Origin of the sequence: Janthinobacterium sp. CG_23.4 (assembly GCF_029892305.1) — a bacterium.
Lineage (GTDB): Bacteria > Pseudomonadota > Gammaproteobacteria > Burkholderiales > Burkholderiaceae_D > Janthinobacterium > Janthinobacterium lividum_D.
On the sequence record NZ_JARXUX010000001.1, the window covers coordinates 1,956,451 to 2,069,722 of the forward strand.

General features: G+C 61.0%; 107 protein-coding genes, 2 pseudogenes and 2 riboswitches (2 of these 111 running past the window's edge). Of the genes and pseudogenes, 37 read left to right on the forward strand and 72 right to left on the reverse strand.

Annotated elements, in window-relative coordinates; all coding sequences use genetic code 11:
* Positions 1-156 carry the end of an exodeoxyribonuclease V subunit alpha gene (gene recD, locus H4V96_RS08870; protein WP_196855493.1) on the forward strand. The gene continues 1,803 nt to the left of window position 1, outside the view, so the window shows 156 of its 1,959 coding nt (coding positions 1,804-1,959); the start codon falls outside the window, past its left edge; the stop codon is at positions 154-156.
* 89 nt (positions 157-245) lie between these two features.
* Here the strand turns inward: recD and H4V96_RS08875 are convergent, their stop codons facing one another.
* Positions 246-1,145, reverse strand: coding sequence for a LysR substrate-binding domain-containing protein (locus H4V96_RS08875; protein WP_280720874.1), 900 nt, complete (start codon positions 1,143-1,145; stop codon positions 246-248).
* A 120-nt stretch (positions 1,146-1,265) separates the two neighbouring features.
* On the opposite strand from H4V96_RS08875, the gene H4V96_RS08880 reads away from it, so the two are divergent.
* Positions 1,266-2,198 carry a DMT family transporter gene (locus H4V96_RS08880; RefSeq protein WP_196855491.1) on the forward strand — a complete coding sequence of 311 codons (933 nt, stop codon included), beginning with the start codon at positions 1,266-1,268 and terminating at the stop codon, positions 2,196-2,198.
* On the opposite strand, the gene H4V96_RS08885 is transcribed toward H4V96_RS08880, so the two are convergent.
* Entirely contained in the window at positions 2,199-3,077 is an 879-nt protein-coding gene (locus H4V96_RS08885; RefSeq protein WP_029496346.1) for a serine hydrolase, read from the reverse strand.
* Positions 3,078-3,540: 463 nt separating this feature from the next.
* Between H4V96_RS08885 and H4V96_RS08890 the strand changes: the two genes are divergently transcribed.
* Positions 3,541-3,921: a response regulator gene (locus H4V96_RS08890; protein WP_196855512.1), complete on the forward strand. Its 381-nt coding sequence runs from the start codon at positions 3,541-3,543 to the stop codon at positions 3,919-3,921.
* Positions 3,922-3,979: 58 nt separating this feature from the next.
* On the opposite strand, the gene H4V96_RS08895 is transcribed toward H4V96_RS08890, so the two are convergent.
* Positions 3,980-4,198: a TOBE domain-containing protein gene (locus H4V96_RS08895; RefSeq protein ID WP_196855490.1), complete on the reverse strand. Its 219-nt coding sequence runs from the start codon at positions 4,196-4,198 to the stop codon at positions 3,980-3,982.
* 384 nt (positions 4,199-4,582) lie between these two features.
* Between H4V96_RS08895 and H4V96_RS08900 the strand changes: the two genes are divergently transcribed.
* Positions 4,583-5,731 carry a LuxR family transcriptional regulator gene (locus tag H4V96_RS08900; protein WP_196855489.1) on the forward strand — a complete coding sequence of 383 codons (1,149 nt, stop codon included), beginning with the start codon at positions 4,583-4,585 and terminating at the stop codon, positions 5,729-5,731.
* 43 nt (positions 5,732-5,774) lie between these two features.
* Here the strand turns inward: H4V96_RS08900 and H4V96_RS08905 are convergent, their stop codons facing one another.
* Positions 5,775-6,731 carry a sulfate ABC transporter substrate-binding protein gene (locus H4V96_RS08905; RefSeq protein WP_196855511.1) on the reverse strand — a complete coding sequence of 319 codons (957 nt, stop codon included), beginning with the start codon at positions 6,729-6,731 and terminating at the stop codon, positions 5,775-5,777.
* Between the two features lie 401 nt (positions 6,732-7,132).
* Here H4V96_RS08905 and H4V96_RS08910 point away from each other — a divergent pair, with 401 nt between their 5' ends.
* Positions 7,133-7,663, forward strand: coding sequence for a GNAT family N-acetyltransferase (locus H4V96_RS08910; RefSeq protein ID WP_196855488.1), 531 nt, complete (start codon positions 7,133-7,135; stop codon positions 7,661-7,663).
* Positions 7,664-7,729: 66 nt separating this feature from the next.
* Here H4V96_RS08910 and H4V96_RS08915 read toward each other — a convergent pair whose 3' ends face one another.
* On the reverse strand, positions 7,730-8,542 hold the full coding sequence (locus H4V96_RS08915; RefSeq protein ID WP_280720875.1) for a class II glutamine amidotransferase: 813 nt from the start codon (positions 8,540-8,542) through the stop codon (positions 7,730-7,732).
* A 234-nt stretch (positions 8,543-8,776) separates the two neighbouring features.
* Here H4V96_RS08915 and H4V96_RS08920 point away from each other — a divergent pair, with 234 nt between their 5' ends.
* The 3 genes from H4V96_RS08920 to H4V96_RS08930 all read left to right on the forward strand — a co-directional run bounded on the left by H4V96_RS08920 (position 8,777) and on the right by H4V96_RS08930 (position 11,500).
* A complete protein-coding gene (locus H4V96_RS08920) occupies positions 8,777-9,613 on the forward strand; it encodes an EAL domain-containing protein (protein ID WP_196855486.1) in 837 nt (278 codons plus the stop codon).
* A gap of 99 nt (positions 9,614-9,712) precedes the next feature.
* Positions 9,713-10,462, forward strand: a complete 750-nt coding sequence (locus H4V96_RS08925) for a DUF882 domain-containing protein (RefSeq protein WP_029496347.1) — start codon at positions 9,713-9,715, stop codon at positions 10,460-10,462.
* Between the two features lie 144 nt (positions 10,463-10,606).
* Positions 10,607-11,500 (forward strand): LysR family transcriptional regulator, encoded by an 894-nt coding sequence (locus H4V96_RS08930; RefSeq protein WP_196855485.1) that lies wholly within the window; start codon positions 10,607-10,609, stop codon positions 11,498-11,500.
* Here the strand turns inward: H4V96_RS08930 and H4V96_RS08935 are convergent.
* Complete coding sequence (locus H4V96_RS08935) at positions 11,464-11,943, reverse strand: PACE efflux transporter (protein ID WP_196855484.1); 480 nt, start codon at positions 11,941-11,943, stop codon at positions 11,464-11,466. The two genes, H4V96_RS08930 and H4V96_RS08935, sit on opposite strands and share 37 nt — an antisense overlap.
* Before the next feature lie 182 nt (positions 11,944-12,125).
* Between H4V96_RS08935 and H4V96_RS08940 the strand changes: the two genes are divergently transcribed.
* Both H4V96_RS08940 and H4V96_RS08945 read left to right on the forward strand, forming a co-directional pair.
* Positions 12,126-12,596, forward strand: a complete 471-nt coding sequence (locus H4V96_RS08940; protein ID WP_280720876.1) for a hypothetical protein — start codon at positions 12,126-12,128, stop codon at positions 12,594-12,596.
* Between the two features lie 378 nt (positions 12,597-12,974).
* A complete protein-coding gene (locus H4V96_RS08945) occupies positions 12,975-15,152 on the forward strand; it encodes an EAL domain-containing protein (RefSeq protein WP_280720877.1) in 2,178 nt (725 codons plus the stop codon).
* 258 nt (positions 15,153-15,410) lie between these two features.
* Here H4V96_RS08945 and H4V96_RS08950 read toward each other — a convergent pair whose 3' ends face one another.
* The 12 genes from H4V96_RS08950 to flgB form a co-directional block, all read right to left on the reverse strand.
* Entirely contained in the window at positions 15,411-16,460 is a 1,050-nt protein-coding gene (locus H4V96_RS08950) for a hypothetical protein (RefSeq protein WP_196855483.1), read from the reverse strand.
* A gap of 5 nt (positions 16,461-16,465) precedes the next feature.
* On the reverse strand, positions 16,466-17,377 hold the full coding sequence (flgL, locus tag H4V96_RS08955; RefSeq protein WP_280720878.1) for a flagellar hook-associated protein FlgL: 912 nt from the start codon (positions 17,375-17,377) through the stop codon (positions 16,466-16,468).
* Positions 17,378-17,387: 10 nt separating this feature from the next.
* A complete protein-coding gene (flgK, locus tag H4V96_RS08960; protein ID WP_196855481.1) occupies positions 17,388-18,749 on the reverse strand; it encodes a flagellar hook-associated protein FlgK in 1,362 nt (453 codons plus the stop codon).
* Between the two features lie 78 nt (positions 18,750-18,827).
* Positions 18,828-19,217 (reverse strand): rod-binding protein, encoded by a 390-nt coding sequence (locus H4V96_RS08965; protein ID WP_010397406.1) that lies wholly within the window; start codon positions 19,215-19,217, stop codon positions 18,828-18,830.
* 24 nt (positions 19,218-19,241) lie between these two features.
* Complete coding sequence (locus H4V96_RS08970) at positions 19,242-20,354, reverse strand: flagellar basal body P-ring protein FlgI (protein WP_196855480.1); 1,113 nt, start codon at positions 20,352-20,354, stop codon at positions 19,242-19,244.
* 9 nt (positions 20,355-20,363) lie between these two features.
* Complete coding sequence (gene flgH, locus H4V96_RS08975) at positions 20,364-21,038, reverse strand: flagellar basal body L-ring protein FlgH (RefSeq protein WP_010397412.1); 675 nt, start codon at positions 21,036-21,038, stop codon at positions 20,364-20,366.
* Positions 21,038-21,823 (reverse strand): flagellar basal-body rod protein FlgG, encoded by a 786-nt coding sequence (gene flgG / locus H4V96_RS08980; RefSeq protein WP_010397413.1) that lies wholly within the window; start codon positions 21,821-21,823, stop codon positions 21,038-21,040. The genes flgH and flgG overlap by 1 nt, the downstream gene beginning before the upstream one ends.
* A gap of 161 nt (positions 21,824-21,984) precedes the next feature.
* Positions 21,985-22,713, reverse strand: coding sequence for a flagellar basal-body rod protein FlgF (gene flgF, locus H4V96_RS08985; RefSeq protein ID WP_196855479.1), 729 nt, complete (start codon positions 22,711-22,713; stop codon positions 21,985-21,987).
* Positions 22,714-22,738: 25 nt separating this feature from the next.
* Positions 22,739-23,917 (reverse strand): flagellar hook-basal body complex protein, encoded by a 1,179-nt coding sequence (locus H4V96_RS08990; protein ID WP_196855478.1) that lies wholly within the window; start codon positions 23,915-23,917, stop codon positions 22,739-22,741.
* Positions 23,918-23,973: 56 nt separating this feature from the next.
* Positions 23,974-24,627 (reverse strand): flagellar hook capping FlgD N-terminal domain-containing protein, encoded by a 654-nt coding sequence (locus H4V96_RS08995; RefSeq protein WP_196855477.1) that lies wholly within the window; start codon positions 24,625-24,627, stop codon positions 23,974-23,976.
* A 3-nt stretch (positions 24,628-24,630) separates the two neighbouring features.
* Complete coding sequence (gene flgC, locus H4V96_RS09000; RefSeq protein WP_010397423.1) at positions 24,631-25,047, reverse strand: flagellar basal body rod protein FlgC; 417 nt, start codon at positions 25,045-25,047, stop codon at positions 24,631-24,633.
* A gap of 8 nt (positions 25,048-25,055) precedes the next feature.
* Positions 25,056-25,418 (reverse strand): flagellar basal body rod protein FlgB, encoded by a 363-nt coding sequence (gene flgB, locus H4V96_RS09005; RefSeq protein ID WP_029496348.1) that lies wholly within the window; start codon positions 25,416-25,418, stop codon positions 25,056-25,058.
* 249 nt (positions 25,419-25,667) lie between these two features.
* Here flgB and flgA point away from each other — a divergent pair, with 249 nt between their 5' ends.
* A complete protein-coding gene (flgA, locus tag H4V96_RS09010; protein WP_196855476.1) occupies positions 25,668-26,315 on the forward strand; it encodes a flagellar basal body P-ring formation chaperone FlgA in 648 nt (215 codons plus the stop codon).
* A 23-nt stretch (positions 26,316-26,338) separates the two neighbouring features.
* Here flgA and H4V96_RS09015 read toward each other — a convergent pair whose 3' ends face one another.
* The 17 genes from H4V96_RS09015 to H4V96_RS09095 form a co-directional block, all read right to left on the reverse strand.
* On the reverse strand, positions 26,339-27,091 hold the full coding sequence (locus H4V96_RS09015; protein WP_010397429.1) for a glucosaminidase domain-containing protein: 753 nt from the start codon (positions 27,089-27,091) through the stop codon (positions 26,339-26,341).
* Positions 27,078-27,518: a flagellar export chaperone FlgN gene (gene flgN, locus H4V96_RS09020; RefSeq protein WP_196855475.1), complete on the reverse strand. Its 441-nt coding sequence runs from the start codon at positions 27,516-27,518 to the stop codon at positions 27,078-27,080. Before flgN ends, H4V96_RS09015 begins: the two co-directional genes overlap by 14 nt.
* Complete coding sequence (gene flgM, locus H4V96_RS09025; RefSeq protein ID WP_196855474.1) at positions 27,515-27,805, reverse strand: flagellar biosynthesis anti-sigma factor FlgM; 291 nt, start codon at positions 27,803-27,805, stop codon at positions 27,515-27,517. The genes flgN and flgM overlap by 4 nt, the downstream gene beginning before the upstream one ends.
* 16 nt (positions 27,806-27,821) lie before the next feature.
* Positions 27,822-28,883, reverse strand: a complete 1,062-nt coding sequence (locus tag H4V96_RS09030) for a flagellar motor protein MotB (protein ID WP_196855473.1) — start codon at positions 28,881-28,883, stop codon at positions 27,822-27,824.
* The gene (gene motA / locus H4V96_RS09035) at positions 28,810-29,724 is read right to left on the reverse strand and encodes a flagellar motor stator protein MotA (RefSeq protein ID WP_196855472.1); all 915 of its coding nucleotides are present in this window, start codon (positions 29,722-29,724) and stop codon (positions 28,810-28,812) included. Before motA ends, H4V96_RS09030 begins: the two co-directional genes overlap by 74 nt.
* Positions 29,725-29,803: 79 nt before the next feature.
* Entirely contained in the window at positions 29,804-30,547 is a 744-nt protein-coding gene (locus tag H4V96_RS09040; protein WP_196855471.1) for a FliA/WhiG family RNA polymerase sigma factor, read from the reverse strand.
* Between the two features lie 33 nt (positions 30,548-30,580).
* Positions 30,581-31,051, reverse strand: coding sequence for a flagellar basal body-associated FliL family protein (locus H4V96_RS09045; protein ID WP_029496351.1), 471 nt, complete (start codon positions 31,049-31,051; stop codon positions 30,581-30,583).
* A 5-nt stretch (positions 31,052-31,056) separates the two neighbouring features.
* Positions 31,057-32,253, reverse strand: a complete 1,197-nt coding sequence (locus H4V96_RS09050; RefSeq protein ID WP_196855470.1) for a flagellar hook-length control protein FliK — start codon at positions 32,251-32,253, stop codon at positions 31,057-31,059.
* Positions 32,254-32,255: 2 nt separating this feature from the next.
* Positions 32,256-32,534 carry a hypothetical protein gene (locus tag H4V96_RS09055; protein WP_280720880.1) on the reverse strand — a complete coding sequence of 93 codons (279 nt, stop codon included), beginning with the start codon at positions 32,532-32,534 and terminating at the stop codon, positions 32,256-32,258.
* A 31-nt stretch (positions 32,535-32,565) separates the two neighbouring features.
* A complete protein-coding gene (gene fliS, locus H4V96_RS09060; RefSeq protein ID WP_010397443.1) occupies positions 32,566-32,955 on the reverse strand; it encodes a flagellar export chaperone FliS in 390 nt (129 codons plus the stop codon).
* 50 nt (positions 32,956-33,005) lie between these two features.
* The gene (gene fliD, locus H4V96_RS09065; protein WP_196855469.1) at positions 33,006-34,418 is read right to left on the reverse strand and encodes a flagellar filament capping protein FliD; all 1,413 of its coding nucleotides are present in this window, start codon (positions 34,416-34,418) and stop codon (positions 33,006-33,008) included.
* Between the two features lie 89 nt (positions 34,419-34,507).
* Positions 34,508-34,945, reverse strand: a complete 438-nt coding sequence (locus tag H4V96_RS09070) for a flagellar export protein FliJ (protein WP_010397448.1) — start codon at positions 34,943-34,945, stop codon at positions 34,508-34,510.
* Between the two features lie 8 nt (positions 34,946-34,953).
* Positions 34,954-36,264, reverse strand: a complete 1,311-nt coding sequence (fliI, locus tag H4V96_RS09075; RefSeq protein WP_010397449.1) for a flagellar protein export ATPase FliI — start codon at positions 36,262-36,264, stop codon at positions 34,954-34,956.
* Positions 36,261-36,950, reverse strand: coding sequence for a flagellar assembly protein FliH (fliH, locus tag H4V96_RS09080; RefSeq protein ID WP_010397452.1), 690 nt, complete (start codon positions 36,948-36,950; stop codon positions 36,261-36,263). Before fliH ends, fliI begins: the two co-directional genes overlap by 4 nt.
* Entirely contained in the window at positions 36,947-37,987 is a 1,041-nt protein-coding gene (locus H4V96_RS09085; RefSeq protein WP_196855468.1) for a flagellar motor switch protein FliG, read from the reverse strand. The genes fliH and H4V96_RS09085 overlap by 4 nt, the downstream gene beginning before the upstream one ends.
* Positions 37,965-39,689: a flagellar basal-body MS-ring/collar protein FliF gene (gene fliF / locus H4V96_RS09090; protein ID WP_196855467.1), complete on the reverse strand. Its 1,725-nt coding sequence runs from the start codon at positions 39,687-39,689 to the stop codon at positions 37,965-37,967. The genes H4V96_RS09085 and fliF overlap by 23 nt, the downstream gene beginning before the upstream one ends.
* A gap of 59 nt (positions 39,690-39,748) precedes the next feature.
* Positions 39,749-40,087 carry a flagellar hook-basal body complex protein FliE gene (locus H4V96_RS09095; protein ID WP_196855466.1) on the reverse strand — a complete coding sequence of 113 codons (339 nt, stop codon included), beginning with the start codon at positions 40,085-40,087 and terminating at the stop codon, positions 39,749-39,751.
* A gap of 611 nt (positions 40,088-40,698) precedes the next feature.
* Here H4V96_RS09095 and H4V96_RS09100 point away from each other — a divergent pair.
* From H4V96_RS09100 to H4V96_RS09130, 7 genes are read left to right on the forward strand one after another with little or no spacing between them, the layout of a single operon-like run.
* On the forward strand, positions 40,699-41,547 hold the full coding sequence (locus H4V96_RS09100; RefSeq protein WP_261981138.1) for a FliM/FliN family flagellar motor switch protein: 849 nt from the start codon (positions 40,699-40,701) through the stop codon (positions 41,545-41,547).
* 1 nt (position 41,548) lies between these two features.
* Positions 41,549-41,914 carry a FliM/FliN family flagellar motor switch protein gene (locus tag H4V96_RS09105; protein ID WP_010397459.1) on the forward strand — a complete coding sequence of 122 codons (366 nt, stop codon included), beginning with the start codon at positions 41,549-41,551 and terminating at the stop codon, positions 41,912-41,914.
* Complete coding sequence (gene fliP, locus H4V96_RS09110; RefSeq protein WP_196855465.1) at positions 41,911-42,681, forward strand: flagellar type III secretion system pore protein FliP; 771 nt, start codon at positions 41,911-41,913, stop codon at positions 42,679-42,681. The genes H4V96_RS09105 and fliP overlap by 4 nt, the downstream gene beginning before the upstream one ends.
* A gap of 3 nt (positions 42,682-42,684) precedes the next feature.
* Entirely contained in the window at positions 42,685-42,957 is a 273-nt protein-coding gene (locus tag H4V96_RS09115) for a flagellar biosynthetic protein FliQ (RefSeq protein ID WP_010397461.1), read from the forward strand.
* A 12-nt stretch (positions 42,958-42,969) separates the two neighbouring features.
* Positions 42,970-43,767, forward strand: a complete 798-nt coding sequence (locus H4V96_RS09120; protein ID WP_010397462.1) for a flagellar biosynthetic protein FliR — start codon at positions 42,970-42,972, stop codon at positions 43,765-43,767.
* A gap of 20 nt (positions 43,768-43,787) precedes the next feature.
* Positions 43,788-44,927, forward strand: coding sequence for a flagellar type III secretion system protein FlhB (locus H4V96_RS09125; protein WP_196855464.1), 1,140 nt, complete (start codon positions 43,788-43,790; stop codon positions 44,925-44,927).
* Positions 44,924-47,011 carry a flagellar biosynthesis protein FlhA gene (locus H4V96_RS09130; protein ID WP_010397464.1) on the forward strand — a complete coding sequence of 696 codons (2,088 nt, stop codon included), beginning with the start codon at positions 44,924-44,926 and terminating at the stop codon, positions 47,009-47,011. Before H4V96_RS09125 ends, H4V96_RS09130 begins: the two co-directional genes overlap by 4 nt.
* 39 nt (positions 47,012-47,050) lie before the next feature.
* Here H4V96_RS09130 and H4V96_RS09135 read toward each other — a convergent pair whose 3' ends face one another.
* The 16 genes and pseudogenes from H4V96_RS09135 to H4V96_RS09210 form a co-directional block, all read right to left on the reverse strand.
* Positions 47,051-48,157, reverse strand: coding sequence for a hypothetical protein (locus H4V96_RS09135; protein WP_196855463.1), 1,107 nt, complete (start codon positions 48,155-48,157; stop codon positions 47,051-47,053).
* 24 nt (positions 48,158-48,181) lie between these two features.
* Positions 48,182-48,379: a flagellin gene (locus tag H4V96_RS09140; RefSeq protein ID WP_196855462.1), complete on the reverse strand. Its 198-nt coding sequence runs from the start codon at positions 48,377-48,379 to the stop codon at positions 48,182-48,184.
* 183 nt (positions 48,380-48,562) lie between these two features.
* Positions 48,563-49,438, reverse strand: coding sequence for a flagellin (locus H4V96_RS09145; protein ID WP_010397473.1), 876 nt, complete (start codon positions 49,436-49,438; stop codon positions 48,563-48,565).
* 177 nt (positions 49,439-49,615) lie between these two features.
* Positions 49,616-49,925, reverse strand: a pseudogene (locus H4V96_RS09150) (DegT/DnrJ/EryC1/StrS family aminotransferase); the annotation flags it as partial.
* Positions 49,926-49,974: 49 nt separating this feature from the next.
* Complete coding sequence (locus H4V96_RS09155) at positions 49,975-53,163, reverse strand: tetratricopeptide repeat protein (RefSeq protein WP_280720881.1); 3,189 nt, start codon at positions 53,161-53,163, stop codon at positions 49,975-49,977.
* 278 nt (positions 53,164-53,441) lie between these two features.
* Entirely contained in the window at positions 53,442-54,542 is a 1,101-nt protein-coding gene (locus tag H4V96_RS09160; protein ID WP_196855460.1) for a class I SAM-dependent methyltransferase, read from the reverse strand.
* Positions 54,543-54,591: 49 nt separating this feature from the next.
* Positions 54,592-55,590 (reverse strand): fatty acid desaturase, encoded by a 999-nt coding sequence (locus tag H4V96_RS09165; protein ID WP_196855459.1) that lies wholly within the window; start codon positions 55,588-55,590, stop codon positions 54,592-54,594.
* A 1-nt stretch (position 55,591) separates the two neighbouring features.
* A complete protein-coding gene (locus H4V96_RS09170) occupies positions 55,592-56,335 on the reverse strand; it encodes a class I SAM-dependent methyltransferase (protein WP_280720882.1) in 744 nt (247 codons plus the stop codon).
* Between the two features lie 17 nt (positions 56,336-56,352).
* Complete coding sequence (locus H4V96_RS09175) at positions 56,353-57,474, reverse strand: FkbM family methyltransferase (RefSeq protein ID WP_196855457.1); 1,122 nt, start codon at positions 57,472-57,474, stop codon at positions 56,353-56,355.
* Between the two features lie 39 nt (positions 57,475-57,513).
* Positions 57,514-57,756, reverse strand: coding sequence for an acyl carrier protein (locus H4V96_RS09180; RefSeq protein WP_010397490.1), 243 nt, complete (start codon positions 57,754-57,756; stop codon positions 57,514-57,516).
* Positions 57,757-57,777: 21 nt separating this feature from the next.
* Entirely contained in the window at positions 57,778-58,929 is a 1,152-nt protein-coding gene (locus tag H4V96_RS09185) for a Gfo/Idh/MocA family oxidoreductase (protein WP_070347190.1), read from the reverse strand.
* Positions 58,930-58,932: 3 nt separating this feature from the next.
* Positions 58,933-60,486: a class I adenylate-forming enzyme family protein gene (locus H4V96_RS09190; RefSeq protein ID WP_010397495.1), complete on the reverse strand. Its 1,554-nt coding sequence runs from the start codon at positions 60,484-60,486 to the stop codon at positions 58,933-58,935.
* On the reverse strand, positions 60,483-61,163 hold the full coding sequence (locus tag H4V96_RS09195; protein ID WP_010397497.1) for an acetyltransferase: 681 nt from the start codon (positions 61,161-61,163) through the stop codon (positions 60,483-60,485). Before H4V96_RS09195 ends, H4V96_RS09190 begins: the two co-directional genes overlap by 4 nt.
* A complete protein-coding gene (locus H4V96_RS09200) occupies positions 61,160-62,302 on the reverse strand; it encodes a DegT/DnrJ/EryC1/StrS family aminotransferase (RefSeq protein WP_196855456.1) in 1,143 nt (380 codons plus the stop codon). Before H4V96_RS09200 ends, H4V96_RS09195 begins: the two co-directional genes overlap by 4 nt.
* Positions 62,299-64,977 carry a tetratricopeptide repeat protein gene (locus tag H4V96_RS09205; RefSeq protein WP_196855455.1) on the reverse strand — a complete coding sequence of 893 codons (2,679 nt, stop codon included), beginning with the start codon at positions 64,975-64,977 and terminating at the stop codon, positions 62,299-62,301. Before H4V96_RS09205 ends, H4V96_RS09200 begins: the two co-directional genes overlap by 4 nt.
* Positions 64,978-65,131: 154 nt before the next feature.
* Positions 65,132-66,808, reverse strand: a complete 1,677-nt coding sequence (locus H4V96_RS09210) for an electron transfer flavoprotein-ubiquinone oxidoreductase (protein ID WP_196855454.1) — start codon at positions 66,806-66,808, stop codon at positions 65,132-65,134.
* Between the two features lie 252 nt (positions 66,809-67,060).
* Between H4V96_RS09210 and H4V96_RS09215 the strand changes: the two genes are divergently transcribed.
* Positions 67,061-67,837, forward strand: coding sequence for an SDR family oxidoreductase (locus H4V96_RS09215; protein WP_010397505.1), 777 nt, complete (start codon positions 67,061-67,063; stop codon positions 67,835-67,837).
* A gap of 21 nt (positions 67,838-67,858) precedes the next feature.
* Here the strand turns inward: H4V96_RS09215 and H4V96_RS09220 are convergent, their stop codons facing one another.
* Positions 67,859-68,425 carry a LuxR C-terminal-related transcriptional regulator gene (locus H4V96_RS09220; RefSeq protein WP_196855453.1) on the reverse strand — a complete coding sequence of 189 codons (567 nt, stop codon included), beginning with the start codon at positions 68,423-68,425 and terminating at the stop codon, positions 67,859-67,861.
* Between the two features lie 171 nt (positions 68,426-68,596).
* Between H4V96_RS09220 and H4V96_RS09225 the strand changes: the two genes are divergently transcribed.
* Positions 68,597-69,298: a CoA transferase subunit A gene (locus H4V96_RS09225; RefSeq protein WP_196855452.1), complete on the forward strand. Its 702-nt coding sequence runs from the start codon at positions 68,597-68,599 to the stop codon at positions 69,296-69,298.
* Between the two features lie 20 nt (positions 69,299-69,318).
* On the forward strand, positions 69,319-69,969 hold the full coding sequence (locus tag H4V96_RS09230) for a CoA transferase subunit B (RefSeq protein ID WP_010397519.1): 651 nt from the start codon (positions 69,319-69,321) through the stop codon (positions 69,967-69,969).
* 208 nt (positions 69,970-70,177) lie between these two features.
* Here the strand turns inward: H4V96_RS09230 and H4V96_RS09235 are convergent, their stop codons facing one another.
* Positions 70,178-71,515 (reverse strand): dicarboxylate/amino acid:cation symporter, encoded by a 1,338-nt coding sequence (locus H4V96_RS09235; protein ID WP_280720883.1) that lies wholly within the window; start codon positions 71,513-71,515, stop codon positions 70,178-70,180.
* A gap of 227 nt (positions 71,516-71,742) precedes the next feature.
* Here H4V96_RS09235 and H4V96_RS09240 point away from each other — a divergent pair, with 227 nt between their 5' ends.
* Genes H4V96_RS09240 through H4V96_RS09250 form a run of 3 tightly spaced genes read left to right on the forward strand, consistent with a single transcriptional unit; the run spans position 71,743 to position 75,326 of the window.
* Complete coding sequence (locus H4V96_RS09240; protein ID WP_010397526.1) at positions 71,743-72,624, forward strand: alpha/beta hydrolase; 882 nt, start codon at positions 71,743-71,745, stop codon at positions 72,622-72,624.
* Positions 72,625-72,682: 58 nt separating this feature from the next.
* The gene (locus H4V96_RS09245) at positions 72,683-73,033 is read left to right on the forward strand and encodes a RidA family protein (RefSeq protein WP_010397530.1); all 351 of its coding nucleotides are present in this window, start codon (positions 72,683-72,685) and stop codon (positions 73,031-73,033) included.
* A 40-nt stretch (positions 73,034-73,073) separates the two neighbouring features.
* On the forward strand, positions 73,074-75,326 hold the full coding sequence (locus H4V96_RS09250; RefSeq protein ID WP_196855450.1) for a bifunctional (p)ppGpp synthetase/guanosine-3',5'-bis(diphosphate) 3'-pyrophosphohydrolase: 2,253 nt from the start codon (positions 73,074-73,076) through the stop codon (positions 75,324-75,326).
* 75 nt (positions 75,327-75,401) lie between these two features.
* Here H4V96_RS09250 and H4V96_RS09255 read toward each other — a convergent pair whose 3' ends face one another.
* The 3 genes and pseudogenes from H4V96_RS09255 to H4V96_RS09265 all read right to left on the reverse strand — a co-directional run bounded on the left by H4V96_RS09255 (position 75,402) and on the right by H4V96_RS09265 (position 78,020).
* Positions 75,402-76,352: a cation diffusion facilitator family transporter gene (locus H4V96_RS09255; protein ID WP_196855449.1), complete on the reverse strand. Its 951-nt coding sequence runs from the start codon at positions 76,350-76,352 to the stop codon at positions 75,402-75,404.
* A 117-nt stretch (positions 76,353-76,469) separates the two neighbouring features.
* A pseudogene (locus tag H4V96_RS09260) lies at positions 76,470-77,345 on the reverse strand (pirin family protein).
* Between the two features lie 75 nt (positions 77,346-77,420).
* A complete protein-coding gene (locus H4V96_RS09265; RefSeq protein ID WP_196855447.1) occupies positions 77,421-78,020 on the reverse strand; it encodes an NAD(P)H-dependent oxidoreductase in 600 nt (199 codons plus the stop codon).
* A 112-nt stretch (positions 78,021-78,132) separates the two neighbouring features.
* Between H4V96_RS09265 and H4V96_RS09270 the strand changes: the two genes are divergently transcribed.
* Positions 78,133-79,038 (forward strand): LysR family transcriptional regulator, encoded by a 906-nt coding sequence (locus tag H4V96_RS09270; protein ID WP_196855446.1) that lies wholly within the window; start codon positions 78,133-78,135, stop codon positions 79,036-79,038.
* 17 nt (positions 79,039-79,055) lie between these two features.
* Here the strand turns inward: H4V96_RS09270 and asd are convergent, their stop codons facing one another.
* On the reverse strand, positions 79,056-79,910 hold the full coding sequence (gene asd, locus H4V96_RS09275; protein ID WP_196855445.1) for an archaetidylserine decarboxylase: 855 nt from the start codon (positions 79,908-79,910) through the stop codon (positions 79,056-79,058).
* Between the two features lie 236 nt (positions 79,911-80,146).
* Between asd and H4V96_RS09280 the strand changes: the two genes are divergently transcribed.
* The 5 genes from H4V96_RS09280 to H4V96_RS09300 all read left to right on the forward strand — a co-directional run bounded on the left by H4V96_RS09280 (position 80,147) and on the right by H4V96_RS09300 (position 86,698).
* Positions 80,147-82,384 (forward strand): TonB-dependent receptor, encoded by a 2,238-nt coding sequence (locus H4V96_RS09280; protein ID WP_280720884.1) that lies wholly within the window; start codon positions 80,147-80,149, stop codon positions 82,382-82,384.
* A gap of 152 nt (positions 82,385-82,536) precedes the next feature.
* Positions 82,537-83,775 (forward strand): DEAD/DEAH box helicase, encoded by a 1,239-nt coding sequence (locus H4V96_RS09285; RefSeq protein WP_070347223.1) that lies wholly within the window; start codon positions 82,537-82,539, stop codon positions 83,773-83,775.
* Positions 83,776-83,844: 69 nt separating this feature from the next.
* Positions 83,845-84,462, forward strand: coding sequence for an LON peptidase substrate-binding domain-containing protein (locus H4V96_RS09290; RefSeq protein WP_010397550.1), 618 nt, complete (start codon positions 83,845-83,847; stop codon positions 84,460-84,462).
* A gap of 264 nt (positions 84,463-84,726) precedes the next feature.
* Positions 84,727-85,470, forward strand: a complete 744-nt coding sequence (locus H4V96_RS09295; protein ID WP_070347200.1) for a DNA-binding protein — start codon at positions 84,727-84,729, stop codon at positions 85,468-85,470.
* Between the two features lie 277 nt (positions 85,471-85,747).
* Positions 85,748-86,698: a cupin-like domain-containing protein gene (locus tag H4V96_RS09300; RefSeq protein WP_196855443.1), complete on the forward strand. Its 951-nt coding sequence runs from the start codon at positions 85,748-85,750 to the stop codon at positions 86,696-86,698.
* On the opposite strand, the gene H4V96_RS09305 is transcribed toward H4V96_RS09300, so the two are convergent.
* Positions 86,690-87,601 (reverse strand): DMT family transporter, encoded by a 912-nt coding sequence (locus H4V96_RS09305; RefSeq protein ID WP_196855442.1) that lies wholly within the window; start codon positions 87,599-87,601, stop codon positions 86,690-86,692. The genes H4V96_RS09300 and H4V96_RS09305 overlap by 9 nt on opposite strands.
* A 51-nt stretch (positions 87,602-87,652) precedes the next feature.
* On the opposite strand from H4V96_RS09305, the gene H4V96_RS09310 reads away from it, so the two are divergent.
* Positions 87,653-88,216: an XRE family transcriptional regulator gene (locus H4V96_RS09310; RefSeq protein WP_196855441.1), complete on the forward strand. Its 564-nt coding sequence runs from the start codon at positions 87,653-87,655 to the stop codon at positions 88,214-88,216.
* Positions 88,217-88,359: 143 nt separating this feature from the next.
* On the opposite strand, the gene H4V96_RS09315 is transcribed toward H4V96_RS09310, so the two are convergent.
* The 3 genes from H4V96_RS09315 to trpS form a co-directional block, all read right to left on the reverse strand.
* Positions 88,360-89,613: a voltage-gated chloride channel family protein gene (locus tag H4V96_RS09315; RefSeq protein WP_196855440.1), complete on the reverse strand. Its 1,254-nt coding sequence runs from the start codon at positions 89,611-89,613 to the stop codon at positions 88,360-88,362.
* 33 nt (positions 89,614-89,646) lie between these two features.
* Positions 89,647-91,236, reverse strand: a complete 1,590-nt coding sequence (locus H4V96_RS09320) for a pyridoxal-dependent decarboxylase (RefSeq protein ID WP_196855439.1) — start codon at positions 91,234-91,236, stop codon at positions 89,647-89,649.
* 164 nt (positions 91,237-91,400) lie between these two features.
* Positions 91,401-92,420: a tryptophan--tRNA ligase gene (gene trpS, locus H4V96_RS09325; RefSeq protein WP_196855509.1), complete on the reverse strand. Its 1,020-nt coding sequence runs from the start codon at positions 92,418-92,420 to the stop codon at positions 91,401-91,403.
* A 378-nt stretch (positions 92,421-92,798) separates the two neighbouring features.
* On the opposite strand from trpS, the gene H4V96_RS09330 reads away from it, so the two are divergent.
* Positions 92,799-94,778: a CocE/NonD family hydrolase gene (locus H4V96_RS09330; protein ID WP_280720885.1), complete on the forward strand. Its 1,980-nt coding sequence runs from the start codon at positions 92,799-92,801 to the stop codon at positions 94,776-94,778.
* Between the two features lie 63 nt (positions 94,779-94,841).
* On the opposite strand, the gene H4V96_RS09335 is transcribed toward H4V96_RS09330, so the two are convergent.
* The 3 genes from H4V96_RS09335 to H4V96_RS09345 all read right to left on the reverse strand — a co-directional run bounded on the left by H4V96_RS09335 (position 94,842) and on the right by H4V96_RS09345 (position 97,855).
* Positions 94,842-95,663 (reverse strand): transporter substrate-binding domain-containing protein, encoded by an 822-nt coding sequence (locus tag H4V96_RS09335; RefSeq protein WP_196855438.1) that lies wholly within the window; start codon positions 95,661-95,663, stop codon positions 94,842-94,844.
* Positions 95,664-95,763: 100 nt separating this feature from the next.
* Positions 95,764-97,047 carry a TCR/Tet family MFS transporter gene (locus tag H4V96_RS09340; protein ID WP_196855437.1) on the reverse strand — a complete coding sequence of 428 codons (1,284 nt, stop codon included), beginning with the start codon at positions 97,045-97,047 and terminating at the stop codon, positions 95,764-95,766.
* 157 nt (positions 97,048-97,204) lie between these two features.
* A complete protein-coding gene (locus H4V96_RS09345) occupies positions 97,205-97,855 on the reverse strand; it encodes an HD domain-containing protein (RefSeq protein ID WP_196855436.1) in 651 nt (216 codons plus the stop codon).
* A 343-nt stretch (positions 97,856-98,198) separates the two neighbouring features.
* Here H4V96_RS09345 and H4V96_RS09350 point away from each other — a divergent pair, with 343 nt between their 5' ends.
* Together H4V96_RS09350 and H4V96_RS09355 are read left to right on the forward strand one after the other, a co-directional pair.
* Positions 98,199-98,690, forward strand: a complete 492-nt coding sequence (locus H4V96_RS09350) for a chemotaxis protein CheW (protein ID WP_196855435.1) — start codon at positions 98,199-98,201, stop codon at positions 98,688-98,690.
* Positions 98,691-98,905: 215 nt separating this feature from the next.
* On the forward strand, positions 98,906-100,543 hold the full coding sequence (locus H4V96_RS09355) for a methyl-accepting chemotaxis protein (protein WP_280720886.1): 1,638 nt from the start codon (positions 98,906-98,908) through the stop codon (positions 100,541-100,543).
* Between the two features lie 5 nt (positions 100,544-100,548).
* Here H4V96_RS09355 and H4V96_RS09360 read toward each other — a convergent pair whose 3' ends face one another.
* The 5 genes from H4V96_RS09360 to H4V96_RS09380 form a co-directional block, all read right to left on the reverse strand.
* On the reverse strand, positions 100,549-101,109 hold the full coding sequence (locus H4V96_RS09360) for a ribonuclease HI family protein (protein WP_010397583.1): 561 nt from the start codon (positions 101,107-101,109) through the stop codon (positions 100,549-100,551).
* Entirely contained in the window at positions 101,106-101,447 is a 342-nt protein-coding gene (locus tag H4V96_RS09365; RefSeq protein WP_010397585.1) for a DUF6677 family protein, read from the reverse strand. The genes H4V96_RS09360 and H4V96_RS09365 overlap by 4 nt, the downstream gene beginning before the upstream one ends.
* A 36-nt stretch (positions 101,448-101,483) precedes the next feature.
* Positions 101,484-104,168 (reverse strand): magnesium-translocating P-type ATPase, encoded by a 2,685-nt coding sequence (mgtA, locus tag H4V96_RS09370; RefSeq protein ID WP_196855434.1) that lies wholly within the window; start codon positions 104,166-104,168, stop codon positions 101,484-101,486.
* A gap of 719 nt (positions 104,169-104,887) precedes the next feature.
* Positions 104,888-105,505 (reverse strand): TetR/AcrR family transcriptional regulator, encoded by a 618-nt coding sequence (locus tag H4V96_RS09375; protein ID WP_196855433.1) that lies wholly within the window; start codon positions 105,503-105,505, stop codon positions 104,888-104,890.
* Between the two features lie 22 nt (positions 105,506-105,527).
* Complete coding sequence (locus H4V96_RS09380) at positions 105,528-106,745, reverse strand: Bcr/CflA family efflux MFS transporter (protein ID WP_196855432.1); 1,218 nt, start codon at positions 106,743-106,745, stop codon at positions 105,528-105,530.
* 173 nt (positions 106,746-106,918) lie between these two features.
* Here H4V96_RS09380 and H4V96_RS09385 point away from each other — a divergent pair, with 173 nt between their 5' ends.
* Complete coding sequence (locus H4V96_RS09385) at positions 106,919-107,086, forward strand: hypothetical protein (protein WP_196855431.1); 168 nt, start codon at positions 106,919-106,921, stop codon at positions 107,084-107,086.
* Positions 107,087-107,248: 162 nt separating this feature from the next.
* On the opposite strand, the gene gcvP is transcribed toward H4V96_RS09385, so the two are convergent.
* The 3 genes from gcvP to gcvT all read right to left on the reverse strand — a co-directional run bounded on the left by gcvP (position 107,249) and on the right by gcvT (position 111,839).
* On the reverse strand, positions 107,249-110,155 hold the full coding sequence (gcvP, locus tag H4V96_RS09390; protein WP_196855430.1) for an aminomethyl-transferring glycine dehydrogenase: 2,907 nt from the start codon (positions 110,153-110,155) through the stop codon (positions 107,249-107,251).
* 112 nt (positions 110,156-110,267) lie between these two features.
* A complete protein-coding gene (gcvH, locus tag H4V96_RS09395; RefSeq protein WP_010397595.1) occupies positions 110,268-110,648 on the reverse strand; it encodes a glycine cleavage system protein GcvH in 381 nt (126 codons plus the stop codon).
* A gap of 69 nt (positions 110,649-110,717) precedes the next feature.
* Positions 110,718-111,839: a glycine cleavage system aminomethyltransferase GcvT gene (gene gcvT / locus H4V96_RS09400; RefSeq protein WP_196855429.1), complete on the reverse strand. Its 1,122-nt coding sequence runs from the start codon at positions 111,837-111,839 to the stop codon at positions 110,718-110,720.
* A 73-nt stretch (positions 111,840-111,912) separates the two neighbouring features.
* Positions 111,913-112,019, reverse strand: a riboswitch (glycine riboswitch).
* 27 nt (positions 112,020-112,046) lie between these two features.
* A riboswitch (glycine riboswitch) is annotated at positions 112,047-112,133 on the reverse strand.
* A 179-nt stretch (positions 112,134-112,312) separates the two neighbouring features.
* Between gcvT and H4V96_RS09405 the strand changes: the two genes are divergently transcribed.
* Entirely contained in the window at positions 112,313-112,921 is a 609-nt protein-coding gene (locus tag H4V96_RS09405; RefSeq protein ID WP_280720887.1) for an ATP-dependent Clp protease proteolytic subunit, read from the forward strand.
* A gap of 149 nt (positions 112,922-113,070) precedes the next feature.
* On the forward strand, positions 113,071-113,272 hold the start of the coding sequence (locus H4V96_RS09410; RefSeq protein ID WP_029496360.1) for a phosphatase PAP2 family protein. The gene runs 434 nt beyond the window's last position; the window shows 202 of its 636 coding nt (coding positions 1-202); it begins with the start codon at positions 113,071-113,073; its stop codon lies off the right edge, out of view.

Consider the following 113,272-nt stretch of genomic DNA (forward strand, 5'->3'; position numbering starts at 1 on the left):
GAAGGCGGCGCCATGCTGGCGCGCGAACTGGTGTACACCGGCATCACGCGCGCGCGCGACTTCTTTACCCTCGTGTCGCCCACGCAGGCGGTGCTGTTCGACGCCATCTTGCGCCGCACGCAGCGCGCGAGCGGGCTGCGCGGCTTGATTGGCTGATGCTGATGGTCTGATTGACTGCGCCAGCCTGGCCTTGCTCACTAGCGCCTGCAGCACGGCGCGCAGCGTGGCTACTTTCCAAGTCGCGTTCAGGCGCGCCGGGGCGCCAGGGTCGGGGCCATCTGCCTGGCCAGCTCAAAAAAAGCGTTGGTGGCCGGCGTGTTCTGGCGCCGGTCGCGCACGGCCAGGCCCACCTTGCGGCTGACTGGCGGATGCAAGGGCAGGGCCAGCAAGTCCGGATACTGTTCGCGCAGGCGCTGCGGCAAGGCCAGTTCGGCGACGATGGACAGGCCGTCGCCGCGGCTGACCATGTCGAGGATGGTGATCACCTGGCTGATGCGGTAGGGCACGTGTGGCAGCAGGCCCGCGTTGGCGAACAGGGGCTCGATCAGGCAGGCGCAGCCTGCCTCGGACATGATGAACGGTCCTTCGCACAGTTGCGCCAAGGTGATGGACGGGTACTGCGCCAGCGCATGGCTGCGCGGCACCAGTGCCATCATCTGGTCTTCCACCAGCGGCGCCGTATCGAAGCGTTCGTCTGGCAGCACGACGAAACCGACATCGACGCGGCGCTCGCGTATCCACTGCACCACTTCATGGTCGGCGCCTTCGTCGATGCGCAGGGTGATGCCGGGATAGCGCAGGCGGAACTGCGCCGTGATCGCTGGCAGCAGATTCAATGATGAAGTAGGGCCGAAGGAGCCGATGCGCAAACTACCCTGGCGTTGGCCCAGCACGTCGGCCGCTTCCTGGCGCATGGCTTCCGACAAGCCGAGGATTTCGCGCGCACGCACCAGCAATTGGCGGCCCACCTCCGTCAACTCGGCCGAGGCCTGGTGGCGCACGATGAGGTCCACGCCCATCTCCTTTTCCAGCGCCTTCAAGGCATGCGAGACGGCCGACTGGCTGATGCCCAGTTGTGCGGCGGCGGCGGAAAAGCCGTGCAGTTCGGCCACCAGGGTGAAAATTTCCAGTTGCGTGAAGGTCATGCTGTGGTTTTCCTGGCGTATGAGTATTTACTCATTATTTCATGAGTTCATATTAGTATTAATATATAAGTATACCGCACGCGCAGCGTCCGCTGCAGCAGCGACATCCTAGGACCTTCCATGCGCACTTCCGCCCTGCCTCCAGCCGCCTTGCCTGCCGTGCAATCGCCGCTGGTGTATATCAAACTGATTTTCGTCGCCCTGTTCTGGGGCGGCACCTTCATCGCGGGGCGCGTGCTGGCGCAGCAAATGCCGCCCATGACGGCCGCCAGCGGGCGCTTCGGCGTGGCCGTGCTGCTGCTGGTCATACTGGCGTGGAAGCTGGAAGGGGGCTTGCCGCGCCTGGACCGCAAGCAATTGGCGACGACGGCGGCGCTGGGCCTGACGGGCATTTTTCTTTACAACCTGTGCTTCCTGGCGGCCTTGTCGCGCATGCCGGCCGGGCGCACGGCCCTGTTCGTGGCCTTGAACCCTATCGTCACGGCGCTCGCCTCGGCCATGCTGTTTCGCGAGCGGCTCGGCTCCTTCAAGTGGCTCGGCATCATGCTGGCGTTTTGCGGCACGGCCATCGTCATTACGCGTGGCGATATCAGCGCCTTGCTGCACGGCACGGGTAGCGCTATCGGCATGGGCGAAGTATTTATGTTCTGCGGCATTTCCAGCTGGGCTGCCTACACCCTGATTGGGCGGGTGGCGCTGAAGGGACTCAGTCCGATTGCCGCCACCACCTATGCGTCGATGTGGGGCCTGGCTTTCCTGCTGGTGGGGGCGGTGCTGGAGTTTCCGAGCGTGCCGTGGCACAGCTTCGGCTGGCAAGTGTGGGCCGCCATTAGTTACCTGGGCGTGTTCGGCACGGTGATCGGCTTTGTCTGGTATTACGAGGGCGTGAAAGCGCTGGGGCCGTCGCGCACGGCCGTCTTCAACAACCTGGTACCCGTGTTCGGCATCGTGCTGGCCGCAGGACTCCTGGGCGAGCCGGTGCTGGCGTCGATGCTGGTGGGCGGTGCGGTGACGATAGCCGGCGTGGTGATGACCAACCGGCAAGCGAAATAGTTACTTTGCGCGGCGGCGTTTCGATGCTTTTGCCGGCGCTTTTTTATGCCGGCTGGCCGAAGCGCGCAGCACTTTTGGCTCGTCGATGCCGTTCTCGGCCGCCAGCATGCGGCGGATGTTGACGGCGTCCATGGCGCGCACGGAATTGGCGCGCGCATTGAGCAAGATCATGGTGGCGAACTTGCCGGCCGACTTGATGCGCATGATCAGGCAACGCCCCGCTTCATTCGTGTAGCCCGTCTTCGACAGGCCGATGTCCCAACCCTTGGCGCCCACCAGGCGGTTCGTGTTGTGGTATTCCACGTCGCGGCCCTTGATCTGGATCACGTCCTTCGAATCGGTGGTGATGCGGCTGATTTCCGGGTAGCGCGAGGCGGCCACGGCCATCTTGACCAGGTCTGCTGCCGTCGACTGGTTGTTCGGCGACAAGCCCGTCGGCTCTTCGATGACGGTCTGGCGCATGCCCAGAGCCTTGATCTTGGCGTTGACGGCGACGGCAAATGCCGTCGGGCCACCGGGGAATGTGCGCGCCAGCGAGGCGGCGGCGCGGTTGTCGGATGACATCAGTGCCAGTTGCAGCACGTCGTGGCGGCTCAGGGTGGCGCCCACGGGCAGGCGCGAAGTGCTATGTTTCAAGGTATCGACATCTTCGCGGTCGATGCTGATCTCATCTTGCATATTGGCCTTGGAGTCGAGCACGACCATGGCCGTCATGAGCTTGGTGAGCGAGGCGATGGGCACCACCACGTTGGAATTTTTTTCAAGCAAGACTTTGCCTGTGCCATCTTCGACTACCAGTATCGACTGGGAACCGAAGGGCACGGCGATGGCCGCTGTGGAAAGCGTCATCAGCACTGCGGCGAACATTTTTTTGAGCATGGGATTGTCATGGGAAAGCAGTTTCGGGGCGCCATCGAGGGCGCTGCGCACAAAGCCGGGACCGCTTAGCACGGGCATGCGGCTTGTGTCTCGGAAGCAATATTTGCCAAGCTTAGACAATACCATTAAAGATCAAGCGATGTCTACGTTACAGGCCCGCGACAGGCGGCGTTACGGTCAATTCGGCAAATAAAGGTGTTCATTCTTGCCGTAGTGAAAATTGTCGCGCATTGATTGATTTCGGAATGGAAATTTCGTACTATTTAAGCAAGATTGGCAGTCTTGCTCGGACAGGTGGCGCGCGCTTCGTCGTTGATGCCTGTCGCTGCGTGCTTCGTCGCCCCGCGCTAGGCCCTGCTACCGGGGCGCCGTAGACTGCGTTCATGCCTGAATCACACGACCGGGAGAACGCACTATGTGGAGAAAAATTGCGTGATGGTATGGCGGTTTCGATGAGGAAGCCCTGCGACTGCTGCAGCACCCGGTAACGGCGGCACTCTTCCTCGACATCCGCATGCCGGGACTGTCGGGCCTGGAAGTGGCCGAGCGCATCGGCAAGCGCGCCCATGTCGTGTTTGTCACGGCCTGCGACCAGTACGCCGTCGATGCGTTTGACGCTGGCGCCGTTGATTATCTGTTGAAACCGGTACAAGCTGAGCGCCTGCAGCGGGCGCTGACGCGTTTGCGCGACCAGTTCGGCGCCCAACCGGCCGACATGGTCCACTTGCTGCAATCGTTACGCGCCGCGCTGCCGGCGCCGCGGCGCGAAAAATTGAAATGCATCAGGGCTAGCGTGGAAAAGTTGCCCGTCAGCCGCACGTTGACGCATTTGTTTCGCGATTAGCCTGCAATGCAAACGCCCCGCACTTGGCGGGGCGGGGCGGGCATGGGCGGCGCCGGCCTTACTGGATCTTGGCGATCGACACTTCCGTCGATTTCACGAGAGCGATGACTTCGCTGCCCACTTTCTGGTCCAGGTCCTTGATCGAGCGCGAGGTGATCACCGAGGTCACGATGCCGTGCGGCGTTTCCACGTCCACTTCCGACACCACGGGGCCAAAGATGATTTCCTTGATCTTGCCGCGGAACTGGTTGCGTACATTCACTTCCGTGATAGCCATGATATTTCCTTTGTAAGCGTAATGCGCCATACGGCGCGACATAGCCAGATTACGGCGCATACGCGCTGTTGACCACGAATCGATACGCATATCAATATACGAAAATAAGATACGCAAATAAGATACGCAAATAGGGCGCGCAGCATGCCGCAAGCCTGTTATTGGCCGATCTCTGTTTGCCGCCACCAGCAGGTTTTGCCATGCATCGCTTCTTGCTTTCATGCGTGCTCGCGCCGGTCTGTGGCTGCGCGGTCCAGCCATGCGTGGCGCTGATAGAACTTGCGCCGTGCTGCACTGTCTGACGTTCTGCGCTGTCTTGAGCATGTGGACTTCTTGGCTTGCGCGACGGATCGGTCTGCCGATTCTTTTCAGGCAGGGGTGGAGATGGATAAGCAGGATGTCGATTCCGTCATTGCCGCCTTTTACCGGGCGGCACTCGAGCCGGTGCAGTGGGACGCGGCCCTGCGTGCGTTCGCGCGCCTTGCCGGTGGCGACGTTGCCTGCTGTTTCTTGAAGGCGCAGGTGGCAACGCCGCCATCGCACGCCCGTATCATCGGCTTGGATGAGCAAACCTGGGAGCATGGATATCGCAGCTACTATCACGCGCTCGATCCCGGCTATGCGGTACTGACGCGTAGCCCGCCTGGGCGCATGCACCTGATGCAAGATTATTTCAATGAGCAGAGCGTGGCGTGCAGCGAGTATTTCCAGGATTTCTACCTGCGCGCTGGCGTGCGCTATTCGTGCAGCGGCGTCGTCTCCGACAACGGTGCGCTGACCGTCCTGTCCGCGCACCGCGCAGCCGGCCAGGGCCGCTTTGACCGGCGCACGCATGGTCAGTTGCAGCGCGTGCTTGCGCATTTGTCCAATGTGCTGCGTCTGCGCGATACGGCGCAGCAAGCCCAGGCCCATGGCGCGCTGGCCTGGGCTGGGCTAGACGCCTTGCCGCGCGCCGTTTTGCTGGTCGACGCTTGCCTGAGGCTGGTTTTCATGAACCTGGCAGCGCAGCGGCTGCTCGCTGCCAGCCCCCAGGCTCGGCCCCTGATTGCCGTGCGCGGCGGCTGCGTCGATGTGCGTATCAGTTCAGTGCAGCAGCAGTTGGCGCAACGCGTGCGGCAAGCATGCACAGGATTGGCCTGCTTGCGTCCCGCGCCCTTGTATGTCGCCGATGACAATGGACGGCCGGCGCTGGAAATCGGTATCTTGCCGCTGCCCTTGCGCATCGGGCAGCACGGTGTCGGTGACGGGGCGGTGATGGTCATGTTGTCGCTGCGGCCACTATTCGGGGCACAGTGGCGGCCCTGGCCCGCGGTGCTTGAGCGGCCATGCGGTTTGACGGGCGCCGAGTGGTCGCTGGCGTTGGCGCTGGCGGATGGCATGGAACCAGCCGAGTATGCGCAACGGCAGGGCGTGCGCATCAGCACCGTGCGCAGCCAGATTCGAGCGATCCTGGCCAAGACGGGCACGCACCGCAGCAGCGAAATCGCCAGCCTGTTCAGTGCACTGGAGTGTGACGCTGGTGCGCCACCATAAAAAAACCGGAACATGTCCCGGTTTTTTGCTGATGCAGCGCAGATTACTTCTGGTAAATCTTGTCGAATTCACCGCCATCGTCAAAGTGTTTCTTTTGCGCCTGTTTCCAGCCGCCAAAGACGTCATCGATCGTAAACAGCGTAATGGGCTTGAAGCTGGCCGCGTATTTCTTGGCGATCGTGGCCGAACGGGGACGCAGGTAGTGTTTGGCGACCAGTTCCTGGCCCGCTTCCGAGTACAGGTATTGCAGGTAGGCCGTGGCTTCCTTGCGGATGCCGCGACGCTCGACGACCTTGTCGACGACGGCCACGGGCGACTCGGCCAGGATGGAAATGCTTGGATACACGACTTCGAAGTTGTCGCCGAATTCGGCGCGCACCAGTTGCACCTCATTTTCAAACGTTACCAGTACGTCGCCGATTTCACGCTGCGTGAAGGTGGTGGTGGCGCCGCGGCCGCCGCCGTCGAGTACCGGCACGTTCTTGAACAGCTTGCTCACCAGTTCGCGCGCCTGTGCCTCGCTACCGCCTTTTTTTACGGCGTAGCCCCAGGCTGCCAGATACGTGTAGCGGCCATTGCCCGATGTTTTCGGGTTCGGTACGATGACTTTGATGCCGGGCTTGGCCAGGTCGTCCCAATCCTTGATGTGTTTCGGGTTGCCTTTGCGCACCAGATACACCATGGTGGAGTAGAACGGCGCGGCATTGTTCGGGAATTTCTTGGCCCAGTCGGGCGCCACCAGGCCGCGCTCGACAAGGATATCGATGTCATTCGCCTGATTCATGGTCACGACGGACGCTTCCATGCCGTCGGCAACGGAGCGCGCCTGCTTGCTGGAACCGCCGTGCGATTGCTTGATGGTGATGCTTTCGCCAGTTTTGGCTTTCCAATCAGCAATAAAAGCGGGATTCACATCCTTGAACAATTCGCGCATCACGTCATACGAGGCGTTCAGCAACACCACGGGTTCGGCGGCGCTAGCTGCCATCGGCACGCTCATGGCGGCAGCCGAAGCGGCCAGGGCGCTGGCCAGGAACCAGCGGCGCGAGCGTCGGGTGAGCGTTGCTGCGGCAGTCGATACGGCGTGAAAATAGGGCATTTTGAACTCTTATTGTGAGAATAGACCGACATAGTCTAAAATTCTGGCCGGAAAAGAAACGAATTTTTCGTAATATGCTTAGATCCGATTCCCGGTTATGCTAAAAAACAGATATCGTTTTTTGGAAACATTCGTGGCGCAAGGTGCGCATCAGCACTTAGTCTGCAAGCACTGCGTCATAGGCAAAGGCGGCGGACGGCGCGCGGCAAAAAACCCGATTTCGCCGCTTGGTGTATAGTCGAATCGCATCATGCAGGGCTAAAACCATCTGCACCGGCAACTGGAATATTTTGTGAGCGTACATGAGTCTTGAAATTCGTATTGCAACATCGACCGACGCTTTCGAGGCGTGCAACGTATTACGACGCTCCATCGTCGAATGCTGCAGCCTCGATCATCGGGACGATCCGGCCATTCTCGATGCCTGGATGGGCAATAAAACACCGCAGATGGTGGCGTGCTGGTTTGCCTCGCCCACCAATTTTTCGCTCGTTGCAGTCGAGCATGGCGCCGTCGTCGGCGTCGGCTTGCTGACGCGCGCGGGCAAGCTGGCGCTGTGTTACCTGCTGCCCGAGGCGCAAGGCCGGGGCGCCGGCAAGGCACTGGTGGCGCAGCTCGAAGCGCAGGCGCGCGAGTGGGGCATCAAGGCTCTGCAATTGCACAGCACGGCCAGCAGCCAAGCCTTCTTCGTCAAGCAGGGGTATGTCGAGGCAGGCAATGTGCGTTCACCGTACGGCGTGGAAACGATTTTTTGCTGGAAACAGATTGATCCCGCAGGTATCTTAGGCGGCGACCCCAAGCGCAAGCGCTTTTGCAACTGCAATTCGGCCTGACGCCAGCTCTGCTTCTTAGCGCGGCCATCCGGCGGCGGGCCTTTACGTCACTTTACATATTTCCCCTTAGTAACTGATCTGGATGAACACGCCTTGCTGCGTGTTCTCGCTCGCTGGTAGCAAGGTGCCGCCGGCGAACAGTTTCAGTTCGCCGGGCGCGAACGCCTGCCAATCTTCGTTTTGCGTCAGCGGATGCGTGGCGATAACGGCGATGCGATCATCGAGATGGTTGTGCTGGCGAAAGTCGATGCTGCGTTCGCAGTCGATCAGTTGCGCCACGGAAAACGGGTATTCGCGTATCACATAGTGCAAATGCGTGGAGCAGTGAGCAAACAGCAGTTCACCGTCAGAGAGGATGAAATTGAAGCTGCCGTGCGCAGCGATGTCCTTGGCGAGCTCGGTGATGGCGCTGCGCAGCGCGGCGCGCGTGGGTACGCCCAGGGGAAAGCGCGTGCGCAAGTGGCCCAGCACGTGGCAGAAAGCTTGTTCGCTGTCCGTGTCGCCGCTGGCCTGGTAGTACGCATTAGCGGGCGGGCGCCAGGTTTTCAAGTCGCCATTGTGGGCAAAGGACCAGGTCTTGCCCCACAGTTCGCGGGCGAACGGGTGGGTGTTTTCCGCTGCGATGCGGCCCTGCGTGGCTTTGCGGATGTGTGCGACGATGTTTGTCGCCTTCACGGGATGCTGCTGCACGCTGGCGGCCAGCGGCGAATCGATGGCCGCCAGGTGATCCTTGAGCAAGGTGCAGCCGCCACTGGAATGATAAGCGATGCCCCAGCCGTCGCGGTGCTCGTCCGTGCGTCCGCCCCGTTCGGCAAAACCGGCAAAGAAAAATCCCAGCGCGGCCGGCTTGCTGCTGTTCATTGCGAGTAACTGGCACATGGCGCTGCTTCCTGATGGTATCGGTGTACCCCCACAGTAAAGGCTGGCGCAGGTCGCTGGAACGAATGTTTCCAACTATCGTTATGCGCAGTCCATGGCGCTGCGCTTATTTGCTTGATGCATATCAAACGGCGAAACCATTCGTTCTCCTTTGCTTGGCGCTGCCTTACTGTGGCTACTTTGGCGCCGTGGCCCCCATCTGGGCAGCCGGCGCAGCCTGATGAAGGAGCACGCATGTCATTTCCTGTCCTGAAAAACTACCTGGCCCGTTTGTCACATCAAACCCAGGCCGGTACCAGTGTCTGGCTTGACGCAGAGGGCAGGGCGCTGGGGCGCTTTTTCAATTGCACCATGACCAGCGCTTTCCAGCCCTTGCGCGAGATCGATAGCGGCAAGCTGGTGGCGTTCGAGGGCCTGGCGCGCAGCGTGTCGAAGGCGGACCAGGGCTTGTCGCTGTGGCGCTTGCTCGATCATGCGGCCAGCGACGATGAATCGGTGGAACTGGACCGTTTGTGCCGCATGTTGCACGCCATTAATTTTTTCCGGCAGGCCGAAGCGCAGCAGACCGACCTGTACCTGAACGTGCATGACCGCCTGTTGAGTGCTGTCAGCAGCAATCATGGCCACGCCTTCCAGCGCATCCTTGATGCGCTGGGCTTGCCCATCGAGCGCATCGTACTGCAATTGCCGACGGTGACGCCGAACCAGGGCTGGCTGCTCAATTATGTGGCCGATAATTATCGGCGCAACGGTTTCCGCCTGGCCATCAACGTGAGCAGCGTGCATGAGGCCAGCGACATGCTGCAGCGCTTGCACCCGCAGGCGTTCAAGCTCGACGCGGGCAATCTCGGCGACGAGCAGGCCATCGCCAGCTTCGTGACCCTGTGCCATGCGGCGAAAATTCGCCTCATCTTCAAGCGTCTTGACACGCCGGCGGCGCTGGCCGCACTGCAGCGTGTTACCGCCATGACGGGATTGCCGATCGTGGTGCAGGGCTATTTGCTGGACCAACCGTTGACGGCGCTGGCGCAGGCAAAGCAGGACGTTACCGTCCGCGCGAGCACCGCCTAGGGCGCCAGAGGCTGAAATAAGGGCGACACGATAGGCATTGAGGGTTTTTCTTCGCGGCACAATACGCTATAGTATTCGCATCGTTACATTGGACTGACTATGGCATCGCGCAGAAACTTTCTACACCACGGTATGGGCCTGGCCGCGCTGGGCTTGGTAAGCACTCCGCTCATCGGCTGCGCCTCGCGCACGGCCGCTCCCGCCTCCGCTTCGGCCAGTGCCAAGCCGCACACCGCGCGCACCGGCGTACCACCGCAGCCGACGCAACTGGCCAGCGTCGACCGTGCTATCACTTCGCAGTCGCGCCAGGCCATCACCGAGATGGAGCCGCCGCCCGACATCTTCGATGCGCAGGCGCTGGATCTGGAGTTCTGGCTCAAGCCCCGCACCTTGGAAGTGGTGCGCCCGGCCAGCAATGAAAAGGCCAGGTTGCTGTACTGGAAAGACGGCGAAGTCATCGATTCGGCTTACCAGGAACTGTGCCATTTGCTGCGCGATGTGAACGGCAAGAAGACCGCTCCGATCGACCCGAAACTGCTCGAAACCCTGTGGGGCACGCAAGCGTTCGTGGCCCGCTACGGCATCGAGCAGCCGCTGGAGATTTTGTCGGGCTATCGCACGGCCGAGTCAAACAGCCGCCTGCGCGAAGCGGGCGTGCCGGCCGCGCGCCAGTCGCTGCACATTTCGGGCCGCGCCGCCGACATCCGCGTGGCCAACCTGAACGCGGAAGTGCTCGGCTCGCTGGTGCGCAGCTTCAAGCAAGGCGGCGTGGGTTTTTATTACCGTTCCGGCCCGCGTGGCGGCTGGATCCATGCCGATACCGGCCTCCAGCGCACCTGGAAAGGCTAAACGCCGGAGCCTGGGTGCGGTGCGCGCGGCGAGCTGCGATGCTTGTCGGCGCGGCGCCACTGCGCGCCTCGGTACGTCGCCACGCCTTGAAGTTGAGGCGGCGTTGCCAGCGTCCCATAGTCCGCTTTCGATTTCCCGCCTGCCATGAAACTGTCCAGCCATAACATCGAACTGTTCCTGGCCGTCGTTGATGGCGGCTCGTTTTCGGCCGCCGCGCGCGCCTTGCGGCGCGCGCCGTCGGCCGTCAGCATGGCCATCGCCAACATCGAGGCGGAACTGGGGATCGCCCTGTTCGACCGTGGCGCGCGCGAAGCCGTACCCACGCCGGCGGCGATGGCGCTGATGCCCCATGCGCGCCTGATCGCCGAGCAGCTGAAACAGTTGCACCTGCACGTGCAGGAATTGTCGCAGGGATTGGAAAGCCGCATTTCGCTGGGCATTGCGGCCGAGCTCGACCATGCTCCCTTCCTGGCCGCCGTGCGCGCGCTGTCGCAGCGCCATCCGCTGCTCGACATCGAGGTGCTGACGGCGCCGCAAGACGATGTGCTCGACATGCTGCACCGGGGCCGCATCAGCGCCTGTATGGCCTTCGCTGGCGGGCGCATCAATCACAAGGAGCAGTTTCAGTTGGTGGGCAGTGATGCCTTGCTGGCAATTATTTCTACTCAGCATACGCCCAGCGCGGCGGGTCGGCCTTTGTATATTGAGGAATTGGTGAATTTGCGCCAGATCATCGTCGCCAGCCGTGAACTCGACCTGGCCGATGCACGCCCCGTGGTGGGGCTATCCTATTGGCGCACCGACAGTTTGCCGATGGCGCTGGCGATGGTCGAGGCAGGATTGGGGTGGGGCAACTTTGCCGCCTCGGCTATCGAGCATTCACTGGCGGCCGGGCGGGTGCGCCGCGTGGCGTTCAAGAATACCGGCAATGGCCTGGTCGTGCCCATCCACCTGGTGTGGATGAAGGACCGGCCGCTGGGCATGGCGGCGCGGTCCTTTCTTCAGTTGCTGAGCGAGGTGCCGGCAGCGGCTTCCTGAAATGCGCCTGGTTCTTGCTTCGGCTGTTGCGCCGACAGTGGCACGCCGAACAGGCCATCGAAGAAATAGTTGAAGATGAAGCTGTAGCACGGGATGATCAGCATCAACGCGAAGTCCAGCACGAAGGCTTGCCACAGGCTGATGTCGAGCCACCAGGCGATCAGCGGGATCAGGTAGATGACGAGCGTGATCTGGAAGCCGATCGCGTGCAGGATGCGGCGCCAGACGGTGCGCGTGCGCGACACTTGGCGCATTTCCCAGTATTCGAAGGCCGTGTTGTAGAGCAGGTTCCAGATCACGGCGACGCTGGTGATCATGATGGCCAGCGGACCCGTGCTGGTGGGCGATGCGCCCGAAAGCAGCGTCAGCCAAGCCGTGGAAATGGCCATGCCGATGATTTCAAAGGCGGTGACGTAGACGATTTTGCGTTTGATGCCTTGCATGTAAAGCCTGTAAAGAAGAGATGGCAGCCATCTTAAGTCAGGTATGCTGATACTAAAAGTTGATAGCTATCAGTTATTCTGATATGTGTGCGCCAACGATACCGGGCTGGCCGTGAACCGTGGATAATGGCGGCTGGCGGGCAACCGGTCCCGCCGCATCACCGCAGAAAAGGTTAACGAGCATGCAAGGCGCAGCAGACAGCAACATCCCCGATACTCCCGATACTCCCGACAGGCCTGACACTCTGGCCAGCACGGCGCAGCGTGCTCGTTTTCGCCCTTGCCCTTGGGAGCACCTGGAAACGCCGTATGACGTGGAAGTGTGGATCGACGAGCATAACCGCAGCATGCAGGACAATATCGGCGCCACGGAAACGGGCGTGGGCATCTGTTTTACCCTCGCCGAAGGGGGCGACATTTATATGCAGACCAGCGCCGATGGCGCCGTCGTGCTCGACGTGAGGCCCGATGCAGCCTGGATCTCGCCCCTCATCAGTGCCGCGACGGGCTGCGCGGCGCCCGATTCGTCGTTGTGGATCTTGCCAGATGATAAGCTGATCCAGCTGATCGTGGGTCTGTCCAGCCTGGTAGCGAGCACCTTGCTGGTGGTAGGCCATGACTTCGGCTTGCGCCGGCGCAGCATGGGCCGCTGACGCGTTTGCATGGCGCGGGTGCACGGCGGCCATGCTGCTTGTCCGGCGCCGCTGTGTGCTACCGGCTCGGTGAAATATGCCATGCCCGCGCCTGCCATTGCCTTTGTCGTACTCTCCGACGAAAAGCCTGCGATGGGCCATGACAAGCGGGACCCGCGCAATATCAGCCTGGTATTGATTTCCCGCCTGCATCTCTGCCCGCGTTTATACGCCAGGTGCTGATCGTGCCCTGCGCTAGCGTATGGCGGCGCACGAACCCTCAGCCGCGGTTGTGGTGAAAGTGGCATACCCGCATGCATTGCTCGACACTGTGCACCGCGCATGCTAGTCTCGTACTGCACCCACCTTGTTGCCAGGGCGGTAGTGCCAAGGACCGCCATGGATACACCACTGCAAGCGCTATCTGCTGCGAATTGTTGTTCGCGTTGCCATGACGGCGCGCTACAGCATGGTGCGCCCCTGCTTGACGATGGCGTCTTCAGCCCGGAGCGGGTGAAAGCTGAACGCGAGCAAGCTTATTTCAACGATTTATACCTGCTGGCGCCCGTCGCCTATGTCGTCTCGGGCCTCGATGGCGTGATCCTGCAAGTCAACCTGGTGGCGGCAGAACTGCTCGGCCTGTCACGCGAACGGCCTGGCCACGTGCTGTTCCGTTCGTATATCCATGAAGCCTTTCGTCACGATTACGCCCAGTTCGTGCAGCGCGTGCTCAATAGCAGCGAGCCCGAGCGCATCCAGCTTCAGCTCCTGTTGCCGTCCCGTCCCGGCGCCGGCGATGCCGGCTTGCCCGTCACCTTGCTCGGTAGTGCCGACCCGAACGGCCAGGCGCTGCGCCTGGTGCTGGAGCAGGCCGAGGGCAAGCTGGCCGCGCTCGAACGCAGCGAGGAGCGCTTCCGGCGCATCGTCCACAGTGCCGTGGAGGGCATTTGGGAAATCGATGCGCAGGCGCTGACCAGCTTTGTCAATCCGAAGATGGCGCAAATGCTGGGCTACCAGATCGAGGATATGCTAGGCCAACCGTTAGCATCGTTCATGGATGACGAGGGACGCGCCATTTTGGAGCGCAACATTGCGTGGCGCCAGGATGGCATTGCCGAACGCCATGAATTCAAGTTCCTGCGGCGTGACGGCAGCACCTTGTGGGCTACGCTGGCCACCAACCCCATCTTCGACGCGTGCGGCACTTACTTCGGTGCGCTGGCGCTGGTGAGCGACATCACGGCGCAACGGGTAGCGTCCGAGCGCATCTGGCGGCAAGCCAATTTTGACCAGCTGACGGGCTTGCCGAACCGCCACATGTTCCTCGACCGGCTGCAGCACGAGGCCTACCATGCCAGGCGCGAAGGTGCTTACCTGGCCCTGCTGTTCATCGACCTGGACCATTTCAAGCAGGTGAATGACCGGCTGGGCCACGAGAAGGGCGACATGCTGCTGCGTCAGGCGGCGCGGCGCATCAGCGAACGCGTGCGCGCCACTGACACGGTAGCGCGCCTGGGTGGCGACGAGTTCACCGTCATCCTGGCCGGTGAGGGGCAGCTCGGTGGCATCGAGTGCGTGCTGCAGGAACTGACGGCGGCGCTGGCCCGGCCTTTCGTGCTCGATGGCGATACGGTGCAAGTGTCGGCCAGCGTGGGCGTGGCGCTGTATCCGTCCGACGGTGAGGATCCGGACAGCTTGCTGCGCCATGCCGACCAGGCCATGTATGCGGCCAAGAGTGCGGGGCGCAATGGTTACAGCTATTTCACGCCGGCCCTGCAGCAGGCGACCGAATTGCGCCGCAGCACGCTGCGCGAGATGCGCCTGGCGCTGGCGCAAGACCAGTTCGAAGTGCATTATCAGCCCATCATCCGCCTCTGCGATGGCGCCATCGAGCGGGCCGAGGCGCTGCTGCGCTGGCGCCATCCGCTGCGCGGGCTGCTGCTACCGGCCGACTTCATCGCGTTTGCCGAGACGAACGGCTTGATCATCGATATCGGCGAGTGGGTTTTTCGCCAGGTTGTGCGCCAGGCGCGGCAGTGGCAAGACGCGCATGGGACCGTGTTGCAGATCAGTATCAACAAGTCAGCCATGGAATTTCGTTGCGACGCCGCGCTGTACCAGGATTGGGGTGGGTACCTGGCGGGCCAGGGCTTGGCGCCGGGTGCCATCATCATCGAAATGACGGAGGCGGTGCTGCTTGACGGGGCGCGCCAGGTGGTCGAGCGCCTGCGCCAGTTCCGCGCCATGGGGCTGGCGTTGGCGCTCGACGATTTCGGCAGCGGCCAGGTATCGCTCGCCTGTCTGAAAACGGCCGATATCGATCTGCTCAAGATCGGCCGTTCCCTGGTCAGCGAATTGGGATGCGATGATGCCAGGCTGGGGCTGGGACTGTGCACGGCGCTCATTGCGCTGGCCCAGCGGCTGGGGCTGAAAGTCGTGGCCGAAGGGGTGGAAACGGCGGCGCAGCGCGATCTGCTGCGCGCTGCCGGCTGCGATTATGCGCAGGGATATTTCTTTTCCCGCGTCCTGCCGGCAGGGCAGATGGCGCGCCTGCTTGCCGCTCAGCCGGCTGCCTGAACGCGCTGCTGCGCCCTGCTGGCCTGGACAGGGACGCAGAACTGGCGTTCATGGCTGCGCAGCCGGGTGTAGCTGAGTAGCGAGGCGGCGGTTTTTATCTCGGGAACTTTGGCGCTCGATGAAGGGGTGCGCTGGCGTATGGGCAATCGGCGACGGGCAATGGCCAATGGGCAGCATCTGCTGCAGTTGCACCGCCCTACGCCAGCGGGCGTGCCCCACCATCGCTGCGCGCGCCAAGGCAGCGCACGCCCGGGGCGCTTATTCTAGTCCCAATAGTGCGACGACGCGCTCACGGCTGATGCCGACGAGCGCCGAGCTGATCGCCAACAGCGATTCATAGCCGGGCTGGCTAGCCTTTTCGGTAAAGTTTTCCGCCAGCGTATCCATGCCGACGCTCACTTGTACAGGTTGGGCGCGGGCTACGCGTCCCGTTGCCTGCGCCAGAGCCAGGCTGACGGAGCTGCGCGCCGCCTGCAACTGTGCCAGCGCCTGCACCACGTGCTGCAAGGTGGCGCGCAAGGCTTCGACGTCACCGGTATGCCATTCTTCCGGGGCGATGGCGGCCGGTTCCGCATCCGTGCGCACACGGCTCATCTGGCCGGTCGGATAGCGGATGCCGTTGCCGCGCACGGACAGGCTGTCGCGCACGTTGGCCCAGCCAGCTTCCGAGGTGCTGAATACCAGCTCGCCATTCTCGCCCAGCTTGACGCCGATACCTGACGGCATGAGTGCGCGGTCGAAGCGCGCGACGATTTCGCTCTCGCTCAGGCCAGGTTCGATATTCACCGAGCGCAGGGCCTGGTTGGCGCCGCCGAGCGAAAACGCCAGCACTTCCTGCGGGCCATCTTGCAGGCTGGCCATGGTCAGGCCGCGGATGCTGAAGTTTTGCTGTGCCGCTTGCGGGCTGGTATAGCTGAGCTGTGCGTCTAGCGTGCCACCCGATGCGCTAGCGCGCTGGCGCCAGGTATTGCTGAACTGGCGCACGCGTGCTTCGACTTGTCCTTCGCGGCCCTGACGCGCGGCCAGCTTGGCCGCCAGCTCGCTTTTCAGCGCCTGCAACTGGCTGCTGCTACGTTCCAGGTAATCGAGTGTTTGCTGCGCGTTGGAAATCTCTCCCTGTAACTGGTGATCCCAGTTGCTCAGGCCGCGCTTCAGGCTTGCCGTCGAACTCCTCGCCGCCGGCGCCTCGCCACGCGTGTTGGCGCTGGCGCTGCCGCTTGTGGCAGCGGACGCGTCATCGATGACGCGGGCTGTGCCGGCGCCTTTGGCGTTGACGCCGGAAGAGGAAGAGGTCTGAACGATTTGCATGATGGTCAGAGAAGATCAAACAGGGAAATGGTACCGACCTTGGCATAGGCCTTGTACGTGGCCTGCAGTGCCGTCTGGTAGCCGTTCAGGTCAATGGCGGCCGCGCCCATGTCGGTCTTTTTCAAATCTGATAATGCCATGTCGTTTGACAGCGAGACGTTGGCCAGGTTGCCCGAGAGTGTGGTGAGAATGTTTTGCGCGCCGCCAAAAATGGCAATCTTGCCTGAGAGTAAATCCATGCCGTCATCGGTGCCATCCAGGGCGTCGCTGACGAGGGTGCGCACAGCAGGGTCGTTAGGGTTGACGCCTGACGTGCTGAGCTTGGCGACGACCTGGTCAATCTTGTTGAGCCACACTTCCAGGTTCTTCACGTCGACGTTGGCCGCCTGCGTCACACCATTGCCCACCACCACGTTCTGCGTGTCGGTATTGCCGACGTAGCTGTAACGCGCGCCGACGGCTGCCGCCGGGTCGTATTTGATGGGCGACTGGTCGGTGGCGGTGCCGGAAAACATGTAGCGGCCCTCCTGGTCCTTCAGGTTGGCCGTATAGAGCACACTGTCGCGCATGGCAGCGAGCGATTGCGTCATCGCATTCAGGTCGTCGGGCGTATTGCTGCCGTCGGCGGCCCACACCAGCAGGTCGCGCGCCTGGCCCATGTCGGTAACCATACTCGACAGGTAGTTTTCGTTTTTCAGCAGGCGCACTTTTACCGTAGCGATATTGTCCTGGTACTGGGTCACCATGGCTTGCTCGCGCGTCAGGCGCGAAACGCGCACATTGCCGATCGGATCATCCGATGGCAACTGAATGCGCAAGCCAGAGGACATCTGCTGGGTCAGGTAATTGATGCGTTCCTGATTTTGCTGAAGAGAAATATTAATCAGCGATTGGTACTGGCTACTGGCGACACGCATGATTTTCTCCTTAACCCATCATTTGCAAAGTGGCATCAAACAAGCTATTCGCCACGGAAATGACTTTCATGTTTGCCTGGTACATATTCTGGAATTCCACCAGGCTCATCGCTTCCTCGTCCTTGTTCACGCCGCTGGTGGACTTCCAGTCATCGACGGCTTGCGCGCGCACCGTGTTGGCCGTCTTCAGCAGGGCCTGGTTCTGCTGGCTGTAAATGGCCAGCTTGCCGACGAGTTGCGTGTCGGCATCGCTCATCAGGACAGAGCCGACCCAGCTGACGCCGATAGGCTGATTCTTGATATCGATCAATTTCTGCAAGTTGCCGCTGTCGCCAGCGGCACCCGTCAGTGACAGGGCCAGGTCCCTGGCGTTGAAGCCGGGAGTAATGCCCAGCTTGCCATTCGCGTACGTCAGCAGAGGGCCGCCGGCGCTGCCGCTCATGGTTTGGCCCAGCGCCAATTGCGTGTTGACCTTGCTGGTCAACTGCGTGGCCAAATCTTGCAGCGACTGTTGCAGTGGTTTCAGGGTATTTTGCTCGAACTCGCCCAGGCCACCTATCTGGCCGCCGATGGCTACCGAATCGAGGACGTACGAGGACTTGGCGAAATCGAGGGTGAACGTTTGTTGACCCGTCAGCGTCATGCTGCTGCTGAGGGTGCCTGCAATGTTGCCCAGGACCAGTGGCTGGCCTGACTTCAGTGAGACATTGCGCGAGCCATCGGGTTGGTCGAGCACTTCGATGCCCATTTGCGAGGCCAGGCCGTCGATCAGCTGGTCACGCGCATCCATGAGCGACGACACATTCGTGCCCGACGCAGCCGAGGTGCTGATGCGCTGGTTCAGCGCGGCGATGTTGGCCAGCGTGGTATTGGCTTGCGGCATGATCGCTGCGCGTTGCTGCTGCACCGACAGCAGCTGGTTGCTCATGACGTTGCTGATGCTGTTGAAGCGCTGTGCCATGGCGTCGGCGGAGGTGACGATTTGCTGTCGCAGCGGCGTCGATGTCGGGTCGACTGCCGAGGCGTTAAGGGCGGCGAAAAAGCCGTCGATGCCATTGCTGATGCTGGAGATGTCGTCACCCATCACGCGCTCGAGCTGCGTCACGTAAGGCTGCGTTTGCGAGCGGGAACCCTGGTCAGACGCGGCGCGCCACATTTGCTGACTTTTATACGCATCGGCAAAGCGCAGCAGGGCCGATACTTCCACGCCATTGCCGGCCGAGCGCACGCCTGCGCCCGCGCCCAGCGAGGACAGCAGAACGCCCTGGCGGGTATAGCCGGGCGTTTGCAGGTTGGCGATGTTCTGGCTGGCAGCATTGAGTGCGGCCTGGGAGGCGAGGCTGCCTGACAATGCATTGCTAATGATGCTCATTGGGCAATTTTCTTTCGTGAAAGTGGCGCGTGCATGATGGCAGGCAATGAATCGTTGTTACCTTGTACAGGCGACGCTTCAGACAGATTTATTAAGCGGCGCTGCAATATTGTCGCTCTTGACAGGGATGTTGGCTGCCACTGGCGCGCTGGCCTTTGGCAGCAACTGACGCAGGATCGCGTCGGCGATGCCAAAGGCGCGCTGGCCGGCCATCTTGTCAGCGACCAGGTTGTCGGCCATTTCCAGCATGTCGCTGTTGATGGGGTCCTTGAAGACGCTGTCCTCGCCTGCCATCTCGCGCGTGCCCGAGCGCATCTGGCGCAGCATGTGCGAGATGAAGAAGGCTTCGAACTTGATCGCCGCCTCGGTAGCCTTGGCCGCGTAGCGCGGATCGGCCGGCGTGGCGGCCGAAATGCTCTTGTCGTCCAGCGCCGAAGGCAGGGCGCTGCTGCTGTCGTATATATTCATGTCGATTCAGCTTTCAGTGTCAGCTTAGATAACCACCAGCTCACCCTCGATCGCCCCGGCCTGGTCCAGGGCTTGCAAGATTGCCATGACGTCATCGGGCGAAGCACCCAGGCTGTTGACGACGTCGATGATAGATTGCAGCTTGGCGCCGGCCGGCCATTTGAACATATTGCCGTTGCCCTGGTCGACCGAGACCTTCGACTGCGGCGTGACGGTGGTCTGGCCACCACTGAACGGCGCTGGCTGGCTGACGTTGGAACTTTCAGAAATGACGACCTTGAGCGAGCCGTGCGTGACGGCGGCCGCCTTCACGCGCAAGCCTTCGGCGATGACAACGGTGCCAGTGCGCGAATTGAAGACCACTTTCGGCGTGTCGACGCCGACTTCGACGCTCAGCGCTTCCAGTTTTGCCATGAAAGCCACGCGCTGGGTCGGGTTTTCCGGTGCCAGCACGTCCACGCTGGTAGCGTCGCGCGTGGTGGCGACGGCACCGAAGCGGCGGTTTACCGCTTCGACGATATTGATGGCCGTCTCGAAATGCGGGTGGCGCAGATTCAGGGTGACGGAAGGCTTGGTGGCAAAGTCGCTGATGATCTCGCGCTCGATGTTGGCGCCATTGGGAATGCGGCCCGAGGTGGGCGTATTGACGGTGACGGACGAGCCGCTCTTGCCGGTGGCATTCAAACCGCCAACGACGACGTTGCCTTGCGCCAGCGCATACGTTTCATTGTCGGCTGCACGTAATTGCGTCAGCAGCAAGGTGCCACCGCGCAAGCTTTTCGCGTCGCCCAGGGACGAGACAGTGACATCGATGGCCTGGCCACGGCGGTATCCTGGTGGAAACACGGCACTGACCATGACGGTGGCGACGTTCTTGCTTTTCGCTTCGGCGCCGTCCGGCATCTTCACGCCGAATTGTTTGAGCATGTTGACCACGGACTGGCTGGAAAACTTCACCTGGGTGGTGTCGCCACTGCCGTTCAGGCCCACCACGAGGCCATAGCCGACCAGCGGGTTGTCGCGCACGCCCTCGATGCTGACCAGGTTGCGCAGCACTTGCGCAGCGCTGGCGGGCAGGGCAAAGCCGGAGAACACGGCCAGCATGGCTGCCAGGGGCAGGACGGAGCGAAATTTCATGAGGTCACCTTAAAACGGCATCCATGGGCCGACGAAAAAGCGCGTCAGCCAGCCTGGTGTATTGGCATCGGCCAGAGTACCCTGGCCGGAATAGACGATCTGAGCATTAGCGATGCGCAAGGACGAAACCTGGTTGTTGGAATCGATGTCAGCGGCGCGCAGGTAGCCGCGCAGGCGCACGAATTCCTCGCCCTGGTTCAGGGTCAGCGTTTTTTCGCCCTGCACGCGCAGCAAACCGTTCGGCAGCACTTCCTGCACGATCACGGTGATGGCGCCGGACAGCGCATTTTGTTGCGTGCTGGTCGAGTCGCCGGCGAAGTTGCGGTCTGCCGACAGGTCGACACCCGTCTTGGGCAGAGTCTTGCCGAGGATATTGGCCGCCTTCACGCCGACGGACGAACCCTTGTTGAACGAAGTGCCCGCTTTTTTGCTCGCCTGCGTGGTCTCTTGCAGGGCCACCGTGACGACGTCGCCGACGCGGAAGGCGCGGCTATCCGAAATCAGGTCCATGCCTGCGTCAGGATTGAAGACGCCGCCGCCTACGCCGCCGCGCACCGTGCTGCGCGGCGCCACGGGCAGCGGCGTGTCGAAAAAGCTCGGCGCCACCGGCGCGACAGGCTGGCTGGCGCAACCGGCCATCAGCACCAGCAGCAAGGCCGCCGTGGCGTGCATGGCGAACTTCATCAGCGCGCCGCTTGCGCCAGGTATTGCAGCATATTGTCGGCAGCCGACAGCACCTTGGTGTTCATTTCATAGGTGCGCTGGGCAGCGATCATGTCGACCATCTCTTCGACTACCTGCACGTTCGAGCCTTCCAGCGCAAACTGTTTCAGCTTGCCCAGTGCGCCATCGCCGGGACGGCCTTCCGTCGGCGTACCGCTCGATGCCGTTTCCTGGAACAGGTTTTCACCGAGTGCCAGCAAGCCGGTCGGGTTGACAAAGCTGGTCAGGGTGAGTTGGCCCAGCTGGGTGCCGTTGACATTGCCCGGCACGCTGGCCGTGACCACGCCATTTTCGCCGATGGTGATCGTGGCACCGTTCGGCACCGTGATCTGCGGCACTAGCGGCAAGCCTTGGGCGTTGACCATGACGCCGTTTTCATTGATGCCCAGCTGGCCGGCGCGCGTGTAGGCAGCTTCGCCATTTGGGCGCAGCACTTGCAAAAAGCCGTTGCCGGTGATGGCGACGTCGAATTCGCGGCTCGTCGTTTGCAGGCTGCCGGTGGTAAACACCTTTTGCGTGCCCACCATGTGGGTACCGTTACCCAACTGTACGCCAGAAGGCGACAGCGTGTTGTCGGCGCGCTGCGTGCCCGGTTGCTGCTCGATCTGGTAAAACAGGTCTTCAAAGACGACGCGGTCGCGCTTGAAGCCTACCGTATTGACGTTGGCCAGGTTATTCGCGATAGCTTGCAGTTTGGCATCTTGTGCCTGCACGCCGGTCTTGCTGATCCACATTGCTGGATTCATGCTTTACTCCTTGAATTCGTTTGTTTTTTGTTGGGTGAAAAATGCTTGACAGAAGCGTAGCGAGCGGCCGCGAGTTGTGGTCGAGAAGCGCAACTGTGCTTGAGCACAGTGAGCATCGCAGGCCGCAAATCGCAACGCGCAGTAGCTTATGTCATGCATTCTTATGCGCCCAGCAGGCGGTTGCCGGATTCCGTCATGGAATCACTGGCCTTGAATACTTTCATCTGCATCTCGAAACTGCGGTTCAGGCTCATGGTGGCAACCATTTCCTCGACGGCCGAGACGTTGCTGCCTTCGAGGTGACGCTCGCGCAGGCGCACCGTCGGATCAGCCTGCAAGTCTTCGCCGCTGCGCGCCACGATCAGGCCCGCCTCGTTCTTGGTCAGCTCGCCCGCTTCGGCGTTGACCAGCTTGAGCTTGTCGACAGTTTGCATCTGCGCAGTACCCGGCACCTGGATGGAAATCGTGCCATCGACGCCGATCGACAGGCTGGTATGCTCGGGAATCGTGATGGGACCGCCTTCGCCCAGCACTGGCCGGCCATTCAGGGTCAGCGCGCCCGTTTCATCGAGGTTCATGGCGCCGGCGCGCGTGTAGGCTTCGCCGTTTTGCCACTGCACCGCGAGAAAACCGTTGCCTGTGATGGCCACGTCGAGATCGCGTCCCGTTTCCCTGATGTCGCCCATGCGCGTAGTGATGGCGCTCGACTGGGTCTGCGTCATGTGGCGGTCGTCGTAGCCATAGCCTTTTTGCAGCGGCTGGGCCGTCGACACTTCCAGGTTGGCGCGAAAGCCGCCCGTCTCGATGTTGGCCAGGTTGTTGGCGTGTACCTGCTGTGCCCGCAGGGCGCGGTCGGCCCCGCTCATGGCGGTATAAATCAGCGCATCCATTGCTCTACCCTTTGCGTATGGTCGATTACAGCGCTTGCATCAGCGATTGCAGCATCGCGTTCTCGGTCGAGATGACCTTCGAGTTCGCTTGGTAGTTACGCTGCGACGTCATCAGACCCACCAGTTCGGAGGTGATGTCGACGTTCGACTGTTCCAGCGAGCTCGTTACCAGTTTGCCGGCCATGCCTGCACCCGGACGGTCATAGATGGCGGTGCCCGATGTGGTCGAGGCGACCCAGCTAGTATCGTTCACAGCAGTCAATGCGCCTTCGTCGGGGAAGGTGGCCAGGGCAATCACGCCGATGCTTTGCTTTTGACCGTTCGTGTATTTCGCCACGACGGAGCCGTCGTCGGCCAGTTCCACGCCCGTATAGGTGCCCGAAGCATAGCCGTCGGCGCGGTCGGTCGAGGTGGTCGCTTCGCCGGCGAACTGGGTCGTGCCCGTGTAGTCGATGGCAACGGCCATCGCCGCCGCGCCCGCTGGCGTCGGCAACACTGGCGCGGCAGACGTGCCGTTGACCAGCTTACCGTTCACATCGAAGGTCATGTTCGTCACCGTCGCCACAGTGGCGTTGTCGAAGGTGTAATGCACGTCCACGCCCGCTGCCGTTTTGACGAAGTACTGGCCCAGCGAATGCTTGGTGCCCAGCGAATCGTAGACGATCGAGGACTTGGCGCTGTTGTAGCTCAGTTCATTGTTCTTGTCGAAAGGAGGCGTTTTGACGGTCCATTCAGCCGACAGGTTGGCGGCGTACGCCAGCTTGGTCGTTGCCACGGCGGGAATCTGGCCCGTCGGAATGAGCATATCGCCCATGGTGCCCAGGGCGCTACTGCCTTTGACTGCTGCATAGCCTTGCACCAGGCGCCCGTTCGAGTCGATCAGCTTGCCCTCGCTGCTGGCCGAGAAGATGCCAACGCGGCTGTAGCTCATGGTGTTTTGCGCATCGCGGGCGACGAAGTAGCCACGTCCGTCGATGGCAGCGTCGAGCGCGCGGCCTGTGTTGAGTACGCCGCCATTGAGCGACATGCTTTGCGTGATCGAACCAATTTCCGTCCCCGTGGCGCGCGAACCGGCGTACATGGCCGAAAAATTGGCGCGGCTGCTCTTGAAGCCGTAGGTGCCGGCATTGGCGATATTGTTACTGGTGCTGTTCAACTGTTGGTTGATGGATTGGATACCGGACAGGGCGATGTCGAAACTCATGTTGACTTCCTTTAATGAAGGAGGAGATTAATGTTCAAGAAACGAAGGGGAGCCGATCAGGCCGTCTTGCCGTTAAAGCCGGTGATCGCACCAGGGTTGACTTCGCCCAGGTTCGACACGTTCAAAATCATGTTGCCGCCGGACGACAGGCGCACGCTGTTGAGCTTGCCGGCGATGTCGACCGATGGCTTTTCGGTGCCATTGGTGCTAACGGCTATGCTGTAGGTGCCAGCAGGCAAGCCCAGGGCCACGGGATCGATGGTGAAGGGCACGTTGCCGGCCCCCTTGGCGCCCAGTTCGATCTTGTACTGCTTGTCGTCGTTGCCCTTCAGGGTCACGGTGGTCTTGGTGGTGCCGGCGGCCAGTGCAATGCTGCCGCTGACCTTGCTCTGGTCTAGCTGCACCGTTTCGCTGTTGACCATCACTTCGGAGCCCACTTGCGCGCCCAGTGCCAGCACTTGCATCGATTGCAGCACGCTGGCATTGGCGCTGGTCAGCGCCGACAGGTTTTGCATCGCTTCCGTTTGCGCCTGCTGCGTCAATTGATTGACGAACTGGCTCGGATCGGTCGGCGCGAGGGGATCTTGGTTCTTGATTTGCGCGACCAGCAATTTGGTGAACATGTCCTGGGTGGCATTGACCTGCGATTTGACGGCATTGCTGCCGCTGTTGCTGCCACTGCTGTTATTTGTAAAGAGATTGGTTTCCATGGATTATGCTTCACCTAATTTGAGGAGCGATTGCTGCATCGATTTGATGCGGCCCAGAACTTCGACATTGGTTTCAAACGCGCGCGAAGCAGACATCATGTCGGTCATTTCGGCTACCTGATTGACGTTGGGGTAGAACACCATGCCATCGGCATTGGCCATTGGATGGCCCGGTTCATATACCTTGCGCAATGGTTCATCGCTTTGCACCACGTCGAGCACCTGTACGCGCCCGCCGGCGCCGCTGGAACCGGGGCCATCCATGACGGCCGCAAACACGGGTTTGCGCGCGCGGTAGGTTTCACCTTCGGAACCGGCAACCGAATCGGCATTGGCCAGGTTGCTGGCGATGGTATTGAGGCGCACAGTTTGCGCTGCCATCGCCGAGCCGGCGATCTTGGAGATATCCTGGAAGCTCATGCTGATCCTTATTGTCCGGAAATGGCCTTGGCCAGACCCTTCAGTTTCATGTTGACGAAAGTGAGGCTGGTCTGGAAGTCGGTGGCATTTTGCGAGAACGCCGCCTGCTCGACGCCGATTTCGACCGTATTGCCGTCGCGGCTGGGGTGGTAGGGTACGCGGTATAAGGCACTGGCATCGTCATCGGTCGACAGCATGCCTGCCTCGTTATCCTGCAACTGCTGCAGCGCGCTGCCGAAATCCATGTCCATGGCCTGGAAGCCGGGCGTATTTTCATTCGCAATATTGGCTGCCAGCACGCGTGTACGGTCGGCACGCAGCGCCAATGCATCCGCGTGCACGCCTAGCGCATCCTTGAAATTAATCCCCATGGTCATCCTTTGTATTGAATTCGATCGTGCTTTTTGCGGTTTTGGCTAGAAATAGGTGGTGCAGAGGTAAAATTCCAGGTTGCTCATGTTGACGCATGGTAAGGTCACGCCGCTCAGTATCTTTGATTAAGGTTAGCAATGATTCATTTCAACAACATTACCGTGATCCGAACGGTGCTAGGTCCTCGCATACTGATTTCGGGCCTATTTTTAGTGACCAGCCTATATAGTAGTGCAGGTCGGGCAGAATTGCCAGCCGACAATATATTTTCGCGTGTCGAACAGTTGGCGCGCGTGCAATTGGCGCAACAGGCAGCCAAGGCAGGATTGCTGGAACCGCAGTTTGAAGTGGCTGTGGTAAAAAGCACACGCCCGGTGCCCGATTGCGCCACGCCTGTCGCGCTGGAAACGGCGGACAGCCGTTCGGCGCAGCGCATGCGCTTTGTGGCGGTATGTCCCGGAAGCAACGGTTGGCGGTACGAAATGTTGGCGCGCGGCAGCATTACGGCCCAGGTTGCCGTCAGCAGCGTATCCATCACGGCCAATACGCCGTTGCAGGCGGGCGACGTGACGATGGCGCGGCGCGACGTGACAATGGTGCCGGACAGTATTTCTTCCTTGTCCGGCGCTGTCGGCCTGTCGAGCCGGCGCAGCTTGCGCGCCGGTGAAGTGCTGCGCCAGGCGCAGTTAGCTGCGCCCATGCTGATCAAGCGGGGCAGTGAGGTCAATATCGTGGCACGCAAGGAGCAGGTGGAAGTGAGCGTGGCCGGTGTAGCGATGGAGCCGGGCGCGTTGGGCGCGGTGATTCGCGTGCGCAACGCCACCAGCGGCACGGTGATACGTGCCAGGGTGGTCGATGCGGGGGTGGTGGAACCGGCCGATATTGCCGGCCGTTAATCGTTTAAAGATCAGTTAAAAGATCAGTCTGCGAGCGCGGTGCGCTGCAAGCGCGCCGCCAACTGCGTCAGTTTGGCAGCGTAGTTGGGGTCGGTGGCATAGCCGCCGCGCGCCAGGCCTTGCGCGAAGGCACCCGCGTCGGCACCCGTGTTGAGGGCGGCGCGGTAGCGCGGATTGTCGAGTAACACCTGCGCATAGTCGCGAAAAGCGCTCGCCTGGTCCGGGTAGCTGCGGAAACGCTCGGTTTTCTTCAGCGCCGTGCCACTGCCTGCCTCGTATTCGGTGGTGACATTGCTGGCCACGTCACCCTGCCATTTGCCGCCGGCCTTGATGCCGAACAGATTATTCGTGTCCGCTCCCGTGCTTTGGCGCAGCAGATGCTGGCCCCAGCCCGATTCCAGGGCGGCGTGGGCGGCGACAATTTCCGGTGCCACACCGAGGCGCGCGCCTGTTTCTTCCGTCCACGGCTTGATCGAGGCGAGAAACTGCTGCTGTACTTCGCCGATTTCGCCGCCCTGATTGATACTGCCAAGTACATTCACGGGCTGGCTCTGTTCCAGGTAGGCGCGTCCTTGCGGGCTCAGGCTGGTGGCGTTGCCGCCGCCCTGTTCGATAAAGCGGGCCACCTCGCCCTGAACTTGCTGGAACACGCTGCTGTAGCTGCCGGCGGAGCTGGTAGCGTCGGTGGCGCGCATATTGCTTTGCACGGCATGCGTTGACGTCGTCGATGATGTCGCCGTCGTGGCGCGGGTAGTCATGAAATCAGGCTGGCGCATAGGTATCTTCCTCGCCATGCAGCACGCGCTGCATGATGCTGTACTGCTGTGTCAATAAATCACTGTTGCGGGTATTCAGGCGCTTGCATTCAAGTACCATCTGCTCGAGCGCGACCCACTCGGCCTCGGCCTTGCTACGCGCTTCTTCTTGCAACAACGCAAACAATTGCGCCATATCGCCTTGCGGGCCCAAGAGGGCAGTGACCAGGCTGACGCGCTGGCGGCGGCGCGCATCGAGCGGTTCGACGGCAGCGATGACCCGGTCGGCCAGCGCCGTCAGCGCGGTGCTTTGGTGGTGCAAGGTGGCCTGAAATTGTTCTTCTAGTAATGCTTGCAGGGCGGCATAGCCGACGCTGTCGTCAGTCATGCCTTGCAGCACGCGGCGCATGGCTTCCTGACGCGTGATGCCCTTGCGTGGCGCGGTCACGACTCACCGCCGTGGAAACGCTGGATCAGGCCTGCCAGTTTCGATGGATCGAACGGCAATTCACCTTTGGCCAGCGCATCGCGCAGCATCGCCACGCGCTCGTGATCCATCTCGGGCATGGCGCGCAGGGCGGCCATGGCCGGTTGCAGCACCGCCGATTGCAAGGCCGCACCGGCCGAAGAGCCACCCATGGCGCCGGCGGCGCCTGCGTTCTCGACGATTGCCTCGGCTGGCGCGATGGCGCTGCTGCTGACGGCAACGCCGCTATTGCCCGAGGATATCTTCATACGTTGCCCCTTGCCCTTAATTTGCATGCTCATCGCGCTCCTTCTTTGCGGGCAGGCCGAGTTTTTCGCGCAGGCGCTGCAAGGTTCCCGAATCCGCTTCATCCACTTGCAGCTCTTCGCCTTGCGCCTTTTGCCCGCCGATGCCGAACATGGCAGCGATGCTGTCGGCCTGGCCCCGCGTCAATATTAACAGTTCGATGCGCCGGTTGATGCCGGCGCTGGCATTTTTCACGTCCAGCGGCGCGCGGTCGGCCATGCCGACCACTTGCAGCACGCTGTCCGGACTCATGCTGCCGATCAACAATTGCGCGCGCGCCGACATGGCGCGGTTGGCCGACAGGGTCCAGTTTGAATAACCTTCATAGCCGTTATTGGCGTATTTCAGCGAATCGGTATGGCCGACGATCAGCATCTGGTTCTCCATCTGGGCGAAGACCGGTCCCATCTGGCGCAGCAGTTTGCGGAAGCGGTCGGTCGGCACGGGGCTGCCACGCACGAACATGCCTTGCTTGTCCGTATCGTGCAACATGACGCGCAAGCCGTAAGGCGTGATCACCGATTGCAAGTTGCTCTTCAGTCCAGCTTCCACGCTGAGCTTGTCGAGCGCGCGTGACAGCGATAGCAAGTCTTCCGGCGACTGGTAACTGACCTTGGTCTGGTTCTGCGGCGCCGTGCCGGCCTTGCCATCCTGCGTTTGCTTGCCTTCCGTGCGCGTGTCGCCCATGCCCTTGCGGGGCATGGGGAAACGCTCGATCAGGCTGCCGCGCGGTCCGCCTTTCTGTTCCGGCATGACGCCCTGGCCTTCGCCCTGGCGGCTGCCTGCCGAGGCATCCATCATGATTTCCTTCATCGCTTGCTGTTCGCGCGCTGCAATCAGCCACAGCACCAGGAACAGCGACAGCAAGGCCAGGCAAAAGTCGGCGAACGCTACTTTCCAGGCGCCGCCGTGACCATCGTCATCATGCTTGCGTCCGGCGCGCTTGATGATGGCCTGTTCATGTTTCTCATGCGGCTTTAGCACGGCGGCCTCCCCGGCCTTGGCCTTGCTCTTGTTCGGCGCCGCCATCTTCCAGCGCATTGATCCAGCTTTCCAGCTGGGCAAAGCTTGGTTTGATATTGAGCTGCACCAGGCGCCGGCCCGAGTCGATCGCCAGCAGCGGCGGCTTGCCCGCCACATGGGTCACCAGCACGACTTTCACGCACTCCATGGTCGAACCTTCTTCGCTGACCAGTTGTTTCATCATGTTGCACAGTGGATCGAGCACGCCGTAGCAAAAGAAAATGCCGATAAAGGTGCCGACCATGGCGGCGCCCACTTTCGACGAGATCTCGGCCGCATCCGCGCCGTCGGCCACCGAGTTCATGGCCATCACGATGCCTAGCACAGCGGCCAGAATACCGAAGCCGGGCATGGCTTCGGCGATCTTGTGCAAGGATTTGGACGGTTGCAGCAATTCGTCGTGGATCGCTTCGAGTTCCTGTTCCAGCACGCCTTCGAGTTCATGTGCGTTGATCTTGCCCATCGCCATCAGGCGGAAGTTGTCGACGATAAAAGCCAGCAATTTCGGCTCTTCCAGCACCAGCGGATAGCGCTGGAACAGGGCGCTTTCGCGTGGCGCCTCGACGTGTGCGTCGAGTGCCTTCAGGCCGCCGGCGGCCGTTTGCAGCAGTTCATACATCAGCAGCAGCAACTGGCGCTGGAATTCCGAGCCTTGCTTCTTGTGCGTGACGACCTTGCGTACCTGATGCAGCAGTTCCCCGAGTACATGTTTGGGATTGCCCAGCACCAGGGCGCCAGCGGCGGCACCGACAATGATGACCAGCTCGACCGGATGCCAGATCGCTTGGACGGTGCCGCCCATCAGGGCGAAGCCTCCGAATACACATCCCAACACGATTAAGATACCGATAATTACCATGTTTACTGCCTTTCTGCGTCATTGTGCTGCGTCATTTTGATGGGTTTTGCTGAAACACTGCTGAAATTATTACTGAAACTTAGGCGTCTTGCAGCATGGCTTTCATCTTGCCCAGTGCCGTCTTGTTGAGCTGGCAGACGCGAGCGTCGCTCAGGTCCAGCACGGCGGCAATCTCTTTGTAGCTCAGTTCGAATTCGTAATACATCTGGATCACGCGTTGCTCGCGTTCATCGAGCGCGCGCAGCGCTTGCTCCAGGCTGCGTCGCACCATCAATTGCTCTTCCGGGCTCGGTGCGCTGTCTGCCTGCCCCAGACTCTCCTGTAGTACTTCGTCAAAACTGATGATCAGCTCGGCGTTTTCCGCCAACTGGTATTCCTGGAAGGCTTCCGGCGTGAGCTTCAGGGCGGCCATGATTTCCGCTTCCAGCGGTTCGCGCCCCAGGCGCCGTGTCAGCGCGCGCACACTGTCGCGCAGGCGATGGCTTTCCTGGCGCACGGCGCGCGGGCGCCAGTCCTGGCGCCGCAGTTCATCGAGGATGGCGCCGCGGATGCGCAGGCTGGCATAGCTGCCGAAGGACTGATCCGGCACGCCGTAGCGGCGCAGTGCTTCTAACAGGCCCATCAGGCCTATTTGTTCCATGTCGTCGCGGTCGATGGCGCCCGACACCTGCGAATTGAGCTGGCGCACGATGCGCTTCACCAGAGGCGCATACGCCACCAGATGTTGTTGCTCTTCTGTAACGCTGAGCACGGCCGCGCAAGCGCTGGCGGCAGCGTACTCGCCGGCGCCATACGCTTGCTGGTATTGCTCTGCATAGGCCACGGGGTCTCCCACTAGGTCGGCTGGCGTGTTGGTTTATTCAATGATCAGCTTACCGACCATGACTTCGGTGTAGGGTTTTTCCATCTGTTCGCGTTCATAGCTAACATTGAAGGCTTTGTTGATCTGCTCGGCATATTGTTCCACCGTCATGGTCTGCGCCTTGTCCACGGGAAAGCTCGACAAGGTACTCACGGCGATTGAGCGCATCAGCGGCAAGTGGTCCTTGGTCAGCTTTTCTTTTTCCTCGGTGGTGGCGATCACCAGGTCGGCCGACAGGTAATGCGTTTCGTTGTCGCCTGGCCCGCGGCGCAACATCACGATGACCTTGTCGAGCGTGAGGAACTTACGCGCCTTCTTGCCGGTCGCCGGTGGTGGTGGGGCTTTCGCTTCGGCAACTTCGGCATGGCCGGCGACCGGTTTGGCAAAATACCACATGGCGCCGCCAGCGGCGCCGGCGGCCAGCACGGCCACGGTGACAAAGCCGGCGATCAGTTTCATTTTCATATTCATCAGGCGGTCTCTCGCTCTTGCATGGCGTAAGTGGTGCTGGAAGAAGTGCCGGACGGCGTGCCGTCGGACAGGGCGCGGCCCGGCTCGGCATCGTCCTGCTGGCGGCCCGGTTGACGCTGGCCGCGCGCATCGCCTTCGGCAAATGCCTGGGCGGCAGGGCTGCGCGGGGTGGCGCTGATGTTGACGGCCACATCGGTGTACTGACGCTGTGCCAAGTCGCTGCGCATGTTTTCGCCGATGCCTTGCAACTGGCGCAACACTTCCGAGTTCGACGCCGTGACGTTCACTTGCAGTGCGCCGGCGCTGTGGCGGATGGAAATTTCAATCCGCCCCAACATCGGCGGATCGAGGCGGATCGTCGCGTGTTCGCTGTTGCGGCCGATCTGCGTCTGCAGGCGTTCGCCCAGCGCTTCGCGCAGCGGTTCTTGCCATTGCTGAGCAGGGCCGTTGAGTTTGATGCTATCGCCGGCCGTGGCTGGCGTGGCCGTATTGCTCACCACGCCCGTCAAGCCCAGGTTGGGCGCGGGTGGTGGCGTGGCTTGGCCACGTTCGCCTTCGCGCGCAGCAACGCCAGGGGCGGCCAATGCTGTTGCTGGCACGCTTTGTTGCAGCAGCGATTCGAAAGGCTGTGCCGGGGCGCTGGCTTTGGATGTTGTTGCCGGGTTGGCGGCGACCAACGGCTCGCGCATGTCGCGCCCTGCCGCTTGTGCCGTTGCCTGGGCGGTAAGCGTGATGGCCGCCGCATGCACGCTGATGTTCAGTGCCGGGTTGGCCTGCGCCGCATTCGCCTGCACTTGAGTTTGCACATGAGTTTGCACATGAGTTTGCACTTGCGACAGCGCGCCGGCGCTTGCCTGTGTTGCTGCGTCCGTCGGTGGCAGCAGCGTCACGGGCAAACCCAAGACCGGAGCGGCCATGGCTGGCAGGGCGCTATCGGCCTGGCTATCGGCATCATTGGACGGCTCAGCTATAGGTGCAGCTGCCGTATCGGCTTCGGTCGATGCTTCGCCTGTGCCATCGAGCACCTGCGCAAACAGCGCCAGGGCGGCAGGCGCGGCGTCATTTGCGGCGGCTGCCACACTGCTGCCATAGCCTGGCGTACCGGGCAAAGTGTTCGTTAGTGCCGGCGCTGGCGCCGATGCCGGTGCCGCATTGGCCCTCGGTGCCGCCGCGGCCGGTGCTGTGTTGAAGTTCATGATCATGCTTGATACCCTTCAGAGTCGTATTCGCCGAGTGCGGCGTAGGCGACCCAACCTTCCTTATTTGCCTGTAATGCACCCAAGTGTAAGCCCAGGCGTTCTTTTTCCTCAGAGCAAATTTTAACCGCTTGCGCGTGAATTTTGCGCAATTGCAACAATTCTGTTTGTTCCAGCGCAGTCCATGCGCCACGTTCGGCCATGAGCGGGATGTTTCTCGCCAGACTGTCCGAAAGTTTCTCCATCGCATCCCAGTCCGGCTGCGCGATAGCCGCGCTCAATTGCCGGCTTAACTGCTGCAGCGCGGCGCGCCTAGGCATTGTTGGCCTGGACGCCTATCCAGCCGCGCTTGATAGTCGTCATCAAGGTTGTCACTTCATCGATCAAGGTAGGGTCCAGCTTGATGCCAGCCGTGTACAGGCGCGCCACACAGTAGTCGTACAGACGCGCCAGGTTGACCACCACTTCGCCGCCATTGTCGAAATCGAGTGAGCTCGACAAACCGTTGATGATCTGTGTGCACTTGTCCAGGCTGATTGCCTTCTGTTCGTAGCGCTTGCCCACGATGTGCCCGCGCGCGCGCGCCAGTTCTTCCAGCAAGCCGTCCGTCAGCACCAGCACCAGCTCGACCGGTGTAGCGCGGGCGGTCTGGGCATCGAGGTTGACGGCGTGGTAGTTGCCGTAAGCTTCATTGTTCAACATTATTATCTTCTCGCTATGTTAACGGTGGCGGCGCGGCAGGCACGTTCGCCTTAGGATTTATTGTTACTAAACATGGCATCGAACATGTTCGAATTCCGGGTCATTTGTTCCTGCAATACTTGCAGGCGCGAAAATTGATCAAGGAAACGCTTGTATGCCGTGTCATATTGGGCGGTGATGCGTTCACCGCTCTTGGTCAGGCTTTTCTGCAGCTTGTCCGTGGCTGCCTGACGCTGGACGATCTGGCCTTTGGTGACATTGCTCCACTGGTTGAGCATCTTGTCGAGGCCGCCGAGCACGCCGGTAGGGGCCGACAGGCTGTTGTTGCCGAACAGTTTGTCCAGGCCGGCAGGATTGTCGGCCAGCTTGGCCGTCAGCTTGGCCGTATTCAGGCTGATGCTGCCGTCGCGCTGGGCGGTAATGCCATACGCTACCAGCGACACGCCATCGACGTTCAGGCGCAAGGCATCACCCATGCTCGAGCGCAGGGCGTTCAGGCCGGAATCGTGGGCAAAGATGCCAGCGGCGATGTTTTTCTCCGGGTTGCCGGGACTCGCCAAGCCATCGATCACGTTTTTCAGCTTGTTGTAGGCGTCGACGAAGGCTTGCACATTAGCAATCGTGCCGGCGCTGTCACTGCCGACGGTCACGGTAAGTGGGCTCTCGCCTGTCGTCATGGCCTTGCTGAACGTCATTTTCACGTCCGGCACGTTGGTGAAGGTATTCGATGCCTGCTCGATTTTGGTGCCAGTGCCCTGGGCGCCCAGCCAGACGACAGCATCCTTGGGCGCGACGAGGGTTTTTACGTCGCTTTGCAGCGCTGTCTGCAGCGCCGGATTGGTCACGCTCGCGGTGGTGATCGAGACGGCATTGGCGATACCGGTGAGATTGGATGTCAGCACCAGTTGCGCCTGGTTGCCGACATTGATGACCGATGCGGTGACGCGTGCATTATTCTTGCTGTCGCCATTGATGGCGGCAGCGATTTCCTGCGGCGTCAGGAAGGCGTCGCCATCCTTGTTGGCGGCCGTCAAGTCGATATTGAATGCGTTGTCGGTGGTGACAGCAGCTAACGGGTCGCCGATGCGCAGGGTCATGCTGCCGCCGCTGGCCGGTATCGTGCTGCTCAAGCCGCCATACGAGGTCTGGCTGGCAGAGGCCAGTTGCTCGACAAAGAAGGCGTAGCTGCCCGGCGCCGCCTTGATGCCGGCCGTAGCTGAGCCATACGCGGTGTTGCTGAAAGTCGCAGCCTGCTTCAGCACGGATTTGTTGCCTGTCATGACCGACATGGCGCTCTGGAAGGTCGAGATGGCCGACTTCAGGTTGCCCAGCGCCGTACTGGTGTAGTTGGCCTGCGTAGTCTGAGCGGCCAGCGTCGATTTTTGCGCCGCCACTGATTTGGCAGCCAGTTTTTCCGCTGTGCCGATTGGATCGTATTGCGGTGAGGTAATTACGCTTGCCATGCCAGACTCCTGAATAAGGGGATATACCGGTACAAGGCGACCCCCATTCCCGTTTCGTGAAGTTTTCCTGAAAGAAACTTACACAAACTTCATTTTACCTGCCCTCGGAACCAGAACTGCGTCGCCAGTTCGTCTTGCCGCTTGCCATCGACTCGTTGTTGCTCATTTGCAACATGTTTTTGTTTTTGTGTCAGCACCTGGTCCAGCACCTCGCGTTTGGCCCAGGCCGTATTGAGAGCGCGCTGCGAGACGGCCATGTTGGCCTCGTGCAAGTGCAGATCGGTACGGTGCTGGTCGGCCATTTGCATGACCGCCTGCTTGAAATTGCCGCAGTTGACGGACAGCGCCAGGGGCAGGGCGCCGCTGGGGCCGCTATCCGTGCACAGGCCAGTGAGCCGCTCCAGGTTTTTCTGGTAGCGCTCGCGCACGGCCGTCTGCGCCGCCATTTCGCCTTGCAGCCGTTCCACTTCCGTGCTGCGCAAGCCGACCAGGGTGGTCAGGTTGCGGATGGTATGCGCGTCGCTCACGTGTGCTCCTAGGCCATGATCTGTTCAAGTTGGGCTATGCACGGCCCCATCGGCGCAGCTTCCTTGATGCCCTGGCACAGGAAGGCTTCGATGGGTGGGTGCAGTTGCACTGCGCGGTCGGTGATCGGGTCGGCACCGGGCACGTAGGCACCGAGCGGGATCAGGTCGCGCACGCGCGCATGGCGCGCCATCGACGCTTTCAGCGCGCGTGCCGCCTGCATGTGTTCGGGGGTGATCACCTGCGTCATGCAGCGGCTGATCGAGGCGGCGATGTCGATCGCAGGGTAGTGGCCGCGCTCGGCCAGTTCGCGCGTGAGCACGATGTGACCGTCGAGAATCGCACGCGCCGTGTCGACCACCGGGTCTTGCTGGTCGTCACCCTCGGCCAGCACCGTGTAGATGGCGCTCATGCTGCCTTCCGGGTGGGCGCCATTGCCGGCACTTTCCACCAGTTGCGGCAGGTTCGAAAAGACGGACGGCGGATAGCCGCGCGTGGCCGGCGGCTCGCCCAGGGCCAGGGCCACTTCGCGCAAGGCCATCGCATAGCGCGTCAGCGAGTCGACCAGCAGAAGTACATGCTTGCCCTGGTCGCGGTAATGCGCGGCAATTGAATGGCACAGTTCGGTGGCCATGATGCGCATCAACGGTGATTCGTCTGCCGGTGCGATCACCAGCACGGCTTTTTTCAAGCCTTCGGCGCCGAGCGACTTTTCGACAAATTCGCGCACTTCGCGGCCCCGTTCGCCGATCAGGCCAACGACGACGACGTCGGCCACGGTCTGGCGCGTGATCAGGCCCAGCAGCACGCTTTTCCCCACGCCGGAACCTGCCATCAATCCCACGCGCTGTCCCTTGCCCAGGGTGAGCATGCTGTTGATCGCCCGTACGCCCACGTCCAGCGGCTCGATCACCGGTTGTTTTTTCAGGGGATTGATTTTCGGCGGCGTCACTTCCAGGATGTGTTCGCCACCGAGGCGGCCCAGGTCATCGATCGGTTCGCCCAGGCCATTGACCATGCGGCCCAGCCATGACGGGCCGATCTGCAGGCTCGCCTTGTCGGGCAAGGGCAACACTCGGGCGCCTGTGGTCAGGCCCGTCGCCTTCTTGAACGGCATCAAGTAGGACAGTTTTTCGCGGAAACCGACGACTTGTGCATCGAGCCACTCACCGCTCACAGTTTCAATTTGACAACGCTGGCCCGTGTGCAGACGGCAGCCGGCGCTTTCCAGCAGCAAGCCGGAAGCGCCGACCAGACGGCCGGTGGGTGTCGCGACCGGGATATCGCCGATCTCGAAGCTGCGCAGCGTGTCGGCGATCATGCAGGCGCGCCCTGGTCCGCGTGTTCGGCGGCCAGCGCCAGATGGCTGCTGACTTGTTCCATGCAGGCCGCGAGGCGCTGGTGGCAACCGGCGTCGACTTCATTGTCGCCGGCCTTGATGCGGCATTCGCCTGCATCGAGGCGGGCGTCGGCGATCAGGTTCCAGCGCTTGGCGCGCTTCGGATCGAGTTCGCTGATGCGTTTGAGTTCTTCCGGATTGAGGAAGACATCGATTTCTTCGCGCGTCGGCGGCATCGAGGCCAGGGTCTCGTCGACCAGGGCCAGCAATTGCACCGGTTGCAGCGCCAGTTCGGCGCGGATCACCTGGCGCGCCACCTTGGCCACCAGGTCGACTACTTCCTTGCGCTGCGCTTCGCGGTAATCGGCGCGCACTTTTTTCAGGTCGCGCAAGATAGCGTCGACGGGGCGCGCCAGGCGATCCAGCGCCACCAGGGTTTCATTGCGGCCTTCTTCGCGACCCTGCACCATGCCATCGCTGCGCCCGGAGTCGTAGCCGTCTTGCTGGCCTTGTACCAGGCCCACTTCATAGCCGTCGCGCTGGCCCTGCTCGAAACCTTCCGAGACGGACGCCTGCCATTGACCATCGGTATCGTCGCTGGCGGCACGCTGGCCGGCGGCGATGAATTGTGACAGGGGCGGGAAACGATATGAGCGAAAGTGTTTCATTCGATCACCGCTTCAGCAAACAGTTGCACTTCGATCTCGCCCGCATCGGCGAGGCCCTTGACGGTGGCCATGATCTCCTGGCGTGTTTGTTCGATACGGCTCATCGGCACTGGTCCGGAACGGCGCATCATGTCTTCGAAGCTTTGTGCCTGGCGGCGCGGCATGGTTTTCAGTATGGCGTCGCGGATCGACGGTTCTGCACCCTTCAGGGCGATGGCCCACTGCTCCATCGGCACGTCTTCCAGGATGCGCGTGAGCGTGGCATCGCTCTGCGTGGCCAGGATCAGGAAGTCGTACATGCTCAGTTCGATTTCCGAGACCACGTCCGGGTCGTGCGCGCGCAGCAGTTCGACCAGCGCGGCGCGGTTGCCCGGCATGCGGTTGAGGATCTCGGCGGCCTGGCGGATACCTTCCACGCTGGTGCTTTGCGTGTCGAGCGTGCCCAGGCAGCGGCCCACCAGTTCGTCGAGCTCGACCAGCAGGTCACGGTCGATCTCGTCTAAGCGCGCCAGGTTCAGCAACACCAGGTCGCGCCCTTCGACGGGCAGGGCGTCGAGGATCTGGCCCGCCAGCGCGGGCGGTAAAAAGGCCAGGAACACGGCTTGCATCTGCACGTGCTCGTTGACGATGTATTCGGCCAGCCATTTCGGCGAGGCCCATTGCAGGCGCGCCATTTTCGGACGGATGGCGTCGCCATAAATGTTGTTCAGCACACTGTTGGCGATATCGCTGCCCAGCGCCATGTCCAGCGAGCGCTTCAGGTAGCTGCGCGAAGCGCCGTGCACGCCGCTTTGCTGACGATAGTCGTCGAAGAAGGTTTGCATGGCCGTTTTCACGGATTCGACCTTGATGCCACTCATGCGCGACATCACTTGCGTCACTTCCAGCAATTCTTCGCGCGACAGGCAGCGCAGCACGTTCGCTGCCTGCTCCTCGCCTATGCTCAGCAGCACGATGGCAGCTTGTTCCACGGGATTCAAGCCGACGTTTTCGTCCTCAGCATCATCGAGGGGATTATTGTTGTTGAGTTCGGCCATTTTTCTGCATCCATTGTTTGACGACTTCGGCGACACGCTCGGGCTCTTTTTCAGCCAGCACTTTCAGGTGGTCGACCATCACGTCAACCGCCGAGCCTGGGGGGGGCAAGTTATAGTTTTCCAGCAGTGGCACGACCGGCATGTTGCCGCCACCAGCGGCGCCTTCGAGCGCCAGCGGGTTGCCATTGGCGCCCAGGGCTGGCGTGCCTGCAGCGGCTGCGCCATTCGCGCCGGCGCTGCTGCTGCCGGCCAGTGCCATGGCCGGGTCGAGCTGTTTCAGTGTCGGCGGCGTCAGGCGCGTGGTCAGCAAACGCATCAGCGGGCGCAGGATCAGGAAGTAAGCGAGTACGGCGCCCAGCGCATACAGCAGCCAGCTGCTGAAGTCGACGACGGTGTCGCGCTCTTCCCACCACTGCGCCACGGGCGGCTTGGCGGGGAAGGCCAGCGCCGTCAGGCTGAGGCTATCGCCGCGCTGGGCGTTGATACCCAGGCCGCTGTTGAGCATTTTTTCAATATTGCCCAGTTCGGCAGGGGTCCAGCCCGTTTTTGGATTCGGTGCGGCCGCGCTGTTGAGGACAACTGCGACGCTGAGTTTTTCCAGGCGGCCACGGCTGCGCTTGATCTGCGTGATGCTGCGGTCATACGCGTACTGGCGCGTGGTGGCGTTCTTGCGGGCCGTACCATCGTCCGACGGCTTCGGTGCGCCATCGGCCGGCGCGGCGCCGCCCGTTGGTGCCGGTACGGCAGCCGCTGGCGGACGGTTCGACAGGCTGCCGGGAATGCCAGCCACGGTGCGGTTGCGTTCCTGCTCTTCACGCATCGCTTCGCTGGTGACTTTCGGGGCTTCGCCGTATTTTTCCAGCGTTTCGTCGACACGGTCGTTGTTCACTGAAGCCGTTACGCTGAGCTTGAAGTTGTCTTCGCCGATAACGGGGCCGAGCAACCCTGAGACGTTGCGGCGGATTTCATCCTGGAACCGTTTCGCACCTTCATTGCCGGCGGCCGAGGCGTCGAAGCCATCCGTCAGGTCGACGTGCGAGGACAGCAGGTTGCCGCCCTGGTCGACCAGGCTCACGCGCGTGGGCGCCAGGCTGGCAACGCTGCCGGCGACCATGTTGATGATGGCGGCGATCTGTTCCGGCGCCAGGGTGCGTCCCGGCTTTAGTGCCAGCACCACGGAAGCCGATGATTTGTCACCATCGCTGGCGACGAACGAGGTTGACTTGGCAATCGACAGATGCACGCGCGCCGAGGCGATCGCGTCCATCGTCATGATGCTTTGCGCCAATTCGCCCTCCAGGCCGCGGCGGAAGCGCACGTCCTGCACGAATTGCGATACGCCCAGCGGATCATTTTTGTCCATCAGTTCCAGGCCCGCCGGCAGTTGCGCCGTCACGCCCTTCGCAGCGAGCAACATGCGCACCTTGCCCAGCATGGCATCGGGCACCAGCACTTGGCCACTGTCCGGATGCACGCGGTAGGGGATGTGCTCGGCGTCCAGCGTCGCCATCATGTCCGTCACGGCCACTTTTTCGCGCGCGCCAAACACCGGCTTGTAGTTGGCCTGGTCGCGCCAGGCATACAGGGTGACCATGGCGGTGATGCCGATGGCCAGCACGACGATGGGAAGCAGGTTTTTCAGCAAGGCGGGCGGGATGGCAGGCTGGGCACCAAGGCGCCAGCGCGCAAATGCGGACTTCATGGGGGTAATCACTTGGGTAACTTTCGCTGGGAGGCTGGGCGTGGATCAGGACGTAAAGATTACAGAGGCAGTTTGATGAGTTCGTCGACCGCGCCCATGACCTTGTTGCGCACTTGCATCAACATGGAAAAGGACAGGCTTGCTTCCTGGCTGGCCAGCATGGCGCCGACCATGTCGTCGCTCTTGCCACTGTCGACGTCGCTCATTTTCTGTGCGGCCATGCGGTCGTCGCCATTGACCTTGCCGATGGCGTCTTTCATGCTTTGCGCAAATGAAAAGCCCGCTTCTTGCTGTGTGCCGAACTGCGCGGCCGGTGCGATACTGGCGCCCAGTGCGTGCGCGTCATTGATCAGTGCTGCCAGATCGGCCTTGATCAGACCTGCGAGTTGCTTGCTCATGTTGCCCTCTACTTTCAATATGCGGTGACGTATCAATCAGAATTACTGGTATTGCCAATCCGGCAGAGGCGCATGTGAATGCCTTCCTGTCCGCCGCGATGCGCAAGGCCCATCAGTCTTATCAGTTGCAACACCATCCGCTCAAGCAGATTTAAACAGCAGATTCAAACAGCAGATTCAAACAGCAGATTCAAGCAAATTCAGCAAACCCACGCCGAGTGAGTTGCATGGCCATGACAACTATTGGTTATCTGATAAAAGTTTCTGCTGGTCGCAAATAGCGTATGAAGACTGCCATAAAAAACCGGAATCAGGTAAGCGCAATGGCGCTCTGAAAATTTATATATTGTCGCTCCCAGCTTACCTCGGGGCAACTATAAAGTAAAGAGAGGATTGGTTTAAAAATATTGATATATGGCAATATTTGGCTTTTTCATGTATTGTTCAGCACTATAGTCATCTAGCATGCGATATAGTGCGCAAACGTTTGCTTGCGGACTTGCCGGCAAGGCCAAGATGATGCTGGTTTTAATTTCGGGCGATCCGTATAATTTGTCCTGCTACCGCAATACGACATGACCTTCATGATAACCACTAAGACAGATCAAACTGTGCGCCATCAAGTCCTCGATTCCTGTCTGCTCGGACGTCCTGTCCATTTGCTGCACGTATTCGGCGCCCAGCTGCGCGACGACCTGGCCGTGGTCCTGCGCCAGCCGACGAGCCGTCGCTACTGGGGTAATTTCCAGATCGACGGCGTGACCTTGTCGCGCGTGGAAGACGAAGACGGCGTCAATCGCTGGCTGAGTTTTTCCACGCCGGCCCGTCAGGCGGGCTTTACGCTGGAACGCCAAATACTGCTGAGCGTGCTTAATTACCGCTACAGTAGCGCCAGCGCCAAGGGCGTGCTGCCCGATCCTGCGCAAGTGCGCGTGACGGCAACGGAAGAGCGCCTTGCTGTGGTGCTGGGACAACAGTTGATAAACAGTTTGTTCGCGCGCGTTCACAAAAACCTGCAAACGCTGGGTAAAGATAGTGACATCGACACCACTGCCGAGGTCGCCGTGCAGTCGGGCGTGCACCCTTCGCGCGGCAGCTGGATCGCCACCGTTGCGCTCAGCGACCCCGCAGCCGGGCAGAGTGGCCACTTCTGGTTCTCGCTGGACAAGCATCTGATGGCCGATGTGCTGCGCGGCCTGCTGCCCGAGCGCGCGCAGGCCAAGAAAGCCTTGCGTGGCAGCGTGCGTCCGCTCGCCTCGCGCCTGCAAGTGACCCTGGAAGGTCGGCTGGTCAGCAAGCAGGTGCAGTTGGGTGCCTTGTTCGACCTGCGCGTGGGCGATGTGATTCCCGTCAGCCTGAGTCGTACCGACGTCATGCTCGACGATTCCCGTTTATTTACAGCGGCTGTTTCCGAACACAAGGGCAAGCTCTGTTTAACCTCATTTGAAGATGTCGAATAATATGAATATGACCGATACCAACCAGAGCGAAACCTTGCTGGAAGACCTGGGCGATGACATGATCATCGACCAGGGCGACATGTCCGACGTGGCCAGCCCCCGCGCGCGGCGCGACATTCCGCAGATGATGCGCAAGATTCCCGTCACCCTGACCCTGGAAGTAGGCTCGGCCCGCATTTCGCTGGAAGAATTGATGGCCATCGGCCCGGACAGCGTGATTGAACTTGACATGCTGGCTGGCGAACCGCTGGTGATCAAGGTCAACGGCACGCCGATTGGCCGTGCCGAAGTGGTGGTTGCTGGCGAGAACTATGGCCTGAAAGTCATCGACCTCGACGGCCTCAATCTCGACCTGATGACAGCATGAAGCTGGCGCTACCCGGTTTGAGTCCGCGCCACCGCGCGTTCGCTGCCGCGCTGGCCGTTCCGCTTCTGATGCTGTGCTGTAGCGCCGCCGTGGCGCAGGATTTGCTGTCTGGCGTGGTGCCGGGCGCAAAGACCGACTTGTCGGTGAAGATGCAGATTCTCGTCGTCATGACCTTGCTCGGGCTGCTGCCCGTGATGGTCATGATGATGACCAGCTTTACCCGCTTCGTCATCGTGCTGTCCCTGCTGCGCCAAGCGCTGGGTCTGCAGCAGGGTTTGCCCAATCGCATCGTTACGGGCATCGCCCTGATTCTCACCTTGCTGGTGATGCGCCCGATCGGCGACCAAGTGTGGAAGGACGCGTTCGTGCCGTATGACCGCGATCAGATCGGCATGCAGGAAGCGCTGAAGATCGCCGAAGTGCCTATTTCGCGCTTCATGCTGGCGCAGACGAGCAAGGCCGCGCTGGCGCAGATCGCCCACCTGGCAGGCGAGCCTTCAAGCACGCGCCCGCAAGATCACAGTTTCACGGTCAAATTGGCGGCGTTTGTGTTATCCGAACTGAAGACGGCGTTCCAGATTGGCTGCATGCTGTTCATACCGTTCCTCATCATCGACCTGGTGGTGGCGTCGGTGCTCATGGCGATGGGCATGATGATGCTCTCGCCACTGGTCATTTCGCTGCCGTTCAAGTTGCTGCTGTTCGTACTGGTCGACGGCTGGACCCTGACCGTCAATACTTTAGTTACCAGCATACAGGGCTATTGACCAATGTTTACGCCTGAAGTCGCCGTCGACCTGATCATCGAAGCGCTGCATATCGTCATGCTGCTGGCGGTCGTCCTGGTGGTGCCAGGGTTGCTGATGGGCCTTCTGGTCGCGCTGGTGCAGGCGGCCACGTCGATCAATGAGCAAACCATGAGCTTCCTGCCGCGCCTGCTGGTCACCTTGCTGGCGCTGATCCTGGCCGGACGCTGGATGGCTGCTTACCTGATGGATTATTGTGTATCCATTTTTCAGCGCGCGGCCACCCTGGTCGGATAGCCTGGCGCGCCCATGGATCAGATTTTCAATCAGGTGCTGCCTTTTTTGCTGGCCGTGTGGTGGCCGTTTTGCCGCATCCTGGCCATGCTCAGCGCCTCGCCCGTGATCGGCGACGCCATGGTGCCGGCGCCTGTACGTGTGCTGCTGTCGCTGGTGCTGGCGATTCTGATGTTGCCTGTGATGCAGGCGTCGGGCATCTCGCAGGACTTGCTGAAAATCGATCCGTTTTCCCTGTACGCCGTCGTCGCCACCCTGGAGCAGGCGATTGTCGGCTTTGTGCTGGGCCTGGCCTTCCATTTTTCCATGTCGGTCATGTCGGTGCTCGGTTACCTGGTGTCTAGCCAGGTGGGCTTTTCCATGGCTGTCATGAACGACCCGCTTAACGGCACTTCGTCGGACGTGATTACGGGCTTACTCACCATCATGTGCATGATCGTGTTTTTTGCCATCGACGGCCATCTGGTGCTGGCGGGCGTGATCGGCGCCAGTTTCAAGGCCTGGCCCGTGGGGCAGGGCTACGGCCCGCTGCTGTTGCAGACGGTGGCCTATAACGTGGCGTGGATCTTTGCCGCCGCCATGCTGCTGGCCTTGCCCATCGTCTTTTCCACCATGGTGGTGCAACTGGGTTTTGGCTTCCTGAACCGCGTGGCGCCGTCGCTGAACTTGTTTTCGCTGGGTTTTTCCATGATTACGATATTCGGCCTGCTGATGCTGGCGCAGATTGTGCGCTTTGTCCCGGAGCACTATATCGCCATGACCAATCGCGTGCTCGATATGATCACCGAACAGATGCGGGTGGCCCATGGATAGCGTGCGGAAAGAGGTGGCCCATGGCGGATAACAGCAGCGGCGACAAGACCGAAAAGGCGTCACAGCAAAAGCTGAAGAAATCGCGCCAGGAAGGGCAGGTGGTGCGTTCGCGCGACCTGTCGACGGCGCTGGGCATCCTCATCAGCATGAAGGTCTTCATTTATCTGCTGCCCAGCTATCTGCTGAGCTTTCGCGAGCTGTTCGCCATGGCCTTTATGCCGCTCGACAGCAAGGGCGCGCTGGAAAATGCCATGTCGATGGCGTTTACCACCTCGGTGGGCTTGCTCATCAAGATGATTGTGCCGCTGTTTTGCGTACCCTTGTTCGTGGTGCTCGGTTCGCTGGTGCCGGGCGGCTGGGTCATCAGCACGAAGAACTGGATGCCGAAGATGGAACGCCTGAGCCCGGCCAAGAACCTGGGCCGCCTGTTCGCGCCCAAGCACGGTTTTGAATTCGGCTTGTCCATCGCCAAGGCCGCCGTACTGGGCATGGTGCTGGTGCATGTGAGCCGTTCCAGCCTGACGCAGTACGTGGACTTGCAGCACAGGCCACTGCAGCAAGCCATGCTCGATGGTTCCGCGCTGATGCTCGACGGCTTGATGGCGCTCATTTCCGTCTTCGTTCTGTTCGCCATCATCGACGTGCCGGCGCAGGCTTTTTTCTTTGCCCGCAACCAGCGCATGAGTAAGCAAGATGTCAAGGAAGAGCACAAGAGCAGCGAAGGGCGGCCCGAAGTGCGCCAGCGCATCCGCCAGTTGCAGCAGCAGATCGGCCGGCGCAGCGTGCGCAAGACCGTGCCCGATGCCGACGTGGTGATCGTCAATCCCGAGCATTACGCCGTTGCACTGAAGTATGACCAGGACCGCGCCGAGGCGCCGTTTGTCGTTGCCAAGGGCGTTGACGAGATGGCGCTGTATATCCGCCAAGTGGCGAAGGAACATCATGTCGAGACGCTGGAGTTGCCGCCGCTGGCGCGCGCCATCTACAACACCAGCCAGGTGCAGCAACAGATTCCCGTACAGCTATATCAGGCCGTGTCGCAGGTGCTCAATTACATACTGCAGCTGAAAGCATTCCGTACTGGGCAGCGTGCCGCCCAGCCCCCATTTCCCACCGAGGTGGTCGTGCCATCTCATTTGAGCGAGGTAGTACCTTCATGAATTTCCTGAACCGCGTGGTTGCCGAAATGCGCCGCCACAAGTTCGCCACGCCGCTGTTCTTGCTGGTGATCCTGGCGATGATCATCCTGCCGCTGCCGCCGGTGCTGCTCGATATCTTGTTCACTTTCAATATCGTACTGGCTCTGATCGTCATCCTGGTCAGCGTGTCGGCCAAGCGGCCGCTCGATTTCTCCGTCTTCCCGACGGTGATCCTGGCCACCACCATGCTCAGGCTGACCTTGAACGTGGCGTCCACGCGCGTGGTGTTGCTGCACGGCCATACGGGGGCGGACGCGGCCGGTAAGGTGATCGAGGCCTTCGGTAACGTGGTGATCGGTGGTAACTTCGTCGTCGGTATCGTGGTCTTCGTGATCTTGATGATTATCAACTTTGCCGTCGTCACCAAGGGTGCCGAGCGCATCTCGGAAGTGTCCGCGCGCTTTACCCTCGATGCCTTGCCAGGCAAGCAGATGGCCATCGACGCCGACCTGAACGCCGGCTTGATCAATCAGGAAAAAGCCCAGATCCGCCGCAAGGACGTCGCCGCTGAAGCCGATTTCTACGGTGCCATGGACGGCGCGTCGAAGTTCGTACGCGGCGATGCGGTCGCCAGTATTTTGATTTTGATCATCAATATGGTGGGCGGCGTGGCCATCGGTTCGCTGATGCACGATCTGTCGTTTGGCGATGCTTTCCGTCAATATGCGCTGCTGACCATCGGTGATGGCCTGGTAGCCCAGATTCCGGCGCTGTTGCTGTCGGCTGCGGCTGCCATCCTGGTGACCCGCATCAGCGATTCGGGCGACTTCGAACAGCAGGTGGCGGGCCAGGTACTGACTTCGCCAACGGTGATCTACAGCGCGTCGGGCATGATGGTGGCGCTGGCCTTGATCCCGGGTATGCCATGGTTCATGTTCATGACCTTTGCCGGTGTGCTGGCCTTCGTGGCCTGGCGCCTGACCAAGCGCGTGAAGGCGCCCGATGTGGCCGGTTTGGCGGCCATCGAGGCGGCCTTGCGCGATGACAGGCCCGCCGAACTGGAGTGGCAGCAATTGCCCGCCGTGCAACCGCTGATGGTGATGCTCGGTTATAAATTGGTGGGCATGGTGGATAAAACCCAGGGTGAGCCGTTGAACAAGCGCGTCAAGGGCGTGCGCCAGAGCCTGTCCGAAGCGATGGGTTTGCTGCTGCCCAATATCGGCGTGCGCGATGACCTGGCCCTGAAGCCGTCGCAGTATGCGATCGTGCTGTCGGGCACCGTGGTGGCGCAGGCGGAAGTGCAGGCCGACCGCCTGATGGCGATCCCGTCGCCGAATGTGTATGGCCAGCTCGATGGCATTCCCGGCATCGAGCCGGCCTACGGCATGCCAGTTACCTGGATTGAACCGGGTGAAAAGGCGCATGCGCTGGGCCTCGGTTACCAGGTCATCGAGGCGCCCAGCGTGATCGCCACGCACTTGTCGAAAATGCTGCGCGAATACTTGCCAGAACTGTTCCGCCACGAAGACGTTTCTAACATGATGGAGCGGCTGACGGCCATGTCGCCCAAGCTGGCCGGCGCGCTCGACAAGGCCCTTACGCACACGCAAATGCTGCGCGTGTTTCGCGTCTTGCTGGCAGAGAACGTGTCACTCAAGGATATCGTGCCGATTGCCACCACCTTGCTCGACAGTTCGGAAACCACCAAGGACCCGATCTTGCTGGCGGCCGAAGTGCGCTGCGCGCTGCGGCGCCAGATCGTCAGCGCCCTGTTTGGCCAGAAGATGGAAATGCAGGCGTTTAACCTCGGTGGCGAGCTGGAAAATATGCTGCTCGGTTCGCTGAACCAGGCGCGCCAGTCGGGCAAGGTGACGCTGGATAATTACCCGATCGACCCGCATCTGCTGTCGCAATTGCAGGTCAATATGCCGGTGGCGCGCGAGCAGATGAAACAGCAAGGCACGCCGCCGCTGCTGCTGGTGCTGCCGCAGATCCGTCCGCTGCTGGCCCGCTATGCGCGCCTGTTCGCGCCTGGCCTGCACGTGTTGTCGTATAACGAAATCCCGGAAAACCGCGAAGTGAGCATCATCGGTACGGTGGGATAAAAAGAAAAACGGCGCATGCGCCGTTTTTTTATGCAGCCATCAATTGTGCTCGTCGATGGGCGGCAGCAGCGCATGCTCGCTGCCATCGGCTAGCAGCAGCACGTTGCTGGCTTGCGTCAGGTCTTCCTCGTCGCCATAGTCATAACCGAGCGGCGCTGCCACTTCTTTCGAGGCGACGATGGTTTCCTCTTGCTCTTGCTCCTCGGCCGCTGAGGGGGAGGGCGCATCGGGATTGGCCGCCGCTTCCGCCGGTGGCAGCGTCAACAGCAGCGCGACCTCGGCCATGGCGCGAAACAGGGCCAGTGACAGCGAGGCGGCGCCCGCTTGCATCGGGTAATTGCCATGCACGCGTTGCGCGTGCAGCTGGCGGTTCAGGCGGCAGCGCAGCACGCGCAGACCCGCACGCCGCACGGCGTCGGCGATCTCGGGCAAGGCCAGGCGCAAATGGCGCAAGGCGCTGTCTTCATCGGCCGCCAGTTCCAGCAGTACACCATCGCCGGCCGCTTCCATCTGGATGACCACCCGGCCTATGCCCACAATCAGCAGTTCGACGCGCAGCGCCACCTTGCCGCGCCGCTTCAGGGGCGCATCTTCGTCCTCGTCGCTGGCCAGCACGCGCAGCAGCAGGCGTTGGCCGCCCCAGCCATACACGGCAAAGCGCCATGCTTCGCTATCGACCATCAGTGGTGGACGGGCGCCTTCGCGCAGCAGGGCCGGCTGCTGTTCGGCCATGAACAGATTGCCCGGCACGTGCTGGCCACGCGCCTGTTCTTGCAGGGCCGCATATTGCTCGCCGTACGTTTTGACCATCACGCGCCACGAGGCGGCCAGCTGCGCCGCGTCGGGCGCCTGCCACACCAGCTGGCGCGTGAAGAACAGCTGATTGACCTGCATGGCGCTGCTGTCGCGCGGCATGGCGCCGCCGGCGCCATCGGCGTTCGGCTTGATGAGCGACGCCAGGCTGTCCTGGCCTTTTTGCGCCAATTGCGCCGGCAGGGTGCCGGCATCGGGCGCAGGCGCCATGTAGGGGCCGATAGGCACCAATGGCTGCACCACACCCGGTAGCATCGGCGTAGCGGGGCTGACGTCAAAGCGCTGGGTAATCAGGGGTATCGGGTTGCCCGATGAAATGCGCTCTATTGCCATGCCATTGCTTCCTGCTGATACATATTAATCAGATCCGCCATCGCGCCCTGCCAGTAAATATTGCATTAAGGAAATAATCAGCTTGCTCTTGCTTTGCTGGAGCATTGCCGTGCTCGCTTGCAGCAACATGTGCACCGATCGCATGTTGCTGCCTTCGGCAGTGCAATCGAGCTCCATGATGCGCCCGACGGCGGCCTTGGTATCGGTATGCATGCTCAGCACGCGGCGGCTCCAGTAGGCGATTGGCTGTCGTGATCTACCTGCTATTGGCGACTATGCCGGCAAGATCGTTAAACGTGATGGCAATTTAGTTAACTACGCCGCGAATATATGCTGGCGCGGGCAAAAAAAAAGCCAGACCGGAGTCTGGCTTCGATAGACGAGCCGCAAGCGGCCAAGTCAATATTATTGCAGCAGCGACATGACCATCGAGGACATGCTGTTGCTTTGTTTCAGCATTGCGGTACCAGCTTGCAGCAGCATTTGCGACGACGTCATGTTCGAGCTTTCGGTAGCGAAGTCGGTATCCATGATGCGGCCGGTAGCAGCTTTGGTGTTGGTGGCGATGTTCGCCAAGTTGGTGTTGACGTGGTCCAGACGGTTAGCCGTCGCGCCCAGCGACGAACGTACGGTGCTGACGCTGTCGATGGCGGTGGCCAGCAGGCCGATGTTGGTGTTGGCGTTAGCGGTCAGTTCCGTTGCACTTGCCGACGCTGCGCTGGAGAAGTTCGCGCTAATGGTGCCCAGGGCGGTATTGAGCGCGGACAGGTTGGTCGATACGTCGAACGTCATTTTTTCGCTCGAGCTGGCGCCGATCTGGAACGTCATCGAGGTCGACAGCGTGCCGTCAGCTGCAGCGCTACCTTTGCCCAGCAGCTTGGTGCCGCCGAACGTGGTGTTGGTCATGACGTTGTACAGTTCCTGGCCCAGTGCGTTGTACTCGGCTTGCATGGCGGTCTTGTCGGCGGATGTCGACGAGGCATCGGCTGCCTGGGTAGCCAAGTCTTTCATGCGCACCAGCATGTTGTTTACTTCGCCAAACGCGCCTTCGGCCGTTTGCAGCATCGAGGTGCTGTTTTGCGTGTTGTTCATGGCCACGGCCATGCCGCTGGTTTGTGCTTTCAGGCGGGTTGCGATTTGCAGGCCGGCAGCGTCGTCCATGGCCGAATTGATGCGGAAGCCGGTGGACAGGCGCGTCATCGAAGTCGACAGTTTGGCTTGAGTGTTCGTGATCGAATTTTGTGCCGACAGGGAGGCAGCGTTGGTGTGAAGGCTCAGCATGGTGTCATTCCTAATTTAGTGGTTACGGTGAGGAGCGACGTTTATCTGCTCCTGCTAGTACAAGACGACCGTTCCGCTACCTTAATTAAATGCTTTACGGAAATTTCTGAAAATAAATGGTATTTTTTGCCTTACTGGCCAGTGCAATCGATCTTGCTGCCTGCTAGTGGCCCCTTTCTTGGCCGGGTCGAGCTTCAGGCTGTGCCGATCGACCGCAACGAAGACGGCCTGATGCTGTTGCACAGCAGGGAGTGTGCGGTGGCGACAAACGAATGCGGCGTGGTGACCACTTCGCCGTTGATGCGCAGCGCCTGCTGCTGTGTCATCAGCGCCACCGTGCCATTGGTAAAAAGGCGGCTAAATTTTACTTCAAGGTCGTCGCATAATGCCCGTTCGAGTTGTTGATGGAACGGGCCGCCATGCGTCACGATCTTGTCTTCCCGGATGGTTAGCAAATAGCCTGGAAAGTGCTGCAAGTGCGCAGCAGTGGCTGCGTGACATACGCGGGTTCCTCGTTTTGCTTATATTTTGCCTACTTATGCGAGTCCAATTGGCGGGTTGGGGACTGCCACGGGGGCCGCGAACGAGACTGGTGGCAAGCCTTCGCACCAGCGCTGCCACATGATGCGCAGGCTGTTTTGCAGGCCTTCTGTGATCAGCTCGGGGTTACCCATGGCCGATCGTTCCAGGCGGTGGCGCATGCTGTAGCGATAGGCTCCCAGCAGCATCGGGTTTGCCGCCATGGCCTGTGCCTTGCGCACATAGTCGTCGTCGTCCTTGCCGATGAATTCTTCCAATCCGACCTGCAGCAGGATCGACGTGCCGATGCGGCTTGGCAGGGTGGTGCCAGCCGTTGTCAGGGTGGGCACGCCCATCCACAGCGCGTGGAAGGTCGTCGTGCCTCCACCGTACGGGAAGGTGTCGAGGCAGATATCGACGCGATGGTGCATTTCCATGAACTGCGTTATGCCCGTGCGGCCCTCGAAGGTCAAGCGTTCCGGCGCGATGCCTTCTTCTTCGAACCATCGCATGATAAGCGGATGCGGCGCCGAAGTGGGCATGGCTGCGAGCAGCATGCGGGCGTCCGGAATGGCGCGCAGCAGCATGGACCAGCGCGCGATGACCTTGCGGTTGATCTTGGTGATGCGGTTGAAGCTGCCGAAGGTGAGGTAGCCATTCGTCAGCGCGGGAGCAGGGCGGATACCGGATGCATATTCCGATGGCAGGAACGGCGAGCAGGACGGTAGCAGGACCAGCTTTTCCGTGAATTGACTGTCGAGTATGCCGTCCGGCGCAAAATAGGGGTCGGTGAGGTAATAATCCATGGCGCGCAGGCCCGTCGTCAACGGATAGCCGATCCAGCTGGCCTGGATGGGTGCTGGCTTGCTAGCGAAGAGCAGCAAGCGATTCTTGCCGGTGTGGCCCGACAGGTCGATCAGGATGTCGATGCCATCGTCGCGGATCTGCTGCGCCAGTTCGAGGTCATCCATCTGCTCGACCTGGCGCCAGTGGGGGATGACTTCGCGCAAGCGCTGCGAGACGTGGTCGTCCTGCGCATTGTTATGGTAGGCATACAGCGACAGTCCCGCGTCGCTGCGGATATTTTCCAGCACCGGAATAATGAAATGCGGTACGGGATGGTTGTGCAGGTCGCCCGATACCAGGCCCACTTTCAAGGTGCGCAGCGCGTCGCGCGTATTGGTGTGTTCCTTGGCATTCTTCGCCATATGCGTCTCGAAAGTATCGCTAAAGCGCAGATGCTCTTCAAACAGCGTGGTCGCATCGATATCGGCGCTGTGCGACAGCAGGAACAGGTAGTTGCTGAACAGGGTATCCCACAGCGGGCATACCTTCAGGCCTGCGCGGCAGGCTTCGATGGCTTCGTCTATCCGGCCGAGATTGCTCAGGGTGCTGCCGATGTTGACATAGGCGTCGCGATACTCGGGATTGAGGGCCAGTACTGCGCGGTAGCATTCCAGCGCCGCTGTCGGCGCATTGGTCAACACGTGGCAGTTGCCGAGCGCGAAGTGGGCGCGCTCGAATGTGGGATCGAGCGCTATCGCCGCCTGGTAGCGTGTCTGCGCCTGCTCATACTTCTGTTGCGCCAGTAATACGTTGCCCAGGTTGCATATGGCTGAGACGTTTTTCGGGTTGATTTCCAGCGCGCGCAGGTAGGCCGCATTGGCGTCGTCGTAGCGCTTCAGTTTCTGCAGCGCTACGCCAAGATTGTTGTACACATCGTCGTCATCCAGTTCTCGCTCGGTCGCACCGGTGTAGGCTTCGACGGCCAAGGCAAAGCGGCGGATGGTGTTGTAATAATCGCCCAGCTGTTTGTAGGCCAAGGCGCTGCCGGGCGCCAGATCGATCGCGCGCTGGAAATATAGCAACGCACTGTCCTGCTCTTCGGCTGCGCCGTAGACGACGGCCAGCTGTATGCAGGCCTGGGCATCACCGGGTTGCAGAAGTTGGGCTCGCTGGCACAAGGCGATAGCCGAGGCGTAGTTTTTTTCCTGGCATTGCAGTAATCCCAGGTTGCTCAGCGCTTGTACGAAGTTGCCATCGATGGCTATTGCCTGTTCATAGGCTGCAATGGCATCGCTGACGTGGCCTTGCGATTGCAGCGCGCGGGCTAGGTTGTTGTATAGCACGGCTTCGCCCGGCGTTGCTTCGATGGCGCGCCGGTAACTGGCCTCAGCGCCCTCGAAGTCGCCCGCCTCATGTAGCGCGCTGGCCAGGTTGGCATGCACGGCGCTCGTATGCGGCGCCAGTTGTAGCACGGCGCGGTAACTGACGATGGCGTCTTGCCATTGTTTCAGGTCTTGCTGGGCGTTGCCGAGATTGAGGTAGACTTCCGCGTCGCCGGGCAGCAGAGCCAGCGTCGCCTTGTAGCTGGCGATGGCGTCGTCATTGCGCTGCATTGCCTTTAAGGTATTGCCAAGATTGAAGTGGGCCTTGGCATAATCGGGTCGTAGCGCCAGCGCCCGCCGGTAAGCCTGTTCGGCCTGCTCCAGTTGGCCCAGCGACTGCAAGGTCACGGCCAGATTGCAATATGCTTCGACAAAGTCCGGATTGCGCTGCAGCGCGCGCGTGTAACTGGCGACGGCCTCTTCGTGCATGCCGCGCGCCTGGCAGGCGATACCCAAGTTGCCATACGCTTCGGCATCGTGTGGCGCAAGTTCCACTGTGCGTTGCCATGCCTGCAGCGCGTCCTTGCCCTGCTGTTGCAGGGCGGTGCCCAGCACGCTCCAGGCAAAGTCCGAGGCGGGGTAGCGCTGCGTCAAGGCGCGGCTGGCCGCTTCCAGTTCGGCATGGTGGCCGGCTTGATACAGCTCAATGACGTGCTGCGTTTCCTGCGCTGTCGGGGTGGCCGCGATCGCCGCTTCGATGCGCTTGCGCAGCGTTTGCGACTGTTCGTTGTCCAGCCCGCGGGTGATCGCTTCGTTGACGATTTCCAGCGCCTGCTCGCGCTCGCCCGCTTTCAGCAAGCCATCTGCGTATGAGAGCCAGAACTGGCCTTCGTCCGGATTCACCGATAGCGCCTTGTGCAGGTATGGCAGGCCGGCCTTGAACTGGCCAACCTGGCCCGCTAGCAAGCCCAGATTGTGATTGGCGATGGCGTTATAAGGCTCGGCCTGCAAAATGGCCAGATATAGTTCTTCTGCCTGTTCCAACAGCCCTGCCTGGTGCGCTGCAAGCGCTGCTTGCAGGTCTTTGTCGAGATGCATCTCAGTGGTGGCGTTAGCGGTCATGGCAAGTTGAAAAAGTGAGGTTAATTGGAATTGTAACTGTTAGGCAGTGTAATAGAAACTTTCCTATGGGAATTTTATGGCGTGGCCATGCGCCGCTTTTACCCGCCTTACTTTTGCCTGCGCTACTTCTGTGTTGTTGCTGATGAGTCCTATCCTGACGGCGATCTTGCGCGATGCGGCATGGGCAGTCGGACAGGCGGGAGGCAGGCAGCTGCCTTCGTACAGCCTGGCATGCCGAATGCCTTTCAAGCGACTCAGCGCAGTTGCAGGAACAAGGCGGTGCCCATCACAAATGCCGAGCTGATCCGTGTTTGCTGTTGCGCCAGGAATTCATCGCCGGCCCGCTGCGGCCCGTCGCCATACGGCCAGACATAATCGTCAATGATGATCCAGCCACCGGCGAGCACATGCTTCGCCCAGGCGGTGATATCGGCCTGGGCGGCCTCGTAGGCATGGTTGCCGTCAATGTGTAGTAGCGCAATACTGCCCGCATAGTTGGTGGTGCCGAAGGACGGGCTATGCACGGCTGCCGTCTGGCGGTACTGCTGTTCCGCCGCGACCGAGGGCAGGCGCAGATAGTTGATATCGTTGTCGCTGTAAGGCAGCAGGTTCATCTCGAACACGCGCAGCGCTTCATCGTAATCGTAATGGTGGATGCAGTTGTCGACTAGGCCGCCAGTGTCGTTTTGCACCACGTACTCACTTTGCCAGGGGTCGATGCACAAGGTGTGGCCGATGCCATACAGACGCGCCAGGCGCGCCAGCACAAACGCTGACTTGCCCCATGCGCTGCCAATCTCGACCACGTCGCCGCGCACGCTGTGGCGGGCAATTTCGTAGAGGGCGCTGATTTTCTCGTCATCGCACATGCCTGGAATTACATTGGCATGGCGGAAAAGGGTGGCCAGCTGCAGTTCCGGCAAAGCCGGCTTGGTGTCGACCGCCGAGGCGATCGGCAGCGGCGTCGCCAGCGTCTTGCGCGCATGCGCCATGGCCGAACGATAGCCGCTCATTTCATCATGTACCGGTGAAGCGTTGATCAGGGGAATGGCCGGTCGCAACTTCTTGAGCACGTCATTCAGATAGCTCCAGACGACGGGATTGGGGGTGTAAATGCCGGCGATGCCGCGCTGCGCGATCAGCAGTTGCAAGGCCTCCAGGAAGCCTGGATCGTTGACATACGGCAGGAAGGCCCACTCTGGATAGGCCGGTTTGCTGACATCGTAGGCGAGCGACGAGGCGCCGATCACGGCTTGTCCATCGCGCTTGCAGCGCTCCAGGTAATCGAGCGAGCGAGGCATACCTGCAGGAAAAATCAAGATCGGGTTGTTGAGGGCCGTGGACGAGGCATGCATGGAAATTCCTTGTTGGTAATTCAGGAGCTACTGATAGGGCGTGGTCAAGCTAGGTGCGCGGTGGCATGGCCGAGGCGCGCTCCTGTTGCCGTTTGATGGCGGCGATGTCGCGCAGCAGGGCGCGCATGCCACGCGATGCCGGCGGCAGGTCGTGCTCTATTTGACTGCGCAGCGCTTTCAGCTGGTAGAACGGTACCGCCGGGTACATATGATGTTCGATGTGGTAATTCATCTGCCAATACAAAAAAGCCAGGAAAGGATGTAGCAGGACCGTGCGGCTGTTCAGGCGGAAATCGTCGACATCGGGCTGCATGCCGAAATGCTGGGCCAGCGCCAGGGTCTTGTTGAGCCAGTCCGCGATAAAGGTGGCGAATGTGACGAGCAATAGCAGCGGCCAGTGGCCAGTGGCAACAAAGGCCGCGGCCATGACAAGATGGCCCAACAAGATAATGCGGGCAAAGCGGATGACGGGGCGGCGTGATGCCTGTTCCGGGAACAACTGGGCACCCCACTGGCCACGAATGATGCCCAGGCTGTTTTCCACCACGATCTTTAGGGCCCGGTAGCAGGCCGGCAAATCGAACGACAGCGCCCAGAACCATTCCCTGTAGCGCAGCGTCTGCGGCAAGCGGACTTCACCATCCTGGCCGCTGAGCACGGTTTTCTGGTGATGGCGGATATGGCTGGCTCGGAAATACACATAGTTATTCCAGGTCAGGAACGCGAACAAGGCCAGGAAGACATCGTTGTATAGACGCGTCTTGAAGACCGTGCGGTGTACCAGTTCATGCCCGGCCCCAGCCCAGCCCAGGAAGGAGAAAAAGCTGCCATGGAAGAGCAGTGCTGCCAGGGCCCAGCCATAATGGCCATTCAGGAAGGCCCAGTACGCCAGCGTTCCGGTGCCGCAGAGCAGTAAGAGATGGCTGGCGATATGCACTGCGCCCTGCATGTCGCTGCGCCGCGTCAAGGCCGACAGGTCTGTGCCTGTCAGCTTGCTGCGGTACCAATTGAGCCGTATTGGTGGCTGTGCACCCATTTTTTCCGTCATGTTACTGTGCGAGCAGGCGCTTGAAGTTGCCATTCAGTATAAAGGCCAACATGGTATTTTCGACATGAATCACGGCATGGTCGCCACTGAAATCATCGACAAAGCGGGTCACGTCGCCATGGATCTTTGATCGGTAGTCATGCCACAGGATAACAGAGTCGGGCTTGGCCATGGCCAGTGCGTTGGCGGTATCGATCGCCACCGTCTCGTAATCATGGCCGCCATCGATGAAGATGAAATCGAATTGAGCGCTCAATTGCTGCGCTTGCGGATCGAGCTTGCGGCTGTCCAGGTGCAGGCGGGTAATTGCGCACTGGACGTCGGCTGGCGCGCGGTCGATGTAGAACGCGCCTTTTTCCGCAAACTGGCGACGCAGGTAATTGTCGTTTTCCGTGTCATTTTGCAGGATCAGGGCGGCCTTGTCGGCGCTTGCGGCGCTCAGGTCGATGTCGGCGGGCGGCAGGTCCAGCGTGGTGACATGGGCGCCGGGCGGCGCGTTGCTCGCCAGTAAAACCGAGGTAGCGCCCATGTAGGTGCCAAATTCAAAAAAAGTCTGCGCCCCGGTCAGCTTCGCAAGGCTGACCAGGATCGAGCTTTCCAATAGCGTCATGCCGCCGATGGCGCTGCTGGGGATGCTGACGCTGAACATGATGTTTGCGTCGGGAAAGCTCGTTTCAACCTTTTGGAAAAGAACTTTGGGGCGTATCGCGCTCACTTGGGGGGCGCTTGTCGTAGTCGTAGTCATGCTGGGTCCTGTCATTGTTAAGCTACTAATTCCGCAGGGGATAGAGCGGTGTTGCGGCGTGGCACGAAGTACATGATCGTTTCCGACCAGCCCTGCGTGTAATGGCGCAAATACAGGTCGTAGTCCTGGCGGATGCTGGCGATATAGTCTGGAATGCGATGGAAATCGGCGGCGCTATGGTAGACGGAAATGGCCAGCTTGGGATGCTCGTCGCGGATATGGCGTTGCGAGCCGGCCAGGGCCTGCATTTCCCAGCCTTCCAGATCCATCTTGATGAAGCTGACGGCCTGCTTGACGGCCAAGTCGAGGGTGGTCACCTCGATACTGCTCGAACCGGCCGCACTGACTGCGCTCGCTGAGCCTGCATCTGGATTGAACCATAAAGTGCCGGGCTGGTCGGAAATGCCTTGTTCGATGTAGCTGATGCCGTGCCGCTGCGCCAGGCGCGTTTTTGCGTCCTGCATATTCTTCGCTGACGGTTCGAACAGGAACACGGCCCGGTAGTCGGGATAGCGTTCGCAGAACAACTCGGTCGTATCGCCGTCGAATCCGCCGGCGTCGACAAACACTTCGTCCGACAAGCACAGGAAGTGCTCGAAATACTGTTCCGAGAATCGCACTTCGTAGCTGGCCATATGGCGCGGATCGGCACTGAGCCGGTATTGCACCACATGGTCGAATACCGCTCTTGATTCCTCATCGGCAAATTGGGCGCGCAAGTGATCCCAGCGGGGGCCGTTGGCGGCGACATCGGCACGCATTTGTGCGACGAAGGCGGGGGCCGGCACCAGGTCGGGGCGCGCTGCCAGCAGGTCGGCGTAGCTGAGCCTAGCCTTCACCGGCTGCAGCGCCAGCTTGCGGGCGGCCGCAACCGGCGCGATCGACATGGCGCAATTGACCACCATGGCATCGGACGGAAGTTGCTGCATGGCGATGACCGGCTTGCCATGCCATTGCGTGCCACTGGCGCCGTCGTCGACGATGCCATCAATCGCGATGTCCAGCGTCGACAGCAGCGCCTGCGCATGTTCGTTGCGTCCCAGCAGGAAGCGCGGCGCGCTCACCGAGGCCGATAGAAACGCCTGCACCTGTTCGTCCGCGACAGCGTGCCGCGTGATCGATATTGCTGTAACTGACATGGTTAGTCTCCGTACGTGGGATGCTCGATGTGCATCTCTTCAGGCAGTTTTGTTGTTGATCAGGGCAAGCAAGCCCCGCACCGAGCGGAATTGTTTTGACTCAATATCGTCGTCGTCCAGGGTGATATCGAAGCGCGCTTCCAGTTCCAGGATGAACTTGATGATGGCCATCGAGTCGATGATGCCAGCGGCAAGGAAGTCGTCGTCGTCGGTGAAATCCGAAGGCAACGGCGATTTTCTCGCTAGCAGGGTGAGGATGAATGCACGGATGTCGTCTTGCATGGTGTTGCTTTCTTGGTGGGTTCAGGCCTCGATGGTTTCCCAGCGGCGGCTTTGCGAGGATGCAACCATGGCTTCCAGGAAATGCATGCCTTCCAGGGCCAGTTCCGCACTGTACACGGCGCCGCCCTGCCATGGCAGGCCTTGTTGAAATTGCCTTACGCCAACGGCTATATCGCCGTACAAATTGGCGAAGGCTTCGATGAAACCCGCCGGGTGGCCGGCCTTGAAGCGGTTGTAGCGAAGGGCGTTGCTCACTTCGACCTGGCCTGCTCGGTCGATGATCTCGCGTCGTCCGTCGACATGCGACAGAGTCAGTTCCTCAGGCTGTGCCTGATACCACTCGGCAGCGGCCAAATCGCCATAGATGCGGATGCGCAAGCCGTTGCGATGGCCCAGTGCCGACTTGCTGAACCAGAATTGGCCTTGAATGTTGCCGCTGTATTGGCACAGGCAGCCCGCATTGTCGACCACCCCGGCAAACCAGCCATAGTGATTCTGGTCCGATACCAGCTCCAGCGGCTTTTCGCCTGTCAGGTAGGCTACCATCTGATGCAGGTGGACGCCGAGATCGAGATGCAAGGTCGGAATAGCGCCATCGGCCAGTCGCCACGCCTGCGGTGTTGGCTTGTTGCCCCTGGCGTCGACGCGGACAAAGCCTTCCTGCGGCATTTCGGCCTGGAAGTGCAGAATCTTGCCCAGTTTTCCATCGCGGATCTTGCGCTCAAGCTCGCGCAACATCGGATAGCCCGCGTAGTTATACGTCACTGCCAGGAAGGCCTGGTGTTCGTCGCGTACCGCGATGATCTGGCGCGCCTGCTCACTGCTGACGGCAAGCGATTTTTCGCAGATAACGGCGATGCCGGCACGCATGCAGGCCAGTACGCTGTCGACATGCGACGGTGTCGGGGTCAGGATCACGACGGCATCGATGTTGCCCTGTTCGCTGGCCAGCAACGCTTGCCACGTGTCGTAGATGCGTTCTGGATGGACGCCGTACACCTGCCCGCTTTCCTGGTTGGACTCGACATGACGGCTGAAGCAGCCAGCCACAAGCATCCACAGCCCATCCATGGCGCTCGACACAAAATGTGAATAGCCAACGGCGGAACTGCGCGAACCGCCGATAAACGCCAGCCGCAGCGGTGCCGGGGGCGCTGTAAGTGTATTTTCCATGTTTTATTCCCGCTCCGGGGAGCTTGCGTAGGTCTGGACAAGTTGAAATTTCATTAGCTTGCCCATGCTGTTTTTCGGTAGCTGCTCAACAACAAAAAAGCGCCGCGGCTGCTGGAAATCGGCCAGCGCATTGGCGCAGTGAAAGCGCAGCTGGCGCAGGTCGAAGCTGGCGGGATCCCTGACGACCAAGGCCACGGCCACCACTTCGCCCAGCCTGGCGTCGGGAAAGGCAAAGGCGGCGCTTTCCGTGACGGAACCGTGCGAGCCGATCGCTGCCTCGATGTCCGCAGGATAAACATTGATGCCGCCGGTAATGATGACGTCTTTTTTTCGTCCCAGAAAATACAGATAGCCGTCTTCGTCCAGCTTGCCGATATCGCCGGTACGGAAATATTCGCCACACATCGCCGCGCGGGTCAATTCTGGCAGTTGAAAATAGCCGCCAAACAACATGTTGGTCTTGCAGACGATTTCACCGGCTTGGCCGGACGGCAATTGCTCATCGTTTTCGCCCAGGATGCGTAGTTCGACCCCTGGCGCAGCGCGCCCTACCGATTGCAGTTTGGTGCGCGCCGCATTGCCATCGAGATTGGTGGCAATGGCGATTTCCGAGGCGCCATAGCATTCATGGAAATCGCAGGAAAAGCGCGCCAGCAGATCGGCTTTTACAGCGTTTTCCAGCAGGGCCGACGATGACACCAGGCAGCGCAAGCTGCTAACGTCGTGTTCGTCCTGTGCCATGTGGGCGGCAATCTGCTTGAGTTGCGACGACACTGCAATCGTGAAACTGACCCGTTGCGCCTGCACGCAGCGCAACCAGGCCTGGGCCGAGAAATGTGCCATCAGCACCGCGCTGCCGCCGGTCAGCAGTGGCAGCAGTACCAGGCGCTCGGCCAGGGAGTGATACAGCGGCGTCGCGGCCAGGGTGCGATCCTGCGCCGTCATGCCATACAGTTGGACCGCCGCGCGTAGACGGTTGAGTTTAGTGCGCTGGCTTAGTACGATGGGCTTGGGGCTACCCGTCGAGCCGGAGGTCATGGTCAGGATCAGGGCGTCATCTGCCTGGCCCGCATGCAATGGCCGTGCATCGGCCGGCGCCGCCTGCAGCAGTTGCTCCAGTGTGGTGGCGCCGGCGCCGGCGGCATCGATGCTAAGCCAACAGCCATGTACAGCGGCGCTGCCCGGCTCTGCGCGCAGCGCCGCCAGTTGTGGCGACGTTGACACCAGGTGCCTGGCCTGCGCTGCCTGCAAGGAGTGCAGGGCGACCGCCGGCGGCAAGGCCGGACTGAGCGGTACCAGCCCGGCGCCAAGGTCGGCGGCCACCAGTATCAGGGCAACAAATTCCACATTGTTGGGCAAGATAACGCCGATCTGGTCGCCGCGCCGCACGCCGTTGGCTGCCAGCGCATTTGACCAGCGCGCCACCAGTTGCGCAAGCTGTGCGTAGCTGATCTCCCGGCCTTCGCAGGCAATCGCGATTTTTTCCGGCGTGGCGGCGGCGCGGTCGAAGAAAATGCCGCTGATGGTCTCCGGCGCTGCCTGTGGAGGCTGTCTCATTGCTGCCCTGCCATGCCGGAAAATTTGAGGAAAGAGCTGCTTTTTAGTCGGAACAACTGGCCCGCTTCGGACAGATAGACCTGGTCGTCCAGGGTGTCTCGGTTGATCAACGTATTGGCTGCAATGAAATTGCGCGCACCCAAGCGCAAGCCGTGCGCGGTCGAGGAGTTGACGCCGAAAAAGCAGGCGTCACCGATGCGGCAATCGCCGGCGATCGCGATGCCGGCGTTGATCCAGTTGTAGGCGCCGATCACGCAATCGTGGCCGAGATTAACGTTGCTCGAAATAAAAGTGCCACGTCCGATGCGGCAGCCGGGATGGATAGCCACATGGTCCAGGACGATACAGCCGTCCTCGATCAGCACGTCGTCGTGACGCAGCACGGAAGAGTGCACAAAACTGGCCAGGCGGTAGCCTTTTTCCTCGGCTTCGCGGTGCTTGCGCGCCCGCAAGGCATTCATTTCCAGGAATCCAACAGCGATCAGCATGTCGTGCTCATCGGGCGCCAGCTGTAGGGCAACCTGGCTAAATGGCAACAATGGCAAGCCCAGGAAGCTGGTCGTGGCGTCGTCGATACAGGCATCGTCAACTGTGAAGGCGACGATGTCCATGCTGTGGCGTGCGTAGGAATATAACAGTCTGGCAATGGCGCCATTGCCGTAAATAATGGTTTTCATGATGGCTTGGTAATGGAACTGGCCAGGCGAATGACGTCGACCACGCGATCTTGCTGCTCCGTCTGCAGCTCGGGATAGATCGGCAGGCAGATGACTTGATTGGTCATTTCACCGGCCAGTGGCAAATTCGTGCGGGCTGCCGAGGGCATGTTGCGGTACATCGGAAAATCGCTGATCAGGGGATAAAAGTAACGGCGTGCAATGATGCCGGCCTGGCGCAAGGTATCGAACAGGGCATCGCGCGACAGGGCGTAGCCTGGTTGCACCAGAATCGGAAAGTATGAGTGGTTAGCGCTCGTTTCGGGCGCATCGGGCGGGCAATAAATGCCAGCGATGCCGGCCAGTTGTTCGCGATAGCGGCGTGCAACCTTGCTGCGTTCGTGTAGTGCAGCATCGATGCTTTTCAACTGCAGCAGCCCGAACGCGGCGCTCACTTCGTTCATCTTGCCGTTGATGCCGGCCGCGACCACTGTCACTTCATCGATAAAGCCGAAGTTCTTCAAATGGTCGATATGGCGCTTCATCTTGGCATCGCTGCAGACGATGGCGCCGCCTTCGAAGGTATTGAATACTTTGGTCGCGTGAAAGCTCAATACCGACAGGTCGCCATGCGTGAGCAGGCTGTTGCCTTGGTAGTTGACGCCGAATGCATGGGCCGCGTCATAGATGACTTTCAATCCATAATTGGATGCAATGTCATCGATTGCAGCGACGTCGCATGGCCTGCCATAGCAGTGCACAGGCATGATGGCGGTGGTCTGTGGCGTGATTGCCGCTTCGATTTTCCTCGGGTCGATATTGAAGCTGCCTGGCGCAATATCGACAAATACGGGTTTGATGCCATTCCATAGCAGGGAGTGCGCAGTGGCGACGAAGGAATATGGCGAGGTGATCACTTCTCCCGTGATGCGCAGGGACTGCAAGGCGGTCATCAGCGCCAGCGTACCGTTGGAAAACAGCGAAATATATTTCACCCCCAGATAATCGGCCAGGGCCTGCTCCAGTTGGCGATGGAAAGGCCCGCCGTTGGTCAGAATCTTGTTTTCCCAAATCTGCTCCAGATAAGGAATAAATTCCTCCAGGGGCGGCAGCGTGGGCTGTGTAATGTAGATAGGCGTATTTTTATCTGCTGGGGTCATGGTTGCCCTTCCTTTTGCGGTTCCGCTGCAATACCGCTACTTGTCGCTTCAAAACTTGCCGGCTTCTCTCCCGCACACCAGCGTTGCCACATATGGCGCAGGGCCACTTCCAGCCCCTGGGTAATCTCGTCTGGTCGCCCGCTGGCCGCGTTGCGCATCCGTTCTCGCATTTCCAGGCGTATGCCGGCAAGCCGGCCGGGATCGCTGGCGTACGACAGTCCTTTGGCGAGGAAATCTTCTTCTCCGCGGGCGATGAAATCTTGCAACCGCGCATGCGACAGGATGGCGGCACTGACGTAACCTGGCAAGGTGGGACCGACCATGGTCAGCGTGGGCACGCCCATCCATAAGGCGTGAAAGCCGGTGGTGCCGCTGGTGTACGGGTAGGTGTCGAGGCAGAGGTCGACCTGGCTGTGCAATGCCAAGTAATCGTGGATATTGGTGTAGCGATGAAACATCAGGCGGCCCGCATCGATGCCCTCGCTGGCAAACCACGAACGCAGCCGGTCGCTGGCCTGCTTGTCGGGGATCGCCGCGAGCAGCATTTTGGCCTCTGGCACCATGCGCAACAAGGCGGACCAGCGGCCGATGACGTCGCGGCTCAATTTGCCCGCCCGGTTGAAACTGCCGAAAGTGATGTAGCCATTTTCGATCGACGGCGCCGGGCTGATTGCAGGGGCTTCGGGAGATGGCAGAAAAGGCGCGGTAGCAGGCAAGCGCACCAGCTTCTCGGTGAACTGGTCGTCAAGTTCGCCGGGAGGGGAAAAATAGCGATCCGTCAGAAAGTAATCGATCGCCTGCAAGCCCGTCGTCCCTGGGTAACCGATCCAGGTAACTTGCAGCGGCGCCGGCTTGCGCGCGAAAGTGGGCAGGCGGTTGAAGCCGGTATGGCCCGACAAGTCGATCAGGATGTCGATCGCGTCGCTGGCGATCAGCTGCGCCAGTTCCGCATGGCTCAGTTTTTCAACCTGGCGCCAGAGCGCGAACAGGCCGTGCAGGTGCCGGCTGATATGGTCATCATGAAAGCTGTTGGCGTAGGCGACGATTTCCACTTGCCGCGATTGGCTCAAGTATTCCAGGATGGGCGTGATGAAATGGGCTACCGCATGGTTATACAAGTCGGCTGATACAAAGCCGATGCGCAGACGGCGCTCTGGATCACGCACATTGCCATGCTGCGGCCAGGAGGCGCGCAGCGGCGCCTCAAACTGCGCGCCATAGCGAAGGTGCTCGGCAAACAGGGCGGAAGCGTCGATTTTTTCGCTGTGTGTCAGGTAGAACAGCAAGTTGCTGTGCAATTCATCCCAGTCCGGATTGATCTTCAGTGCCTTGCGGCAATGCTCGATGGCTTGGTCGATGCGGCCCAGGCGGGTCAATGCGGCACTGATATTGACATATGCCCGGCGGTGATGCGGATCGAGTTTGACCACGGTTTCAAAACTGTTGACAGCTTCGCTCAGGCGGCCCATCTCCATCAGGCAAGTACCGAGGTTGACATGCGCGGCGGTCGATTTCGGCCCCAGCTTCACGGCGCGCCGGCAGCTTTCCAGCGCGGCTTCCCGCTGTCCCATGGCGTTCAGGACGGCGGCGATATTGCTGTGGGTGACAGGACTGTCCGGTGCCAGCAGGGCCACTTGCCGGAAGGATGCCAGCGCCGCCTCCAGTTGGCCGTCTTCTTGCAGGGCGATGCCGAGGTTGTTGAGGGCGTCGATATTACCTGGTTCTAACAGTAGCGCTGCCTGGTAAATGGCGATGGCCGGCTCCTTGCGCCGGGTTTCACGCAGCAGGTCGGCGTAATGCAGCATGGGTGCGGCGAGCGACGCGTCGAGCGCGATCGATTGCCGGTACGCGCGCTCGGCCTCGGCCGTTGCGCCTAGCGCATGCAAGCTGCGCCCCAGGCCATGGTAGTGTGCCGCGTTTGCCGTCGGTAGCGCCGTGGCGCTGCGATAGCTGGCCGCCGCCTGCGCATTGCGATCGAGGCGGAATAGCACATTGCCCATGCCGCCATGCGCCATGGCGTTTTGAGGATCGCGTTCCAGCGCCGCCGCATAGCTTTCCAGTGCCGCATCGGGCCGGTTCAGGGCGACGTGCACGTCGCCCAGTTTGCGATGCATGTCGGCTGCGCCCGGTTCTAGCGCCAGCGCCTGGCGATAGCTCGACTGCGCCGACTGAAATTGCTGCTGCGCCACCAAGACGTCGCCCTTGCCACGATGCGCCATGGCGAGCGCGGGATCGATATCGAGCGCGCCGCCATAGCATTGCCCGGCTTCCTTCAGGTGCCCTTGCGCTTGCAGCACGTCGCCCAGGCCGCTGAGCGCTTCGGCATAGGTTGGCGCCAGTTCCAGGGCGCGCACGAAATACGGCATGGCCAGGTCGGGATGCCCGCCATCCATATGGGCATTGCCCAGGTGCAGATGGGCTTCGGCGTCGTCGGGTGCCAGTTCCACCGTCTTTTGCAGGGCCGATAAGGCGTCCTTGCCCTGCAGCCGCAAGGCCATGCCCAGCACGCGCCAGGCCAGGGCCGACGTGGGGTAGGCGTCCGCCATGGCGCGTGTCGCCTCCTCCATCTGGAGCTGCTCGCCGCTTTCATACAAGCGAACGATGTGGTCGATTTCCTGTTGACTCGGCTGCTGAGCGTCGTTCGGCGGCAATGTTGCGGGATCGGTAGCGTGCATGAGGGAAAGGAAGAGTGTATGCCACTGTCGATTGTAACGGTTGGAAGTGCTTTATAGAAACTTCTTCTTCAGAAAGTTCAATTTGAAAAAAATGGCGTGGACGTCTTGCGACGTCCACGCCATTGTACATCGCGGCTTGCCAGCAATGAGTGGCTTACATATTCGGATAATTCGGGCCGCCGCCGCCTTCTGGCGTCACCCACACGATATTTTGCGTCGGGTCCTTGATGTCGCAGGTCTTGCAGTGCACGCAGTTCTGCGCATTGATCTGCAGCCGTTCGGCGCCGGCGTCGTTTTTCACGTATTCGTACACGCCGGCGGGACAGTAACGCGCTTCCGGACCGTCATACATGGCCAGGTTGACGTCGACCGGCACGCTGGCGTTTTTCAACGTCAGGTGGATTGGCTGGTCTTCCGCGTGATTCGTGTTCGAGATGAAGACCGAGGACAGTCTGTCGAACGTCAGCTTGCCATCAGGTTTTGGATACACGATTTTTTTCGACTGCGCCGCCGGTTTCAGGCATTCATGGTCGCCATGCGTATGGTGCAGCGTCCATGGCGCCTTGCCGCGGAAGACGATCTGGTCGATCCCCGTCATCAGGCTGCCCAGGTACAGGCCCTTCGACAGCCAAGGCTTGACGTTGCGCGCCACGTGCAGCTCTTCATGCAGCCAGGATTGTTCAAAAGCAACGGGATAGCTGGACAGTTCGTCGTGCTGGCGCTGTTCGCCCAGCGCGCCGAAGGCTGCCTCGGCTGCCAGCATGCCGCTCTTGATCGCTGCGTGGCTGCCCTTGATGCGGCTCATGTTCAAAAAGCCCGCATCGCAGCCGATCAGCGCGCCGCCGGCAAACACCAGCTTGGGCAGCGATTGCAGGCCGCCGGCGGTGATCGCGCGCGCGCCGTAGGAAATGCGTTTGCCGCCTTCGAAAAACTTGCGGATTTCCGGATGCGTTTTATAGCGCTGGAATTCCTCGTACGGCGACAAATACGGGTTTTCGTAGGCCAGGCCCACCACATAGCCGACCATGACCTGGTTGTTTTCCATGTGGTATAGGAAGGAGCCGCCATAGGTCTTCGAATCGAGGGGCCAGCCCGTCGAGTGGATCACCAGGCCCGGCTTGTGCTGCGCCGGGTCGATTTCCCACAATTCCTTGATGCCGATGCCGTACGATTGGGGGTCTTTGCCGGCGTTCAAGTCATACTTGGCCATCAGTTGCTTGCCCAGGTGGCCGCGCGCGCCTTCGGCGAACAAGGTGTACTTGGCGTGCAATTCCATGCCCAGCTGGAAGTCGGGACCTGGCTCGCCGTCGCGCTTGACACCCATGTTGCCGGTTGCCACGCCTTTGACTGAGCCGTCGTCGTTGTACAGAATTTCCGCGGCAGAGAAGCCGGGGAAGATTTCCACGCCCAGGCTTTCCGCCTGCTGACCCATCCAGCGCACCACATTGCCGAGCGAGACGATGTAATTGCCGTGGTTTTCAAAGCAGGCCGGCACGGCGAAGTTTGGTGTCTTGTAGGCCTTGGTTTCCGTCAGCAGCAAGATGCGGTCTTCTGTCACTGGCGTGTTCAGGGGCGCGCCCAGTTCTTTCCAGTTCGGTATCAGTTCCGTCAAAGCTTTCGGGTCCATGATGGCGCCCGACAGGATGTGCGCACCGAGTTCGCCGCCTTTTTCCAGCACGCAGACCGACACTTCCTGGCTCTTCTCTAAGGCCAGCTGCTTCAGGCGGATTGCCGCCGCCAAGCCTGCGGGGCCACCGCCGACGATCACCACGTCATACTCCATGGTGTCGCGCGGTCCGTACTGTTCAACTAAGTTATTAGGCTGTGTCATGGTCTCGATTGTTGGTCACTAAATGGGTGGGTGAGGAATCTTCGTATAAATTTAAGCACGAGTGTGCTTGTTTTTGTCGAGGATTGCAACTTTGGCGCCATTTTGCGTGACATTGCCCCTTGCCGCAATCTAATTCGAGCCATTTTGTGTAATGATACCGCTTACCTTTGCTCAAGTGTGGCGCGGGGTATTTTGCCCCCTGCCGCCATGGCGTGCGGTAAAATGTTATCTAAAATAAAACAGGAGTAGCTCGTGGGCATAGAAGTCAATTTCGAGGGCAAGATTGCCCTGATTACCGGCGCATCGAGCGGCCTCGGCGCGCGTTTTGCAAAAGTGCTGGCCCAGGCGGGCGCGCAAGTCGTGCTGGCCTCGCGGCGCACCGAACGCCTGAAAGAGTTGCGCGCCGAAATCGAAGCCGATGGCGGTGCCGCGCACGTGGTGTCGCTCGACGTGACCGACTTTGCCAGCATCAAGTCGGCCATCGCGCATGCGGAAACAGAAGCGGGCCCCATCGATATCCTCGTCAACAATTCCGGTGTCTCCACCACGCAACGCCTGGTCGATGTCACGCCAGAAGATTACGCGTTCGTCATGGACACCAACCTGCGCGGCTCCTTCTTCGTGGCCCAGCAAACGGCCAAGCGCATGATCGCGCGCGCCAAGGGCGACCCGAAGAAACAGCACCGCATCATCAATATCGCCTCGATGGCGGGCTTGCAGGTGCTGCCGCAGATCGGCGTGTATTGCATGAGCAAGGCGGGCATGGTGCACATGACGCGCGCCATGGCCGTGGAATGGGGCAAGTATGGCATCAACACCAACGCCATTTGCCCAGGCTACATTTCCACGGAAATCAACGAAGATTATTTCGCCACCGAGCAGGGCAAGAAGCTGATCGAAATGCTGCCCAATAAACGCCCGGGCAAGCCGGAAGACCTGGACGGCTTGCTGCTGTTGCTGGCGGGTGAGGATTCGCACTTTATCAACGGCGCGATCATTTCTGCCGATGGCGGCATGAGCACGTTTTAAAACGTTGGCCTGGCCGCAGTCCTAGCGCTGTAGCTGCAGTCCTACCAGCTTGTGCACCAGCTCCGACGAGGTCGCGGCAGCGAATTTACGCATCAGCTTGGCACGGTGCATTTCTACCGTGCGCGGGCTGAGGTCGATCTGGCGGGCGATCACCTTGCTGGTCTTGCCTTCCACCAGCAGGGCGGCGATCTCGCGTTCGCGCGGTGTCAGTTCCGCCGTCACGGGACGTTTCTCGCTGACATCTTCGAACGTCCAGATGCCTGCTCCCAGCGGTGCGTTCGGCAGCATGGCGTGGCCCGTGACGTGGCACCAGAACAATTCCCCATTGCTGCGGCGCATGATGCGCTCGTCCGAATAGCGGCCCTTGGCATTCATGATGGGGATGATGCGCTCACCCGTGCGCAGGAATTCGGCGTGCGTGGGGTAGAGTACTTCGAACGACTGGTCGTCGAGCCGGGCGCGCGCATAGCCGAACATGGCCGCCAGCGCTTCGTTGCAGCTGCGCATGATGCGGTTTTCCGACATGCACATGCCCACGGGCGCGTGCAGGAAGATGCTTTCATAATCGATGGCTGACGCGGCGTTCATCTGATACGTATCACTCTCACAAGGGGATGGCTGGCACGGCGCCGGTAGTTCTACGGTATTGTACTTTCCACTCGCGTATTTTATGCTGGGGCGCTGCCTGAGTCATGGACGCAATCATGCACTCAACCATGGACTCAAGACCTAAGCTTAACAAAAGATAGAGGGACACTCATGAATAAAGTTTATCCTGACGCCGCCTCGGCGTTGGCCGGTATCGTCCAAGATGGCCAGACCATCGCCGTCGGCGGCTTCGGCCTGTGCGGCATTCCCGAAGCCCTGATTGGCGCCTTGCGCGATTCGGGCGTGACGGGGCTGACCGCCATTTCCAATAACGCTGGCGTGGACGGTTTCGGCCTGGGCCAGCTGCTCACCACGCGCCAGATCAAGAAAATGATCGCCTCCTATGTGGGCGAAAACAAGGAATTCGCGCGCCAGTACCTGGCCGGCGAACTGGAGCTGGAATTTACGCCGCAAGGCACGCTGGCGGAAAAACTGCGCGCCGGCGGTGCGGGTATCCCTGCCTTTTTCACCAAGACGGGCGTGGGCACCATTGTTGCCGACGGCAAGGAGCTGCGCGAATTCGACGGCGAACACTATGTGATGGAGCGCAGCCTGGTGGCCGATGTGTCGCTGGTGAAGGCCTATATGGCCGACCGCGCAGGTAATTTGGTGTACCGCAAGACGGCGCGCAATTTCAACCCGAACGTGGCCATGGCGGGCAAGATCACCGTCGTTGAAGTGGAAAAACTGGTCGAAGTGGGCGAGATCGATCCGGACCAGGTGCATACGCCGAGCATCTTCGTGCACCGCATCGTGGTCAACGCGAACCCGGAAAAACGCATCGAGCAGCGCACCGTGCGCACTGAAGCATAAAAAAGAATACGGAGAACATCATGGCTTGGACGAGAGATCAAATGGCTGCCCGCGCGGCCAAGGAATTGCAGGATGGCTTTTATGTGAACCTGGGCATCGGCTTGCCGACCCTGGTAGCGAACTATGTGCCGGACAATATCGAAGTATTCCTGCAGTCGGAAAACGGTTTGCTGGGCATCGGCCCGTTTCCCACCGATGCGCAAGTCGATGCCGACCTGATCAACGCGGGCAAGCAGACGGTGACGGCCCTGCCCGGTGCCGCCTACTTCAGCTCGGCTGACTCGTTTGGCATGATCCGTGGCGGCAAGATCAACCTGGCCATCCTGGGCGCCATGCAAGTGTCGGAAAAGGGCGACCTGGCGAACTGGATGATTCCAGGCAAGATGGTCAAGGGCATGGGCGGCGCCATGGACTTGGTCGCCGGCGTCAAGCGCGTGGTGGTACTGATGGAACACGTGGCTACGGCCAAGGATGGCACGACGTCGCACAAGCTGCTCAAGCGCTGCGACTTGCCGCTGACGGGCGTGGGCGTGGTTGACGTCATCATCAGCGACCTGGGCGTCATCGATGTGACGGAAAACGGCTTGAAGCTGGTGGAACTGGCGCCGGGCGTTACCAAGGAACAAGTGCAGGCGGCTACGGGCGCAGAACTCGACGTTTCGGCCGTTTAAGTGAAATAGCAGCGGCGCAATGTCAGCGACGCGTCGTGATGGAGCAGGGCGGACAGCGATGTCCGCCTTTTTTTTAGGCGCCAGCCTTGCCGCGCAAGTCGTCCAGGCTTTACGCTTGGTTGGTGATGTAATGCGCTAAGCGCGCCATGAAAAAAGCCCCGCAGATTGCTCTGCGGGGCTTCTGATTCCATTGCTTGGAAAGTGCTGCTTACTTGACGATATTTACGCTTGGTGCAACATAGGCGTCGTCGGCCGGGTGGGTTGGATTGGCCAGCTCGCTGTGCAGCTTGTCCATGTCCAGTTCCTTTTCCCATTTCGACACGACGATGGTGGCCACGCCGTTGCCGACGAAGTTGGTCAGCGCGCGGCATTCACTCATGAAACGGTCGATGCCGAGGATCAGTGCCATGCCGGCCACGGGAATCGTCGGTACCACGGCCAGGGTGGCAGCGAGGGTAATGAAGCCGGCGCCGGTGATGCCGGAAGCGCCTTTCGAGGTCAGCATCGCCACGCCGAGGATGGTCAATTCCTGCCAGATGGTCAGTTCCGTGTTGGTCGCTTGTGCCACGAACAGGGCCGCCATGGTCATGTAGATGTTGGTGCCGTCCAGGTTGAACGAGTAGCCGGTAGGCACGACCAGGCCGACCACCGGTTTCGAGCAGCCCAGGCGCTCGAGTTTTTTCATCAGCGCCGGCAGGGCCGATTCCGACGAGCTCGTGCCCAGCACGATCAGCAGTTCTTCCTTGATGTACAACAAGAAGCGGCCGATCGAGAAGCCGGTGTACTTGGCGATCAGGCCCAGCACGACGAAGACGAACAGGAAGCAGGTCAGGTAGAACGAACCCATCAGTTTAGCCAATGGAATCAGCGAGGCCAGGCCGTATTTGCCGATCGTGAAGGCCATCGCGCCAAATGCACCAACGGGAGCGACTTTCATGATGATGTTGACCATGCCGAAAATGGCATGCGACAGCTCGTCGATCAGCTTGGTGACGGGACGGCCGCGTTCGCCCAGCAGGGACAGCGAGAAGCCGAACAGAATGGCGATCAGGAGCACTTGCAGAATGTCGCCCTTGGCGAAGGCGTCAACGAAGGTCTTCGGGATGATGTTCATCAGGAAGTCGGTCGTCGTCATGCCTTCGGCGTGCGTGTATTGCGCGATCGACTTGGCGTCCAGGTGGGCAGGATCGGCGTTGAAGCCGGCGCCCGGTTTCAGGATGTTGGCAACGACCAAGCCGATGGCCAGTGCGAAGGTAGAAACCACTTCAAAGTACAGCAGCGCCTTGCCACCTACGCGGCCGATTTTCTTGACATCTTGCATACCAGCAATGCCGGAGACCACGGTACAGAAGATCACCGGGGCGATGATCATCTTGATCAGTTTGATAAAGCCGTCACCCAGCGGTTTCATGTCGACCGCGTTGGATGGGTAGAACACCCCCAGCAGCACGCCCGCCACGATGGCGAACAGCACCTGTACATACAGGATTTTATAGAATGGTTTTTTCACGAGTTGTCTCCTCTTGCGCGTTAATGCTGCGATCATCCACGCATTGCCGGGCCGGCTCAATTGTGGATAACCGCAGATATGCATTTTCGCTATATCGGGTATTGCTCCATGGCGAAGGTGCCAGTGCTGTGCTGCGGCGCAGCATTTCAAGCGTGCGCTTGGAGCATTGCCCGTGCTGCGCTACACTGCCGTAGCGCCCGCGCGCGAGAGACCCCATGGCAGGCAGGAAGCGGTGCTCTTTTTACATCAAATAAGGAATTGTCATGATTCAAGCGAGCATCAAATCCGTCCAGTGCATTTCCCCTGCAGGCTTGCATACCATGTCCTACAAGGAGTGGGGCGCGCCCGACAATCCGAACGTGCTCGTCTGCGCCCATGGCGTGACGCGCGTGGCAGACGACTTTGACGATCTGGCGCGCGCCATGGCCAGCGATTACCGCGTCATCTGCCCCGACGTGGTAGGGCGCGGCCGCTCGGGCTGGCTGGCCAACCCGCAGTTCTACCGCGTGCCGCAATATGTGAGCGATATGGTGACCCTGCTGGCGCGTGTGCTGGCGTGTGGCGAGCGCCAGACGGTGGACTGGTTCGGCACGTCCATGGGCGGCTTGATCGGCCTGGGCCTGGCATCGTTGACTAACAGTCCGATCAGCAAGCTGGTACTGAACGATATCGGCCCGACCCTGGCGCCGGAAGCCTTGCAGCGCATCGGCGACTACATCGGCCAGGACTTGCGTTTTGAAACCTTCGAGCAGGGCGCCAAGTTTGTGCGCGACGTGTCCGCCAGCTTCGGCCCGCATACAGACGCGCAGTGGCATAAACTGGCAGCCGATGTGTTGCGCCAGGATGAGGATGGCCATTGGCGCCGCCACTATGATATGGGCCTGGCCATGCCGTTCCGCTCGGCCACGCCAGAATCGGCGGCCAGCGACGAAGCCATGCTGTGGGCCGCCTACGATGCCGTGCGCTGCCCCACCTTGCTGGTGCGCGGGTCGGAATCGGATTTGCTGTCGCGCGCAACGGCGCACAGTATGCTGGGCCGCGGCCCAAAGGCGCAGCTGGTCGAGATCGAAGGTGTCGGACATGCGCCTACTTTTGTCCACGACGCGCAGATCGCCATCGCGCGCAAGTTTTTGCTGGGTAAGTAGTCAGAGATAAATGAAGCCATAAGGCTGTACAGATTTTGAAACAAGCGAAAGAAGAAGCATGCAAATTACACGACTGCACGTAGGCAAACGCCTTTCCGAAGTAGCGGTACACAACAACACCATCTACCTGGCCGGCCAGATTGCCGAAGACACGACGCAAGACATCGTCGGCCAGACGCGCGAAGTGCTCGGCCACGTCGATCGCCTGCTGATGGAAGCGGGCAGCGACAAGACCTGCATTCTGTCGTGCCAGATCTATATTGCCGACATGAAGGACTTCGATGGCATGAATGAGGTGTGGGATGACTGGGTAGCTTCCGGCCACACGCCGCCGCGCGCCACCGTAGAGGCGAAGCTGGCCAATCCGGCCTGCCTGGTAGAAATTGTCATCATCGCCGCAGAACGTTAAGTTATTTGGTTTTTAAGTTTTTAAGTTCATAAGGCATTACATGGTTTCCATCTCGGCCCCGAATAGCGCCACATCGGAACAATTGGTAGAGGGCTTGAGTGCGCCGGACAGCGCGCGCGTGCTCGACGCGCTCACGTATGCCACCGAAGCGTATGGCGACAAGCAGACTTTTGCCGGCTGTTCTGCGCTGGAGTTTGCCATCGGCGTGGCCACCACGCTGGCCTTCTTGCGCAGCGATGCAGAAACGCGCATCGCCGGCCTGATGTTCGAGCTGACCATGCTGGACCCGGATACGGCGGCCGATATCGAGCCACGCTTCGGCAAGCAGGTGTGCGACCTGGCGACAGGCGTACGCCAGCTGATACGCCTGCGCGCGCTGACCCAGGCACAGCACGGCAGCGCTGCGGGGCGCGGCAAGAATGCGGCGCAGCAAGCCGTGGCCCAGGTGGAAACCTTGCGCAAGATGTTGCTGGCGATGGCTTCCGACATGCGCGTCGTGCTGGTGCGCCTGGCCGCCTGCGTCACGACTTTGCGCTATTTCGCCGAAATAAAGCTGTTCAACGACATGACGCGTGAATACGGCAAGGAAACGCTGGACCTCTACGCACCGCTGGCCAACCGCCTCGGCATCTGGCAGCTGAAGTGGGAACTTGAAGACTTGTCGTTCCGCTTCATCGAGCCGGAAGCGTATAAACGCATCGCCAAGATGCTCGAAGAAAAGCGCATGATGCGCGAGGGCTTTGTGTCCTCGGCGATTTTGCGCTTGCAGACCGAACTGGCTTCGGCCGGTATCGAAGCGGAAGTATTTGGCCGCCCGAAACACATTTACAGCATCTGGAACAAGATGCGCGGCAAGGAGCTCGATTTCACGGCCCTGTACGATGTCCGCGCCTTCCGCGTTATCGTCGCCGACGTGAAAACTTGCTATACGGTGCTGGGCGTGGTGCACAATGTCTGGACCCCCATCCCGAAAGAATTCGACGATTATATTTCGCGCCCGAAAGCGAACGGCTATCAGTCGTTGCACACGGTAGTGACGGCCGAGGATGGTCGTCCGCTGGAAGTGCAAATCCGCACCAATGAAATGCACAGCTTTGCCGAATACGGCGTGGCCGCGCACTGGCGCTACAAGGAAGAGGGCGGCTCCAACTTTGCTGGCCAGAAATACGACGAAAAGATTGCCTGGCTGCGTCAATTGCTGGCCTGGAAGACAGAAGTAGCTGACGCTGTCGTAGGCCAGGAAGAGATCCAGCGCGAATGGGTGGAAAAGCTCAAATCGGCCACCCTGGACGACCGCATTTTCGTCATGACGCCGCAAGCGCGGGTGCTCGAATTGCCGGTCGGCGCCACGCCCGTCGACTTTGCGTATCACTTGCATACGGACGTGGGCCACCGCTGCCGCGGTGCCAAGCTCGACGGCATCATGGTGCCCCTGAATACGCCATTAAAGAATGGCCAGACCTGCGAAATCATCACGGCCAAGGGCGCGCCAGGCACGGCCGGGCCGTCGCGCGACTGGCTCGGTACCGGCTACGCCGCCAGCACCCGCACGCGCTCCAAGATTCGCGCCTGGTTCCACGCCATCGACATGCAGGAAACCCTGGCCCACGGCCGCGCGCTGGTGGAAAAATCCCTGCAGCGCGAAGGCAAGACGGCCGTCAATCTGGAAGCGCTGGCGCAAAAGCTGGGCTTTGCGAAAGTCGACGAGCTGTTCCTGTCGGTGGGCAAGGATGAATTCAGCCTGCGCCACGTGGAGCAGGCGCTGCACGATAATGGTGAAGTGGTGGTGCCGGAAGACGCCGTGTTGGTGGGCAAGAGTCGCGCCTCCAGCGTGGAGCAGGGCGCCAAGTCCGGTGTGCTGGTCGTGGGCACGGAAGGCCTCATGACGGTGCTGGCCAAGTGCTGCAAGCCGGCGCCGCCGGACAGCATCGTCGGCTTCGTCACGCGCGGCAAGGGCGTCTCTATTCACCGCGCCACCTGCAAGAACTTCGAGGAAATGCGCGCCAAGTCGCCTGAACGCGTGATTTTCACCGAGTGGGGCAGCACCGGCGTGCACGACACCGTGTATCCGGTCGATGTGTTCATCTTGGCTGGCGACCGCCAGGGCTTGCTGCGCGATATATCCGAAATATTTTCGCGCGAAAAGATCAACGTGATCGGCGTCAACACCCAAAGCGCCAAGGGCCAGGCGCGCATGACGTTTACGGCCGAGATCAGCTCGACGGCGCAGTTGTTGAAGGCGCTCAATGTGATCAAGGACGTCAGTGGTGTACTGGAGGCAAGGCGCAGTTAGTTTTGTTGAACCCCAAGAGCAGAGGCTGGGGTCAGACCCTGATGGTCTGACCCCGGTATTTGCCGTTGGGTAAAATTAATGCGTCTTGTCACCCGCATGCAGCCCCGCCATCGTGGCCGTCTCCGGCTGCAGCGTAATATGATCAATCCCATGCTTGTCCAACAGCATCTTCTTGATCGCGCGCAAGACCTTGGGCCAATGGTCGAGGTGCTCGATTTCCACGTGGCCGATCAGGGCCGGTTGGCCCGGCGACATGTCCCATACATGTAAATCGTGCACGGCAATCACGCCGTTTACTTGCTCCACGTCCGTGCCCACGGCGATGTAGTCGATATGCAGGGGGACGCCTTCCATCAGGAAGTGGTACGACTCGCGCAGTACGCCGAAGGTCGATTTCAGGATCAACAGAGACACCATCACCGACAGCAGCGGGTCGATCTGCATCCAGCCCGTGAAGTAAATCACGGCGCCGGCGACGATGGCGGCGACCGAGCCGAGCAAATCGCCCATCACGTGCACCAGGGCGGCGCGTGTGTTGACGCTTTGCTTGTCTTTCGACAATACCCATGCCACCACCACGTTGATCGCCAGGCCGATGAAGGCGACGATGACAACCATGCCCCCCTTGACCGCTTGCGGGGCGGAAAAGCGCAGCACGGCTTCATAGCAGATCGACCCCACCACGCACAGCATGGCCAAGCCATTGACGAAGGCAGCGAGCGCTTCGGCGCGGCCAAAGCCGAACGAGTGGCGCGCTGAAGGCGGGCGGCGCGCGATCAATTGCGCCAGCAGGGCCAGGCCCAGCGCTGCGGCGTCCGTGACCATGTGGCCCGCGTCGGAAATTAAGGCTAGCGAATTGGACAGGAAACCAGCGGCTACCTCGATGCCGGCAAACGATAGCGTCAGTGCCAGCGCCCACGCCAGGATGTTCTGGCTGCGCCCCTCGAACGAATGGGTATGCTGGGCGTCACCCTTCAGGTGGGCGTGCAGACGGGTGGCGTCGTGGTCGCTGTGCGTCGGCTGCATGGCATGCCTTGTTGAATCAGATGGCAGTCAGTGTAATTGAAAAGCAGCAAGATAGTCGGCACGTAAAAAAACCTGCAGGGGCGCCAGCACTGCAGGTGTTTGATATGGCAGACCAGCTTACTGCGCGGCCGTCTCGCCAAACTTGCCTTCGCGGAAGTCCTGCACGGCCTGCACTACTTGCGCCTGGGTATTCATGACAAACGGGCCGTATTGCGCGATGGGCTCGTTCAAGGGCTGGCCGGCGACGAGGATGACGCGGCCGCCTTCGGGTGCTTCGATGCGCACGCCGTCGCTGCCCGGCGGGTTGGCAAAGATCGCCATGCGCAGCGCGGGCACGGCCTTGCCATCGACCTGTACCTCGCCACGGAAGGTGTACAGGAAGGCATTATGGCCATCTGGCAATGGCTGCTCGAAGCTGCTACCGGCCGGCAAGTCGATGTCCAGGTACAGTGGCTGCGTCAGTTCGCGCTGCACGGCGCCCGCCACGCCATGGCTGGTACCGGCGATCACTTGCACGGCCACGCCCGCCTACGTGCTGTAGCGGGGGATGTCGCTGCTGCTGAAATCGCGGTACCACGGCGCGCGCATCTTGTCGCGCGCTGGCAGATTCAGCCATAGCTGAAAGCCTTCCATCACGCCTTCTTCCTGCTCCGGCATTTCCGAGTGGATCACGCCGCTGCCGGCCGTCATCCATTGCATGCCGCCCGAGTTCAACAAGCCTTCGTTGCCGGCGCTATCCTTGTGGCGCATGCGCCCCTGAATCATGTAAGAGACCGTCTCGAAACCGCGGTGCGGATGCTCGGGGAAGCCGGCGATATAGTCGTTTGGCTGGTCGCTGGCGAAATTGTCTAGCATCAAGAACGGGTCGAGGCGGCGCTGCAGCTGCTGCGTCAGCACGCGGTTGATCTTCACGCCGGCGCCATCCATGACAGCCTGGCCGGCGATCACGCGCTCGACGCCGCGTGGCTTGTTGACGGTGGTGGTATCGCGCATTGTGTTCTCCTGTTTGGGGGCAGACCCGCCGGAACTCGGCGTCTCCGTCTGCCCCCTAGTTGCGGCAGTCAGCGTTTACACCAAAATCGCATTGATCTCGGCATCGGCTTGCGCCTGCGCCTTGGCCACCGCTTCCGGGCCCATGCCCATGCCTTCCGCATACACGTAGTGCACGTCGCTCATGCCCAAAAAGCCGAACATGGTATTGAGGAAAGGCACCTGGCTGTCGTGCGCGCTATCGCGGTGCAGACCGCCGCGGGACAGGCCCACATAGACTTTCTTGCCCGTCAGCAGGCCCACGGGACCGTTTTCCGTGTACTTGAAAGTGACGTTGGCGCGGGCAATCGCGTCGAACCAGCTTTTCAGTTGCACGGTGATGCCGAAGTTGTACATCGGCGCGCCAATCACGATCACATCGGCTGCTTGCACTTGCGCAATGAGTGCGTCGTCCAGGGCGATACGGGCCGCTTGGCTTTCCGTGCGCTGGTCGGCCGGCGTGAACAGTGCTTGCAGGGTCGCTTCGTCGAGCACGGGATGCGGTGCGGCAGCGAGGTCGCGGCGTATCAGGCTGGCGTCAGGGTGGCTGGTTTGCACGCGGGCAACGATGGCGTCAGCCAAACGGGTCGAGGCGGAACCGGTGCTGCGGGCGCTGGAATTAATTTGCAGGATGTTCATCTTGTTTCTCCGTGTAGGGTGTCTTGCGATGGATGAACTATAGCAATTCCAAAATTGATGCAGAAGACGTTAAAATGGATAACATTAATCCACTCATGCAACAATCAAAAATATGGATATCGATCCTGGAGATTTGCTACTGTTCGCGCGCGTCATCGAATGCGGCAGTTTCTCGCGCGCCGCCGGGCGCGTGGACTTGCCCAAGTCGACCTTGTCGCGGCGCATTTCGCTACTCGAAGCCAAGCTGGGCGAACGGCTGCTGCTGCGCACCACGCGCAAGCTGGCGCTGACGGAGTTTGGCGCCAGCTTGCTCGAGCATGCGCGCAAGGTGGTCGAGGAAACGGAGGCGGCCGCTGCGCTGGCCCAGCACCGCCAGGCGCAGCCCAGTGGCTTGCTGCGCATTTCCATGCCGGCCGACTTTGGCGACGCGCTGATGCGCGAGGTGCTGGCCGAGTTCGTGCGCCGCTACCCGGCCATTTCCTTGGAGCTGGACTTGTCGGCGCGCCGTGTGGATTTGCGGGAAGAAAATTTTGACCTGGCCATCCGCATGGGCAACTTGCCCGACGACGCAGGCCTGGCGGCGCGCCGCGTGGCCTTCAGCACCCTGGGCCTGTATGCCTCGCCGCAATATGTCAGCGTGCATGGTTTGCCTGAGCATCCCGACGACCTGTACGGTCATGACTTGCTCAGCTTGCCGCGCGCCGTGCATGGCCTCGTGCACTGGACTTTGATGCGTGGCAAGACGACCTGGGAGCGCGACTTGCCTGTGCGCCTGCTGGCAAACTCGCCGGAATTGCTGGTGCGCATGGCGTGCACTGGCGTGGGTATCGCGGCCAGCACGGACCGTTTTGCCAAGGCCTATGTGGCAACGGGCGAATTGGTGCGCGTGCTGCCGGAATGGAGCTTCCCGCTGGTCACGGGCTGGGCCGTGTTTCCAGGTCGGCGTTTGATGCCGGCCAAGACGCGCGCCTTTCTGGACCTGATGCAGGAAATGTACCAAACGGACGCGCCTATTTAGCAGCGCGCCGTGCTGCCTTAAATGGCTGTGGGCACGTTAGCCATGACGACGCCCAGCTGCACGGGGCCGGCCGCTTGCCAGGCGGCATTGAAATCGACTGTGCCTTTCGGGAACAGCATGACGACGGTGGAGCCGAGCAGGAAGCGGCCCAGTTCTTCGCCTTGTTTCAACACGATATTGTCGTTGGCATAGCGCCAGTCGCGTACCTGGCCTGTGCGTGGCGGGTTGACGACGCCGTGCCAGACGGTGGCCATGCTGCCGACAATGGTGGCGCCCACCAGGGTCATGACGAAGGGGCCGTTAGCCGTGTCGAATACGCAGACGACGCGCTCGTTGCGGGCAAACAGGCCGGGAATGCCGCGCGCCGTGGTCGGGTTGACGGAAAACAATTCGCCAGGAATATAGATCATGCGCGTCAAGCGGCCATCGCAAGGCATGTGGATGCGGTGGTAGTCGCGCGGGCTCAGGTACAGGTTGGCGAAGCTGCCGTGTTCGAACTGGGCCGCCAGGGCCGCATCGCCGCCCACCAGGGCCGTGGTGCTAAAGCTGTGGCCCTTGGCCTGGAAGATCTGGTCCTTGTCGATGCGGCCGAACTGGCTGATGCGGCCGTCGACGGGGCAGACGTAGTCGGCCTTGGCCAGCGGACGCGCGTCCGGGCGCAGCGCGCGTGTGAAAAAGTCGTTGAAGCTCGCGTAATGCGTGATATCCGGGTCCAGCGCCTCATCCATGTTGACGTTGTAGCGGCCGACGAACCAGCGGATCAGGCGCGTGGTCATGGCGCCGCCCTTGGCACCGGCGATGCGGCCGGCAAAATTGGTCAACGCTCCCTTGGGCAGCAGATACTGAGGCAAAACGGCAAGACGGTCAGACACGATGGGTAGCCTTTGACGGGGTGATGGGAATTGGCGAAAACGCATTATAGCGGCGATGTGGCGCGCAATGATATGCGCCGTATGCCAGGCGGTGCGTTGCCGTCTGCCCCGAATTTAATTTGTTATAGGGATTATTTTCAGGAAACTGTGCCATTCGGGCAAAATTGCCGCACAATGCAGCCGTCCATTTTGTCGCTTTTAGCCATATTTATTCAGCCAACTTTTTCAGCCAGCTCATGATGCCACGCCGTTGCCTCCGTCTTACCGTTATTTGTTCCGCTGTTTTTTTTGCCTGGCATGCCCAGGCCCAGCAATCCGAAACGCCAGCCGGCGCCGAGGCCGCCGCCGCACCGTTGAAGGCAGAGAAGGTCGAGAAGGCCGCTGCGCCTACCATGCAGACGGTCGAAGTCAAGGGCAGCGGCTATGATCCGCGCCGCGACGATACGGCCAGCAAGATGGTTGTCAGCAGCGAAGAAATCCTCAAGTATGGCGACAGCAATGTCACCGACGTGCTCAAACGCTTGCCCGGCATTACTGTTTCCGGTGCGGCAGGGCGCAGCGGGGGCGAAATCCGCATGCGCGGGCTGGGCAGCGGCTATACGCAGATCTTGCTCAACGGCGAACGCGCGCCGGCCGGTTTTTCGCTCGATACCCTGTCGCCCGATGTCATCGAACGCATCGAGATTTTGCACGCGGCCAGCGCCGAGTACAGCACGCAGTCGATTGCCGGCACCATCAACGTGGTGCTGAAAAAGGCCGTGAAGACGGTGCAGCGCGAGCTCAAGCTGGGCGTGCAGGGCAGCGACGTGAGCTTCTCGCCCAGCGTCAACGTGCAACTGTCCGACCGCGACGGCAATTTCTCGTATTCGCTGGCAGGCTCGCTGTTCCGTTACGATTACCACTATGATAATCCCGGGCTGGAACTGGGCTACGCGCCTGATGGCCGGCAAAACCTGCTGCGCCGCACCAACGGCACCGGCGATGGCCGCCCGGAAGGCATCAATGTATCGCCCCGCCTGAATTGGGTGCTGGCCAATGGCGACAATGTGACGGCGCAATTGTTCTTCAATGGCGGGCGCTCGAACCATCGCAATGTCAGCCGTGCCGAGACGCAGCAGGGCTTGCGCCCCGATTACGACAGCAACGCGGGCAGTTCAAGCAACCACAATGCCTTCGGCCGCAGCGATCTGACGTGGATGCACAAGCTGGCTGGCGGCGCCAGGCTGGAACTGAAAGTTGGCGCCTCGGCAGCCCGCAATACGTCCGACAGCTTGCAGCAAGGCTTTATCGATGGCAGCGGCCTGGCCCTGGAACGCAAGGTGGGCGTGAAGGCGACGGAAAATGGCGTCAGTTCGACCGGCAAGTATTCCACGCCATTGCTGCCCGGCCATGCCTTGTCCATGGGCTGGGATGGTGCGCACACGCAGCGTGAGGAATCGCGCCAGCAGCGCGAAGCGGCCCTGGCCGCGTTGGGCGCGCGCCCGCCCCTCAACAGCGACGAAGGTTTCGACGCCACCGTCCAGCGCCTGGCCCTTTTCGTGCAGGACGACTGGGAAATCACGCCGCGCTGGTCGATGTATGCGGGCGTGCGCTGGGAAGGCATCGATACGCGCAGCGCTGGCGACACCTACGCTGCAGTGCAGCAGCGCAGCAGCGTGTGGAGCCCGCTGCTGCAAACCCTGTGGAAGTTGCCTGATACCAAAGGTGATCAGATACGCCTGGCCTTGACGCGCACCTACAAGGCGCAGCCCACGTCGAGCTTGATTCCGCGCCGCAATACCTCGACCAATAATAGCCAGACCGATCCTGACCGCGAAGGTAATGCCTACCTGAAGCCGGAGCTGGCGCTGGGCATCGATGCTTCGTACGAACACTATTGGGCCGAAGGTGCTTTGCTCAGTGCGCGCGCGTCGGCCCGCCGTATCGACGGCTACACGCGCCAGGGCTTGCTGTTCATCAATGAGCGCTGGGTGTCCAAGCCCGTCAACGATGGCCGTGCCAATACGCAGACACTGGAACTGGAAGCGAAGTTCCCGCTGCGCGCCGTCTTGGCTGCGCCCGTGCCAGCCATCGACTTGCGCGCCAGCATCAGCCGCAATTGGTCGCAGGTGGAGCAGGTGCCGGGGCCCAATAACCGGCTCGACCAGCAAACGCCGGTCAGCGGCAACTTTGGCCTCGATTACAAGACCCCGGACGGCGTGCTGACCACGGGCGGCAGTTTTAACTTCCGCAACGGCGGCCCCGTGCGCGTCACCGAGCGCCAAAGCGCCTACACGTCGCCGCGGCGCGACCTCGACCTCTATGCCTTGTGGAAGTTCGATGCGAAGAATCAGCTGCGCCTGGCGATATCGAACTTGCTGGCGCAAGACTTTGAAAGCGACACCATCTATACCGACGCCAGCGGCACGATAGCGCGCAACAGTATGTCGCCCAGCTCGCCGCAGGCGCGTGCGACCCTGGAAATGAAGTTCTGAGCGCGCTGCTCATGTGTCACTCATGTGCTGCTCATGTGGCACTCATGTGCTGAAAACCCCGGCCGGCATCCCCGCTGGCCTATAATCTCGGCAATCGCGCGCACGGCCGGTCCGTGCGCGCCACCTTTTCATTTGCCAAGATTGCCTTTCACATGACGTTTTCCTCCCTCGGCCTGATCGATCCCCTGGTCCGCAAACTTGACGAGCTCGGCTATGCCAAGCCGACGCCCGTGCAGGCGCAAGCGATTCCTGCCGTCTTGGCTGGGCGCGACCTGATGGCCGCCGCCCAGACGGGCACGGGCAAGACAGCCGGCTTTGCCGTGCCGCTGTTGCAGCGCCTGACTCTCGATGGCGTGGTGGCGCCCCAGTGCGTGCGCGTGCTGGTGCTGGTGCCCACGCGCGAACTGGCCGAGCAAGTCTATGCCAGCTTTCGCAGCTATGGCGGCAACTTGCCGCTGCGTAGCTTTGTCGCCTATGGCGGCGTGCCCATCGAGCCGCAGATCAGCAAATTGCGCAAGGGCCTCGACGTGCTGGTGGCCACGCCGGGCCGCCTGCTGGACTTGCAGACGCAGGGCGCCGTCAAGTTCGAGCAAGTGCAAACGCTGGTGCTCGACGAAGCGGATCGCATGCTTGACCTGGGCTTCGAGCGCGAGCTCGATATCTTGCTGATGACCATGCCCAAGCAGCGCCAGACCCTGCTGTTCTCGGCCACTTTCTCGGACGCCATCCGCGCCATGGCGAAAACCATGCTGAAAGACCCTATCTCGGTGGAGGTCAGCGCGCGTAACAGTACGGTCAAGGCCGTCAAGCAATCGGTGATCGTGTGCGACAAGAAACGCAAGCCCGAACTGTTTTTGCACCTGCTGAAGAAAAAGCGCTGGGGCCAGGTATTGGTTTTTGTCAAGACGCGCAAGGGTGTCGAGTTACTGGTCAATACCTTGCTGGAGCAGGGCCTGCGCGCCGATTCGATTCATGGTGACAAGACGCAGCCGAACCGCCTGCGCGCGCTGGCCCGCTTCAAGGCGGCCGAGGTGCAAGTGCTGGTGGCCACCGACGTCGCTGCCCGCGGCCTCGATATCGATCAATTGCCCGTCGTCGTCAATTTCGACTTGCCCAGCGTGGCGGAAGACTACATCCACCGCATCGGCCGCACGGGCCGCGCGGGCGCCTCGGGCGAAGCGATATCGCTGGTCTGTGCCGACGAGGTGGAATTGCTGTCGGCCGTGGAAGCGCTGACGCGGCAAACCCTCAAACGCAATGAGGAGCCCGGTTTCGAGGCGGAACACCGTGTGCCGGGAACGTCAGCCGGTGGCACCATTCAGAAGAAGGCTGTCAAGGTGCTGGCGCCGAAGGCGGCTGAGCGGGCCAAGAAGCGCCGTTTTTATAAATAATCGGGGGCGCACATCATCGCAGGTGCAAGCGACGCTGCACGGATAGGCCATTCGTGCCATCATGCGTGTATGACTTCGATACCTTTATTCCCGCTCAATACGGTGCTGTATCCCGATGGCTATCTGCCTTTGCAGATCTTCGAGGTACGCTATCTGGACATGATACGTCAGTGCATCAAGAGCGAGCAGCCGTTCGGCGTGGTGCAATTGCTGGACGGCGCGGAAGTGCGCAAGCCGGTCCAGCAGGAAACCCTGGCGCCGGTGGGAACCTTGGCGCGCGTCGTCGACTGGGCGGCGCCCCTGCCGGGCTTGCTGCAAATTAAATGCATGGGCTTGCAGCGCTTTCACATTGTTTCCAGCGAGCAGCTGAAGCACGGCTTGTGGATGGCGAACATTGAAATCTTGCCATCCGATAAGGTCATCGCTCTTCCCCAAGAGCAGCAGAACGTGGCCGATGCGCTCGGTGCCCTGATACGCACCTTGCAGGAGCAAAAGATCCCGCCCGAGCAGATGCCTTTGCAGCCGCCTTACCGGCTCGACGAATGCGGCTGGGTGGCGAACCGCTGGTGCGAGTTGCTATCCCTGAGCGCCATGCAAAAGCAATTGCTGCTAAGCCAAGACAATCCCGTGCTGCGCCTGGAGCTGGTGCAAGATATGCTGACGGAAAACGGCTTGCTGGAAGAATAAGGCCTGTCAAAACCTATTGCGCGTCGCGGGTCGCGGCCCCCGATGCTCACTGCGCATTCGTACGGCTGTGCTTTTTAGCCTCGACTCCTATCGGCTCGCGATAGTTTTGTGAGGTGGTCTAATCGTCGCACGGCGCATGTTTGCACACGCTTTTGTTGTGTAATTGCAATTTCTATTGAGAAATACTTTACGCTTTGGCGCCACTGGCATAAGATGATGCCTCTGGGCAAGATTGTCCTGAGTCACATTCATGAGTAGACGATAATGGCAAAAGTAAGCGCAGAACAGATCAATGCGGCAATGGAAGCGATGACCGGCGAAGGCCAGGCCATCACGGTGCGCGCCTTGCGTGAACGTTTGGGCAACGGCGCCTGCCAGGGCACCATCAGCAAGCTCTTGCAGCGCCGCAAGGCAGGTGCGCAGCGCCAGATCGCTGCCGCCGCCGAACTGTCGCCCGTGCTGCAGCAAGCGATTCTCGATTATGTAGGACAGGAATTAAGCGCCAGCCACAGCGCGCACGAAGCCGAGATGAACGACAACCAACAGGAATTGATGGACCTGGCCAGCGAGAACGAGCGCCAGCAAGAGCTGCTCGACTTGCAGGCGGGCGAGCTGGAAACCCTGCGCGAGGAACTCGCGCGTGAGCGGCAAGTGGCCAACCAGGCCCGTACCGACTTGGCCAAGGCGCAGCTGCGACTGGAAGGGTTGCCACGCCTGGAAGAGGCGGCCGAGCAGGCACGCATGGACCTGGCCAAGGCGCAATTCAAGCTCGAAGGCATTCCCCGCCTGGAAGAGGCTGCCGAAGCGGCGCGCGCCGAACTGGTCCAGGCCCAGCTCAAGCTGGAAAGCCTGACGCGCGTGGAAACGGAACTGGCCGCCGCGCGCCTGGAGCTGGAAGCGGAACGCGAAGAGCTGGGCGAAACGCGTGCCGAGCTGGACGAGGAGCGCACCTTGCGCATCAAGGCGCAGCAGTTCATCGTCGATCCCATCTTCAAAACTCCTGTCTGAGGACACCTGACCAAACCTGCTGCGCGTTGGTATAGGCGGCTTGCGATGCTCACCGTGCTCTAGCACGGTTGCGCTTCTCGGCCACCTCTACCTTGCGCTCGCGACAGTTTTGTCAGGTGTCGATGCGTTCCTGGGGGACCTTGGCGGGCGATATCACTGTTTTTTGCTGGCTTGCACTCTGCCTTGCCACTACGCTGATGCGCGCAGTCGGGCCTTGCTGGCTTAAAATGGCGCACTGTCGCGTCCTGCAGTGACGTCTTGATCGCAAAGAAGGTTTATGTCCGTAGAAAAAGAAGTGCCGCTGCCGCTTGCGGCCACCCCTCTATCCCTGCGCGCGCTGCCGCCCAGGCCGCCAGCACAATCGAGTTCGCCCGAAGCCGCACTTGCACGCAAGCAGGCACGCGAAGACAAGGATGCGCAGGTGCGCGGCGTGACGTCCATCGACGCCATGCGCGAGGCCATCAAGCAGGCGGCGCGTGATTTACCCACCATCAGTGAAGTGCCGCGCCTGGGCATGCTCGGCGCCGCAGCCTTTCGCGCGCGCGCCGCGCTTGGCTTGCCCTTCCTGATGCGCGGGCTCGTCGAGCGCTGGCCTGTGTCTGCGCTGGGCCCCGAAGTGTTGCGCCAGCAGTTCAGCCACTTGCCCGTGCGTGCGCGGGTGGGCGACTACGTCAACACCGCGTTTGCGGTCGACCGCGCCATGCAGGACATGTCGATGGGGCAATACCTGGACTTGGTGGTAGAGGGCCAGTACGCGCTGCCGCCATACCTGGGCAATCTGGAATTGCGTGAATTGAACCGCCTGTGCCACTGGCCCACGTATTTCGACAAGATGGGTCCGCCGCGCTTTTGGGTGGGGCCGGCCGGCACGGTCACGCCCTTGCATTGCGATTATGACGACAATATCTTCGCCCAGGTATGGGGCCGCAAGCGCATTTTCCTGTCGCCGCCGCACCACGATGCCTTTCTCTATCCCAGCGAAGCGAACGCCATCCTGTTCGGTTCGCCGTTCGACCCGGAAGCGCCCGATTTCGAGCGTTTTCCCCTGGCGCGCCAGGCCAGCATGGTCGAATGCATCGTCGAGCCGGGCGACATGCTGTACGTGCCCGCCGGCTGGTACCACCAGGTGCGCGCGCTGACGTTCTCGCTGTCTTCGAACCGCTGGGCCAGGGCCATGCCGCTGGCCCTGCATGGCGGGGCGACGTTGCAGCGTAGCGGATTAATCTGAGGGCGCGATGGCTTCGCCATCGGCGCGCAGGCGCTTGGGCCGCCATTCGCTGACAATGCCAGCAGCGATGATCAATAGCGCGCCCACGATGGCCAGGGGTGGCAGCCGCTCGCCGGCGATACGCCCGATCACCCCGGCCCAGACTGGCTCGCCCGCATAGATCAGTGTCGCCTTCGTGGCAGAGATGCGCTTTTGCGCCCAGTTCATCACATACTGGATCAGCGCGCTGGCGCAGCCCAGGGCAAGCACGCTGAAGATGAACGTCTTGCTGAGCGCTGGCGGCGCTTCACCCATGACCGGCATCAGCAGCAGGGCGATCAATGACGCCGTGCCCAACTGCACGATGGTCACGCGCAAGATGTTCAGCCGCGGCGAGACGCGGCTGATGAGGATGATTTCCAGGGCAATGGCGATGGCGCCCACGGCCGTCATCAGTTCGCCCTTGCCTAAACCCATGCTCAGGCCATCGGTGCCTGTGAGTAGCAGCAAGCCGACGAAAGCTAGCACGACGGCTATCCATACTGCGATGCGGGGCCGCCGCTTGAAGACCAGCCATTGCACCAGCGGCACGATGGGCACATAGAAGGCCGTGATGAAGGCCGATTTACTGCTTGTGATATGCATCAAGCCATAGGTTTGCAGCGCATAGCCGCCAAAGATGCTGACGCCGATGGCCATGCCGGTAAACAGCTCGGCCCTGCTCAGCTGGCGCAACTGGCCGCGGCAAATGAGGGCGCCGATGCTGGCGGCGACGGCAAAGCGGGCAGCAACAAAGGCCAGTGGGCCGCTGACCGTCATGGCATGCTGCACGACGAGAAATGTACCGCCCCAGATGAAGGTGATGGCGATCAGGGCCAATTCGGGCAGGCCGAAGGCGGGCGGGGGACTTGCGTGTGTTTTCATGGGAGGTTATGCTATGAGCAAAATATTTCCCATCATCATAGGAGCAATATATTGCGCAGTCAAGCCGAAGCGGAAGCCGGTGGCGTGCTCGAGCACCTGGCCAAAAATCTGCGGCGCTTGCGCCTTGCCGCCGGTCTCAGTCAGGAGGAGTTGGCGCGCCGCTCAAGCCTCAGCCGGCGCATGGTCAACGGCGTCGAGGCAGGCAGTACCAACATCAGCCTGGCTAACCTTGATCACGTGGCCGCTGCCTTGGGCGTGGCATTTGTCGACCTGGTGCAGCCGCCACGGCAGCGGCACGAGAGCCTGCGCGTACTGATGTGGCAAAGTGCATCGCAAGCCAGCCAGGCCGTGCTGCTGGGCGCCACGCCCGCCAGCCGTCAGGTGGAGCTGTGGTCGTGGACGCTGGCGCCGGGCGAGCGCTATGATGCGCAAGCCGATCAGGCCGGCTTCAGCGAAATGCTGTACGTGCTCGAAGGCGAGTTGCAGCTCGTGCTGGCGGCGGAAACCAGGCACCTGGCCACCGGCGATTTTTTCGTCTTCAGCAGCGCGCAAGCGTATGCCTACGTCAATGCCGGCGTATCAACCTTGCGTTTTACGCGCAATGTGGTGAGTTGAGAGGACGCTCCATTGCCACGCCAGCTCGCAACTGTGGCCTGGCAGATCGAGCCGGGCATCATTGATGCTTCGCATGGTAAGCGTGAAGACGGTTGTTGCAGAAACCTAGGTCTGGAATGCGCCGATATTGTCGATATTTTGCGTCATCTGTCCAGCTCCTCGGCACGATGGCGCTTGGCGTGGCCGCTGCGCTGCGCCCTATAAATGCCCGCGTGGCCGGAAAACAGGTAGGCCACGACGCAGGCGATGGCGGCATAGACGCCGATCTCGGCGCCGAACAGTTCCATCGCCATCAGCGTCGAGGCGATGGGCGTATTGGCGGCGCCCGCAAACACGGCAACGAAACCGATGGCGGCCAGCAAGGTGGCCGGTTGCTGCAGTAGCGGGCCCAGCGCATTGCCCAGGGTCGCCCCGATGAAGAACAGGGGCGTCACTTCGCCACCCTTGAAGCCGGTGCCCAGCGAGACGATGGTAAATGCCATCTTGCCGAAGAAATCCCAGGCGGGCAGCGGTGTCTTGAGCGCGTCGACGATGGTGGGAATGCCCAGGCCGATGTATTTGTCTGTACCGAGCAGCCAGACGGCGACAGCGACGACGAGGCCGCCTATCAGCGGGCGCAGCGGCGCATAGGCGATCTTGCGTTTCATCAAGGCACTCAAGCCGTGCGTGGCTTGCGCGAATATTTTGCCGGTCATGCCGAACAGCACGCCGGCGATGACCATCGCGCACAAAGTCCAGGCCGAAAGGGCGGGCATCAAAGGCGCGGCGTAATGCGTATGCTGAATGTTTAATAACTGCCCCCACAGCAAGCCCACCTGGTCGGCGATGACGGCGGCGGCCAGGCAGGGCAGCATGGCTTCATAGCGCAAGCGGCCGATGGCCAGCACTTCCAGGCCGAAGAGCGCGCCCGCCAGCGGCGTGCCGAAGACAGAGGCAAAGCCGGCGCTGATGCCGGCCATCAGGATGATGCGTCGGTCTTCATTGTTCAAGCGAAACATGCGCGTCAGCTGGTCGGCCAGCGCGCCGCCCATTTGCACGGCCGTGCCTTCGCGCCCGACAGAGGCGCCGAACAAATGCGAGATTAGCGTGCCGCCCAGCACCAGTGGCACCATGCGCAGCGCAATGATTTTTTTCGGCGCGTGAATTTCATCGATGAGCAGGTTCGCGCCGCTTTCGACAGTGCTGCCGTAGCGCAAGTACAGCCAGCCGACAGCAAAGCCCGCCACCGGCAACAGCCAGATCAGCCAAGCGTGCGCCTGGCGCGTGCGCGTGGCCCAGTCGAGGGCGAACAGGAAGCCGGCCGAGGCCGTTCCAGCGAGCACGGCCACAGCAAAGGCCAGCAGCAGCCATTTCAACAGATGCTGTAACAGATCGGTGAGGGCGCTCAGGCGTTGCATCGGGCATCCAGTCAGGGTTGATGGGGGGCTAGCTTACAGGCTCAGCTCGGCCACCAAAACCTGGCCGATGGCCCGCTGTTCCTCCAGGATGGCGCGTAGGTGGTGGGGGCGCGTCTTGACATTGGTCATCACCACGCGCAGCACATTGGTCGGGCCAGGGTAGCGCGTCGATTCGAGCACCGTGCGCGAGACGAAGCTGTGGCCTTGCGCCTTTTGGCGGTTTTGCAGCTTGGCGTTGAGCGTATTGAGCTGCTTGTTCAGCTCGCTCGCCGCATCGTCCTGGCCGCTGGCCAGCAAACTTTCCATGCGCTGGCGCAAGTGCGCGGGCACGTAGCGGTAGGTCAGAATAAAGGTGTCAGAGCGCGTCAGCAGTTCGAAGTCTTGCTGGTCGGCCAATAGCTGCTGCAGCTGGCCGGACAGGGTAGCGGCCTGCTGCAGCAAGGTGGTGTAGCCGGACACACCGAGCACCTTGAACGAAGTCCACAGTTTCAAGGCGTCGAAGCGGCGCGAGCCTTCCAGCGAAGTCTGGCCCAGGTCGCCCGAATTGTCGCGCAAGATGTAGTTGGCGTTGTGTTTCAGCAAGTTCAGGCTAGTGCTGTCCTTGAACAGCACCATGCTTTGCGCCATCGGCAGCCATAGCAGCTTATGCCCGTCGATGACGACGGAGTCGGCCAGGGCGATGCCGTCGTACAGCGCGCGGTACTGTTGCGCGATCAAGAGGGCGCCGCCCCAGGCCGCATCGACATGGAACCAGATCGATTCGCGCGCGGCAATGGCTGCCATGGCGGCCAGTGGATCAATGGCCCCCGTTTCCGTCGTGCCGGCGATGCCGACCATGGCGACGACCTTGATATTGCGCGATTTCAAATCGCGTATGGTTGCCTCCAGCGCGGCGACATCGATGCGGTTGTCGCGGTCGACGGCCACCAGGTGCAAGGCGTTTTCGCCTAGCCCCAGGGTCGCCAGCGCCTTTTTCACGGAATAATGGCTGCGCGCCGAGCCGATCACGGCCAGCCCCGCGTAGCTCGATTCCTGCATGGTGGCAAACAGGCCCCGCTTGCGCGTGCCGGGCAGCTGCTGCTCCAGCGCCACGGCCAGGGCCGTCAAATTGCCCATGGTGCCGCCATTGACGACATTGCCCAGAGCGCCGCTGGTAGCGGCCATCGCTTGCGCGTAGACCTGTTCGGGCTGCTGGTAGATCTGACGGTGCAGCCAGCCCAGGATCTGCTTTTCGATCAGGGTCGACACATACGCCGTCTCGATCTTGACCTGGTTCTGATTCAGCGTGGCCGTAAACGCTTCGGCCAGCACGCTGATCCAGGGCAAGGCCTGCGTCATATGGCCGATGTATTGCGGATGGTTCAGCTGGGCCGTATTGGCCAGCACGGTGGTGTCGAGCTCTTGCAGGAAATCGGTCACGGGCATGCCGTGCGCGGGCAGGCAGGTGTCGGACAGCTGCGTCAGCAGTTGCGCGTACGGCGTGTGCGGATACGGCGTGTCGCGCTCAGCGGCCAGCCAGCCACCGAGCATGCGCAGCGCCTGCTGTAGGGGGGCGGGCGAGCGTTGCAGCGCATCGATGGAAAAATGCTGCTGCAGCAGTTGTTCGATAGCGGAGTCGGTCATTAGCTATGTTTCAATATATGGTGACCCTAAGACAAGTGCTGGGGTCGGACCCTCAGGGTCGACCCCAGACTATGCTGTTGGGTTAGGCAAAAAAATAGCCCAGGCGGAGACGGGATTCTACCCGACTCCGCCTGGGCGCATCAGTTTGCTATTACTGTCTATGATCAGAAGTAGTTGAGGCCCAGTGCCGACTTGACTTCATCTGTCGTGCGGGCCGCCACTTCGCGTGCCTTGAACGTGCCTTCTTTCAGCATCTGGATGACTTGACCCTTGTCTTTGGCGAACTCTTCGCGGCGGGCGCGGATCGGCGCCAGCATTTCCTGCAAGACCAGGTCGAGGCGCTTCTTGACGATGCTGTCGCCCAGGCCACCGCGCACATAATGGGCTTTCATCTCGGCCAGCGCCGCTTTTTCCGGGTCGAACGCGTCCAGGTAAGTGAAGGCGATATTGCCCTCCAGGTGGCCCGGGTCTTCCACGCGCAGGTGCAGCGGGTCGGTATAGACTTTTTTCACGGCGGCCGTGATTTCAGCCGAGGTCGCGCCCAGGTTGATGGTGTTGCCCAGCGACTTGCTCATCTTGGCCTTGCCGTCGATGCCGGGCAGGCGGCCGATATCGGGCACCAGCGCCTTGCATTCCATCAGCACTTCGCGGTTGTACATGCGGTTGAAGCGGCGCACGATTTCATTGGTTTGCTCGATCATGGGAATCTGGTCTTCACCCACGGGCACCACGCCGGCCTTGAAAGCCGTGATGTCGGCCGCCTGGCTGGCCGGGTAGGTCAAAAAGCCGGCCGGGATGTCGCGTTCGAAGCCGCGCAAACGGATTTCTTCCTTGACGGTAGGGTTGCGCTCGAGGCGCGCCACGGTAACGATGTTCAGGTAGTAAAAGGTCAGCTCGGCCAGTTCCGGGATTTGCGACTGGATGAACACGGTCGTCTTGGCCGGATCGATGCCGACGGCCAGGTAATCGAGCGCCACTTCGAGGACGTTGCGGTGCACCTTGTCGATGTCATCCATATTGTCGGTCAGCGCCTGCGCGTCAGCGAGCATGATGAATTGCTTGTAGTTGTTCTGATACGAAACGCGGTCGCGCAAGCTGCCCACGTAGTGGCCCAGGTGCAAGGGGCCGGTAGGGCGGTCGCCCGTCAGGATCACGGATTGCGCAGCGATGGCGGCCGCCGACAGCGGTGCCGCTGGTGCGTTATCAGTGTCGGTGCCGGTGGCGTTTTGGGTGTCGCGAGTATTAGGCAAGCTCATCAAGTTTCCTTTCGAGCCGCCTGCATCGGGGATGATCCAGGCTGGAGCCTGTTACGCCACCGATCGAGGCGGCGTGGATCAAATTCACATCACTATGCAGTGGCCGCGCGAAAGTGAGCGGGACCACCAATTCAAGCAGGCGTGTTGTGAAGGGATAAATTTCATGCCGTTATGGTTGCAGTTCGTACGCATTCTGTCAAGTTGCGTGCCGATATATCTGCTGCACTGCGTCAGAGGCTAGCCTTCTGCAGAACTTGCTTTCCGGGTACTATTGTCGTTCGGCCATTTTTGTCTGGCAGCAATTGAATGAAGAATCCATTGGAGAACAATATGCGCGTGTCGTCCCCCGTCCGGCTCACCGGCCTGGCCCTGGCTGTCAGTTTTCTGTGCAGTTCGCTCTTTGTTGCACCCGTTTTGGCGCAAACGCTAGCGATGACGCCCGATATCGGTGCCAAGCTGGTGATGCCCGACCTGAACGATTACGTCAAGCGCGTGGTAATGATCCCCATGCGCGACGGCGTCAAGCTGTACACGGTAATCGTCGTGCCGAAAGATGCCAAGAGAGCGCCGATCATGCTGACGCGCACGCCGTACAACGCGGCCCGCCGCGCCCAGCGCGCGACCAGCGCCAGCATGCTGGCCACCTTGCCGCAGGGCGACGATACCCTGGTGGAAAACGGCTACATCCGCGTGTTCCAGGACGTGCGCGGCAAGCATGGCTCGGAAGGCGACTACGTGATGACGCGCCCTGTGCGCGGCCCGCTGAACCATACCAAGGTCGATAACGTCACCGATGCGTGGGACAGCATCGACTGGCTGTCGAAGAATATTCCGGAGAGCAATGGCAAGGTGGGCATGCTGGGTTCCTCGTACGAGGGCCATACGGTGTTGATGGCCCTGGTCGATCCGCATCCGGCGCTGAAGGTGGCCATACCCATGAGCGCCATGGTCGACGGCTGGCGCGGCGATGACTGGTTCCACAACGGCGCCTTCCGCATGCCGAGCCTGTCTTACCTGGCATGGCAGACAAGCGTGCGCGGCGGCGGCGAGGCGCCCGTGCTGGGTGTCTATGACGATTACGACGCCTACCTGCGCATCGGCTCGGCCAGCGATTACGCGAAGAAATTCGGCATCGACAAGCTGACTTACACAAAAAAGCTGTTCGAACACCCGGCTTACGATAGTTACTGGCAGGAACAGGCACTCGACAAGATCCTCGCCAAGCGTCCTTTGACTGTACCCACCATGCATGTGGTGGGGCAGTGGGACCAGGAAGATATCTATGGGCCCTACGCCAGTTACGCGGCGATGGAAGGGCGCGACAAGCACAACAAGCGCAATTACCTGGCCATTGGTCCATGGCGTCATAGCGGCGTCAACTACGACGGTTCCAGCCTGGGTGCCCTGCGGTTTGACGGCGATACGGCGCGTCAGTTCCGCGAAAGAGTCATGCAGCCCTTCCTCAATCAATACCTGATCGATGGCGCGCCGGACGCCAATACGGCGCCCGTGGTGTCATACCAGAGCGGCACGAATCAGTGGCAGCGCCTGCAGCAGTGGCCATTGGCTTGCGAGAGTTGCGAGACCAAGCTGACACCGATTTACCTGCACGATGGCTACAAACTGGGCTTTGCGCCAGCGCACGTGGCGCAGGATGCGGTCGTCGGCGCCTACGATGAATACGTGGCCGACCCGGCGAAACCCGTGCCGTTTGTCGCGCGTCCCGTGCGCCTTGGCGATGGCGACCAGTGGAAACCATGGCTGGTCAGCGACCAGCGCGGCTATGCGGACCGTACGGATGTGCTCAGCTATGTTTCCGAGCCGTTGCGACAGGCCGTGCGCATCGCCGGCGCGCCGATGGTGAACCTGTTTGCCGCCACCAGCGGCACGGATGCCGACTGGGTGGTGAAATTGATCGATGTGTATCCGGACGAAGTGCCATCGCAGCCGGCCATGGGCGGCTATCACTTGGGCGTGGCGATGGATATCTTCCGCGGCCGTTATCGGGACAGCCTCGAACATCCGACGGCCATTCCAGCGGGCAAGGTGGAACGCTATCGCTTCGCCTTGCCGAACGCCAACCACGTCTTCCTGCCTGGCCACCGCATCGCCGTGCAAGTGCAATCGAGCTGGTTCCCTCTGTACGACCGCAATCCGCAAACCTTCGTGCCGAACATCTTCCTGGCCCAGCCAGGCGATTACAAGAAGGCCACGCAGCGCGTCTACCACGCGGCAGGTGCGGCCAGCGCGATCGAGTTGCCGATAGTGCCGCTTGAGGCGCGCTAGGCGGCATGCAAGAGGGCGGCAAACAGAACGACGGCGATACCCAGGCCCGGCAGGCCTGGGTGCTTAGCGCGGACGTATGCTGAGCGTTAATATTTCCTGGCTGTGATGGCGCTGGAAGCTTTCCATCAGGATGCCTGAGCGGGCCGCCTTGTCCAGCAATTCGCGCAGGGTTGCCTGGTCTTGCGCCGTCAGCGACTTGCGCGACAGGTAGATGCCGCTCATGCCCCATGGTAATTCCGGCAGCCCTTCCAGGCGTAAGCGGTCGACCAGGCCGTACACGCGTGCCTCGTTTTGCGCCACTCCGGCCAGGATGGTGGGCGCCATGATGGTGGCATCGATGAAGCCGCTTTGCATCAGGCGCGCCACGGAGAGCACGTCGACTTCGTAGGATAGCCGCCCCTGTCTATTGAGCTCTTTCGCCAGCGCCTGGTACGCCGTGCCGTAGTCGTAGCCGCGCACCAGTGCCAAGCGCAATTCGCGCCGCTCGAGTAATTCCTGCACGTTGTTGACGGGCGCGCGCGTGCCCTGCAACGAGATCAGCATGGGGCGGTTGCCCAGCATGGGGATGAACAGGCCATGCTGGTTGCGCCGCGGTGTGCGGCTGGCCGGGATCAGCAGGTCGGCCTTGCCCGTCTCGAACATCGCCTCCAGGCGCGCGCGCGGCACGGCGGTGAAGATGAAATTGCAGCCGAGCTTGGCACCCATGCTGCGCAGCAAGTCGGGATAGATGCCGCCGATGCTGGCGCCATTGACCACCACGCTGGCGCCGACCGCCGAGACGGGCACCTGTATGTCGCGCGAGCATTGCGCAGCTGCGAGCAGGGGCAGCGCCAGCGCCAGCAGGGTCACGCTTTGGCGCCAAGCGCTGGAATAAAAGTCAGTCATACCGATCCTCGCTCACCATCGAATCGCCGACGTCGGCAACGCCCGCATGATGATGTTATTTTCGCCTATTTATTTCTAAAATACCATATTATCTCGCGGGCTATTTTGTGGTGGAAAGCCTCAGACTGGCCCGGCCGCGTGCCTTGAAGTAGCGCCAGGCTACCACGACGCCCAGGGTTTGCATGATGGCGCACAGAAAGAAGGTACTGCCGATGCGCCAGTCCTGCGGCGCCAAATGGCTTATTTCACCGAGGATCATGCTGCCGAGCAAGGGCATGATGATGATGCCCAGGCTACTGATCGATTGCAGCGATCCCATCAGTTCGCCCTGTTCGCTGGCGGCGGACGCCTTCGAGATGATGCCTTGCAGGGCCGGGCCGGCGGCAAAGGCCAGCAGGTTGCACAAGATCAGCGCATACATCATCCAGCCTTGCGTGGCCAGGCCGTACAGCAGGTAGGTGAGGGCGCCCGAGGTCATGCCCAGCAGCGACAAACGTACTTCGCCAAAACGCTTGATCAACATGCCCAGCAAGCCCGCCTGCACCACGGCCGCGCACAGGCCCACGCAGAACAGGGCGATACCGTTCTGGCGCGGCGTCCAGTCGAAACGGAAATGCGTGTACAGCACCCAGGTGGTGTTAAGCATCATTTGCGCAAACGTCATCAAGCCGAAAGCGAGCACCAGGCCGCGGATGTCTGTGCGGCGCACCAGTTTCATCAGGGCGGCGAACGGATTGATGCGCGCCAAAGTAAAGGGCGGGCGCGGACCCGGTTGCAGCGATTCGGGCACGCAGAAATAGCCGTAGATGAAATTGGCCGCCGATAGCCCCGCCGCCACGTAAAACGGCAAGTGCAGATTGATCTCGCCCAGCAGGCCGCCCAGCATGGGGCCGCAAATGAAGCCCAGGCCAAAGGCGGCGCCTATCTTGCCGAAGCTCTTGGCGCGGTTGTCCGGCGTGGAAATGTCAGAGGCATAAGCGGACGCGACAGACATGCTCGCTGACGAGACGCCGCCGATGATGCGGCCGATGAACAGGCAGGCCAGGTTGGGTGCCCAGCCCGTGGCAAGAAAATTGATGCCCATGCCGGCCATCGAGTACAGCAGCACGGGACGGCGTCCGACGCGGTCGCTGATGGCGCCCAGCATGGGCATGAAGATGAACTGCAGCAAGCCGAAGACGGCCGCCATGATGCCGTACCAGAACGCTTGCTCATCCTTGCCGCTGACAAAATCACCGATCAGGATGGGCAGAACGGGCACCACCAGGCCGATGCCCAACATGTCGATGAAGACGCAGACGAGGATGAAATTGAGCTTGCCCGCGCGCGCGGACGCGGTGGGAGCAGACGGGGAATGGTTGTCGGGGCGGCTTGTGTCGGACATGCATGCTTTCGGCGTGCCCCCCGCGCCGCCATGCGGCCTGCGGGGGGCAGTTGTTGGCGTTGCGTCGGCGCTTTGCAGGTTTTTTGCTGCGGCGCGGCGCGATAGCTGGGCCTTGTATTATAGAGAGCATGCGCGCCGCTGGCTATCGCCACCCACGCTAGGGTGCAATTGCCCACTCCGCAGCAAAGGCGGCGCGGAAATCGGTCAGTACTGCCAGGCGCTGTGCGGCCAGTTTGCGACCCGCTGCCGTTTGCATCTGGGCGGGCAGCTTGTCGAGCTTGGTGACGATATGGTCGAGTGCGTATGCCTGGTCATCGAGTGCGCGATGTTCGGCCAGCGGATCGCTGTCATGCGCGAGGGCGCTGTCCATGCGCGCCGCCGTATAGAACAGGCGTGCCAGTCCTACGGCCCCCAGCGCATCGATGCGGTCGGCATCTTGCACGAGTTGCGCTTCGATGGTGTGTGGTACCAGATTGGCGGAAAAGCTGTGCGTTTCGATGGCGTGCGCCACGCCGGCCAGTTTTTCTGCCGGAAAATCGAGCTCGGCCAGTTGGCGGCAAGCCAGCGCTGCCGCCTGGCGCGAAGCGAGGTGGCGCTCGCGATGGTTTTTCGGCAGGTTGACCAGATCGTGCAAATAGCAGGCGGCCATCACGGTGAGGGCGTCGGCCTGCGCATGCTCACGCAGCAAGATAGTGGCATTGCGCCAGACGCGCTGCAGGTGGTTGATGTCGTGGGCGCGGTCGTCATCGAGGCCGGCCGTGGCCAGTGCCAGCAGCCGTGGTTGCCATTGGGAAAGCAAAGAATGCATGGTTTAACGGTGGTAAGAGCAGGGGCTGCAGTGTGGCATACAACGCCGCCGCGTGTGTATATGGGCCTTGCCTCCACGCCTGCCGCATTTGCCATATCAATGGTATTTCGAGAAAGCATCTTCCCGTCAAGCGCTCTTTTTTAGTGCATGTAACATTTACATGGGGTAGTATTGCCTCGCGGAAATTTAATGCATAAGCTAATTACTAGAAAATATTTGCAAAAAACGCATAACTGACGTCGTTCATTGCTGTGTGGATGGCGCGTCACGTCCAAGGCGCACGTGCAGCGTGCCCTGGCCTGCGCATCAGGCGCGTTAACGAAAGGATTACGAAAGGATCATCATGAATACCATGTCCAACGATGCTGGCGCAGCCGTTGCCAAGGCTGCCGAATACCTGGCCTTTACCCTGGGGCGGGAAGAGTATGGCATCGACATCCAGAAAGTGAGCGAAATCCGCAGCTATGAAACGCCGACCCGCGTCGCCAACGCGCCCGAGTTCGTCAAGGGCGTGCTCAACTTGCGCGGCATCATCGTGCCGATCGTCGACATGCGCATCAAGTTCAATCTGGGCACGCCCGGCTATGACCAGTTCACCGTCGTCATCATCCTCAATATCGGCAACCGCGTGGTGGGCATGGTCGTGGACCGCGTATCCGACGTGACGACCTTGCTGCCGGAACAGATCAAGCCGGCGCCAGACATGGGTCACGCGATCAATACCGACTATGTGACTGGCCTGGGCACGCTCGACGAGCGCATGCTGATCCTGGTCGATATTGACCAGTTGATGTCCAGCGCCGACATGGGTTTGATCGAGAAACTGGCTGCGTAATGGTGCGTGCATAGAATTTCCCTGCATATGCTCAAGAACTACTGACATTAAGTATTGCATATCGTTTCCGTAGGGCGCACGCTACTGCATGTTCCTCGCGCACGCTGCAAGCGAGCCGTGCAACAGTGTATTTGGCGGGACAAATGTGGTGGCGTTCGCCATGCTGTCCCTGGGTTGGCTGCAGAGCCTCTCTTCAGAATATTAGGATAGTTCACATGAATTTGTTAAGAAACGTCAGCATCGGGGTGCGTCTGGGATTGGGGTTTTCCATCATTTTGCTGTTTTCCATGCTCATCACCGGCATCAGTGTCTGGCGCCTGAATGACGTGGCCGGCGCCACGCGTACGATGATGGAAGAGCCGCTGGCCAAGGAACGCTATATTTCTGACTGGTATACGCGCATCGATAGCGCCGTGCGGCGCACGATCGCCATCGCCCGTAGCAGCGACAGCTCGCTGAGCGGCTATTTTGCTGAAGAGTCGAAGGTGTCGAGCGCCAGCGCGGCTGTTCTGCAAAAGAAAATCGCGGCGCTGCTCAAGGATCCGAAAGAGCAAGCCATGTTCGCCAGCTTGCTCGAATTGCGCGAAGTCTATATTAGCTCGCGCGACCAGGTCTATAAGCTCAAGGGGGAATCTCAGACTGAGGCCGCCAACGAAGTGTTCGAAAAAACCTTCGTGCCCGCCGCAGCGAAGTACCAGAAAATGGTCTACGGCTTGCTGGAGCACCAGCGCGCCAGCATTGACGCTACCGCGCAGCAGATTGATGACATCGCCAGCACCAGCCGCAACTTGCTGTTATTGCTGTCGACGCTGGCGCTGGCCTTTGGCATCGTGTGCGCCGCGGTCTTGACGATGGGCATCGTACGCCCGCTGCGCACGGCCGTGGAAATCGCCCGCAAGGTGGCCGATGGCGACTTGACGGCGCAGATCGACGTCAGCGCCAAGGATGAAACCGGGCAATTGTTACAAGCGTTGCAGGACATGAACACCAGCTTGCTCAACATCGTGGGCGAAGTGCGCAGCGGCACGGACAGCATCGCAACGTCCTCGACGCAAATTGCTGCAGGTAACCAGGATCTGTCTTCGCGTACGGAACAGCAGGCCGGTTCGCTGGAAGAAACGGCGTCTTCGATGGAAGAGCTGACGTCGACCGTGAAACAGAATGCGGACAATGCGCGCCAGGCGAATCAATTGGCGGCGTCGGCGGCGCAGGTGGCCGTCAAGGGCGGCACCGTGGTGGCGCAAGTGGTGGGGACCATGGAATCGATCAATGCCTCGTCGAACAAGATCGTCGACATTATTTCCGTCATCGATGGCATCGCCTTCCAGACCAATATCCTGGCCTTGAATGCGGCCGTGGAAGCGGCGCGCGCGGGTGAACAGGGCCGTGGCTTTGCCGTGGTGGCGTCCGAAGTGCGCAACCTGGCGCAGCGTTCGGCGAGTGCCGCAAAAGAGATCAAGACGTTGATCGGCGCGTCGGTGGAACAAGTCAACGCGGGTAGCATGCTGGTGGCGCAAGCCGGTTCGACCATGAACGATATCGTCGACAGCGTGCAGCGCGTGAGCGATATCATCACGGAAATCACGGCCGCCAGCAGCGAGCAAAGCGTGGGCATCGACGAAATCAACCGCGCCATCGGCCAGATGGATGCCGTAACGCAACAAAATGCGGCGCTGGTGGAAGAATCGGCGGCGGCCGCCGAATCGATGCAGCACCAGGCGCACAATCTGGCGCAAGTGGTCAGCGTCTTTAAATTGCATGGCCAGCAGGCCAGTGTCAGCGGCTTGAAGGGGATGCATCGCCCGCTGGCCAAAACGCCGCAAGATGCCTTGCGGATCGGCCGCGCCGCTTAAGTTGCTTACCCCGTAATGGCCGGGGTCGTACCCTGAGGGGACGGCCCCGGTACTGATGCCTCTGGGGTGAAGCTGGCAATCGCCAGTTGCGACAAGCGGTCCGCCTCGCCATTCCTGTGGCGCGGCAGCCAGTGCAAACTGACATCAGTAAATTGTTGTAGCAGGGCCACTACGCTGGCCCTGTGTAGTTCCAGCCCCTTGGCGCCCCGCGGCGTCGTTCCCAGCACATCATTGATCACCACTTGGCTGTCGCCGTACAGCAGCAGTTGCACCGGCGGCGGGTGCACGCCGAGTGCCGCCTGCAATAGGGCCGTCAGGGCTGCATATTCCGCGTCGCTGCTGCTGCCGTAACCGGCCGCTTGACTCACTTCGATGCGTTCGCCATGCGGCCCTAGCAGCAAAGCGCCTATGCCCAGCTTGCCCGGGTTCGGATGGGCGGAACCGTCGAACCAGCCGCGCCAGGCCAGCGCTCCGCCGTGGTCCTGGCGATGCAGCACCAGTTGCGCGCGCCGCGCTTGCATCTTTGCTTGCTTGCGCGCTTTGCGCGCCTGCGCTTCTGTCGTCATGGCTTGATGAGCAAGGTGTCGATCAGGCTAGCCACCCAGCAAGCCGCCAGCAGGCTCACGGCCAGCGTCATGCCAGGGCCGTCATTGGCCGACAGCGCATCGACTTTTGCTGCGATCAGCTGCACGTCGAGGGGTAGGGCGCCACTGTCGATCTGTGCCATAACTTGGTCCAAACGTGCCATGATCTGGCGCAATATGATCACCAGGGCGATCAGGGCGGGCACGAGGAACAGGCAGCCGCGTGCCTTGCGACCTAACAAGAAATGCCCGCTGCCGGGAAACACCAGCGCCGACAGCAGCAGGGCGAGATGACGCTTGGAAAGAGGAGAACCGCTCATGCGTGCCTTTGTGAGGAGAAAGAGCGGCTCATCATACTATTGCCAGCCGAATTTGCGCACATACACGCGCTTCATGAGTGTCGTCAGCAGCGTGTAGCACACCAGGACGCCCAGCAGCCAGGGGAAGTAGGCCAACGGCAAGGCTTGCAGTTTGAAGTAGCTTGCCAGCGGCCCCATCGGCAAGAACACGCCCACCGCCATGATGGCTGTGGTGGCCACCAGCAGGGGCACGGAAGCGATGCTGTCGATGAAGGGCAGCTTGGGTGTGCGGATCAGGTGCACGATCAGGGTTTGCGTCAGCAAGCCCACGACGAACCAGCCGGACTGGAACAGGGTCTGCTGTTCTGGCGTATTGGCGCCGAATACATGCCACATTAAAACAAAGGTGCTGATGTCGAAGATCGAGCTGATGGGACCGAAGAACAGCATGAAACGGCCGATGTCGCGTGGATTCCAGCTCAGTGGTTTCTGGATCAGCTCGGCGTCGACATGATCGAAGGGAATGGCGATCTGCGACACGTCGTACAGCAGGTTTTGCACCAGCAAGTGCAGCGGCAGCATCGGCAAAAACGGCAGGAAGGCGCTCGCTACGAGCACGGAAAACACATTGCCGAAGTTCGAGCTGGCCGTCATGCGGATGTATTTGAGCATGTTGCTGAAGGTGCGCCGGCCTTCCAGCACGCCTTCTTCCAGTACCATCAGGCTTTTTTCCAGCAGGATGATGTCGGCCGCTTCCTTGGCGATATCGACGGCCGAATCGACGGAAATGCCGATGTCGGCCGCGCGCAGGGCGGGCGCGTCGTTGATGCCATCGCCCATGAAGCCGACGATATGGCCATTGCCGCGCAGGGCGCGCACCAGGCGCTCCTTGTGCAGTGGGCTGAGCTTGGCAAACACGGTATTGTCTTCGGCTGCCTTGGCCAGCGTAGCGTCGTCCATATCGTCCAGTTGCGGACCTTGCAGCACGCCATGCACGGCCAGGCCCACTTCGCGGCAAATCTTCACCGTCACCAGGTGGTTGTCGCCCGTCAACACTTTCACGCTCACGCCATGCTCGGCCAGCGCGCGCAGGGCCGGCGCTGTCGATTCCTTCGGCGGGTCAAGAAACGCGACGTAGCCGATCAGGGTCAGCGCCGTTTCATCGGCCACGCCGTAGACGGTTTTATGCGGTGGCACTTCCTTGACGGCCACGGCCACCACGCGCAAGCCTTCGGCGTTCAAGCCGTGCGTGGTGTGCAGCACTTTCGCCAGCAGGGCAGCGTCGAGTGGCACGTCTACGCCATTGAGGCGCAAATGGCTGCAGGCGGCAAGCATTTCCTCGACGGCGCCCTTGCAGATCAGTTCATGGTGATCATTCTTTTCGGAAACGACGACCGACATGCGGCGGCGTACGAAATCGAAGGGGATTTCATCGACTTTCACATAATCACGCGCCAGCTGCATTTCCGTTTGCAATTCCACATGGTCGAGCACGGCCCGGTCCAGCAGGTTTTTGAGGCCCGTCTGGTAGTGGCTGTTCAGATAAGCGAATTGCAGTACTTCATCGGAGGGCTGGCCGAATACGTCCGTATGGCGTTCCAGCACGATCTTGTCTTGCGTCAAGGTGCCTGTCTTGTCCGTACACAGCACATCCATGGCGCCGAAGTTCTGGATCGCATCCAGGCGTTTCACGACGACTTTCTTTTTCGACAGTTTCACGGCGCCCTTGGCCAGGGTGCTGGTGACGATCATGGGCAGCATTTCCGGCGTCAGGCCCACGGCTACGGACAGTGCGAAGAGGAATGCTTCCATCCAGTCGCCCTTGGTCCAGCCATTGATCAGGAACACCAGTGGCGCCATTACGAGGGCAAAGCGGATCAGCAGCCAGCTGACGCTGTTGACGCCCGTCTCGAACGCGGTCGGCGTGCGCTCGGTGGCCGTGACGCGCGTAGCAATGGTGCCGAAATACGTGCGGTTTCCGGTGGACAACACCAGCGCCGTGGCGGCGCCCGAGACCACATTCGTGCCCATGAATAGCAAATTGGCCAGCTCCATCGGGTTGTCGCCGTGGGCATCGGCCAATTCTGCCATCTTTTCCACGGGCAACGATTCGCCCGTCATGGCGGCCTGGCTGACGAACAGGTCTTTTGCGGAAAGCAAACGGCAATCGGCAGGGATCATGTCGCCAGCCGACAGCACGATGATGTCGCCCTGCACCAGCTGGCGGATGGGCAGTTCGATTTGCTGGCCATTGCGCAGCGCGGTGGCGGTATTGCTGACCATGGCTTTCAGGCGCTCGGCAGCCCGGTTCGAGCGGCCTTCCTGCACGAAGCGCAGCAGGGTCGACAGCATCACCATGGTGCCGATGACAATGGTCGCCTTCGGGTCTTCTGTCAGGTAAGAAACAACCGCCAGCACGGTCAGCAGCAGGTTGAACGGATTCTTGTAGCACAGCCACAGGTGCTGGAACCAGGCTAGCGGCTTCTCATGTTCGACTTCATTTGGCCCCGTTTGTGCGCCGATGACTTGCGCCTCGGCATCGCGCAAGCCTTCGATGCGCGTGTGCAGGCGGTCGAGGGCGCTGTCCAGGTTTTCATGCGCGGCCGTCAATAGCTGCCGGGTCAGGTGGTCGGGTACGGGACGCGCCGTACTGTTTTCCAGCGGCATGGCGCGACGGCGGAAATGGCCGGCAGTATGGCGCTTGCGCAGGAACGATTCGAATAAGCGGGTGAAGAGGTTCATGGCTCTTCCTTTCACGACGAGGTGTTGACGGGCGGCGCAGCCGCAGGCAAGACTTGCGTGCCACCAAGACACAATAGTGCTGGCGGGCAATCCGGGTCAGTAGCCGGTCGCGATCGGAAAGAGGGGGAGGGACGCGCGGCCAGACTGGCCGCGAGACACCGCACCTTGCTCAGCAAGGCACGGAGCAAAGGAAGTTCCGCGTTGCTTGCTGTTTAGCTGCCGAGGCAATCACCGATACAAGATCGGCTACTGTCACTAGAACAAGTACCCACGTGGGACTCCGTAAATGAATAATGAGGGCATCTTATGGATGCGCTGCAACAGTGTCAACTGAAGAAATCTTAGGTTTCCAAAGTGTAATGTGGGTGCGGGCGAAGACGAAAATAAGATGTCAAATAATAAATGTTGATGCAAATAGTGCTGGCGGACCTGTTCGTGGGGATTCAAAGAGATGGCGAATCGTTCCTACTACCGCGTTGAATTGGACAGGGACGACAGCGAGTTTGAATATCTTGACTGGCGTCGTAAGCACTGAGCTTTGCCTGCTATCATTTCATTTGTACGGCGGCTATGGGGCGCAAGCGGAACTTCGCATGCGAAAAATCCGGCGGCAAGCCGCACCAGATTTGACTGTGATTTAGCTGCGCTTTCGAAGGGCCGATAGCGGCTTGTGTCAGACCTGCTTGTCGGTTCGCCGTGTGGCAGTAATCTATGGCGCATCATGCCGATTGCGCTGCCATCGCCAGCGAATCGGACAGAATCTGCCACAGCGCCGCATGGCGCTGCTGCAGCGCGGCACCGCCCGCATAAATGAGTTCCACATGCAGGCTGTCGACGATGCCCAGGTAGGCTTGCGCATACAGGTCGAGGCGCGGGGATGTCAGGGCGGGCGCCATGCGGCCCAGGCTCTTCACGTAATACTGCTGCAATTGCACCAGCAAGGCTTCGTAGCCGGTGCCCACTTCCACGCGCAGGCTGGCCGGCGGCAGATACGCCGTGCGCAGCAAGAAGCGCAGATGGGCCGAGTCCGCGTAGCGCTGCGCCATGCGCTCGCAGTACAGGGCGCCGGCGCGCTGGCCATCGGACACTTGCAGCGCCAGTGCTGCCTCGTCGGCGAAACAGGCTTGCATGAAGGCTTGCTCTTCGGCCAGCGCGTCGGCAAACACGTCGAGGAACAGGGCGTCCTTGCCGGCGAAGTGGGAATACAGCGATGCCTTGCGCATGCCCGCCTGTTCGGCGATATCGCTGAGGGACGAGGCATCGTAGCCATGTTCGGAAAAGTGCACGACGGCGACGGCACAGATGTTATCGGCCGAGGCCGAGCGTTTTTTCATCATTGGGGTGAAGGTGAGTGAGGCGTCAGTGCGCGCCCAGGCTGGTGGTGCGTGCCGGATGGACGCGCGCAGTGGCCAGGGTCAGCCATGATACCAGCAGGCCCGCTACGGTCAAGAATAGCAGCCAGGGCAGCGGCCCCGATTCCGACAGGCTGGCCGCCAGTGGCGTGGCCAGCGACGATAAGCTCATCTGGATAGCGCCCAGCAATGCCGCCGTGGAGCCGAGCGCCTTGTGCTGCGATCCCATGGCCATGGCCATCAGCGCCGCTTCCGCAATGCCCAGACCAAACAGGGCCATGAACATGCCGGGGACGACGGCGACGATGCCGAAGCCCGCCCAGACGCCCAGCAGGGCGAGCACGGCGCCGCCCAGCATGGCGCTGCTGCCCGCCACGCAGAGGCGCGCTACTGCGTACTTTTCCACCAGACGGGCGCTGGCCATGGCGCCCAGCAGCACTGCCACGCCCGTAGCGCCGAAAACTAAGCCAAAGCTGCCGGCGGACAGGCCAAAATCGCGCTGGTACACCAGCGCTGCCCCGCCGATATACGCAAACAGGAAAAAGAAGCTGGCTGCCAGGGCCAGCGCCGGCAGCAAGAAGGCGCGCTGCAGCGCGATGCGCGCATACGTGCGGTGCAGACCGCGCGGCGAGATGCGGCGGGCGCGCGGTAAAGTTTCTGGTAGGAACAATACGCTATTGAGCAGCGTCAAGCCGCCCAGGGCGGCCAGGGCCAGCATCACGGCGCGCCAGCCGTAATGCGCATCGAGCAAGCCGCCCACGGCGGGCGCCAGCACGGGCGCCAGGCCCACGATAGTCATCAAGAGGGCAAACAGCTGCGCCGCCTGCACGCCATCGGCCACGTCGCGCACCATGCTCATCACCACGACTAAGGTCAGCGCCGCGCCCAGGCCCTGCAGCGTGCGCGCCAGCAGCAGGGTGCTCAATTGATCCGCTTGCGAGCCCCATACGGCGGCCACGATGTAGACCGCGATGCCGGCCAGCAGCGGATAGCGTCGGCCCAGCATGTCCGTCAGGGGCCCGCACAGCAACTGTCCGCCGCCCAGGGCCAGCAAGAAAACGGTCAGGCTTAGCTGCACGTTGGCATAGGCGGTGTGTAGTTCGTGGGCCATGGCCGGCATCGAGGCCAGGTACATGTCGATGCCTGCCGGACCGAGCACGGCCACCAAGGCCAGGCAAGCGGCCAGTCCAAGCGTGGCGGTGGGGAGTGTGGTTTGCTGCTGCATTGCGCTTCCTTTATCGCATGAAAAAAACGGGGTTCAGTTGAATCGAACGCCACCGTGCTTTTTATTGTACGCTTACTGCCTACCGGTAGGTAGCTTTTATAATCAATGAAAAGGATGAGAGCGATGAAAGAAGTAACAAGGACGCATGCGTTGCCATTGCGGGGAGCGCGGGCATGACGGAAGTGGGAATTGCGCTCAGCGGCGTGGCAGTGGCCCTGCTGTTTGCAGCCTGGGGCTCGCAGCGCGCCCGTTGCGAGCGGCGTGACGTGATGTTGCTGGCGATACTGGGCACCGTGCTGGGGTTGCCGGGCGCGGCCTTGCTGGCGTTGCCGGTTGCGTAGGTCGGATTAGCGTAGCGTAATCCGACAACATTGTTGGCGAGGCCGGTGTCGGATTACGCGCTCACGCGCTAATCCGACCTACCCTTGCGGGCATGAAAAAAGGCAGGCCGTCTGGCCTGCCTTCCTGTCGCTGGCACGCCCGCCTAAGCGGGCGCGTGGCGTTTACTCTTCTTCGTACGAGCTGATCGGGGCGCAGCCGCAGAACAGGTTGCGGTCGCCGTACACGTTGTCGGCACGGCCGACCGGTGGCCAGTATTTGCGCTGGCGCAGGGAAGCGACGGGGTAGGCCGCGACCTCGCGGCTGTACTTGCGTTCCCAGTTGTTCGACAGCAATACCTGCGCCGTGTGCGGCGCATGCTTCAGCGGGTTGTCGTCGTGGTCGAATTCACCGCTGGCGACCTTGGCGATTTCGGCCCGGATGGCAATCATGGCATCGATGAAGCGGTCGATTTCCACTTTCGATTCGCTTTCCGTCGGCTCGATCATCAGCGTGCCCGGCACGGGGAAGCTCATGGTCGGCGCATGGAAGCCAAAGTCCATCAGGCGCTTGGCCACGTCTTCGTTGCTGATGCCGGTGGCGTCCGTGATCGGGCGCAGGTCGAGGATGCACTCGTGCGCGACCAGGCCGTCGTGGCCCGTGTACAGCACCGGGTAGTGCGGTGCCAGACGACGCGCGATGTAGTTCGCTGCCAAAATCGCCGTCTCGGTCGCCGCCGTCAAGCCTTCTGCGCCCATCATCGCGATATACATCCACGAAATCGGCAGGATGCTGGCCGAGCCGAATGGCGCGGCGCTGACAGCGCCGATGCCTGCATCGGCCGCGTCGCGTCGGTAGCCGGTAGAGCGCTGGTTCGGCAGGAACTTCGCCAGGTGGGCGCCCACGCCGATCGGGCCGACGCCGGGTCCGCCGCCGCCGTGCGGGATGCAGAAGGTCTTGTGCAGGTTCAGGTGTGACACATCGCCGCCAAACGAGCCAGGAGCGGCCACGCCGACCAGCGCGTTCATGTTGGCGCCATCGATGTAGACCTGGCCGCCGTGCGAATGGATGATCTCGCACAGTTCCTGGATGCCTTCTTCAAATACGCCGTGGGTGGATGGGTAGGTGACCATCACGCAGGCCAGGTTGGCGCTGTGCTGTTCCGCTTTCGCCTTCAGGTCGGCCAAGTCCACGTTGCCATTGGCATCGCAGCTGGTGACGACCACCTGCATGCCGACCATATTGGCCGATGCGGGGTTGGTGCCGTGCGCCGACGAGGGAATCAAACAAATGTTGCGGTGGCCATCGCCGCGCGACTCGTGGTAAGCCTTGATCACCAAGAGGCCTGCGTATTCGCCTTGCGAGCCGGCGTTTGGCTGCAGCGAGACGGCCGCATAGCCCGTCAGCGCACATAGCATCTCTTCCAGTTGCGCGATCATTTCGCGGTAGCCCACGGTTTGCGCATCTGGCGCGAACGGGTGGATGTTCGAGAACTCGGGCCAGGTGACGGGGATCATTTCGCTCGTCGCGTTCAGCTTCATGGTGCACGAGCCAAGCGGGATCATGGTGCGGTCCAGCGCCAGGTCCTTGTCGGCCAGGCTGCGCAGGTAGCGCAGCATCTCGTGTTCCGAGTGGTAGCTGTTGAAGACGGGGTGGGTCAGGTAGGCGCTGGTGCGGCTCAGCTGCGCCGGCAGGGTGCTGGTCACATTCGCTTCGACGGCGTCCAGGCTTGGCGCGGCAGGCGCGTTGGCCAGGCCGTGCGCGAACACTTTCCACAGCAGCGCCATATCGTCACGCGTGGTGGTTTCATCGAGCGACACGCCGACGTGTGTGGCATCGATTTTGCGCAGGTTGACGCCATGCGCGATGGCCGTCGCGTGCAATTGCGCCGCATCGGCGACGTTGATGGTCAGGGTGTCGAAATAGCTCGCGTTGACGACGCCATAACCGAGGGTCTTCAGGTTGGCGGCCAGCACGCCCGTAAAGCGGTGCACGCGCTGGGCGATCTTCAGCAAGCCGACGGGGCCGTGGTAGACGGCGTACATCGAAGCCATTACGGCCAGCAGCACTTGCGCCGTGCAGATGTTGGATGTGGCTTTTTCGCGGCGGATATGCTGTTCGCGCGTTTGCAGGGCCAGGCGATATGCCTTGTTGCCTTGCGCATCGACGGTCACGCCGACCAGGCGGCCCGACATGCTGCGCTTGAATTCATCGCGCGTGGACAAATAGCCGGCATGCGGGCCGCCGAAGCCGAGCGGTACGCCAAAGCGCTGGCTGTTGCCGACGACAACGTCTGCACCCCATTCGCCCGGTGGCGTAAGCATGGTCAGGGCCAGCAGGTCGGCCGCAACGATGACCATGGCGCCATTCGCGTGCAGTTTTTCCACGCCGGCGCGGTAATCGCGCACGACACCGTTGACGCCAGGGTATTGCAGCAGCACGCCGAAGCAGGCGTCCAGCGATTCGATTTCCGCAGGGTTGAAGGTACGCACTTCGATGCCGATCGGCTGGGCGCGCGTCTGCACCACTTCCAGCGTTTGCGGCAGCACGTCATTGGCCACGTACAGCACGGTCGACTTCGACTTGCCCACGCGCTGGATCAAGGTCATCGCTTCGGCCGCGGCCGTGCCTTCGTCCAGCATCGAAGCATTCGAGATGCCCATGCCGGTGAGGTCCGTGATCACTTGCTGGAAGTTCAGGATCGCCTCCAGGCGGCCTTGCGAAATCTCGGGCTGGTATGGCGTGTACGCCGTATACCAGGCGGGGTTTTCAAAGATGTTGCGCAGTACGACGCCAGGCGTAAAGGTGTTGTAATAACCCTGGCCAATCAGCGATTTCAATACCTGGTTCTTGCCGGCGATGGCTTTCAGGCGTGACAAGGCTTCCTGTTCCGGCATCGGCTGCGAGTAGGCGCCCAATGGCAGGGTGCCCTTGTTGCGGATGTTGGCCGGCACCAGGGCATCGATCAGCGCGGCGCGCGATGGATAGCCGAGGCTCGCCAGCATGGCTTGCTGTTCGGTGGAAGAGGGGCCGATGTGGCGGGCGATGAAGGCATCGCGTGCTTCGAGTTGGGTCAGGCTGGTGCGGGTCATGATATAGAGGCCAAAAAAGACTGAAAAACCGGAATGCGGCGCGCGGGCGCTGCTGTAATTTGTTGCAACCAAAGCAAACGGGCCGCAAACGCGGCCCGTGAATCACACGCGATTAAGCGCTGGTGGTGGCGCCATAGGCGGCAGCGTCGAGCAAGCCGTCCAGGGCCGACACGTCCGCTGGCTTGATCTTGAACAGCCAGTTGGCATAGGCATCGGCGTTGATCGACTCTGGCGAGTTGACGACGTCGTCGTTGACGGCTACAACTTCGCCGGCCACTGGCGCGTAGATGTCGCTCGCTGCCTTGACCGATTCCACCACGGCGGCGTCGTCGCCGGCACCGTAGGTATTGCCCACGTCAGGCAGTTCGACGAAGACGATGTCGCCCAGGGCGTCCTGCGCGTACTCGGTGATGCCGACGGTGACGGTACCGTCGCCTTCAAGGCGTACCCATTCGTGGGAAGCGGTGTACTTCAGGTCTGCAGGAATGTTCATGTGTGGCTCCAGAGGGTAAGTGTTCGTTATTGATGATGTTTGTTCGGTCTTGCGGGCGGCTCTAATCGCTTACGCAGCCAGGATTTTACCGTTGCGCACGAAAGGCAGCTTGACGACGGAGGCGGCCAGTTGCTTGCCGCGGATTTCCACATGCACCGTGTCGCCCACGTTCACGCCGTTGGGCACGCGCGCCAGGGCGATCGCCTCTTGCATGGTCGGGCTGAAAGTGCCGCTGGTGATTTCGCCCTTGGCATCGGTGCCGGCGATGATGACTTGTTGATGGGCGCGCAGCACGCCGCCTTTTTCGCGCAGGATCAGGCCGACGAATTGCGCATTCTGGCCTTGGGCCAGCAGGGCAGCCTTGCCGCTGAAGTCGCGCTCGCTGACGAGGTCGATGGTCCAGGCCAGGCCTGCGTCGAGCGGGTTGACGCTTTCATCCATGTCCTGGCCGTACAGGTTCATGCCCGCTTCCAGGCGCAGGGTGTCGCGCGCACCCAAGCCGGCCGGCTTGACGCCAGCGGCGATCAATGCGTTCCACAGCGCTTCCACCTGGCTGGCCGATACGCCGATTTCGAAACCGTCTTCGCCCGTGTAGCCGGTGCGTGCCAGCATGACTTCGCCGAAGGCCGTGTCCTTGACGATGACGACGTTGAAGGGCTTGATGGCTTCGGACGCGGCTTGCGTTTGCGGCAGTACTTGCCACACCTTGGCGCGCGCGTTCGGGCCTTGCACGGCCACCAGGGCCATGGCGTCACGGCCATCGCGGCGCTCGGTGATCGTCAGGGCGCTGTGAGTGTTTGTATTTTGCTGCTGCATCCAGGCCACGTCTTTTTCCGCCGTGCCCGCGTTGACGACCAGGCGGAACCAGTTTTCATTGAAGAAGTAGACGATCAAGTCATCGATGACGGTGCCTTCGGCATTCAACATGCACGAGTACAGGGCCTTGCCCGATACTTGCAGCTTGTCCACGTTATTGGCCAGCAAGCCGCGCAAAAAAGCGCGCACGTTGGGGCCCTCGATATCGACCACGCACATATGGGATACATCGAACATGCCGGCATCGCCGCGTACGGCGTTGTGCTCTTCGATTTGCGAGCCGTAGTTGACGGGCATGTCCCAGCCGCCGAAATCGACCATGCGGGCGCCGAGGGCACGGTGGGCGTTGTTGAGTGGGGTCGCTTTGAGCGTCATGGATTCCTCGGGACGAAGGTAAAGGGGGAAGTTAACAGAACACGCTAGCCAAACACGGCTTTCTGGCGTGATCACTGACCCCCCTGTCCTTGATACCTGAGAGATTACGGGGGGCTTGCCCCGTGCGCCCCTTCGGTGGGCCGCCGGCAATAGCCGCGGCCGCTCTCCAGAGTTGAGCTAAATATGTCGCCAAAGCAACAAAGTTAGTCCGCCTGATCGGTCCTTTTGCCTGAGAGTTTTTGGGTAGTGCCCCTTCGGCGGCAACGCTGGGTTGCCCTCTCCCGATCAAGTGTGAAGAATATATGCCAGCAGGGGTATTCTGTCAATCTGTAAAGACGTGCTCCGGAAGCTGCAATTGCGCGGCAGAGGTGCCTGTCGACGGGCTTGGCGGCGCCGTCATCGCGTGCAAGTGCGCGTCACCTCGTGGCGCAATGGGCTATGATCAAATCCGGGCTTTCTTGCGGGTGGCTGACATGAACACAATACAAAGCGAGACATACAGTAACACTGACAATAACATCGACAATAACATCGACAACAACACCGGGCAGCACGCTTACTTCACCCTCTCGGGCGACGTCAACAGTGACATGGTGCGGCGCGTCTTCGACGCCGCAGCCGACATGACGGAAGACAAGCTCAGCGTCGCGCACATCCTGATTCAGTCGAATGGCGGTTATGTCAGCGACGGCATCTGTCTGTACAACTTTCTCGGCAAGTTGCCGTTTGACATCATTACCTACAACGCAGGGGCCGTGGCGTCCATTGCCGTCACGCTGTTTCTGGCCGGGCGGCAGCGCCATGCCAGCGAGACGGCGCGCTTCATGGTGCACAAATCGCATGCCACGGCGTCGCCCGGTTCGCGCCCCGACGCGCTCAGCATCATCGTCGAAGGCTTGCGCGCCGACGACATGCGCACCGAGCGCATCCTGCGCGACCATGTCAACCTGACGCAAGAGCAATGGCAGGTGCATACCTATTCCGACTTGCACCTGACGGCGGCCCAGGCGCTGCAAGTGGGCATGATCGAATCGATCCGCGACTTTGCGCCGCCCGAGGGCAAGCGCTTGACGAATATCTGACGCGTGTGCGGCAGCTGCGCAGCGCCTAGTTCCGCTGCGGAAATTTTGTAATCGAATGTAATTCTTTGCTGCAGCACAGCAAAAAGCCGCGCGAAACAGGGCGCAGTCGTGGCATAGTGCAAGCTGATCATGAAATAAGTGCAGCGACGATGACTTGGTGGAATGGAATTTCTTTTGCGGCCGACATGTCCGTGATGGGGCCGGCTGGCGCGGCGATTGCCCTGTGGCTGCTGGTGTCGCGCCAGTGGCGCCTGGTGCTCAGCTGGAGCCTTTGGTATGGCGGTGGCCTGGCCCTCGTGGTGCTGTCGAAGCTGGCCTTCATGAGCTGGGGTGTAGGCAGCAGCGCGCTCG

Bases quoted from the DNA above. Each gene is read 5' to 3' on its own strand.
- H4V96_RS08875 (WP_280720874.1), bottom strand. From the start codon at position 1,145: ATGACCTTCACGCAACTGGAAATTTTCACCCTGGTGGCCGAACTGCAC.
- H4V96_RS08880 (WP_196855491.1), top strand. From the start codon at position 1,266: ATGCGCACTTCCGCCCTGCCTCCAGCCGCCTTGCCTGCCGTGCAATCG.
- H4V96_RS08885 (WP_029496346.1), bottom strand. From the start codon at position 3,077: ATGCTCAAAAAAATGTTCGCCGCAGTGCTGATGACGCTTTCCACAGCG.
- H4V96_RS08895 (WP_196855490.1), bottom strand. From the start codon at position 4,198: ATGGCTATCACGGAAGTGAATGTACGCAACCAGTTCCGCGGCAAGATC.
- H4V96_RS08900 (WP_196855489.1), top strand. From the start codon at position 4,583: ATGGATAAGCAGGATGTCGATTCCGTCATTGCCGCCTTTTACCGGGCG.
- H4V96_RS08905 (WP_196855511.1), bottom strand. From the start codon at position 6,731: ATGAGCGTGCCGATGGCAGCTAGCGCCGCCGAACCCGTGGTGTTGCTG.
- H4V96_RS08910 (WP_196855488.1), top strand. From the start codon at position 7,133: ATGAGTCTTGAAATTCGTATTGCAACATCGACCGACGCTTTCGAGGCG.
- H4V96_RS08915 (WP_280720875.1), bottom strand. From the start codon at position 8,542: ATGTGCCAGTTACTCGCAATGAACAGCAGCAAGCCGGCCGCGCTGGGA.
- H4V96_RS08920 (WP_196855486.1), top strand. From the start codon at position 8,777: ATGTCATTTCCTGTCCTGAAAAACTACCTGGCCCGTTTGTCACATCAA.
- H4V96_RS08925 (WP_029496347.1), top strand. From the start codon at position 9,713: ATGGCATCGCGCAGAAACTTTCTACACCACGGTATGGGCCTGGCCGCG.
- H4V96_RS08930 (WP_196855485.1), top strand. From the start codon at position 10,607: ATGAAACTGTCCAGCCATAACATCGAACTGTTCCTGGCCGTCGTTGAT.
- H4V96_RS08935 (WP_196855484.1), bottom strand. From the start codon at position 11,943: ATGCAAGGCATCAAACGCAAAATCGTCTACGTCACCGCCTTTGAAATC.
- H4V96_RS08940 (WP_280720876.1), top strand. From the start codon at position 12,126: ATGCAAGGCGCAGCAGACAGCAACATCCCCGATACTCCCGATACTCCC.
- H4V96_RS08945 (WP_280720877.1), top strand. From the start codon at position 12,975: ATGGATACACCACTGCAAGCGCTATCTGCTGCGAATTGTTGTTCGCGT.
- H4V96_RS08950 (WP_196855483.1), bottom strand. From the start codon at position 16,460: ATGCAAATCGTTCAGACCTCTTCCTCTTCCGGCGTCAACGCCAAAGGC.
- flgL (WP_280720878.1), bottom strand. From the start codon at position 17,377: ATGCGTGTCGCCAGTAGCCAGTACCAATCGCTGATTAATATTTCTCTT.
- flgK (WP_196855481.1), bottom strand. From the start codon at position 18,749: ATGAGCATCATTAGCAATGCATTGTCAGGCAGCCTCGCCTCCCAGGCC.
- H4V96_RS08965 (WP_010397406.1), bottom strand. From the start codon at position 19,217: ATGAATATATACGACAGCAGCAGCGCCCTGCCTTCGGCGCTGGACGAC.
- H4V96_RS08970 (WP_196855480.1), bottom strand. From the start codon at position 20,354: ATGAAATTTCGCTCCGTCCTGCCCCTGGCAGCCATGCTGGCCGTGTTC.
- flgH (WP_010397412.1), bottom strand. From the start codon at position 21,038: ATGAAGTTCGCCATGCACGCCACGGCGGCCTTGCTGCTGGTGCTGATG.
- flgG (WP_010397413.1), bottom strand. From the start codon at position 21,823: ATGAATCCAGCAATGTGGATCAGCAAGACCGGCGTGCAGGCACAAGAT.
- flgF (WP_196855479.1), bottom strand. From the start codon at position 22,713: ATGGATGCGCTGATTTATACCGCCATGAGCGGGGCCGACCGCGCCCTG.
- H4V96_RS08990 (WP_196855478.1), bottom strand. From the start codon at position 23,917: ATGAGTTTCGACATCGCCCTGTCCGGTATCCAATCCATCAACCAACAG.
- H4V96_RS08995 (WP_196855477.1), bottom strand. From the start codon at position 24,627: ATGGAAACCAATCTCTTTACAAATAACAGCAGTGGCAGCAACAGCGGC.
- flgC (WP_010397423.1), bottom strand. From the start codon at position 25,047: ATGAGCTTCCAGGATATCTCCAAGATCGCCGGCTCGGCGATGGCAGCG.
- flgB (WP_029496348.1), bottom strand. From the start codon at position 25,418: ATGGGGATTAATTTCAAGGATGCGCTAGGCGTGCACGCGGATGCATTG.
- H4V96_RS09015 (WP_010397429.1), bottom strand. From the start codon at position 27,091: ATGCGCCAGCCTGATTTCATGACTACCCGCGCCACGACGGCGACATCA.
- flgM (WP_196855474.1), bottom strand. From the start codon at position 27,805: ATGAAGATATCCTCGGGCAATAGCGGCGTTGCCGTCAGCAGCAGCGCC.
- H4V96_RS09030 (WP_196855473.1), bottom strand. From the start codon at position 28,883: ATGCGCTGGAAGATGGCGGCGCCGAACAAGAGCAAGGCCAAGGCCGGG.
- motA (WP_196855472.1), bottom strand. From the start codon at position 29,724: ATGGTAATTATCGGTATCTTAATCGTGTTGGGATGTGTATTCGGAGGC.
- H4V96_RS09045 (WP_029496351.1), bottom strand. From the start codon at position 31,051: ATGAAAATGAAACTGATCGCCGGCTTTGTCACCGTGGCCGTGCTGGCC.
- H4V96_RS09050 (WP_196855470.1), bottom strand. From the start codon at position 32,253: ATGAACTTCAACACAGCACCGGCCGCGGCGGCACCGAGGGCCAATGCG.
- fliS (WP_010397443.1), bottom strand. From the start codon at position 32,955: ATGTTGAACAATGAAGCTTACGGCAACTACCACGCCGTCAACCTCGAT.
- fliD (WP_196855469.1), bottom strand. From the start codon at position 34,418: ATGGCAAGCGTAATTACCTCACCGCAATACGATCCAATCGGCACAGCG.
- fliI (WP_010397449.1), bottom strand. From the start codon at position 36,264: ATGATCGCCGACACGCTGCGCAGCTTCGAGATCGGCGATATCCCGGTC.
- fliH (WP_010397452.1), bottom strand. From the start codon at position 36,950: ATGAAACACTTTCGCTCATATCGTTTCCCGCCCCTGTCACAATTCATC.
- H4V96_RS09085 (WP_196855468.1), bottom strand. From the start codon at position 37,987: ATGGCCGAACTCAACAACAATAATCCCCTCGATGATGCTGAGGACGAA.
- fliF (WP_196855467.1), bottom strand. From the start codon at position 39,689: ATGAAGTCCGCATTTGCGCGCTGGCGCCTTGGTGCCCAGCCTGCCATC.
- H4V96_RS09095 (WP_196855466.1), bottom strand. From the start codon at position 40,087: ATGAGCAAGCAACTCGCAGGTCTGATCAAGGCCGATCTGGCAGCACTG.
- H4V96_RS09105 (WP_010397459.1), top strand. From the start codon at position 41,549: ATGAATATGACCGATACCAACCAGAGCGAAACCTTGCTGGAAGACCTG.
- fliP (WP_196855465.1), top strand. From the start codon at position 41,911: ATGAAGCTGGCGCTACCCGGTTTGAGTCCGCGCCACCGCGCGTTCGCT.
- H4V96_RS09115 (WP_010397461.1), top strand. From the start codon at position 42,685: ATGTTTACGCCTGAAGTCGCCGTCGACCTGATCATCGAAGCGCTGCAT.
- H4V96_RS09120 (WP_010397462.1), top strand. From the start codon at position 42,970: ATGGATCAGATTTTCAATCAGGTGCTGCCTTTTTTGCTGGCCGTGTGG.
- H4V96_RS09125 (WP_196855464.1), top strand. From the start codon at position 43,788: ATGGCGGATAACAGCAGCGGCGACAAGACCGAAAAGGCGTCACAGCAA.
- H4V96_RS09130 (WP_010397464.1), top strand. From the start codon at position 44,924: ATGAATTTCCTGAACCGCGTGGTTGCCGAAATGCGCCGCCACAAGTTC.
- H4V96_RS09135 (WP_196855463.1), bottom strand. From the start codon at position 48,157: ATGGCAATAGAGCGCATTTCATCGGGCAACCCGATACCCCTGATTACC.
- H4V96_RS09145 (WP_010397473.1), bottom strand. From the start codon at position 49,438: ATGCTGAGCCTTCACACCAACGCTGCCTCCCTGTCGGCACAAAATTCG.
- H4V96_RS09155 (WP_280720881.1), bottom strand. From the start codon at position 53,163: ATGCATCTCGACAAAGACCTGCAAGCAGCGCTTGCAGCGCACCAGGCA.
- H4V96_RS09160 (WP_196855460.1), bottom strand. From the start codon at position 54,542: ATGCATGCCTCGTCCACGGCCCTCAACAACCCGATCTTGATTTTTCCT.
- H4V96_RS09165 (WP_196855459.1), bottom strand. From the start codon at position 55,590: ATGACGGAAAAAATGGGTGCACAGCCACCAATACGGCTCAATTGGTAC.
- H4V96_RS09170 (WP_280720882.1), bottom strand. From the start codon at position 56,335: ATGACTACGACTACGACAAGCGCCCCCCAAGTGAGCGCGATACGCCCC.
- H4V96_RS09175 (WP_196855457.1), bottom strand. From the start codon at position 57,474: ATGTCAGTTACAGCAATATCGATCACGCGGCACGCTGTCGCGGACGAA.
- H4V96_RS09180 (WP_010397490.1), bottom strand. From the start codon at position 57,756: ATGCAAGACGACATCCGTGCATTCATCCTCACCCTGCTAGCGAGAAAA.
- H4V96_RS09185 (WP_070347190.1), bottom strand. From the start codon at position 58,929: ATGGAAAATACACTTACAGCGCCCCCGGCACCGCTGCGGCTGGCGTTT.
- H4V96_RS09190 (WP_010397495.1), bottom strand. From the start codon at position 60,486: ATGAGACAGCCTCCACAGGCAGCGCCGGAGACCATCAGCGGCATTTTC.
- H4V96_RS09195 (WP_010397497.1), bottom strand. From the start codon at position 61,163: ATGAAAACCATTATTTACGGCAATGGCGCCATTGCCAGACTGTTATAT.
- H4V96_RS09200 (WP_196855456.1), bottom strand. From the start codon at position 62,302: ATGACCCCAGCAGATAAAAATACGCCTATCTACATTACACAGCCCACG.
- H4V96_RS09205 (WP_196855455.1), bottom strand. From the start codon at position 64,977: ATGCACGCTACCGATCCCGCAACATTGCCGCCGAACGACGCTCAGCAG.
- H4V96_RS09210 (WP_196855454.1), bottom strand. From the start codon at position 66,808: ATGACACAGCCTAATAACTTAGTTGAACAGTACGGACCGCGCGACACC.
- H4V96_RS09220 (WP_196855453.1), bottom strand. From the start codon at position 68,425: ATGAACGCCGCGTCAGCCATCGATTATGAAAGCATCTTCCTGCACGCG.
- H4V96_RS09225 (WP_196855452.1), top strand. From the start codon at position 68,597: ATGAATAAAGTTTATCCTGACGCCGCCTCGGCGTTGGCCGGTATCGTC.
- H4V96_RS09230 (WP_010397519.1), top strand. From the start codon at position 69,319: ATGGCTTGGACGAGAGATCAAATGGCTGCCCGCGCGGCCAAGGAATTG.
- H4V96_RS09235 (WP_280720883.1), bottom strand. From the start codon at position 71,515: ATGATCGCAGCATTAACGCGCAAGAGGAGACAACTCGTGAAAAAACCA.
- H4V96_RS09240 (WP_010397526.1), top strand. From the start codon at position 71,743: ATGATTCAAGCGAGCATCAAATCCGTCCAGTGCATTTCCCCTGCAGGC.
- H4V96_RS09245 (WP_010397530.1), top strand. From the start codon at position 72,683: ATGCAAATTACACGACTGCACGTAGGCAAACGCCTTTCCGAAGTAGCG.
- H4V96_RS09250 (WP_196855450.1), top strand. From the start codon at position 73,074: ATGGTTTCCATCTCGGCCCCGAATAGCGCCACATCGGAACAATTGGTA.
- H4V96_RS09255 (WP_196855449.1), bottom strand. From the start codon at position 76,352: ATGCAGCCGACGCACAGCGACCACGACGCCACCCGTCTGCACGCCCAC.
- H4V96_RS09265 (WP_196855447.1), bottom strand. From the start codon at position 78,020: ATGAACATCCTGCAAATTAATTCCAGCGCCCGCAGCACCGGTTCCGCC.
- H4V96_RS09270 (WP_196855446.1), top strand. From the start codon at position 78,133: ATGGATATCGATCCTGGAGATTTGCTACTGTTCGCGCGCGTCATCGAA.
- H4V96_RS09280 (WP_280720884.1), top strand. From the start codon at position 80,147: ATGATGCCACGCCGTTGCCTCCGTCTTACCGTTATTTGTTCCGCTGTT.
- H4V96_RS09285 (WP_070347223.1), top strand. From the start codon at position 82,537: ATGACGTTTTCCTCCCTCGGCCTGATCGATCCCCTGGTCCGCAAACTT.
- H4V96_RS09290 (WP_010397550.1), top strand. From the start codon at position 83,845: ATGACTTCGATACCTTTATTCCCGCTCAATACGGTGCTGTATCCCGAT.
- H4V96_RS09295 (WP_070347200.1), top strand. From the start codon at position 84,727: ATGGCAAAAGTAAGCGCAGAACAGATCAATGCGGCAATGGAAGCGATG.
- H4V96_RS09300 (WP_196855443.1), top strand. From the start codon at position 85,748: ATGTCCGTAGAAAAAGAAGTGCCGCTGCCGCTTGCGGCCACCCCTCTA.
- H4V96_RS09305 (WP_196855442.1), bottom strand. From the start codon at position 87,601: ATGAAAACACACGCAAGTCCCCCGCCCGCCTTCGGCCTGCCCGAATTG.
- H4V96_RS09315 (WP_196855440.1), bottom strand. From the start codon at position 89,613: ATGCAACGCCTGAGCGCCCTCACCGATCTGTTACAGCATCTGTTGAAA.
- H4V96_RS09320 (WP_196855439.1), bottom strand. From the start codon at position 91,236: ATGACCGACTCCGCTATCGAACAACTGCTGCAGCAGCATTTTTCCATC.
- H4V96_RS09330 (WP_280720885.1), top strand. From the start codon at position 92,799: ATGAAGAATCCATTGGAGAACAATATGCGCGTGTCGTCCCCCGTCCGG.
- H4V96_RS09335 (WP_196855438.1), bottom strand. From the start codon at position 95,663: ATGACTGACTTTTATTCCAGCGCTTGGCGCCAAAGCGTGACCCTGCTG.
- H4V96_RS09340 (WP_196855437.1), bottom strand. From the start codon at position 97,047: ATGTCCGACACAAGCCGCCCCGACAACCATTCCCCGTCTGCTCCCACC.
- H4V96_RS09345 (WP_196855436.1), bottom strand. From the start codon at position 97,855: ATGCATTCTTTGCTTTCCCAATGGCAACCACGGCTGCTGGCACTGGCC.
- H4V96_RS09350 (WP_196855435.1), top strand. From the start codon at position 98,199: ATGAATACCATGTCCAACGATGCTGGCGCAGCCGTTGCCAAGGCTGCC.
- H4V96_RS09355 (WP_280720886.1), top strand. From the start codon at position 98,906: ATGAATTTGTTAAGAAACGTCAGCATCGGGGTGCGTCTGGGATTGGGG.
- H4V96_RS09360 (WP_010397583.1), bottom strand. From the start codon at position 101,109: ATGACGACAGAAGCGCAGGCGCGCAAAGCGCGCAAGCAAGCAAAGATG.
- H4V96_RS09365 (WP_010397585.1), bottom strand. From the start codon at position 101,447: ATGAGCGGTTCTCCTCTTTCCAAGCGTCATCTCGCCCTGCTGCTGTCG.
- mgtA (WP_196855434.1), bottom strand. From the start codon at position 104,168: ATGAACCTCTTCACCCGCTTATTCGAATCGTTCCTGCGCAAGCGCCAT.
- H4V96_RS09375 (WP_196855433.1), bottom strand. From the start codon at position 105,505: ATGATGAAAAAACGCTCGGCCTCGGCCGATAACATCTGTGCCGTCGCC.
- H4V96_RS09380 (WP_196855432.1), bottom strand. From the start codon at position 106,745: ATGCAGCAGCAAACCACACTCCCCACCGCCACGCTTGGACTGGCCGCT.
- H4V96_RS09385 (WP_196855431.1), top strand. From the start codon at position 106,919: ATGACGGAAGTGGGAATTGCGCTCAGCGGCGTGGCAGTGGCCCTGCTG.
- gcvP (WP_196855430.1), bottom strand. From the start codon at position 110,155: ATGACCCGCACCAGCCTGACCCAACTCGAAGCACGCGATGCCTTCATC.
- gcvH (WP_010397595.1), bottom strand. From the start codon at position 110,648: ATGAACATTCCTGCAGACCTGAAGTACACCGCTTCCCACGAATGGGTA.
- gcvT (WP_196855429.1), bottom strand. From the start codon at position 111,839: ATGACGCTCAAAGCGACCCCACTCAACAACGCCCACCGTGCCCTCGGC.
- H4V96_RS09405 (WP_280720887.1), top strand. From the start codon at position 112,313: ATGAACACAATACAAAGCGAGACATACAGTAACACTGACAATAACATC.